The sequence below is a fragment of the Pseudaminobacter soli (ex Li et al. 2025) genome, assembly GCF_003012705.1.
In the GTDB taxonomy this organism is placed as follows: Bacteria; Pseudomonadota; Alphaproteobacteria; order Rhizobiales; family Rhizobiaceae; genus Pseudaminobacter; species Pseudaminobacter soli.
The window spans coordinates 110,730-198,698 of the sequence record NZ_PXYL01000011.1 but is presented as its reverse complement, the minus strand read 5'-3'; the positions used below and the strand labels follow the sequence as shown (position 1 = coordinate 198,698).

84 protein-coding genes (1 of these 84 cut by a window edge) are annotated in these 87,969 nt (G+C 62.6%); 41 read left to right on the top strand and 43 right to left on the bottom strand.

The features are described from left to right. Positions 1-165 precede the first annotated feature (165 nt). The 3 genes from C7I85_RS20760 to C7I85_RS20750 form a co-directional block, all read right to left on the bottom strand. Entirely contained in the window at positions 166-858 is a 693-nt protein-coding gene (locus C7I85_RS20760) for an outer membrane protein (RefSeq protein WP_106725924.1), read from the bottom strand. Between the two features lie 367 nt (positions 859-1,225). Beyond that, positions 1,226-1,597, bottom strand: coding sequence for a hypothetical protein (locus tag C7I85_RS20755; RefSeq protein ID WP_106725923.1), 372 nt, complete (start codon positions 1,595-1,597; stop codon positions 1,226-1,228). A 196-nt stretch (positions 1,598-1,793) separates the two neighbouring features. Beyond that, entirely contained in the window at positions 1,794-2,240 is a 447-nt protein-coding gene (locus C7I85_RS20750; RefSeq protein ID WP_106725941.1) for a YcgN family cysteine cluster protein, read from the bottom strand. A gap of 211 nt (positions 2,241-2,451) precedes the next feature. On the opposite strand from C7I85_RS20750, the gene C7I85_RS20745 reads away from it, so the two are divergent. Together C7I85_RS20745 and C7I85_RS20740 are read left to right on the top strand one after the other, a co-directional pair. Next, positions 2,452-4,965 (top strand): OmpA family protein, encoded by a 2,514-nt coding sequence (locus C7I85_RS20745; RefSeq protein ID WP_106725922.1) that lies wholly within the window; start codon positions 2,452-2,454, stop codon positions 4,963-4,965. 287 nt (positions 4,966-5,252) lie between these two features. Further along, positions 5,253-5,789 (top strand): TIGR00645 family protein, encoded by a 537-nt coding sequence (locus C7I85_RS20740; protein ID WP_106725921.1) that lies wholly within the window; start codon positions 5,253-5,255, stop codon positions 5,787-5,789. A gap of 102 nt (positions 5,790-5,891) precedes the next feature. On the opposite strand, the gene C7I85_RS20735 is transcribed toward C7I85_RS20740, so the two are convergent. Then, positions 5,892-6,761 carry an SDR family oxidoreductase gene (locus tag C7I85_RS20735; protein ID WP_106725920.1) on the bottom strand — a complete coding sequence of 290 codons (870 nt, stop codon included), beginning with the start codon at positions 6,759-6,761 and terminating at the stop codon, positions 5,892-5,894. Between the two features lie 481 nt (positions 6,762-7,242). Here C7I85_RS20735 and C7I85_RS20730 point away from each other — a divergent pair, with 481 nt between their 5' ends. After that, positions 7,243-9,027: a GGDEF domain-containing protein gene (locus tag C7I85_RS20730; protein WP_181257239.1), complete on the top strand. Its 1,785-nt coding sequence runs from the start codon at positions 7,243-7,245 to the stop codon at positions 9,025-9,027. A 41-nt stretch (positions 9,028-9,068) separates the two neighbouring features. Here the strand turns inward: C7I85_RS20730 and C7I85_RS20725 are convergent, their stop codons facing one another. Then, positions 9,069-9,635, bottom strand: a complete 567-nt coding sequence (locus C7I85_RS20725) for a hypothetical protein (RefSeq protein WP_146148907.1) — start codon at positions 9,633-9,635, stop codon at positions 9,069-9,071. A 195-nt stretch (positions 9,636-9,830) separates the two neighbouring features. Here C7I85_RS20725 and C7I85_RS20720 point away from each other — a divergent pair, with 195 nt between their 5' ends. Continuing rightward, positions 9,831-10,475: a cytochrome c oxidase assembly factor Coa1 family protein gene (locus C7I85_RS20720; RefSeq protein WP_106725917.1), complete on the top strand. Its 645-nt coding sequence runs from the start codon at positions 9,831-9,833 to the stop codon at positions 10,473-10,475. Between the two features lie 80 nt (positions 10,476-10,555). Here the strand turns inward: C7I85_RS20720 and C7I85_RS20715 are convergent, their stop codons facing one another. From C7I85_RS20715 to dnaG, 5 genes are all read right to left on the bottom strand, one after another. Next, complete coding sequence (locus C7I85_RS20715; RefSeq protein ID WP_106725916.1) at positions 10,556-10,843, bottom strand: HlyU family transcriptional regulator; 288 nt, start codon at positions 10,841-10,843, stop codon at positions 10,556-10,558. Positions 10,844-11,049: 206 nt separating this feature from the next. Further along, positions 11,050-11,343 (bottom strand): GYD domain-containing protein, encoded by a 294-nt coding sequence (locus tag C7I85_RS20710; protein WP_106725915.1) that lies wholly within the window; start codon positions 11,341-11,343, stop codon positions 11,050-11,052. A gap of 179 nt (positions 11,344-11,522) precedes the next feature. Continuing rightward, positions 11,523-11,807 (bottom strand): DUF333 domain-containing protein, encoded by a 285-nt coding sequence (locus C7I85_RS20705; protein WP_106725914.1) that lies wholly within the window; start codon positions 11,805-11,807, stop codon positions 11,523-11,525. Between the two features lie 84 nt (positions 11,808-11,891). Further along, a complete protein-coding gene (rpoD, locus tag C7I85_RS20700; RefSeq protein WP_106725913.1) occupies positions 11,892-13,916 on the bottom strand; it encodes an RNA polymerase sigma factor RpoD in 2,025 nt (674 codons plus the stop codon). 343 nt (positions 13,917-14,259) lie between these two features. Then, complete coding sequence (gene dnaG, locus C7I85_RS20695; protein ID WP_106725912.1) at positions 14,260-16,191, bottom strand: DNA primase; 1,932 nt, start codon at positions 16,189-16,191, stop codon at positions 14,260-14,262. Between the two features lie 270 nt (positions 16,192-16,461). Between dnaG and C7I85_RS20690 the strand changes: the two genes are divergently transcribed. Beyond that, positions 16,462-18,126 carry a Na/Pi cotransporter family protein gene (locus tag C7I85_RS20690; protein WP_106725940.1) on the top strand — a complete coding sequence of 555 codons (1,665 nt, stop codon included), beginning with the start codon at positions 16,462-16,464 and terminating at the stop codon, positions 18,124-18,126. 17 nt (positions 18,127-18,143) lie between these two features. Here C7I85_RS20690 and C7I85_RS20685 read toward each other — a convergent pair whose 3' ends face one another. Further along, entirely contained in the window at positions 18,144-18,704 is a 561-nt protein-coding gene (locus C7I85_RS20685; protein WP_106725911.1) for a GNAT family N-acetyltransferase, read from the bottom strand. Positions 18,705-18,759: 55 nt separating this feature from the next. Then, a complete protein-coding gene (locus C7I85_RS20680; RefSeq protein ID WP_106725910.1) occupies positions 18,760-19,209 on the bottom strand; it encodes a GatB/YqeY domain-containing protein in 450 nt (149 codons plus the stop codon). 402 nt (positions 19,210-19,611) lie between these two features. On the opposite strand from C7I85_RS20680, the gene carA reads away from it, so the two are divergent. Then, positions 19,612-20,814, top strand: a complete 1,203-nt coding sequence (gene carA, locus C7I85_RS20675) for a glutamine-hydrolyzing carbamoyl-phosphate synthase small subunit (RefSeq protein WP_106725909.1) — start codon at positions 19,612-19,614, stop codon at positions 20,812-20,814. Positions 20,815-20,940: 126 nt separating this feature from the next. Next, complete coding sequence (locus tag C7I85_RS20670) at positions 20,941-21,363, top strand: DUF983 domain-containing protein (RefSeq protein ID WP_106725908.1); 423 nt, start codon at positions 20,941-20,943, stop codon at positions 21,361-21,363. A 59-nt stretch (positions 21,364-21,422) separates the two neighbouring features. Here C7I85_RS20670 and ypfJ read toward each other — a convergent pair whose 3' ends face one another. Continuing rightward, the gene (gene ypfJ / locus C7I85_RS20665) at positions 21,423-22,325 is read right to left on the bottom strand and encodes a KPN_02809 family neutral zinc metallopeptidase (protein ID WP_106725907.1); all 903 of its coding nucleotides are present in this window, start codon (positions 22,323-22,325) and stop codon (positions 21,423-21,425) included. A gap of 216 nt (positions 22,326-22,541) precedes the next feature. Here ypfJ and C7I85_RS20660 point away from each other — a divergent pair, with 216 nt between their 5' ends. Further along, positions 22,542-23,369 (top strand): class I SAM-dependent methyltransferase, encoded by an 828-nt coding sequence (locus tag C7I85_RS20660; RefSeq protein WP_106725906.1) that lies wholly within the window; start codon positions 22,542-22,544, stop codon positions 23,367-23,369. 171 nt (positions 23,370-23,540) lie between these two features. Continuing rightward, the gene (locus C7I85_RS20655) at positions 23,541-24,893 is read left to right on the top strand and encodes an Nramp family divalent metal transporter (RefSeq protein WP_106725905.1); all 1,353 of its coding nucleotides are present in this window, start codon (positions 23,541-23,543) and stop codon (positions 24,891-24,893) included. Positions 24,894-24,897: 4 nt separating this feature from the next. Here C7I85_RS20655 and C7I85_RS20650 read toward each other — a convergent pair whose 3' ends face one another. Beyond that, positions 24,898-26,082 carry an MFS transporter gene (locus tag C7I85_RS20650; RefSeq protein ID WP_106725904.1) on the bottom strand — a complete coding sequence of 395 codons (1,185 nt, stop codon included), beginning with the start codon at positions 26,080-26,082 and terminating at the stop codon, positions 24,898-24,900. A 157-nt stretch (positions 26,083-26,239) separates the two neighbouring features. On the opposite strand from C7I85_RS20650, the gene C7I85_RS20645 reads away from it, so the two are divergent. Together C7I85_RS20645 and C7I85_RS20640 are read left to right on the top strand one after the other, a co-directional pair. Next, entirely contained in the window at positions 26,240-26,578 is a 339-nt protein-coding gene (locus C7I85_RS20645; RefSeq protein WP_106725903.1) for an ArsR/SmtB family transcription factor, read from the top strand. A gap of 112 nt (positions 26,579-26,690) precedes the next feature. Further along, complete coding sequence (locus C7I85_RS20640; protein WP_106725902.1) at positions 26,691-27,371, top strand: dihydrofolate reductase family protein; 681 nt, start codon at positions 26,691-26,693, stop codon at positions 27,369-27,371. A 126-nt stretch (positions 27,372-27,497) separates the two neighbouring features. On the opposite strand, the gene C7I85_RS20635 is transcribed toward C7I85_RS20640, so the two are convergent. From C7I85_RS20635 to C7I85_RS20625, 3 genes are all read right to left on the bottom strand, one after another. After that, complete coding sequence (locus C7I85_RS20635) at positions 27,498-27,920, bottom strand: VOC family protein (protein WP_106725901.1); 423 nt, start codon at positions 27,918-27,920, stop codon at positions 27,498-27,500. Between the two features lie 209 nt (positions 27,921-28,129). Next, positions 28,130-29,395, bottom strand: coding sequence for an alkyl sulfatase dimerization domain-containing protein (locus C7I85_RS20630; RefSeq protein ID WP_106725900.1), 1,266 nt, complete (start codon positions 29,393-29,395; stop codon positions 28,130-28,132). 168 nt (positions 29,396-29,563) lie between these two features. Continuing rightward, positions 29,564-30,124, bottom strand: a complete 561-nt coding sequence (locus C7I85_RS20625) for a sugar O-acetyltransferase (protein ID WP_106725899.1) — start codon at positions 30,122-30,124, stop codon at positions 29,564-29,566. Between the two features lie 433 nt (positions 30,125-30,557). Here C7I85_RS20625 and carB point away from each other — a divergent pair, with 433 nt between their 5' ends. Continuing rightward, positions 30,558-34,034, top strand: a complete 3,477-nt coding sequence (gene carB / locus C7I85_RS20620; RefSeq protein WP_106725898.1) for a carbamoyl-phosphate synthase large subunit — start codon at positions 30,558-30,560, stop codon at positions 34,032-34,034. Positions 34,035-34,099: 65 nt separating this feature from the next. On the opposite strand, the gene C7I85_RS20615 is transcribed toward carB, so the two are convergent. Then, positions 34,100-34,813 carry a type I restriction enzyme HsdR N-terminal domain-containing protein gene (locus tag C7I85_RS20615; RefSeq protein ID WP_106725897.1) on the bottom strand — a complete coding sequence of 238 codons (714 nt, stop codon included), beginning with the start codon at positions 34,811-34,813 and terminating at the stop codon, positions 34,100-34,102. A gap of 249 nt (positions 34,814-35,062) precedes the next feature. Between C7I85_RS20615 and C7I85_RS30590 the strand changes: the two genes are divergently transcribed. Together C7I85_RS30590 and C7I85_RS20610 are read left to right on the top strand one after the other, a co-directional pair. Continuing rightward, positions 35,063-35,908, top strand: coding sequence for a hypothetical protein (locus tag C7I85_RS30590; RefSeq protein ID WP_146148906.1), 846 nt, complete (start codon positions 35,063-35,065; stop codon positions 35,906-35,908). Positions 35,909-36,730: 822 nt separating this feature from the next. Continuing rightward, on the top strand, positions 36,731-37,066 hold the full coding sequence (locus C7I85_RS20610) for a hypothetical protein (RefSeq protein WP_106725896.1): 336 nt from the start codon (positions 36,731-36,733) through the stop codon (positions 37,064-37,066). Between the two features lie 96 nt (positions 37,067-37,162). Here C7I85_RS20610 and C7I85_RS20605 read toward each other — a convergent pair whose 3' ends face one another. Both C7I85_RS20605 and C7I85_RS20600 read right to left on the bottom strand, forming a co-directional pair. Continuing rightward, positions 37,163-37,657 carry a GNAT family N-acetyltransferase gene (locus C7I85_RS20605; protein WP_106725895.1) on the bottom strand — a complete coding sequence of 165 codons (495 nt, stop codon included), beginning with the start codon at positions 37,655-37,657 and terminating at the stop codon, positions 37,163-37,165. 48 nt (positions 37,658-37,705) lie between these two features. After that, positions 37,706-38,641: a lytic transglycosylase domain-containing protein gene (locus C7I85_RS20600; RefSeq protein ID WP_106725894.1), complete on the bottom strand. Its 936-nt coding sequence runs from the start codon at positions 38,639-38,641 to the stop codon at positions 37,706-37,708. A gap of 229 nt (positions 38,642-38,870) precedes the next feature. Here C7I85_RS20600 and C7I85_RS20595 point away from each other — a divergent pair, with 229 nt between their 5' ends. After that, positions 38,871-39,452 (top strand): methylated-DNA--[protein]-cysteine S-methyltransferase, encoded by a 582-nt coding sequence (locus C7I85_RS20595; RefSeq protein ID WP_106725893.1) that lies wholly within the window; start codon positions 38,871-38,873, stop codon positions 39,450-39,452. Here C7I85_RS20595 and C7I85_RS20590 read toward each other — a convergent pair. Beyond that, positions 39,449-39,778, bottom strand: coding sequence for a hypothetical protein (locus C7I85_RS20590; RefSeq protein ID WP_245445025.1), 330 nt, complete (start codon positions 39,776-39,778; stop codon positions 39,449-39,451). The genes C7I85_RS20595 and C7I85_RS20590 overlap by 4 nt on opposite strands. 308 nt (positions 39,779-40,086) lie before the next feature. Between C7I85_RS20590 and C7I85_RS20585 the strand changes: the two genes are divergently transcribed. Beyond that, positions 40,087-40,299: a cold-shock protein gene (locus C7I85_RS20585; protein WP_106725891.1), complete on the top strand. Its 213-nt coding sequence runs from the start codon at positions 40,087-40,089 to the stop codon at positions 40,297-40,299. Positions 40,300-40,537: 238 nt separating this feature from the next. On the opposite strand, the gene C7I85_RS20580 is transcribed toward C7I85_RS20585, so the two are convergent. The 3 genes from C7I85_RS20580 to C7I85_RS20570 all read right to left on the bottom strand — a co-directional run bounded on the left by C7I85_RS20580 (position 40,538) and on the right by C7I85_RS20570 (position 42,936). Continuing rightward, entirely contained in the window at positions 40,538-41,149 is a 612-nt protein-coding gene (locus C7I85_RS20580; RefSeq protein WP_181257238.1) for a glutathione S-transferase family protein, read from the bottom strand. A gap of 96 nt (positions 41,150-41,245) precedes the next feature. Continuing rightward, the gene (locus tag C7I85_RS20575) at positions 41,246-42,067 is read right to left on the bottom strand and encodes an EAL domain-containing protein (protein WP_106725890.1); all 822 of its coding nucleotides are present in this window, start codon (positions 42,065-42,067) and stop codon (positions 41,246-41,248) included. Next, positions 42,064-42,936 carry an EAL domain-containing protein gene (locus C7I85_RS20570; RefSeq protein ID WP_106725889.1) on the bottom strand — a complete coding sequence of 291 codons (873 nt, stop codon included), beginning with the start codon at positions 42,934-42,936 and terminating at the stop codon, positions 42,064-42,066. The genes C7I85_RS20575 and C7I85_RS20570 overlap by 4 nt, the downstream gene beginning before the upstream one ends. A 212-nt stretch (positions 42,937-43,148) precedes the next feature. On the opposite strand from C7I85_RS20570, the gene C7I85_RS20565 reads away from it, so the two are divergent. Next, positions 43,149-44,351: a pyridoxal phosphate-dependent aminotransferase gene (locus tag C7I85_RS20565; RefSeq protein WP_106725888.1), complete on the top strand. Its 1,203-nt coding sequence runs from the start codon at positions 43,149-43,151 to the stop codon at positions 44,349-44,351. Between the two features lie 106 nt (positions 44,352-44,457). Here C7I85_RS20565 and C7I85_RS20560 read toward each other — a convergent pair whose 3' ends face one another. Then, a complete protein-coding gene (locus C7I85_RS20560) occupies positions 44,458-46,047 on the bottom strand; it encodes an ABC transporter substrate-binding protein (protein WP_106725887.1) in 1,590 nt (529 codons plus the stop codon). A gap of 317 nt (positions 46,048-46,364) precedes the next feature. Between C7I85_RS20560 and C7I85_RS20555 the strand changes: the two genes are divergently transcribed. Next, positions 46,365-48,416 carry an elongation factor G gene (locus C7I85_RS20555; protein ID WP_106725886.1) on the top strand — a complete coding sequence of 684 codons (2,052 nt, stop codon included), beginning with the start codon at positions 46,365-46,367 and terminating at the stop codon, positions 48,414-48,416. Between the two features lie 920 nt (positions 48,417-49,336). Here C7I85_RS20555 and C7I85_RS20550 read toward each other — a convergent pair. Together C7I85_RS20550 and trxB are read right to left on the bottom strand one after the other, a co-directional pair. Beyond that, on the bottom strand, positions 49,337-50,233 hold the full coding sequence (locus tag C7I85_RS20550; RefSeq protein ID WP_106725885.1) for a LysR family transcriptional regulator: 897 nt from the start codon (positions 50,231-50,233) through the stop codon (positions 49,337-49,339). Between the two features lie 44 nt (positions 50,234-50,277). Next, positions 50,278-51,252, bottom strand: a complete 975-nt coding sequence (gene trxB / locus C7I85_RS20545) for a thioredoxin-disulfide reductase (protein WP_106725884.1) — start codon at positions 51,250-51,252, stop codon at positions 50,278-50,280. A gap of 260 nt (positions 51,253-51,512) precedes the next feature. Between trxB and C7I85_RS20540 the strand changes: the two genes are divergently transcribed. From C7I85_RS20540 to C7I85_RS20530, 3 genes are read left to right on the top strand one after another with little or no spacing between them, the layout of a single operon-like run. Next, a complete protein-coding gene (locus tag C7I85_RS20540; protein ID WP_106725883.1) occupies positions 51,513-51,995 on the top strand; it encodes an Lrp/AsnC family transcriptional regulator in 483 nt (160 codons plus the stop codon). Positions 51,996-52,045: 50 nt separating this feature from the next. After that, positions 52,046-52,723 (top strand): glycosyltransferase family 29 protein, encoded by a 678-nt coding sequence (locus tag C7I85_RS20535; protein ID WP_245445024.1) that lies wholly within the window; start codon positions 52,046-52,048, stop codon positions 52,721-52,723. Then, entirely contained in the window at positions 52,720-53,421 is a 702-nt protein-coding gene (locus tag C7I85_RS20530; protein ID WP_106725882.1) for a glycosyltransferase, read from the top strand. The genes C7I85_RS20535 and C7I85_RS20530 overlap by 4 nt, the downstream gene beginning before the upstream one ends. A gap of 98 nt (positions 53,422-53,519) precedes the next feature. On the opposite strand, the gene C7I85_RS20525 is transcribed toward C7I85_RS20530, so the two are convergent. Continuing rightward, a complete protein-coding gene (locus C7I85_RS20525) occupies positions 53,520-54,347 on the bottom strand; it encodes a glycosyltransferase family 25 protein (RefSeq protein WP_106725881.1) in 828 nt (275 codons plus the stop codon). A gap of 125 nt (positions 54,348-54,472) precedes the next feature. Between C7I85_RS20525 and C7I85_RS20520 the strand changes: the two genes are divergently transcribed. Next, positions 54,473-55,264, top strand: a complete 792-nt coding sequence (locus tag C7I85_RS20520; RefSeq protein ID WP_106725880.1) for a glycosyltransferase family 2 protein — start codon at positions 54,473-54,475, stop codon at positions 55,262-55,264. Positions 55,265-55,276: 12 nt separating this feature from the next. Here C7I85_RS20520 and C7I85_RS20515 read toward each other — a convergent pair whose 3' ends face one another. The 3 genes from C7I85_RS20515 to greA form a co-directional block, all read right to left on the bottom strand. Beyond that, a complete protein-coding gene (locus C7I85_RS20515; RefSeq protein ID WP_245445023.1) occupies positions 55,277-56,014 on the bottom strand; it encodes a glycosyltransferase family 25 protein in 738 nt (245 codons plus the stop codon). Between the two features lie 38 nt (positions 56,015-56,052). Further along, positions 56,053-57,102, bottom strand: coding sequence for a glycosyltransferase family 4 protein (locus C7I85_RS20510; protein ID WP_181257243.1), 1,050 nt, complete (start codon positions 57,100-57,102; stop codon positions 56,053-56,055). 74 nt (positions 57,103-57,176) lie between these two features. After that, entirely contained in the window at positions 57,177-57,650 is a 474-nt protein-coding gene (gene greA, locus C7I85_RS20505; protein ID WP_106725877.1) for a transcription elongation factor GreA, read from the bottom strand. A gap of 237 nt (positions 57,651-57,887) precedes the next feature. Between greA and C7I85_RS20500 the strand changes: the two genes are divergently transcribed. Continuing rightward, a complete protein-coding gene (locus tag C7I85_RS20500) occupies positions 57,888-59,045 on the top strand; it encodes a PQQ-dependent sugar dehydrogenase (protein WP_245445022.1) in 1,158 nt (385 codons plus the stop codon). A gap of 67 nt (positions 59,046-59,112) precedes the next feature. Here C7I85_RS20500 and C7I85_RS20495 read toward each other — a convergent pair whose 3' ends face one another. Both C7I85_RS20495 and C7I85_RS20490 read right to left on the bottom strand, forming a co-directional pair. Then, entirely contained in the window at positions 59,113-59,670 is a 558-nt protein-coding gene (locus C7I85_RS20495) for a tetratricopeptide repeat protein (RefSeq protein WP_106725876.1), read from the bottom strand. Positions 59,671-59,766: 96 nt separating this feature from the next. After that, positions 59,767-60,807: a DUF1176 domain-containing protein gene (locus C7I85_RS20490; protein WP_181257237.1), complete on the bottom strand. Its 1,041-nt coding sequence runs from the start codon at positions 60,805-60,807 to the stop codon at positions 59,767-59,769. 118 nt (positions 60,808-60,925) lie between these two features. Here C7I85_RS20490 and C7I85_RS20485 point away from each other — a divergent pair, with 118 nt between their 5' ends. Continuing rightward, on the top strand, positions 60,926-61,822 hold the full coding sequence (locus C7I85_RS20485; RefSeq protein WP_106725875.1) for a DMT family transporter: 897 nt from the start codon (positions 60,926-60,928) through the stop codon (positions 61,820-61,822). 18 nt (positions 61,823-61,840) lie between these two features. Here the strand turns inward: C7I85_RS20485 and C7I85_RS20480 are convergent, their stop codons facing one another. Continuing rightward, on the bottom strand, positions 61,841-62,191 hold the full coding sequence (locus C7I85_RS20480; RefSeq protein WP_106725874.1) for a DMT family protein: 351 nt from the start codon (positions 62,189-62,191) through the stop codon (positions 61,841-61,843). Between the two features lie 159 nt (positions 62,192-62,350). Between C7I85_RS20480 and C7I85_RS20475 the strand changes: the two genes are divergently transcribed. The 3 genes from C7I85_RS20475 to C7I85_RS20465 all read left to right on the top strand — a co-directional run bounded on the left by C7I85_RS20475 (position 62,351) and on the right by C7I85_RS20465 (position 64,871). Next, positions 62,351-62,776: a DUF3775 domain-containing protein gene (locus tag C7I85_RS20475; RefSeq protein ID WP_106725873.1), complete on the top strand. Its 426-nt coding sequence runs from the start codon at positions 62,351-62,353 to the stop codon at positions 62,774-62,776. Between the two features lie 65 nt (positions 62,777-62,841). Next, positions 62,842-63,759 (top strand): extensin family protein, encoded by a 918-nt coding sequence (locus C7I85_RS20470; RefSeq protein WP_106725872.1) that lies wholly within the window; start codon positions 62,842-62,844, stop codon positions 63,757-63,759. A gap of 95 nt (positions 63,760-63,854) precedes the next feature. Continuing rightward, complete coding sequence (locus tag C7I85_RS20465) at positions 63,855-64,871, top strand: extensin family protein (protein ID WP_106725871.1); 1,017 nt, start codon at positions 63,855-63,857, stop codon at positions 64,869-64,871. A 22-nt stretch (positions 64,872-64,893) separates the two neighbouring features. On the opposite strand, the gene C7I85_RS20460 is transcribed toward C7I85_RS20465, so the two are convergent. Continuing rightward, positions 64,894-65,529 carry a DUF1062 domain-containing protein gene (locus C7I85_RS20460; protein ID WP_106725870.1) on the bottom strand — a complete coding sequence of 212 codons (636 nt, stop codon included), beginning with the start codon at positions 65,527-65,529 and terminating at the stop codon, positions 64,894-64,896. A gap of 459 nt (positions 65,530-65,988) precedes the next feature. On the opposite strand from C7I85_RS20460, the gene C7I85_RS20455 reads away from it, so the two are divergent. Continuing rightward, positions 65,989-67,278, top strand: a complete 1,290-nt coding sequence (locus tag C7I85_RS20455) for a hemolysin family protein (RefSeq protein ID WP_106725869.1) — start codon at positions 65,989-65,991, stop codon at positions 67,276-67,278. 128 nt (positions 67,279-67,406) lie between these two features. Here C7I85_RS20455 and C7I85_RS20450 read toward each other — a convergent pair whose 3' ends face one another. Then, the gene (locus C7I85_RS20450; protein ID WP_106725868.1) at positions 67,407-68,009 is read right to left on the bottom strand and encodes an NADPH-dependent FMN reductase; all 603 of its coding nucleotides are present in this window, start codon (positions 68,007-68,009) and stop codon (positions 67,407-67,409) included. An 88-nt stretch (positions 68,010-68,097) separates the two neighbouring features. Here C7I85_RS20450 and C7I85_RS20445 point away from each other — a divergent pair, with 88 nt between their 5' ends. Continuing rightward, on the top strand, positions 68,098-68,472 hold the full coding sequence (locus C7I85_RS20445) for a winged helix-turn-helix transcriptional regulator (protein ID WP_106725867.1): 375 nt from the start codon (positions 68,098-68,100) through the stop codon (positions 68,470-68,472). A 15-nt stretch (positions 68,473-68,487) separates the two neighbouring features. Here C7I85_RS20445 and C7I85_RS20440 read toward each other — a convergent pair whose 3' ends face one another. Continuing rightward, positions 68,488-68,880 (bottom strand): acyl-CoA thioesterase, encoded by a 393-nt coding sequence (locus C7I85_RS20440; protein WP_106725866.1) that lies wholly within the window; start codon positions 68,878-68,880, stop codon positions 68,488-68,490. 192 nt (positions 68,881-69,072) lie between these two features. Between C7I85_RS20440 and C7I85_RS20435 the strand changes: the two genes are divergently transcribed. Together C7I85_RS20435 and C7I85_RS20430 are read left to right on the top strand one after the other, a co-directional pair. Further along, entirely contained in the window at positions 69,073-70,689 is a 1,617-nt protein-coding gene (locus tag C7I85_RS20435; protein WP_106725936.1) for a GMC family oxidoreductase, read from the top strand. Beyond that, on the top strand, positions 70,686-71,903 hold the full coding sequence (locus tag C7I85_RS20430; RefSeq protein WP_106725865.1) for a mandelate racemase/muconate lactonizing enzyme family protein: 1,218 nt from the start codon (positions 70,686-70,688) through the stop codon (positions 71,901-71,903). Before C7I85_RS20435 ends, C7I85_RS20430 begins: the two co-directional genes overlap by 4 nt. 58 nt (positions 71,904-71,961) lie before the next feature. Here the strand turns inward: C7I85_RS20430 and C7I85_RS20425 are convergent, their stop codons facing one another. The 4 genes from C7I85_RS20425 to C7I85_RS20410 all read right to left on the bottom strand — a co-directional run bounded on the left by C7I85_RS20425 (position 71,962) and on the right by C7I85_RS20410 (position 76,137). Further along, positions 71,962-73,491, bottom strand: coding sequence for an ABC-F family ATP-binding cassette domain-containing protein (locus C7I85_RS20425; RefSeq protein ID WP_106725864.1), 1,530 nt, complete (start codon positions 73,489-73,491; stop codon positions 71,962-71,964). A 475-nt stretch (positions 73,492-73,966) separates the two neighbouring features. Next, the gene (locus C7I85_RS20420; RefSeq protein WP_181257236.1) at positions 73,967-75,163 is read right to left on the bottom strand and encodes a DUF937 domain-containing protein; all 1,197 of its coding nucleotides are present in this window, start codon (positions 75,161-75,163) and stop codon (positions 73,967-73,969) included. Positions 75,164-75,434: 271 nt separating this feature from the next. Further along, on the bottom strand, positions 75,435-75,674 hold the full coding sequence (locus tag C7I85_RS20415; protein ID WP_106725862.1) for a DUF1344 domain-containing protein: 240 nt from the start codon (positions 75,672-75,674) through the stop codon (positions 75,435-75,437). Between the two features lie 211 nt (positions 75,675-75,885). Further along, positions 75,886-76,137: a DUF1344 domain-containing protein gene (locus C7I85_RS20410; RefSeq protein WP_106725861.1), complete on the bottom strand. Its 252-nt coding sequence runs from the start codon at positions 76,135-76,137 to the stop codon at positions 75,886-75,888. A 461-nt stretch (positions 76,138-76,598) separates the two neighbouring features. Here C7I85_RS20410 and C7I85_RS20405 point away from each other — a divergent pair, with 461 nt between their 5' ends. Continuing rightward, the gene (locus C7I85_RS20405; RefSeq protein WP_245445021.1) at positions 76,599-76,856 is read left to right on the top strand and encodes a SemiSWEET family sugar transporter; all 258 of its coding nucleotides are present in this window, start codon (positions 76,599-76,601) and stop codon (positions 76,854-76,856) included. Between the two features lie 36 nt (positions 76,857-76,892). Here C7I85_RS20405 and C7I85_RS20400 read toward each other — a convergent pair whose 3' ends face one another. Next, on the bottom strand, positions 76,893-78,005 hold the full coding sequence (locus C7I85_RS20400; RefSeq protein ID WP_106725935.1) for a glycosyltransferase family 4 protein: 1,113 nt from the start codon (positions 78,003-78,005) through the stop codon (positions 76,893-76,895). A gap of 212 nt (positions 78,006-78,217) precedes the next feature. Here C7I85_RS20400 and uvrB point away from each other — a divergent pair, with 212 nt between their 5' ends. Beyond that, a complete protein-coding gene (uvrB, locus tag C7I85_RS20395) occupies positions 78,218-81,232 on the top strand; it encodes an excinuclease ABC subunit UvrB (RefSeq protein WP_106725934.1) in 3,015 nt (1,004 codons plus the stop codon). A 190-nt stretch (positions 81,233-81,422) separates the two neighbouring features. Beyond that, positions 81,423-81,626, top strand: coding sequence for a dodecin family protein (locus C7I85_RS20390; protein ID WP_106725859.1), 204 nt, complete (start codon positions 81,423-81,425; stop codon positions 81,624-81,626). 62 nt (positions 81,627-81,688) lie between these two features. Here the strand turns inward: C7I85_RS20390 and C7I85_RS20385 are convergent, their stop codons facing one another. Next, on the bottom strand, positions 81,689-83,230 hold the full coding sequence (locus C7I85_RS20385; protein WP_146148904.1) for a sulfatase-like hydrolase/transferase: 1,542 nt from the start codon (positions 83,228-83,230) through the stop codon (positions 81,689-81,691). 683 nt (positions 83,231-83,913) lie between these two features. On the opposite strand from C7I85_RS20385, the gene C7I85_RS20380 reads away from it, so the two are divergent. The 7 genes from C7I85_RS20380 to C7I85_RS20350 form a co-directional block, all read left to right on the top strand. After that, on the top strand, positions 83,914-84,126 hold the full coding sequence (locus tag C7I85_RS20380) for a cold-shock protein (RefSeq protein ID WP_106725857.1): 213 nt from the start codon (positions 83,914-83,916) through the stop codon (positions 84,124-84,126). Positions 84,127-84,576: 450 nt separating this feature from the next. Then, entirely contained in the window at positions 84,577-84,789 is a 213-nt protein-coding gene (locus tag C7I85_RS20375; RefSeq protein ID WP_056105658.1) for a cold-shock protein, read from the top strand. Between the two features lie 310 nt (positions 84,790-85,099). Continuing rightward, positions 85,100-85,528, top strand: coding sequence for a BA14K family protein (locus C7I85_RS20370; protein WP_106725856.1), 429 nt, complete (start codon positions 85,100-85,102; stop codon positions 85,526-85,528). 204 nt (positions 85,529-85,732) lie between these two features. Further along, positions 85,733-86,206 (top strand): BA14K family protein, encoded by a 474-nt coding sequence (locus tag C7I85_RS31685; RefSeq protein WP_245445020.1) that lies wholly within the window; start codon positions 85,733-85,735, stop codon positions 86,204-86,206. Positions 86,207-86,413: 207 nt separating this feature from the next. Continuing rightward, positions 86,414-86,833 (top strand): BA14K family protein, encoded by a 420-nt coding sequence (locus C7I85_RS20360; RefSeq protein WP_106725855.1) that lies wholly within the window; start codon positions 86,414-86,416, stop codon positions 86,831-86,833. 201 nt (positions 86,834-87,034) lie between these two features. Continuing rightward, entirely contained in the window at positions 87,035-87,457 is a 423-nt protein-coding gene (locus C7I85_RS20355) for a BA14K family protein (protein ID WP_106725854.1), read from the top strand. A 194-nt stretch (positions 87,458-87,651) separates the two neighbouring features. Continuing rightward, positions 87,652-87,969, top strand: the 5' portion of a protein-coding gene (locus tag C7I85_RS20350; protein ID WP_181257235.1) for a BA14K family protein. It continues 27 nt past the right edge of the window; 318 of the gene's 345 nt are visible here — the first part of the coding sequence; its start codon is at positions 87,652-87,654; its stop codon lies off the right edge, out of view.

Here is an 87,969-nt window from a genome sequence, read left to right as displayed (position 1 = left end):
CTCACAAGCACCACGCGGCAGCACCTGAATTGCTGACACGATCCTTTGTGCTCATCGTTAGAGCCTGGAGCTTGCTATCCGGGGTACTTTCTTGCGCTTGACAGTTCCCGCCCCAAAAGAGAAGCCCCGGCTTTCGCCGGGGCCAGGGGCACTAGGTAGTGCAGCTCAGAACTTGTAGTTGATGCCGAACTTGACGCTGTGGAAGTTGACCTTCTGGTCTTGATTGTAATTAAGATTTACACCTTCTACTTGGATAAGATTGGTCTTTCCAAGATCGGTATAGGCGTACTCAGCCTTGAAGGTCACGTTGTTGGTGACGGCGAATTCCGCGCCAGCGCCAATCGTCCAGCCCGATTTGGTTTTCGAGAAGCTTTCGCCGTCGTCGACGGTCTTGATGTGGCCATAGGCAGCACCGCCCGTTCCGTAGACGAGGAAGCGATCTGTTGCCAGCACACCGGCGCGAGCGCGTAGCGTTCCATACCAGTCAAGCTTGGTGCGAACCCCCTCACGAATTTCGTCATCAAAGGCTTCGCCCTCGATATTGGCACCCTGAAAATCAGCCTCGACACCTAGGACCCACTGGTCGATCTGGTGGTTGTACCCAGCCTGGACGCCGCCGAGAAAACCTCGGGTGGTCGCGTCGATTGAGCCGTCTGCCTGAATCTCGCCGCGGAAGGCGTCAAGGTGATACGGATGCTTGGCATCACCGCCGCCAAAGCCAACATTCAGGCCGACATAGGCACCCGTCCAGCTGAACACCGGGATAGCAGGCTCGGTCGACACGACATCCGCGGCGAAGGCGCCGGTCGACAGAAGGGTTGAAAATGCCGCCAGGACGGCGATGCGTTTCGAAAACATTGAAATCCCCAAAGCAGGTAACAGGCGTCGACGAGAGTAAGAACCGGATACAGGGCAATGCGCCGGCTACCTCGCCATTTGAGTGACGGGCGCATGTCCCGGCTCCCCGATATCAAGGCGAGTTCCGATGTTCACCTGCTTCGGTGGGGCAGTCATAAAAAGTTGCCCGGGCTGCAAAATCGGTAACGTTTTGTGCAAAACCGCCAACGCCAGCAGCACAAAGCCCGAGCGTTGAAGACATATTCGGCACCTGCCCGACCAGGAAAGGCGCTGTCAGCCCGTTGATTCTGGGACGTTCGCGCGCTCCAAAGGAAAAGCCCCGGAGGATCGCTCCTCCGGGGCTTTTTCAATTCAACGCTTCATCGGGTCAGCGCAGGATCGGGCAGTGCGGCTCGCGGCCGAAGGTCACCACCACGCGGTCGCCCCACTTGCGGCCGGCGACCGAGATGGTGCGGCGGCCCATGTCGACGACGCGGGCTCGGTGGATGCCCATGCGGTCGGCCTTGTCGAGTGCGCGGTCGGGCGAGCAGGCGCGTTCCCAGCGATCCCGGCGGTCGGGGCGCTCCCAACGGTCGGGACGGTGCCAGCGGTCGTTGTCGCCGACATACATGCCGCCGCGTACATCGTCACCATTGCCGAGGTTGAGATAGATGCCGTCGGCATGCGCGGCCGGCATGGCGGACAATGCGCCAAGGCCGATGAAGGCGGAAAGAGCGGCGGTCTTGAGAATATTGATCATAAATGTCTCCTCTTGGGCTGGCCCCGTTCGGCGGTTCCTGCCGAAGCGATGTGGAGACAATGCGGCATTGCGGCTGAATGATTCCGGAACTGCCCGTTCATCTTCGGTTCATCCGGTAAATCATTGAAAACAATTCGTAATACTGCGTGTGCGGCTGGCAGCGCATCACGCAACGGTAACCGTTGCCGATGCCCGATCAGGGCTCTTCGGCCAGCATGTGCTCGAAGTAATCCTCCGGCTCGGCCATATCGCTTTCCGACGCGGTGACGCGGCCACGCATCGAAATGCCCGCCTCGTGAACCGTCTCGGCGCTGCCGGAAATCAGCGGGTGCCACCAGTAGAGATCATGCCCTTCGGCAACCAGGCGGTAGGCGCAGGTCGCCGGCAGCCAGGAGATGGTGCGCACGTTCTGCGGCGTCAGCCCCACGCAGTCGGGCACGCGGGCAAGCCGGTTGTGATAGTCGGCGCAGCGGCAGGTCTCCTCATCGAACAGCCGGCAGCCCACGCTCGTCCAGTAGATGTCGCCGGTGTCCTCGTCTTCCAGCTTGGACATGCAGCACTTGCCGCACCCGTCGCAAAGCGATTCCCATTGGGCAGGCGTCATCGCCTCGAGTGCAGTGGTTTTCCAGAAGGGTTCGCTCATAGCCCGCATGTGGCCCGCGCGCGCGGTAAAATCAAGCGCCATGGGCGTTGGACGCCCAGTTCCTCCGTACGGGCGAGCCAGAAAACGACTTGATGTTAATTGCCTATCAATCGCCCAACTACTGCCGTTATTGGGGCTCTCGTGGAACAAAATTGCGTGTCTTATCTTCCGACACTGACGGGACCTTATGCATTACAGGAGAGTTCAGCATATGAAACGCCAACCCAAGATATTGGCGGGGACAGCCCTTAGCCTGCTGATGGCCTATACGCCGCTCGCGGCCGCGCCAGTGCCGGCCATCGGCGGCTTCGATTCTCCCCGGGCGCCGCTCGCTGCCAACACGCAGGCACCGGTTCTGCTCGCCCAGGCGGAAGAAGGGCAGCCGCAGGAGCAGCAGCCGTCCGAGGAACAGCAGCCGCGGAAGAAGCATCGGCAGGCCGATCAGGCGCAACCCGCTCCCGAGGCCGGCGGCGGTGGCGCTTCGGAAGAAGCACAGCCGCGCAAGAAGCATCGCCAGGCGCAGGAAGGCGCGCAGCCAGGCGCTGAAGCCGCCCCGATGGAGCGCGCACCCGCCGAAGAGCCGATGCAGCCCCGCAAGAAGGAGCGCAGGCAGCCGGCGGAGCAGCAGCCCGCAGCATCCCAGGAATTTGCTCCCGCGCAGTCCGAGGCGCCCGCCGAGGCTCCAAGGAAGAAGAAACACACCGCCGAGCAACCCACGCAGGAATTTGCCCCGGCGCCGGAAGCTCCGGCCGAAGCGCCGGTAAAGCCGCGCAAGAAGGGCAAGGAGGCTCCGGCCGCTGAACAGCCGGCCTTCGGTGGCGAAGTCACACCCAGTCAGGCCGAGCAGCCTGCCGAAGCCTCGCCGAAGAAGCACAAGAAGGACAGCAAGGCCGCTCCAGCCGCCGAACAGCCGGCCTTCAACGGCGAAGCCGCGCCCGGCCAGGCCGAGCAGCCTGCCGAGGCCTCGCCGAAGAAGCACAAGAAGGATAGCCAGGCCGCACCGACCGCCGAGCAGCCGGCCTTCAACGGCGAAGTAGCCCCCGGCCAGGCCGAACAGCCTGCCGATGCCTCGCCCAAGAAGCACAAGAAGGACGGCAAGGCAGCACCGGCCGCCGAGCAGCCGACTCCGGCCGGCGAAGCCGCCCCTGCCCCTGGCAAGAAGCCTGCTGCCACCGAAGTGACCCCGAGCGAGTCGGCGCCTGCCCAGCAGCCCGCCGAAGCCACGCCGGAAAAGCCGCGCAAGAAGGGCGACAAGCAGGTCCCCGGCACCGAACAGTCGGCACCGACCGGCGAGGCCGCACCTACGCCGGGCGAAAAGCCCGTGCCGACCGAAGCGGCTCCGGGCGAGACGGCACCTGCCGAGCAGCCCGCCGGCGCCAAGCCGGACAAGCCGCGCAAGAAGGGCGACAAGCAGGCCCCCGGCACCGAGCAGCCCGCCACCCCCGGCGAGGCGGTGACGCCCGGCGAGCCCGCACAGGTCCCGGCCGAGGCCGAAGGCCATGGCAAGCCGGTCAATCCGGGCAAGGAAGCGCCGGTTCCCGGCCAGCAGCCCGCCCAGGGTGAAGCCACCGGCGAGGGCAATGCTTTGCCCGCACCGGACAGCCAGAAGGTGCTGCCGGCGCCCGACAGCCAGAAGGCCGGTCCGGCCGAGGGCCAGGAACAGGGCGCCCAGGACCAGGGCAAGCGCGGCCAGCAGCAGGGCGGCAACCGCCGTCCGAAGCCTGCGGAAGAAGCCGGCCCGCCGCCCACCGACGACCGGTCGGCCCAGCAGGAAATGCAGCCGGACAAGATCGTTCCGGTGACCTCCGAGCAGGGCAAGCGCGTCAAGGAACGGCCGGTCGACCTGCGTCGCCAGGAGCGCCCGAAGGGCACCGAGATCCTCAAGGAGTTCGGCGACCGCGTGATCATTCAGCTCAACAACCAGGTGATGGTCGAGAGCAATGAGCGTCCGCGCATGCGGCATGGCGCCCGCGACGTCTACTATGAGGACCTGCCGCGTGGCCGCAACCGCGAGACCATCGAACGCGGCGATGGCACACGGGTGGTCACCATCCGCAACTCCTATGGCGACGTCGTTCGCCGTTCGCGCATCATGCCCGACGGCCGCGAATACGTGCTCTCCTATGTCGACGAAAGCGACTACGACCGCGTCCGCGACTGGCGCGATCCGGGTGACGACCTGCCGCCCCTGCGGCTCGAGATCCCCGAGGACGACTATGTGCTGACCCCGGAGCGCGTGCGCAATCCGGATATGTACTACGACTTCCTCGAGCAGCCGCCGGTGGAGCGCGTGGAACGCCTCTACTCGATCGACGAGGTGAAGCGCTCGGCCCGCATCCGCGACAAGACGCGCCGAATCGACCTCGACACGATCAACTTCGAGTTTGGCTCGGCTGCCGTCGCCGAGAACGAGATCTCTCACCTCGAAGGCGTGGCCAAGGCCATGGAACGCATTCTCGAGCAGAACCCTGCCGAGACGTTCCTGATCGAAGGCCACACGGATGCCGTCGGCTCCGAACTCGCCAATCTGGCGCTGTCGGACAAGCGGGCCGAATCGGTGGCTGCCGCGCTCACCAATGTCTTCGGCATTCCGCCGGAAAACCTGGCGACCCAGGGCTATGGCAAGCAGTTCCTGAAGGTGAAGACCCAGGCACCCGAACGCCAGAACCGCCGCGTCGTGATCCGTCGAATCACGCCGCTGGTGGCCCCGGTTGCCAGCCGGTAACTGAAGTAACCGCCTAACGAAATCGTGATCGATCAAACCTTTCGATCACGGTTTCGCGAGGTCGGGAACCTGTCATTGACTTGCCGGATTCATTTTCTCATCTGAGCCGGTAAATAGTTCCCTGCCCCATCCCCCTTAGCCGGGGGATAGGCGAAAACCCGACCGGAACCCTCCCCGGTCGGGTTTTTTATTGCCCGGCAATGGCGGCCGGCATTGCGATTTTTCCTTGCAACCAGGCACGCCCTCCACGAAAAAAAACAGCCCCCTCGTTCTTCCGGAAAGGTTCTATGAAACGTCTCGAACACGCCATCGAATCAATCATCTTGGCCTCGCGCTGGCTGCTGGTCGCCTTCTATCTGGGCCTTGCCGTCGCGCTCGCCATCTACGCGCTGTCCTTCGGCAAGAAACTGTTCGAATTCGTCACCAAGGTCATGGTGATGGAGGACACCGACACCATCCTGAAGATTTTGGGGCTGATCGACGCCGCGCTGGTGGCGAGCCTGGTGGTGATGGTCATCATCTCCGGCTACGAGAACTTCGTCAGCCGCTTCGACAACCATGATGGCGAGGTGCATTGGCTGGGCACGATCGATGTCGGCTCGCTGAAGATCAAGGTCGCCTCCACCATCGTGGCGATCTCCTCGATCCACCTGCTGCAGGTGTTCCTCAATCACGCCAGCTACACCAGCGAACAGCTGATGTGGCTGACGCTGATGCATCTGGCCTTCGTCGTTTCGGCGCTGATTTTGGCCTATATCGACCGCCTCACCGGGCTCACCAAGCTCGGCAAGAAGGAAGCGGCCGAAGAAGGCCCCGGGCTGTGAGCCACGCTGGTCGGAGCCAAAGCGGCGCCGACGCATTCCAGAAAATTCAGGCGGATAGCCGCCTTTGTTGAATCAGGCCGGCAGCAATGCCGGCCTCTTTTGTCACAGGAATCCGGTCACCTTGGTGTCGGTCTGGGCAAAGATCTCGTCCGGCACGAAGAAGTCGCCGGCCAGCGCGCCCTTGCCGCCGGGCGCGTATTTCGAGAAATCCGTCACGCCAGCCTCGCGCAACACCAGCTCGTCGATGAAGAAATTGCCCGTCGTCTCGCGCGACGGACGGGTCAGGATCGCATGCGCCGCATCGGCCATGATCTCGGGCGAACGGCTCATCGCCGCCACGGTCTCGCCGCCCAGCAGGTTGCGCACCGCCGCCGTGTCGATCGCCGTCAGCGGCCACAGCGAGTTCACCGCGATGCCCGCCTTGGCGAATTCCGCGCTCATGCCGAGCGTGCACATCGACATGCCGAACTTGGCCATGGTGTAGGCGACGTGGTTCTTGAACCATTTGGGGTCCATATCGAGCGGCGGCGCCAGATTCAGGATGTGAGGGTTTTCCGCCAACTTCAGGTGCGGAATGCACATTTTGGAAACGAGGAAGGTGCCGCGCGTATTGATCTGGTGCATCAGGTCATAGCGCTTCATGTCGGTTTCCAGCGTGCCGGACAGCTGGATGGCGCTGGCATTGTTGATGCAGATGTCGATGCCGCCAAACTTTTCGACGGTCTTTGCCACAGCCTCGGCAACCTGCGTCTCCTCGCGGATGTCGCAGAGCACGGGCAATGCCTTGCCGCCCGCCTTCTCGATCTCCTCGGCCGCGGTGTAGATCGTGCCCGGCAGTTTTGGGTGCGGCTCGGCCGTCTTGGCCGCGATGGTCACATTGGCGCCGTCGCGCGCCGCGCGCAGCGCAATCGCCAGCCCGATCCCGCGCGATCCCCCGGAGATGAAAAGCGTTTTGTTCTTCAACGACGACATCGTTCTTCCTCCTTGCGCCGACCTGCTCAGTCGGCGGTGATTTCCGTATCGGTCGTCCCAACCGAAACGCCCGATCCCTGAACGGCCACCGACCCGGCCTTGATCTTCGTGGTGGCCGTCCCGTTGGCAATGCGGGTGCCGAACAAACACCCCGCCGCCGACCGCACAGCCCGACATGAAAGCCATCGCACAGACAACGGCAACCGCACAAGCAAGCGGGGTTCCAAACGGGCGCATGATCACCTCCTGCAGCATTCTTCGCCAGGACCGCAGCAGGGATCAAGAATTGGACCTTTCGGGGGCGCACCGGCCTTCGCACGCGATATCGCAACCCGTTTGGCCGCCGTTGCGAGCCGCGACGCTGCCCGCATGGAAAATCCATACAAAGTCTTTACCAAGTCCGGGCCGCCACCTCCCGAATTCACCAATTCCCAATGTTTCCCCAGCAGTGATGGGTCAGGGGGTATTTTAGGGAATGCTTATGGGGAACTTTCGCCTGCAACATCTTTACTTGCTGGCCGGATGGGTGGCCGTGGCCGGCTGCCTCGTGCTGGGCGGCATGCTGTTCTTCGTCAGCTTGAAGGATTACAGGCGCTACAGCCAGGGCCTGGAAGAGTTCGATCGTTTCCGCCTGGCCCTGCTGGCGGCCAACTCCGTTTCGGCCGAGCGCGGCCCCGCAAACAGCCTGATGGGCGCAAATCCGCAAATGACGCCCGAATTCTACCGGCAGCTTACCAATCGCCGCGCCCATACCGATCAGGCGATCGCCGCCCTGGAAGCGGCCTATGCCAAGGACAGCTCGCGCTTCGAGAAGGATCAGGAGGCGGTCGCCCACCTGCGCGAGGAGCTCGCAGAAGGCCGCAAGGCCGTCGACGCGGTAGTGGCTACCGCCATGACCGACCGTCAGGGCAAGCAGCTTGCAGGGGCCATCAACAGCATGTTCCGCGCCGCCGATGCCGCCACCGACGTGGCCGACCGGCTGGGCCAGACCATCGTCTCCGTCTATCCGCAGGTCAGCACCGAGATCGTCATGGCCAACAATTGCGGCCGCCTGCGCGAACAGGCCGGCCGCTTCGGCTCCTATGTCGTCATGATGCTCACGGCCACGAGCGGAGCCGATACCGAGCTCAGCCTCATGCTGGCCAACACCGCCGGCCGCATCGAGGTCCTGCGCGAGCTGATCGCCGGCTATGGCTCGGCCTATCTGGCCGACCCCGCCGTCTCCGAAATGCTGCGCGACGTGGACCAGGCTTATTTCGACACCGCCCTGCCCTATGCCTGGAGCGTGGCGCTCAAGGCGATCAAGGAGCCGGCGACCATGACCACCGGCGAGTTCACCACCAATTACGTGCCGGGGATGCTGCCGGTCGAGCATCTGCGCGACCTCATCATCGAGCGGCTGGCCGCGCGCATCACCGTCTCGCGCGACAACGACGCCCTTTTGCTCGGTTCCTCGGCAGCGCTGACGCTGCTGGTGACAACGCTGCTGGTCGTCATCAGCGCGGCCATGCGGCGCTTCCTGTTCCAGCCGCTGCTGTCGGCCAAGGACCAGATCATCCAGATCGCCCATGGCGACCTCGCCGAGCCACCGCTGCCGCGCAGCTTCAGCCGCGAGATCCGCGACATGTTCGAGGGTCTGCAGGTGCTGCGCGAGAGTCAGCGCAAGCGCACCGCCCTCGAAAGCGAGCGCGACCGCCTGACAGCGCGGCTGAAAATGCTCTCGGAAACCGACAGCCTGACCGGCCTGCTGAACCGCCGTGCCATCGACGGCATCGGCGCGCAGGCGATTGCCGAGGCCGCCCGGACACGTGAGCCTGTGGCGTTCCTGCTCATGGACATCGACCACTTCAAGGCGATCAACGACACCCACGGCCACGGCGTCGGCGATCTGGTGCTTCAGCGCGTGGGCGAAACGCTGCGCAAGGAAGTGCGCAGCATCGACGTCGTCGCCCGCTTCGGCGGCGAGGAGTTCGTCGTTCTGGTGCGCTCGGCCTCGGCAGACGGCGGCCGCCAGCTTGCCGAGAAGCTGCGGCTGGCGCTGGCCGCGATGGTCGTCAGCCCCGATCATGCGGACCTTCGCATCACCGCAAGTTTTGGCGTCGCGCTCTGGGGGCCCGGCATCGAAAGCTGGGCGGCACTGGTGGAGCAGGCCGACCGCCAGCTCTACCGGGCCAAGAACCTCGGCCGCAATCGCGTCTGCACGCTGGAGGACGAAACCGGCGACGAGAACTCCGAGCCGACCGCATCTAAGCGCAAGGCCATCTGAGGCTGCGTGCGCTGGCCGGGAAACCGGCCGGCGGCGGCTGCCTATTTCTTCACGCCGAACACTTCGGCGCAGCGCGACAGGCTGAACCCTTCGCCGTCGGTGTCGCGGGTCGCCTCGATATTGGTGATGATGCCGCCGGCATCGGCGGAGATCTGCGCCTCGCAGAACAGTGCTTCCACGCGCGCCGGCTTCACCATCACCTGCTGCGGCATGCCGCCGAAGGTCACGCCCGACGTCGTCGTGCGCGTTTCGGTGACGGTGGTCGAGCTGTTGGGCTGCATCACCGTCGTGGTGGTCTTGGTCGTGGACTTGCCGGCCATCGGATCGGCGGTGCCGATGGTGGTGTATTCGGCCGGCAGCGTCCGCATCGTCTCGCCGCCGCGCCAGCGATAGACCTTGCCGCCATTATTGAGCGGAAATTCGCTGAGCGGCGCGCCGTATTGCGAGAAGAACACGTCGCTCGGCTGGCCGATGAAGCGCGACTTGATCGCCTTGTTGGCTTCCTCGGTCGTGGTGCAGGCGGCAAGCGCCGGCGCCAGAAGGGCTATCGCCAGCCCGGCCCGCGCAAGCGCGCTCCACCCATTCGAAACACTCATCCCAATCGACATTCTTCCCCTCCGAAATCGTCGCGGCGAACCTCCTTTAGGTCGGAGCTGGTTTCAAGTACCAGAAACGCCAATCCCAGCCTGTCTGCCACAATTTCAACAGCTCAGTTTTCGCGGGGTCTTCACGAAGAACTTGCAACAGGATGCCATGGTGGTTTGATTACCTGCGCTGACCCTGATCAGCGATCGGAGAACAAGATGTCGCGTGAAGCGCTGAACGAGCCTGCGGAAATCCCGCCCCATCTCGATCGCTGGAACTGGGGCGCCTTTCTGCTCAACTGGATCTGGGGCATCGGCAACAGCACCTTCATCGCGCTTCTGGCGCTGATCCCGATGGTCAACATCGTCATGATGATCGTGCTGGGCGCACGCGGCAGCCGCTGGGCCTGGCGCAATCGCTACTGGCGCGACGAAGAGCATTTCCGACGCACGCAGCGCCATTGGGCCATCGTGGGCGTGCTCATCTGGGGCGCGGTCATCGCGCTCTTTGCCGGTATGGTCGTCTCGGTTCCCATCTCGATGCGCAACAGCGACGCCTATCGCGCCAGCATGGAAACCGTGCGGGCCGATCCGCAGGTGCGCGAAGCCCTCGGCGACAACATTTCGAGCAAATTCTGGATCACCGGCGCGATCAACGTCCAGATGGGCGGCACGGGTGCGGCCCAGATGGAAATCCCGGTTCAGGGCGACAAGGGCAGCGGCACCGTTACGACCCAGGCTGTCCGCACCGGCGGGGAATGGCACGTCCGCCTGCTGTTCGTCACGATCGACGGCGCCAACGCCCCGATCGTGCTCATCAACAAGGACAGCCTGTCCATCCCCAATGCCGCCATCGGCACATAGCGGCATCCAGCCATTCTTCTGGCCACAATCATGCGGCCCCAAGCGTTTCCGCTAGGCTGCAAGATATTCAGGGCGGCGGCTCAGATGAAGAGCGTCTCGCCCTGCTCGTCGATGAGTTGCTTGCCCTTCTTGAAGGACACGTCCACCGCATCGTCGAGCGAGGCGAAACGGTCTGCGCGGATGAAGCGATGCTCCTTCATCGTGCCATCGATCTCCTTGGAGATGATGCCGCAGGTCTGGAACTGGCCGCCTTCCTTGTACGGCGTGGCGCGGATGCGAAAACCGTTGTGCTCGATCTCCTTGACCGCGGTTTCCGATGTCTTGCTGGCTTCGCTGCCGCCGCCGAAAAGTCGTTTCAGGAAGGACATGTGCACCTCGTTCTCGATTCAGCACGTAAACTAGCGCTCTCGCCGGACGGCGTCGAGGCGGCTGGCGCGGCCATCCAGCGGATGATCACGCCTGTCACGCAGAGTTCATCGCGGCAGCGATCCTCACGGATACCCTGGTCCGCTCCATCTCGTTGTTTTAGCGGCATTTGTGCGACGCCAAGCATTCCGCTTGGCTGCAAAATGCTCTAGCCGAGCGACGAGACAATCTCCCGGTAAGCGGCCTCAGGGAACGCCTTCATGGTATGCGTGCGGACATTGCCGGCCATGCCGATCTGCAGCGCAAGTCGCGCCGCCACAGCATCGTCGGGCGCCTCGCAGACCAGCACCATGTCGTATTTGCCCATCGTCATGTAGAAGGCCTTGAAGCTGCCGCCCATATCCTGGAGCTGCTTCTTCACCGCATCGAGCCGCTTCGGCGACTCGCGAACATTCTTGATGCCCTGCTCTGTCCAGTTCACAAGCATGATGTAAGTGGTCACGATACACCTCCCGTTTCCGGTGCCGCAACGCAACCAAACCCAGCGTCGGCGCCGGTATGAAAGCCCCCGTTTCACCCCGAAGGGGGATATGGAGTTGGGACGAAAACCGGCAAGCATAAGGAGCGTTTCGCGGCCGAGTGCTGCAGGAGGCAAAGCGCTCGGCTCAGGCCACGCTGATCTCAATACGGGAACAGTTCCCAGCCCTTGGCGCTGCGGGGCACCACGCATTTGCCGCGTTGAAACAACGTCCACATCTCGCAGATGCGGTCGTCCTGGAGGCGGCAAAAGCCGAACTGATGGCCCTTGCTGTCCGCCCGGCTGTCGGGTTGCCCGCCGATTGCCGCGCAATAGGCGGTCGCTTCATTGGCCAGCCACACCACCGCCTTCGGTCTGGGGTAGCACCCGGCGGTGAAAGCCAGGGCCAGGAACGCGGCGCAAAGTGTGGTGCGCGTACCGATAGACATCGCTTCGCTCCACTATCAATGCCGTCGTCCGCTTACGTCGGCCAGAAAAAAAGCCCAGGTGCGACACCTGGGCTTTTCGTTTTCTCAGCTATCGAGGAAGCTTCTCAGCTTGCGCGAGCGGCTCGGATGCTTGAGCTTTCGCAGCGCCTTGGCCTCGATCTGACGGATGCGCTCACGGGTGACCGAGAACTGCTGTCCAACCTCTTCGAGCGTGTGGTCGGTGTTCATGCCGATGCCGAAGCGCATGCGCAGCACGCGCTCCTCGCGCGGGGTCAGCGAGGCCAGAACGCGCGTGGTGGTCTCGCGCAGATTGGCCTGGATAGCCGCGTCGATCGGCAGGATCGCCATCTTGTCCTCGATGAAGTCGCCGAGGTGCGAATCCTCCTCGTCGCCCACCGGCGTTTCGAGCGAGATCGGCTCCTTGGCGATCTTCAGCACCTTGCGCACTTTCTCCAGCGGCATGGCCAGCTTCTCGGCCAGTTCCTCCGGCGTCGGCTCGCGGCCGATCTCGTGCAGCATCTGGCGCGAGGTGCGGACGATCTTGTTGATCGTCTCGATCATGTGCACCGGGATGCGGATGGTGCGGGCCTGGTCGGCGATCGAACGGGTGATCGCCTGCCGGATCCACCAGGTGGCGTAGGTCGAGAACTTGTAGCCGCGACGGTACTCGAACTTGTCGACCGCCTTCATCAGGCCGATGTTGCCTTCCTGGATGAGGTCCAGGAACTGCAGGCCGCGGTTCGTGTACTTCTTGGCGATGGAGATGACGAGGCGCAGGTTTGCCTCGACCATTTCCTTCTTGGCGATGGCCGCCTCGCGCTCGCCCTTCTGCACCTGGTTCACAATCTTGCGGAATTCCAGGATCGAGATCGCCGTTTCGGTGGCGAGGTTCTGGATCTCGGCGCGAATGTTCTGGATCGCAGTCTTCTCATTGGCGGAGAACTCCTTCCAGCCGCGGCTGGAGAGGGTGGCGATCCGCGTGGTCCAGTTGGGATCGAGCTCGGAGCCCTGGTATTCCTTCAGGAAATCGTCGCGGCGCACGCCATAGCTTTCGGCCAGGCGAAGCAGCTTGCCCTCGTTCTGCACCAGGCGCTTGTTGATGTCGTAGAGCTGCTCGACCAGCGCCTCGATGCGGGCGTTGTTGAGCGACAGCGACTTCACGGCCTTGATGAGCTGGTCCTTCAGCTCCTTCAGGCGGCGGTCCTGGCTGGGCGACAGCGTGTCGGCGTGGGCAAGGCGGCTCTCCACCTGCTGGTCCTGCAGCTTGCGCAGCTTCTTGTAGGTGTCGGCGATGACGTCGAGCGTTTCCATGACCTGCGGGCGCAGCTCGGCTTCCATGGCCGCCAGCGACAGGTTGGTCTCGTCCTCGTCCTCTTCTTCCTCTTCCGGGCGGCTCTCGCCGCCGACATTGGTGATGTCGTCCTCATCGCTGCGCGGAGCGCGGCGCGGCTTGCTGTCCTCGGGCGTCTTCGGCCGCTCGAGTTCCTCGCGGTCGAGTATCGGCGCCTGCTTGCCCTCGGGGCCGGCATAGGTGGCTTCCAGGTCGATGATCTCGCGCAGCAGGATCTTGGATTCGTTGAGTTCGTCGCGCCAGATGATGATGGCCTGGAAGGTCAGCGGGCTTTCGCACAGACCCGCGATCATGGTCTCGCGACCGGCTTCGATGCGCTTGGCGATGGCGATTTCGCCTTCGCGCGACAGAAGCTCCACCGAGCCCATCTCGCGCAGATACATGCGCACCGGGTCGTCGGTGCGATCCGTCGGCTCCTTCTTGGTGACGGTCGCAACCGCGGTGCCGGTCTGCTCGGCCAGCTCGTTGGCATCGTCCTCGGCGTCGCCGGCGTTCTCGCCTTCGGCCTCTTCGCCGGCCTCGTCATCCTCGACGACATTGATGCCCATGTCCGAGAGCATGGCCATCGTGTCCTCGATCTGCTCGGAAGTGACTTCCTCCGAGGGCAGAACCGAGTTCAACTCGTCCATGGTGACGTAGCCGCGCTTCTTGGCGGCCTTGATCATCTTCTTGACAGCATCATCGGAAAGGTCGAGCAGAGGGCCGTCGGTGGCGCCTTCGCGTTCGTTCTCGACCTCTTCCTTTTCCTTTATCGCCATTCTTTTGCTTTCTCCAAGCGACCGGCTATATGGAACTTCCGTCCCGAGCCGGGTACAAATCACCTGCACTGCCATGCAGCCCCTCGTAGCCGTTAGCAGTGCGTGAGTTACGTCTTGATTAACCCTAATATCTGGGGCGGCTTGCGCCGGGCGTCCAGATCAGCTTCCCATCCTGCCATTTCGGGTGCGGGCCGCGCCGCGGTTAACAACTCGAATCGTTCTGATTCCGCCATTCAGACCGAAGGTCAAGCGCCTGTCGCATGATTCGCCTTAAAAAAGCGAATCAATTGCGAATCATACGCCACCGGACCCGGGTCTTCCGCTCGCGCTGGCCTTTTCGTCTTCAGCCGCGATCAGACCGTCCTGATGATATGCCGAAGCCTTCAATCAGCGCTTCGGTTGCCTGCACGTCGCGAAACTGAGCCTGGATTTCAACCAGATGACGATAGTTCTCGTCGGTTGGATCGGTCGCCAATGCAGATTCCGCTACTTTCAGCTCCTTATGTAGAGTTCGGGCGCTCCGGTGCAAGTGCAGCGCCTGACCGAAGGCGTCGCGTGCGTCTTCGAGGGCCGCATCCTCAAGCGCCGGCCAGATGCGCGCCTTGCGCACCAGTGCGGTCGCCCGCTGCCAGATCTCGCCGAGCCCCGCCTGCTCGATATGCGCAACCACTGCATGGCGCTCCTCGGCATCATGTGCGACCGCATCGATGAGCCCGCTGTGAAGCAGGCGCAGGTCCGGATCGGCCAGATCGAGGCGCTCGACATGCTCGAAATGCTCGTCGACCAGCATCGGGTGGTTGACCAGCGTGACCATGATTGCCGCCTCGCGCAACGGCATGGTGCCGCTCGCCCGCTTCACCATCGCCGAACGCGCCAGGCTCTCCGAAACGGCCAGCCGCCCCGCCGCGACGCTGGGCCGACCGCTGCCGCGCTGCTCGCCGAAGCGCTTGCCACCGCCACCGCCCTGCTTCTGCTGCGCCCGCCCCCGTTGCGAGCCGAAGAAATTCAGCACCCGGTCACGCATCTCCTGCGCGTAGTGGTAGCGGACGCTCTCGTCCTTGATGCGATTGGTGAGCTCGCGCAACGTCTTTTCGAGTTCCGCCCGGCGCTCGGGCGTGTCGAACACCCCGCCGGAGGTCTCGCGCATCCAGAGCAGATCCGCCAGCGGCCGTGCCTCGCCCAGCACCGCCTTGAAGGCGTCCGGCCCCTCCGACTTGACGAGGTCGTCGGGGTCCTTGCCCTCCGGCAGCAGCGCAAAGCGCGCCGTGTGCCCTGCCTGTACCATCGGCAGCACCAGGTCGGCCGCGCGCCATGCGGCCTTGAGGCCTGCCTTGTCGCCGTCGAAGCACAGCACCGGTTCGCCCGACATGCGCCACAGAAGCTCAAGCTGGTTTTCGGTCAGCGCCGTGCCGAGTGGCGCCACGACATTGTCGAAGCCCGCCTGTGCCAGCGCGATCACGTCCATATAGCCTTCGACCGCGATCACCGTGCCCTCGCGGCCCATGCCCTTGCGGGCGCGAGCGAAATTGTAGAGCACATTGCCCTTGTGGAAGAGCTCGGTGTCGGGCGAATTCAGATACTTGGCCGAAACGTCCGGCGACAGCGCGCGCCCGCCGAAGGCGATCACCTTGCCGCGCGCATCCTCGATCGGAAACATCACGCGGTCGCGAAAACGGTCGTAGGAGACGGGGATGTCGGACCCGAACACCACCAGTCCGCAGGCCTCGATCTGTGCCTTTTCGATCCCCTTGGAGGCCAAGAACTCCTTCAGCGCATTGCGGCTGTCGGGCGCGTAGCCGAGGCGGAATTTCTGCTGCGTGACCGAACTGAGCCCGCGATCGCGCAGATAGGCGCGTGCCTTGGCGCCATCGGCCGCCTGCAGCCGGCCCTGAAAGAACTTCGTCGCCATTTCCATGACGTCATGCAGCGAAGCGCGCTCGCGCTCGCGGCGCTCCTCCACCACGTCGCGCGCCGGCATCGGCACGCCCGCCATGTCGGCGATGCGCTCCACCGCTTCGGGAAAGCTCAGCCCATCGAGTTCGGTCAAAAACTTGAAATGATCGCCCGAAACGCCGCAACCGAAGCAATGGTAGCGCCCCTTGCGGTCCTCGCAGTGAAAGCTCGGCGACTTTTCGCCATGGAACGGGCAGCAGGCCCAGAAATCACCACGCGGCGCATTGGTCTTCCGGCGGTCCCAGGTGACGCGCGTACCGATCACGGCCGAAATCGGCACGCGGTCGCGTATCTCGTCGAGGAAGGAAGGCTGGAAGCGCATGGAACAGGCTCACTTTCGACCCCATATAACCACGACCGTCGCGCGATACGACTCCCGACGCGAGAAATGCCCGTTTTTCACAGGCGCAGGGTGCCGTTACGCTCCATTTCCGACACTTCACGTCGGCGTGAAACAGCCCAGGACGGTGGACGAAAAATATTATCCGGCTAACCTGTTGCGGGAGCGCAAGATGATCTCGATTCGCGACATGACCGCTTTTGGAAGCCACTGGCCGATCTCGATGACCGCATGCCTGCGGAGGCTGCCGTCGTGAGTGGCTCGGTCGTCCTGCTCAATCTGGCCGGCGCGGTGGCGCTGCTGCTCTATGCCACGCGCATGGTGCGCACCGGCGTCGAGCGCGCCTATGGCGACGTGCTGCGCCAGAAACTGCGCTCCACCATGCAGAATCCGCTGATGGCGATCATCCTGGGCACGGCGCTGGCCGTCGCGCTCCAGAGTTCGACTGCGGTCACGCTGCTGGTCGGCTCCTTTGCGGGCGCCGGCATCGTCAGCGGCATGGCGGGTCAGCTCGCCGTGCGCGGCGCCGAGATCGGCTCGGCGCTGGTGGTGAAGGTGCTGTCCTTCGACCTGTCACTCCTGGTGCCAATCTTGATCGCCGCCGGCACCGGTATCTTCATGACGACCGAACGGCGCGCCTGGCGCCAGTTCGGCCGCATCCTCGTCGGCATCGGCCTGATGCTGCTCTCGCTCGAGCTGATCGGCCAGGCCTCCGAGCCGCTGCGCGACAGCAGCCTCATGCCGGTGATCATCAACTATTTCTCCGGCGATCCGGTCACGGCCTATCTGCTGGCGGCACTGGTCACCTGGCTGTTCCATTCCAGCATCGCGGGCGTGCTGCTCATCGTCCAACTCGCGGGGCGCGGGCTGATCCCGTCCGAACTCGGCATTGTGCTGGTGCTGGGCGTCAATCTCGGCAGCTCGATCATCGCGCCGTTGCTCACCCGCAACGCGCCGCCGGAAGTGCGCGTGGTGCCGATCGGCAATCTTCTGATGCGCGGGCTCGGCTCGCTGGTGATGCTGACGGCGTTTTTGACCTTCAAGCCCTCGCCCGCCCTGCTCGGCTCGACGGTGCCCGACCAGATCATCAACGCGCACATCCTCTTCAACGTCGTCGTGCTTCTGGCCGGCCTCCCCTTCTCGCGGCTGGTCTACCGTGCCTCGCAGGCGCTGGTTGCGCTCAACACCCCGCCCAAGCCGGCGGAGCCGCTGGAAATGGTCGAGCTCAGCGCGCTCAACGAAGCCGACCTCGGCACCCCCAGCCAGGCGCTGGCCAACGCCACGCGTGAGGTGGTGCGCGTCTGCGAAATCGTCGAGATCATGCTGACGACCATCTTCGAGCTCTACGAGCATGCCGACCAGGCGAAGATGAAGGCGCTGGCCGCGCTCGACGACCGTGTCGACGCCAAGACCGCCGCGATAAAACTCTACCTCGCCAAGGCGACCATCCAGCAGATGACCGAGGACGAGGCGCTACGCTACCAGGAATTGCTGGGCGCCTGCGTCAAGCTCGAGCAGGTCGGCGACATCATCGTGCGCAACATGCTGGTGCATGTGCAGAAGAAGGCGCAGCGCAAGCTGGAGTTCACGCCCGAAGGCTGGAGCGAGCTGGCCGCCTTCCACGCCACGGTCTTGGCCAATGCGCGCCTGGCATTCAACGTGCTGATCTCGCGCGATCCCGATTCCGCACGTCAGCTGGTGATCGAGAAAGACCGGTTGCGCGATTTCGAAAAAGCCACCAGCACCAGCCATTTCGAGCGCCTGCGCGAAGGGGCTGCCAAGAGCATGGAGACCAGCACGATCCACCTCGATACCATCCGCGACCTCAAGCAGATCAATTCGCTGCTGACCTCGATGGTCTATCCGGTGCTGGAAGGACAGGGGCTGCTGCACAAGTCGCGCCTGAAGGCGAGCTGAGCCTTATCCCACGTTATTCAAAGATCGATGCGGAAGCGCAGGCTTTCGACTGCCCCATAGGCCGGATCTTCCATGAAGCGCTCCACCAGCACGCCGCCATTGGCGAGGATCACCTTCTGCGAAACGAGGTTGTCGGGCTGCGCGGTGATCTCGACATAGGCGAGCCCCCTCGCCCGCGCCTCTTCCAGCATCAGCGCCAGCGCCTGGGTGGCATAGCCACGGCCACGCTTCCACGGCACCACGGCATAGCCGATATGGCCAAGCACATGCGACGGCAGCGTCGACGTGCCCTCCTGCCAGCGGAAGCCGATCGAGCCGGCCACCTCGCCATCCCAGATGAAGCGGCGATAGCCCGGCAGGCGCGGCACCTGCGTGCCGTCCGGCAGCGTAATGGGCGGGCCCTTGGCCTCGGGATCGTCCTGGCTCTCGACGAAAGCGACCGGATCGGCGTCGATCGCCGCAAGATGCTCGCGGGCGGTGACTTCCGGCCGCACATTGTCCGGCGACCAGCCGCGCCGTAGCGCGTCCAGATAGGACGGCAGGTGCTCAACCGCAGGCTTTACAAGTCGGATCGACATCACTTCACGCAGGGGATGTGTTACTAGGGATGGGGGAGCCGCCCGCGCGGGCGGCCTACTGCAGCGAGGCCTTCACCAGCGCGCCGGCCTTGCCGAAATCCATCTGGCCGGTGAAGCGCTCCTTGAGCACGGCCATGACGCGGCCCATGTCGCGCAGGCCCTCGGCGCCGGTTTCGGCGATCGCGTCGGCCACGGCCTGCTTCACCGCCGCCTCGTCCATCTGCTTGGGCAGGAAGCCGCGGATGACCTCGATTTCCGCGCGCTCCTTCTCGGCCAGTTCGGGCCGCTTGCCGTCCTCGAAAGCCTTGGCCGACTCCTCGCGCTGCTTCACCATCTTGGCGAGAATCTGCAGGATATCCTCGTCGCTGACCGGGTCCTTGCCCACGCCGCGGTTGGAGATGTCGCGATCCTGGATGGCGGCATTGACCAGCCTGAGCGTCGAGATGCGAAGCTTGTCCTGCGCCTTGAGCGCGTCTTTGAGGGCCTGGGCAATGGTCTCGCGCATGTCGGCAACTCCTTGGAACCGCAAGGACAATAGCCCATGACCCGCATGGCGGGAATGGGCTTTTACTGCCAGCGGCAAACTGTATTTCGCCTCCCCGATTCCTTGGGGGAGGCACCCGTCTAGAGCGCCGGGGCATGGAAGGCAAACCCCCACCGGGCGTTCGGGTTGCACATGATATTGCGCTGCAAAATATTTGCCGGCAGCGGCCGGCGCGAACATTGACCCTTCGCCGACCTTCCCCTATTGTCCGCGCCTTGCATGGACTTGTTATCGGGTATGCACGGGGGTTTTGCGGGAGGCCGCTGCACCCCGTGTTTTGTGCTACGCGCTTGATCCCTCGAGCCGCAACCCGGCCACCCGCTGACGAAGCCTGCTGCAACAACAGGATATGGAGTAGCCGACATGGCCACGAACACCGCCCCCTGGGCAACCGAAGTGCCGACCGCAGTACTGGTTCTGGCCGACGGGACGGTTATCGAGGGCCGAGGCCTCGGCGCCACCGGCAGCGCGGTTGCCGAAGTCTGCTTCAACACCGCGCTCACCGGCTATGAGGAAATCCTCACCGACCCATCCTATGCCGGCCAGATCGTCACCTTCACCTTCCCGCATATCGGCAATATCGGCACCAATGACGAGGACATCGAGGACCTGACCCCGGCCGCGCGCGCCGGCGCCGTCGGCGCGGTCTTCAAGGCCGACATCACCAATCCGTCGAACTACCGCGCCTCGGGCGACCTTGACGAGTGGCTGAAGCGGCGCGGCGTCGTCGCCATCGCCGGCATCGACACCCGCGCGCTTACCGCGCTGATCCGCCAGAAGGGCGCGCCTAACGCGGTCATCGCGCATGCGCCCGACGGCAAGTTCGATATCGAGGACCTGAAGCGCCAGGCAGCCGCCTGGTCGGGCCTCGTCGGCCTAGACCTCGCCAAGGAAGTCACTTCGGGCCAGTCGTCGGTCTGGAGCGAAACGCCCTGGGTCTGGAACGAAGGCTATGGCGAACAGAGCGAGCCGACCATGCATGTGGTCGCTGTCGACTATGGCGTGAAGCGCAACATCCTGCGCCTGCTGGCAGGCCTCGGCGCCAAGGTCACCATCGTTCCGGCCAAGACCAAGGCCGAGGACATCCTGGCCATGAAGCCGGACGGCATCTTCCTCTCCAACGGCCCCGGCGACCCGGCCGCCACCGGCGAATATTCCGTGCCGGTCATCCAGGATCTGCTCAAGACCGAACTGCCGATCTTCGGCATCTGCCTCGGCCACCAGATGCTGGCGCTGGCCGTCGGCGGCAAGACCGAGAAGATGCACCAGGGCCATCACGGCGCCAACCATCCGGTCAAGGACCACACCACCGGCAAGGTCGAGATCGTATCGATGAACCACGGTTTTGCGGTCGACTCGAAGTCGCTGCCGGAAGGGGTCGAGGAGACACACGTTTCGCTGTTCGACGGCTCCAACTGCGGCATCGCGCTCACCGGCAAGCCGGTGTTCTCGGTGCAGCACCACCCCGAAGCCTCGCCCGGCCCCCAGGACTCGCACTACCTGTTCCGCCGCTTCGTCAACCTCATCCGCGAGCGCAAGGGGGAGCCGGCGCTAGCCGAGCGCTAGAGCGAAGGCGACCTGATCTCGCCACGGCAACAGTTTGAAAGCCGCCCTCGGGCGGCTTTCCCATTGGTCGTTTGGGGTCCCTTTCTCGCAGCCCTATATCTTCCCGGAGGAAGACAGGGACGCGCCATGGAGCCATCCAACTATACGCCTACCGAAAACCCGATGCTCACCGGCATTCTCGGCCGCTGTCCACGCTGCCAGCAGGGCCATCTGTTCCGGGGTTTTCTGAGCCTCGCGCCTAGCTGCGAGGTCTGCGGACTCGACTATTCCTTTGCCGACCCGGCGGACGGCCCTGCTTTCTTCGCGATGACCATCGTAGCGGTGCCGGCGCTGGGCTTTGCGCTGTGGCTGCAGCTCACTTACGAGCCGCCGATTTGGGTGCATATCATCACCACCCTGCCCCTAACGATCGGCTCCTGCATGCTGCTTTTGCGGCCGCTCAAGGGCTGGCTGGTCTGCTCGCAATATTTCCACAAGGCCGCCGAAGGCTCGATCGACCATGAATGGCATGCCCGCGCCAAGCGCGGGCGCGACGCCGGAAAATCCTGACGCTTCCCCATCTGTCTACGGCTCGTCGAACCGACGCAGCCGTCTGCCGGCCTGGCTTCTCAGGGCTGGTTGTTAAACGTGTCGCAGTCCGCCACCTTGCCGCTGTCAAAGCCGCGCTTGAACCATTTCATGCGCTGCGCCGAGGTGCCGTGGTTGAAGGTTTCCGGCACGACATAGCCCTGCGAACGCCGCTGCAGCGTGTCGTCGCCTATCTGCTTGGCGGCGTTCAGCGCCTCTTCGAGGTCGCCCTTTTCCAGCAGTCCCTTCTGCCCCGTATAGTGGCCCCAGATGCCGGCGAAGCAGTCGGCCTGCAGCTCGACGCGCACCGACATGGCGTTGGACTGTTCCTCGCTCATCGACTGCCGCATGCGGTTTACCTTGGGCAGGATGCCCAGCAGGTTCTGCACATGGTGGCCGACCTCATGCGCCAGCACATAGGCCTGCGCGAAGTCGCCGGAAGCGCCGAATTGGCGATCGAGCTGGTTGTAGAAGGAAAGGTCGAGATAGACCTTGCGATCTTCCGGGCAATAGAACGGCCCGGACGCCGCCGAGGCAAAGCCGCAGCCCGAGCGCGTCTGCCCGGTGAACAGCACCAGCTTCGGGTCCTCATATTTCAGGCCGTTGGCCTGGAAGATGCCGCTCCAGGTGTCTTCCGTCTCGGCCAGCACGGTGGCGACGAACTGCTTCATCTCGTCATTGGATTGCGGCGCGTTGCGGCTGATCTGGGTGCTGCCCGGCCCCGGCCCTTCGCCGCCGTCGAGAACCATCATCGGATCGATGCCGATGGCCTTCAGCACGAAATATATCACGACGATGATGATGATGCCCGACAGCGAAAGCCCACCGGATGCCCCGCCTACCGGGATGCGAAAGCCGCCGCCCGGGCCCACTCCGCCGCCGTAGCCGCCCTGGTCCCGATCGTCCTCGACATTGTCGCTTTGCCGCCGGCCTCTCCAGAGCATGATGCGAACCTTATTCTCGTTTCAGATCCGGGCGGGGTCGCTGCCACTGCCGCAACATCAAGTCGGAATCTAGTCCAACGGTTGCAGCAAGTCACAGAGTTTTTCCCGGAATTCGCCAGCGCCGGATCGGCGCGCTTCGCGTCGGTGCCGCTTTCAGCGGTATTGAAAACGGGATAGGCTTCGCGCTTCCGGACAAGCTTCAGACGAGGGTTGGCCATGACCACCGAAGAGGACGTCGCCCGGCATTACAGCCGTGGCGCGCTTGAACGCACCATACTGGACGCGCTGCGCAACGCCGGTAAGGACATCGACAGGCTCCAGCCATCGGACCTTTCCGCCGCCGACGAATTTCATCTCGGCTGGCGGGCGGCGACGGCCGAACTGGCGAACGACCTGGCCCTTTCACCGGGCATGCGGCTGTTGGATATCGGCTCGGGCATTGGCGGCCCGGCCCGCTATTTCGCCGAGCAACACGGCGTAAACGTCATCGGCGTCGATCTCACCGAGGAGTTCGTGGCGGTTGCCACCGCCCTGACGGCGCGCTGCGGGCTTGCCGACCGCGTTTCGTTCGTTCGGGCAAGCGCGCTTTCCCTCCCCTTCGCGGACGGGGCTTTCGAGCGCGCAACGCTCATCCATGTCGGCATGAACATCGACGACAAGGCGGGCGCCATGCGCGAGATCCATCGCGTTCTCGGGCAGGACGGCATCTTCGCCGTCTACGACGTCATGGTTATGGGCGACGGCGAGCTGCCCTACCCCATGCCCTGGGCGGAAACGCCCGCGACCAGTTTCGTCGAAACGCCCGACGCCTACCGGCAATTGCTCGAGGATGCCGGCTTTGCCATCGAAGCCGAAAGGAACCGCCGCGAGATGGTACTCGAGCTCAACCGCCAGATGCGCGAGGACGTGGCCAGGAACGGCCCGCCGCCGCTCGGCCTGCACACGGTGATGGGCGCCGCTGCCCCGGTGCGGGTGGGCAACCTCATGGCAGCACTTTCCGCCGGCACCGTCGCACCGATCCAGATGCTGGCGCGGAAACGCTGAGGCTGGAACAGCCCAGCTTTTTTGTGCCGCTGGCCTGACGCCCGCGCCAAGCCGCAGCGCCTGGCCCAAAAAATATCGCCCTCCCCGCCTTGCCTCTCCTTGATCTCGCCCAACTTTAACTGCCACTGATTTGCAATTGCGAATTTATGCCAGAACCGGGCCAGACAAAGCATGGACTTATCCAGCCGCACCGCCACCGAAACCGCTGAAGGAGGGTGGCGCCAGCCCCGGGGTGAAGCCTCACTTTCAGACGTACATCGTTCCATCGCAGTCAGAACCACCGGCCCGACCTGGCGTCGGGCCGCCGCTTTTATCGGCCCCGGCTATCTCGTCGCCGTCGGCTACATGGACCCCGGCAACTGGGCCACCTCGCTCGCCGGCGGCTCGAAATTCGGCTACTCGCTGCTCATCGTGGCGCTGATCTCCAACATCATGGCGGTGGTGCTGCAGGCGCTCTGCGCCCGGCTTGCCATCGGCTCGGGCCGCGACCTCGCCCAGGCCTGCCGCGACGCCTATGGCAAGCAGGTCTCCTACGGCCTCTGGATCATGGCCGAGATCGCCATCGTCGCCACCGACATTGCCGAGGTCATCGGCACGGCCATTGGCCTCAACCTCATCTTCGGCATCCCGCTGGAACTCGGCGTGCTCATCACCGCGCTCGACGTGTTTTTGATCCTCTACCTGCAAAAGCTCGGCTTCCGCTGGGTCGAGGCGCTGATCATCGCGTTGCTTGCGGTGATTGCGGCGTGCTTCGCCATCCAGATCGCCATGGCCGACCCCGACTGGAGCGGCGTGATCCGCGGCTTTGCCCCCACCACCGAGATCGTGACCAACCCGAACATGCTCTATCTCGCGCTCGGCATTCTCGGCGCGACGGTCATGCCGCACAATCTCTACCTGCATTCGGGCATCGTGCAGACCCGCGCCTATGGCGAAACCATCGAGCACAAGCGCGAGGCACTGCGGTTCGCCTCCTGGGATTCGGCCATCGCGCTGACCTTCGCGCTGGTCATCAACGCCTCGATCCTGATCCTCGCCGCCGCCACCTTCCACAAGGTCGGCCAGACCAATGTCGAGGACATCGCCGAAGCCCATGCCCTGCTTGCGCCGCTGCTGGGCGTTTCAGTGGCGCCGATGCTGTTCGGCATCGCGCTGATCTGCTGCGGCATCAATTCCAGCGTCACGGCGACGCTTGCCGGCCAGATCGTCATGGAAGGTTTTGTCCAGATCAAGCTGGCGCCCTGGCTGCGCCGGCTCATCACCCGGGCGCTCGCCATCGTGCCGGCCGCCGCCGTCACCATCTGGTATGGTGAAGGCGGCACCGCCAAGCTCCTGATCCTCAGTCAGGTGGTGCTCAGCCTTCAGCTTTCCTTTGCGGTGTTTCCGCTGGTCATCTTCACCGCCAGCAAGGCCAAGATGGGCCCGCTGGTGGCGCCGCGCTGGCTCACCGTTTTCGCCATGTTCATCGGCATCGTGATTGCGGTATTGAACCTCAAGCTGATCTACGATTTCGTGCTCGGCTAAGCCGCTATTCCGCCGGCATCTCTGCCGCAAGTCTGCGCTGCGAGCGCAGGCTGGCGAAGAGCACCGCGAGCGCCGCGAGAGGAAACAGGGCAGCGACGAAGCCGAGGTCTGCCGGCGCCGCGTTTTCCAGAACCCGGCCGCCGATCGCGGTGCCACTGGCAATGCCGAGATACATGGCCGATGCATTGAGCGAGAGGGTTAGATGCGCCACCTCAGGCGCATAGCCGACGATGCGGCTTGCCTGCGCCGGCGGAAATGCCCAGCCGATGATGCCCCAAGGCAGCATGATGCCGATCAGCAGCGGACCGCAGAGCTCACGCGGCAGAAAATGCAGCCCAAGCGCGATCGAAAGCACCATGACCGAGGTTGCCAGCAGCGAAGCCACCACCATGCGTGTCGCCCCGAGCCGGTCGGCCAGGTAGCCGCTGGAGAGATTGCCGATCACCGCGCCGACGCCGAAGGCCAGCAGCAGCCCCGGCAGGGCAAGCTTCGTCAGCCCCGCCCCCTCGATCGCCAGCGGCGCGAGATAGGAGATGATGATGAAGCCGCCGGCGAGATAGAGGAACGTGACCGCCAGCGACGGAGCAATACCGGCATGGCCGATGATGCTGAAGCGTTCGCGCAGGGTCAGCTTCGTTCCCCGAAGCCCGCGCGGCAGGCGCAGCCACAGCACCGTCGCGCAGGCCAGCGCCAGAAGCGCGACCGTGCCGAAAGTGCCCCGCCAGCCCCACACAGTGGCAATCAGCGCCCCCAACGGCGCGCCGAGCGCCACAGCGAAGGTGGTGCCGCCCACGACCACCGAAATCGCAAGCGCCCGATGCTCGGGTCCGGCCAGCGAAACGGCGGTGGCCTGCGCAGTGGCGGCAAAGAGCCCGCTCGCCATGCCCATCAGTATCTGGGCGAGCAGCAAGGTCGTAAACGACACGCTGGTGGCTGCAACCACATTGCCGGCCAGGAAGATGAGCATCGCGACCGTCAGCACGCGCCGGCGGTCCGCCGTCCCGGCCAGCGCCGACAGCACCGGCGCGCCGATGGCGTAGGACAGCGAGAACACGGTGATGAGATAGCCCGCCATGGGCACGGTCGTGTGCGTATCCGCCGCGATCGACGGCAGCAGGCTCGAGAACACAAAACCGACCGTGCTCATGGTGAACGAGCCTACCGCGAGCCATATAAGTCGCTTGTCCAAGGGACTCTCCTTAGTTCAAAGGTTATTGAACTATTGAACTTGTCTCCCAGTTCTGTCAATCTGGCTCTGGGATTATCGCTCCGCTCTCCTGTCAGCCTCGTGTCAGGAGAGCGGGCGCCGCATTGAACCCCGTCATGATTGTGTCTACCTTCGCGCCATGAGCCTGCCGCACCCCACCACCGAACAGATCACGCTCGCCAATGTTTTGGGCGCGCTGGGGGATCCGACACGGCTGGCGATCATCGCCCAGCTCGCCCGCGACGAGGCCACGCCCATGCGCTGCGGCCAGTTCTGGGATCTCGGCTCCAAGACCAACATCAGCTACCACCTCGCCAAGCTGCGCGAAGCGGGCGTGGTGCGCACGGAAACCGTAGGCACCAGCCGGCTGATCTCCCTGCGCCGCGAAGACCTCGACAAGCTGTTCCCCGGGCTGCTCGATTCGATCATCGCCTCGGCGGCAGACCTGCCGCTGGCGGCGGTCGTGCTGGAAGACTGACGTCCGCACCGGGCGAAACAATTGCATTGGTGAATGTCGGGATGCCGCCGCGCCGCGCGTCCTCGGGTCATCGCCGGACCGCTAAGAGGGCCGGTCCAAACGGAGAGACATCATGCGAACCATCAATGCCGCGGTATTCGTCAGCCTCGACGGCGTCATGCAGGCGCCGGGAGGCCCGCAGGAGGATCCCACCGGCGGCTTCCAGCTCGCGGGCTGGGTCGCGCCCCATTTCGACGATGCGTTGGGCGGCGTCATGGGCAAGCTGTTCGAAACGCCCTTCGACCTGCTTCTGGGCCGGCGCACCTACGACATTTTCGCCGCGCACTGGCCCTATGTGAAGGACGACCCGACCGGCCCGCTCTTCGACGGCGTGACCAAATATGTCGCCACCCATGATCCCGATAGCCTCACCTGGCAGAACACCAAGTGGCTGGGCATCGACGTGCCGGCGGCCTTGCGCAAACTCAAGCAGGAAGACGGGCCGCAGCTTCTCATCCAGGGCTCCAGTCAGCTGATCCAGCAATTGCTGGAGCATGACCTGATCGACCGCTTCCAGCTCATCGTCATGCCGATCGTGCTCGGCAAGGGCAAAAAGCTGTTCGGCAATGGCACCATGCCGGCCGCGCTCAAGCTGACCAATAGCCTGGTCACGCCCAAGGGGGTCGTCGTCGCGGCCTACGAGCGCGCCGGCGAGGTCGAGACCGGCGATTTCGGGTTGGAAAATCCGAGCGAGGCGGAACTGGAGCGGCGCCGCGGACTGGCGGAGATGGAGCGAAAGCTGAAGTCGGCCTAAGCCAACTTCACGCCCCGCATTCCCTTCGGATATTTGTTGCTCTCCACCTCGTCACTTGGCCCTTTGGTTCATGGCGCGGCACCTCTCCCCCACTGCGTCGGGGGGGAGAGGAAAGGCCGACTGCCGTCAAAGGCCGAAGGTAACAAGGCCGTTCTCGTCGATTGCCCATGCAGGGTTCCAGGCGATTTCCCAGGCATGATCGTCCGGGTCGGCGACATAGCCGCGAAATCCCCCATGCGGTGGAGCATCGGCCTCCCGCACCAAGCTTCCCCCCGCCTCTACCAGCCGACGCATCACCGTTTGAACGTCCTCACGCTCGGCAACGTTGTGAGCGAGCGAAAAGGCTCCCGGCGACCTCAGTCCCGATCGTCCCATGTCCTGCTCAAGCGATCCGAGCTTGAAGGTGCCAAGGACAAAACCGTTCATCTGGTAGAAAACGATCTCGTCGTTCTGGAATATGGGCATCCATCCAAATCCCCCGACATAGAAGCGCATGGAGCGCTCGAGGTCGCGGACACCGAGTGTGACAACTGAAATCTGCTGCTGCATAACCAAGCCCTTTCCATTCGCCTCGCGGGATTGCGAGGCGTGAAGGTCTTGGGCCGCTACCAAAGTAACGGAAGGACCCGCACTGGCGGGGGTTGGGCCAACCGCACCAACCTAACCTGTTTTAGACAAGCACAGGCTTTCAGATTCGAGAGAGCGAGGCAAGACGGGGCTCCCGCACGAGATTCCGGCCGGTTGCGACCAGACGACGCTCAACCTTTAGCTCGCTGCCTCGCTTCGCGTTCGTAGACGGCAAGGAAGGCCTTGCCCATCAGTGAGCTCTCGCCGTCAATGCACGTCCGCAGAACCGCGGCACGGGTGGCTTGAATGCTCTTGTCGTCGGGGGCAGCCGCACTGGCCAATTCGATGATCTGTACGGCAAGCCGCGATTGCCCAGCCTCGGACAAGGCGGCTGCTCGTTCGGCCAGTTTTCTCGCGCCGCCGGCGAGGCCAGCCACTTCCAAAGCGAGATCGGTTGCCGAAGCAGGCTTGAGATGCGCCGGGTTGCCATCGAACCAGCCGGCGTAGAAGTGATAGATGCTCCGGACCAGGAATTCCGGGTCATCATATTTCGGGAGCAGGTAGGGTTTCGCGAGAATTTCGGGCGGTACCTTCACCGATTGCAGAACATCGTCGAGCGCAGCACCCTTGTTCATCAGCGCGAGTGTTTCGCGAACAAGATGCTCGAGCGCTTCGGCACCATCCCGCAACATCTGCAGTGCCCGCTCCTCACCAAAAACGACCGGACCATGGCCGGGAATAAGGATTGCGGGCTTGAGTTGCTCCATCTGCCGGAGCGCGACAGCCCATTCCGCCGCGTAGCGCTGAACCTTGCGGGGATTGCCGGCGTTGGGGAACACCCAGATCACGAAATCGCCGCTCGCCAGAACGCGCCGTTCGGGTAGCCAGACGAAGGTGGCGTCATCCGTTTCCCCGCGACCATGGAAGAGATCGATCCGCTCTCCGCCGATGGAAAGGGACAAGGTGTCGTCATAGACCTCATCGGGGCGCCGCTGGCCGATTGGGTAGATGTAGCCGGGCATATTGAACTGCTGGCCCTGCACGATGCTGTTGAAGCCGTGCGATGCCTCATACCGATCCATCCGCCGTTTCACGTTGCGGTGGGCGATGATCCGTGGGCGCGCAACCCCTCTCGCATCGGCCTCCTCGTCGATGACTGTGATACCGCTCGTGTGGTCGACATGACCGTGGGTGAAAATAACGGTGTGGATCGGGCTGTTGTCCCAGGAGCGCACGACGTCGAGGGTCGGCCTGGCGGTCTCCGGCTTCGCGGTATCGATCAAAACCAGCCCTTCGGAGGTGCGTATGGCCGTCACGCTGCCGCAGAAGTAAGTCGTGTGAACCGTAATGATGTTCTCGGCGACATGGGTGATGGCACCGTGCGAAACTGCGGCGGTCCATTCTTCCATCTGGGCGCTGCCGTCCCAAAGCCGCTCGAATAACGGGTCCTGACGCATATTCAATCCTCAGTGCAACTGTGCCGAACACTTATCATCGATGTCCCTTGATGCAATTCAGTATGGGGCGGCATGCTGACAGTTATAGTCAGCTATGGGTCGTAGGCAGCTTCCGGTACCGAAGCGGCACGAGATTCCGGCCGGTTGCGACCTCTTTCGGTTGCTCCTTCAGTCGTTGCCAACCGAACGAATGACCCGCGCCGGATTTCCTCCGACAAGAGTATTCGGGGGAACGTCCTTGGTGACTACCGAACCCGCGGCCACGACCGAGTTTTCCCCCACTGTCACCCCGCCGACAATCGTTGCCCCGGTTGCGATCCAGACGTTTTTCTCAATCACGATGGGCTTTCCGATTGTGACGGCGCGGCGCTGCGAAGGTTCAAGGGGATGACCTGTCGTGATGATGCTCACGTTCGGCCCGATCATCACGTCGTCCGCGATGTCGAGCCCTCCGAGATCATAGAAAGTGCAATTCTGATTTACGAAGACATTATGCCCGACGCGGATTTCGTCCCCGCCGTTCGTATAGAATGGCGGGATCAGCAGGAAACTCTCATCTACCTTTTTACCGATGAGTTCGCTGAACAGGGCCCGGATTTCGTCTGCATCGTCGAACGTCAAACGGTTAAGTCTGGCAGTGATCGCCATCGCCCGTTTGACGTTTGCCACCATGGCCGCCGATTCCGCCGTCCTCCCGTGAATGATCTTGGTGCGGTTCTCGTTCGACATTCGTTGGTTTCCTCGGCCTACAATAGAACCTGCGTTTCGGCACACGAGGGGCACCGAGATTCGCTGAGTGTAGCCACAAAGCGGAAGGGCCGGAATCCACCCACACTGCCAGTCGCCAACCAAGGACGGCCGGCTGAGAGTAATCGGCGCTAAATTTGGCCGCTCGCAAACGAACTGCCGCTCCGGACCAGCACTGGACATACCCGTTGCTATCGCCAGACGGCCGAAGCAGAGCTACGATCCGAGGCCCTTCGCCCCTCCCGCATGGCTGCCATGCCGAAAAGTCGCAAAGATTTACGCATATTTGGGGTTACAAGCGTGCCGGCATTTGCCTATAAGGCGCCCTTAGCCTGACAACAGACTCTGCACCCCACCGGCCGGGCGTTCCCGCGCCGGGGTTTTTGCGCAGAGCCAACGACGAACGGACCCGACCATGCCAAAACGCACCGACATCAAGTCCATCCTGATCATCGGCGCCGGTCCCATCGTCATCGGCCAGGCCTGCGAATTCGACTACTCCGGCACCCAGGCCTGCAAGGCGCTCCGAGAAGAAGGTTTTCGCGTGATCCTGGTCAACTCCAACCCGGCCACGATCATGACCGACCCGGAGCTGGCCGACGCCACCTATATCGAGCCGATCACGCCGGAAGTGGTGGCAAAGATCATCGCCAAGGAGCGCCCGGATGCGCTTCTGCCCACCATGGGCGGTCAGACCGCGCTCAACACGGCGCTGTCGCTGCGCCGCATGGGCGTGCTCGAGCGCTACAATGTCGAGATGATCGGCGCCGATGCGCACGCCATCGACAAGGCCGAGGACCGCGCTTTGTTCCGCGAGGCCATGGCCAAGATCGGGCTTGAGACGCCCAAGTCGATGCTGGCCAACGCCACCGACGTCAAGGACGCCGACCGCAAGAAGCATGAGGCCGAGCGCGCCGCGCTGAAGGCCTCGGGCGCCTCCGACACCGAGCTCGACGCGCTCGAAACGAGCTGGAACCTCGGCGAAGGCGACCGCAAGCAGCGCTATATCAACCATGGCATGGCGATTGCCGTCCAGGCGCTCGACCATGTCGGCCTGCCCGCCATCATCCGCCCGTCCTTCACCATGGGCGGCACTGGCGGCGGCATCGCCTTCAACCGCCAGGAATTCTTCGAGATCGTGCAGTCGGGCCTCGACGCCTCGCCGACCACCGAAGTGCTCATCGAGGAAAGCGTGCTCGGCTGGAAGGAGTACGAGATGGAGGTCGTCCGCGACAAGGCGGACAACTGCATCATCGTCTGTTCCATCGAGAACATCGACCCGATGGGCGTGCACACCGGCGACTCCATCACCGTCGCGCCAGCGCTGACCTTGACCGACAAGGAATACCAGATGATGCGCAACGCCTCGATCGCGGTGCTGCGCGAGATCGGCGTCGAGACCGGCGGCTCGAACGTCCAGTTCGCCGTCAATCCCGACAATGGCCGCCTCGTCGTCATCGAGATGAACCCGCGCGTGTCGCGCTCCTCCGCACTCGCCTCCAAGGCAACCGGCTTCCCGATCGCCAAGATCGCGGCAAAGCTCGCCGTCGGCTATACGCTGGACGAGCTGGAGAACGACATCACCGGCGGCGCGACGCCAGCCTCCTTCGAGCCGTCCATCGACTACGTCGTGACAAAGATCCCGCGCTTTGCCTTCGAAAAGTTCCCGGGCGCCGAGCCGACGCTGACCACCGCCATGAAGTCGGTGGGCGAGGTCATGGCCATCGGCCGCACCTTCCAGGAATCGCTGCAGAAGGCGCTGCGCGGCCTCGAAACCGGCCTCACCGGCCTCGACGAGATCGAGATCCCCGGCATCGGCCATGGCGACGACAAGAACGCCGTCCGCGCCGCGCTCGGCACGCCCACGCCCGACCGCCTGCGCATGGTGGCGCAAGCCATCCGCATGGGCACCTCGCTCGAAGACGTGCACGCCATGTGCAAGATCGACCCGTGGTTCCTCGAGCAGATCGCCGGCATCATCGCCATGGAAGAGCGCGTCCGCGAGCACGGCCTGCCGGAAGACGCGACCAACCTGCGCACGCTGAAGGCCATGGGCTTTTCGGACGCCCGCCTTGCCTCGCTGACCGGCAAGAAGGCCAAGGAAGTCGCCCAGCTGCGCAATTCGCTCGGCGTCCACCCGGTCTACAAGCGCATCGACACCTGCGCTGCCGAGTTCGCCTCCCCCACCGCCTATATGTACTCCACCTATGAGGTGCCGTTTGCCGGCCAGCTCGCCAACGAGGCCGAGGTCTCCGACCGCAAGAAGGTGGTGATCCTCGGCGGCGGCCCCAACCGCATCGGCCAGGGCATCGAGTTCGACTATTGCTGCTGCCATGCCTGCTTTGCGCTCGCCGAGGCCGGCTACGAATCCATCATGATCAACTGCAACCCGGAGACGGTCTCGACCGACTACGACACCTCCGACCGGCTCTATTTCGAGCCGCTGACGGCGGAAGACGTGATCGAGATCCTGAAGATGGAGCAGAGCCGCGGCGAGCTCGTCGGCGTCATCGTGCAGTTCGGCGGCCAGACCCCGCTGAAGCTCGCCGAAGCGCTGGAGAAGAACGGCATCCCGATCCTCGGCACCTCGCCCGACGCGATCGACCTCGCCGAAGACCGCGACCGCTTCCAGAAGCTCTTGCAGAAGCTCGACCTCACCCAGCCCAAGAACGGCATCGCCTACTCGGTCGAGCAGGCGCGCACGGTGGCCGGCGAGCTCGGCTTCCCGCTGGTGGTGCGCCCGTCCTACGTGCTGGGCGGCCGCGCCATGCAGATCATCCATGACGAGAGCATGCTGCAGAGCTACCTGCTCGACACCGTGCCCGGCCTGGTGCCCGAGGACATCAAGCAGAAATACCCCAACGACAAGACCGGCCAGATCAACACGCTGCTGGGAAAAAACCCGCTTCTGTTCGACACCTACCTCACCGACGCCATCGAGGTGGACGTGGACTGCCTGTGCGACGGCAAGGAAACCTTCGTCTCCGGCATCATGGAGCACATCGAGGAGGCCGGCATCCATTCGGGCGACTCCGCCTGTTCCCTGCCCGTCCACACGCTATCCGACGAGATCGTCGAGGAGCTGGAGCGCCAGACGGCGGCCCTTGCCAAGGCGCTCAAGGTCGGCGGCCTGATGAACGTGCAATACGCCATCAAGGACGGCACCATCTATGTGCTGGAAGTGAACCCGCGCGCCAGCCGCACCGTGCCCTTCGTCGCCAAGACCGTTGGCAAGCCGATTGCCAAGGTCGCCGCCCGCATCATGGCCGGCGAGACGCTGGACGGCGCCTTCGCCAATTACGGCGAAAAGCCCGACGCACGCACGCCCGGACACATCGCGGTCAAGGAAGCGGTGTTCCCGTTTGCGCGCTTCCCGGGCGTCGACATCCTGCTCGGACCCGAAATGCGCTCCACCGGCGAGGTCATGGGCCTCGACCGCGACTATGCGCTGGCCTTCGCCAAGGCCCAGCTCGGCGCGGGCGTCGACCTGCCGCGCTCGGGCACGCTGTTCGTCTCGGTGCGCGATGCCGACAAGAAGGGCATTTTGGGGCCCGTAAAACGCCTGGCCGGCCTGGGCTTCAAGGTGCTGGCCACCAGCGGCACCCAGCGCTTCCTCGCCGAAAACGGCATCGAAGCCGAAAAGATCAACAAGGTGCTGGAAGGCCGCCCGCATATCGAAGACGCCATCCGCAACCGCCAGGTGCAGATCGTGTTCAACACGACCGACGGCCAGAAGGCGGTGTCGGACTCAAAGTCGCTGCGCCGCGCAACCCTGATGCAGAAGGTGCCGTACTACACCACGCTCTCCGGCATGGAAGCAGTGGCCGAAGCCATCGCCGCGCTGAAGGCGGGCAGCCTCGAGGTCCGGCCGCTGCAGGAGTATTTTGTCTGAGGCGTAACGCTCAATGAGTTTATGAACGAGGGCGCCGTTGTGCGCCCTCGTCTCTTCCGAGCGGTCTACTCGGCTGCTTCAGCCACGGTGAGTTTCGCGGCCTTGGCCTTTGCGAGCTTATTCGTCGCCTTCCTGATGCGCGAAGCAGCTTCTTTGGCCTTGTCGCCTTCCATCGTTTCCCGCTTGAGCACTTCGTTCTCGACGAGCGCCACAAGGTTCTCGTTTGCAACTTTGATGTCCGGGAACAGCCTGCGAATTTCCCTTCGTAGGACTGAAATTACCGGCTCCGATCGAACGATCGCCGACACCGTGTATTTGTTGAAGAGCTGCGCCTGCTGGTGGAATACGTCCATCGCATCTATTGCCAAGCCCTCTTTGGCAAATAGGAACATCTGCTCGAGGTGATCCTCGTTCCTTGCGTTCAATTCAGTGAACGCCACCCGGCAGACCTCTTCGTGGCTGATTTGATTGGCCACGTAGAGTCGCACCAGACGCCACTCGATCGCATTGGTAAGGATTACCCAATGTATTCCCTGATGAGCGCCGTAATCTATCACTTGCCTTAGATGGCTGTCCGCCAGCACGCTGCCGGCAGACTTGACCTCGATAAGCAACCGGAGGTGCCCACCAATTTTGATGGCCAGGTCGCAGTAAGTCCCCTTGATCTGATGTTCAGACGTCAGCTCATCATATTTGTCATAGCCAAAAACATCCGCAAGTATGTCCTTGACCAGCGTGACTGTATCCGCCTCTGCAACGTCTGCCTTCTGCTGCCCCAACGCTATTCGCTAATATTTTTTTAGACCCGGCGCAATGCGCTCAACGAACTTCTTCGGAAGCTTAGTCAATTTCCCACCCCTCCCTCTGAATAGCGTGGATTTGAGGCCCAAATTACTTGAATGACAAGCGCAAATATGGGTTAGAGATTACCGTTGGTCGGCACGGAGCCGGTGGCCGATACCATGGCCGCGCTGAAAGCTGGCAGCCTGGAGGTCCGGGCGCTGCAGAAGTATTTTTGAAGGTAACAAGTGGGCGTTATTGTAGAAGCTCTGAATTCGCTACTTACAGTGGCCAACGCTATGAATCTCATTGGCGTTGCAATCTCAAGTGCGTTCGCGGCTTATTTCGGAGCCTGGGGCGCGCAGAAGCTAATACTTCGCGCCCAAGAAGTCAGCGAAATACGAGCGACGTCCAATCTAATTAGCTCGTCGCAGATCTTTGGTTACACCATTCTTAACGCTGCCCTAATATTCAAAAAACAGCATGGCGTTGAGTTAAAGGAAAAGTATGAGCAAGACCTACGCTCAGGCAGCAATATTGGCGGGGCCAACATTGTCCATTTGAGGATGGACCTTAGGACCCTTCCGCTTCCTCGATTTCCATTGAATCAAGCCGAAACACTATTCTTCGAGAAGGTTCAACTATCTGGAAGAGCGGCCGCAGCTGCGGCAACGGTTCTTCAATCAATCGAACTTCTACGCGAAGCGGTTGAATTAAGAAATTCGTTAATTGAAGAAATAAGACATTCCAGCTTGTCGGAACCAGAGAAGATCGCAATCTATCTTGCACTACCCACCCCAAAGGGACATGATGAACGCTATAAAAACGTCGTTGACGCCATAAGTTCGTATTGCGACGATGTAATATTTTTTGCCTTAATTTTAGATTTTGATCTTCAAAAGAAGAATAATGACCTCCTATTGATCTCGCGCAAGGCACAAAAGTTAACTCGCCCAGCAGCCACGAAGTGGCGGCACGAGATAATAGATAGGCTTGTTCCTAGTCCTGACTACTACAGGGAATGGCTGGATGGTTATCCAGATGATGAAATCCCCCCCATACTAACGTTGCGCAAATCAAGCGACGCAACTTAGCGAGCCATATTCCCTTGCGGTTGGCATCTGACAAAACACGATGGCACACAAATCCATATTGATCGACCGAAGCCGCATCATGCTGATCAAATCTCCGCTCATCGACAATGCGAAAAAGGGGGATGAAACTCACCGTGCATTCGACATAACCAATTGAATCTTCCGCCGAAACAAGCACACACGTAACTTTTTCATCCTCCTGTTCAGCACCTCCCGCATAATCACTCGCATCGGCCTCACCGGGAACACGGGTCATGAACCGGATGAGCGTGGAGGGCGACGATGTCCGGGCTGGTGGCGTTAACGGTGGCGCTGCTGGATGATGAATCCCCAAGTCCGGGCCCAGGGTGTGGCTGGCCGCGCGAATGCGGAGGCGAACAAACCCAGGCAAGAGCATCGAACGGGCGGTCGCGGAGACCGCAGATTTACTTAAACGAGCGCGTTTCCCGACCGCCCGTCTTCCCAGTTCTTCAAAAGAGCCAGACGGTGAAAACCGGGCGTGGCAATGAATAGGTGCGTTCTTCGAGACTCGCCCTGCGGGCGAGCACCTCAGAATGAGGGAGGTTGGCGCGGCACCTCAGAATGAGGGATGTCGGCGCCAACGGCAGCCCTCATGGTGAGGGTGAGGAGTGGTGCGCGGAGCGCACGAAAAGCCAATGATTTGGCTGTTTCGAATGACGAACGTCCGGAGCCATAGCGGAGGGCCGGCAGGCGCCGCCCCGATCTGAATGCGGGAGGCTGGCGCAACAAACCTTCGCGGCTATGGCGGCTTATGTCTGGGATGCGAACAGGGCTACAGTGGCTGCGACAGGAGAACACCGCATGGAACCCCACGAAATCTCTCTCGTCCCGCCGCAGATCGTCGCCGACAACGCCGCCAAGGGGCTTGCCCTGCGCGCCAAATTCGGGCGGGGCGGAACCGAGATCGGGGTGGGCCGCGCGCAGGAGCTGGTCGCGCGGCGCGCATTGCAGCCCTCCACCATCCGCCGCATGGTGAGCTTCTTCGCCCGCCACGAGGTCGACAAGCGCGCGAAAAATTTCGGCAACGAGGAAAATCCCTCGGCCGGCTATGTCGCCTGGCTTCTTTGGGGCGGCGATGAGGGCCGCGCCTGGGCAATCGAGCTAAAGAAGGTGATCGGCAATGCGCCTGACATCTGAAGGCGCCTCCGTCGGGCGTGGCGATGAATAGCTGCGTTCTTCGAGGCTCGCCCTGCGGGCTCGCACCTCAGAATGAGGGAGGTTGGCGTTGGGGCGCTACCCCTCCAGCGGCACGCGGCGCATGCCGAGCCTTTCATAGAGCCTTACGGCGTTGCGGTTTTCGAGCGTGTGGGTTTTGAGGTCGACATGGGCCGCGCCGCGCGCGTGGAAGGCCCAAAAGACCTGCCACAGCAGCGCCTCGCCCAGCCCCAGCCGGCGCGCGTCGGGTCGCACGGCAAGGTCTTTCAGATAGGCGCTGGTCCAGCATTGCGCGGCTGCCGCAAGCCTGCCTTCGGCGTCGAACACCAGAAAGCACAGCGCGGGGTCGAATTCCTCGTCGGTCGAGAGCTTTTGCCACCAGGCATCGAAGGCCTCGTCCCGGCGCTCCGAAAAAACTTCCGTCAGCAGCGCATGCAGGCAGACCGCATCGGCCAAGGACAAAAGTGTGCGCGAGACAAAACCGGCGGGCCAGACGGGCGACTGCAATGCGCCGCCGAGATCGCGGCGCAGCCTTATCACCTGGTCCTCGGGTGGAGCGCCCGCCTCAAGCATCGCCGCTCCCCTGAGGAAGCGGATGCTGCGAAATGGGCGCGAACCGGATCAGGCGGCGCCCGCGGCTACGGGCTTTTCCGGGGCTGCGGTCGGCACCGGCGCCGTGGTCGGCGTGATCACCGGCAGGTCGTCCGGGCCGGGTGCAGCCGGAGCCGGCGGGAACTGGCCCTTCATCGAGGCCGGGATGACCTCCGACGTCGGCGGGAATTCGACCGTCGCCGCAACCGGTATGGCTGCCGTCTGCTGCTCCTCGCCGGGGCTGCGCATGCGGTGGCGATCGCTGCTGAGGCCGGCGGCGCCCAGAAGGCCCATGCGCTTGGCGTCGTAATAATAGCCGCGCTGATAGAGCCGGTCGGCGCGCTCGGGGTCGCCCTTGGCCACCAGGAAGGCGCCGCGCAGATATTTCACCGAGTATTTGAGGTTGGTCTCGGCATCCAGCAGGCCGCGCGCCGGGCCGTCATAGCCCATGCCGCGCGCGGTGGAATGCTTGATCTGCATGAGACCCCAGTGGCCGCGATTGTAGGCCGAGGGGTTGAAGGTGCTCTCGCGCTTGACCACGCGGCGCACCAGATCCGCCGGCACTTCGTAGATGGCGGCGTATTTCTGGATCAGCGGCTCGATCTCGGCCGGGGCGGCTGGACCGGTATCGGCGGTGGCATAGGCGCTGGCCGGCATCATGGGCTCCAGCGAGGCGACCTGCGTGCCCGCCTTTTGCGGCGTGGTCAGCATGGGATCGCCCGGCCGCGTCGGCGGCGGCAGCTGGCCCTCGGGCAGCGCGCCAGTCGCGTCGGCCACCAGCGGCACCGGCGCGCCTTCGACCGGCGCATAGGAGCTGGGCAGCACGGCAACCGTTTCGGGCAGCGGAAAATCGGCGCTCTGTTCGTCGACAGGGGCGGTGTTCAGCGCAAGATCGGGCGCCGTGCCATTGCCGGTGGAGGTGCAGGCCGACAGGCACGCCGCAGACAGCGCAACGCCGACAGCCATGAAAATTCGCAATTTGGGCAAGCCCGCTCTCACTGCAATTGTCAAAAAATACCCGTCCCCACAGTCAAATCAATTACATGAGCCGCCCCCTCTGGGCAACACGACGGGTTAAGATTGCAATAACGCTACCGATCAACACCTGTTTCAATCCGTAAGGAAAGTGTTTGTTCTCTATTTGTACACGTCGATTAACCGTGATATAAACGCCCCTCGGACCGGATAGCGACAGATGTCTTCTCCCCTTCCCTATCATCTCTTCGAAACGCCGCTGGGCTGGATCGGCATCGCCTGGAGCGAGCGCGGCCTGACCCGTCTGCAACTGCCCGAGCGCGACCGCGCTGCTACCGAACGACGGCTGCTGGCCACGCTGCCCGGCTCCGAACGTGGAGAGCCGGTCGAGCGGCGCGACGAAGAGCTTCCGGCGAAAATTGCCGAGACGGTTGCCCTGCTGCGGCGCTATGCGGCGGGCGAGACGATCGATTTTTCCAGCGTCGCGGTCGATCTGGGCAATGCCGACGATTTCCGCCTCGCCATCTATGATGCCGCGCGGCATCTCGGTTTCGGCGAGACGACCACCTATGGCGAGCTGGCGAACCGGGCCGGCCATGCCGGCTTGGCGCGCGAGACCGGCCAGGCGCTCGGCCGCAACCCGGTGCCTATCGTGGTGCCCTGCCATCGCATCGTTGCCGCCGGCGGCAAGATCGGCGGCTTCTCGGCGCCCGGCGGCTCATTGACGAAGGAGAAGCTGCTCGAGCTCGAGGGCGTGCGCGTCGGCCCGCCGCCGCCCGCGCAGGGTTCGTTCGGGTTCTAGATCTTAGGCTTGCGCGGCAGCTTGGGGCGGCGTTCGGTCTCGACCGTGCGGCATTCGCGCACCGGGCAGGCCTTGCGATCGGCGGTCGGCACCAGGGTGGTTTCGGCGCGCTCGTTGCTCTTGCAGTACTGGCGGTCGCGCACATAGCGGTCGTGACGCTGCGCCGAGGGGTCACGCGGCGAGCGATAGCGCAGGATCACAGCCCCTTCCCGATCGATGGCCGACTGCACCTGTCCGCAGCTCATGTTCGTTGAATCGTAACGGGAAATCGCCTGCGCCTGATAGGCCACCAGCGACAGGCAAAGAGCGAGCAACAGACGTTTCACCACTATCTCCATGAAGAGTCGGGGCAGTACCCACCCGACCTGCCCGCGGTATGGCGAGAAATGGCCGGAAGAATGGCAAGATGGAGACCCTCCTTACAAAACGACGAACTGTTGCGCCAGCGTCCCTCTTGTGCTCAGCCGAACGACCTCCTATATCGGGACCGTTGATATTTCGGCCGATTGCTCGGTACTCTCGCGAAGATTTTTTCGCGTTTGCTGATGTCTATCTCCTAAATCTCGATACAACGACTGGATTTCGGCATCGGTATCCAGTCAAACTACCCAGCGAACGAAGGAAGAATACTAGTATGGCAACCGGCACCGTTAAGTGGTTCAACGCAACCAAAGGTTTCGGATTCATCCAGCCTGACGCAGGCGGCGCGGACATTTTCGTCCACATCTCCGCTGTTGAACGCGCTGGCATGTCCACCCTGGCCGAAGGCCAGAAGGTCAATTTCGAGATCGAGCAGGATCGCCGCACCGGCCGTTCGGCTGCTGGATCTCTCTCCAAGGCCGGCTGATTTTAAGGCGCGCCCGACCCTCGGGTCGAAGCGCGCGGCAAGTCACGGATGTACTGGCGGCCGCGCGTGAAGCGCGCCGGAAGTCAAGGGCGGGAGCTCGACGCGGCAGATTGCCGCCGAACCCGGCCGACGAACTCCAGATCAGCCCTTTGGGGCACGGAAGGCGGGGTATACCCCGCCTTTTTGCTGTCTGGATTTCATTGCGCCTTCGCCGCCGGCAACTATGCCGCAGGCAGCGTTATGGCAGCCAATCGATCGGCACGTGGCCGGGATCGTTGCGCACGCGGTCCAGCCACGCCGACACTGCCGGGTAGGCCGAAAGATTGAAACCTCCGTCGCCCGCCACGTGGGTGTAGGCATAGAGCGCGATGTCGGCGACGCTCATCGCATTGCCTGCGAAGAAGGCGTTTGCCGCGAGGTGTTTTTCCATCACGCCCAACGCCTTGTTGCCCCGCTCCAGTGTTGACGCCAGCCTTTCCGGCGTCGCGTCCTTGGCGCGCTCGGGGAAAATCGTCAGCGCACGACGGACGGCGATGTAGGGCTCGTGGCTGTACTGCTCGAAGAACAACCACTGATAGGCAAGCGCTCGCTCATAGCTGTCAGCCGGCAGCAGCCGCGTCCATTCGGCCAGATGCAGCAGCATCGCATTGGACTCGGCGAGCAGCCGCCCGTCCGGCAGCTCCATGAGGGGCACCATGCCGTTCGGATTCTTGGCCAGATACTCGGCCGATCGCGTGCCCCCGTTCTGGGAACTCACTTCGATATGCTCGAATGGCTGGCCGAGTTTGGCCAAGAGAAGTCGCGGCTTGTAGCAGTTGCCGCTACCGGTCATGCCGTAGATCTTGATCATGCGGGCCCCCGTCAAATGAAGCTGAAAAGGCATAACGCCCGCGGCCTGCGTGATCCAACGATTTGTTTTGGCCGACCCTCCACGGCAAGTGATGGTTCAGCGCCGAAACGAAACCACGTTCTGTCCGACGCCGAGCAAGGCGGCTATCGAGAGCGGCGCCTCGTCGAAGGCGCAGCCGGCTGCCACCGGCTCGGCGAGAAAATCGCCCTGGAAATGATCGGCCCCGGCCTCCAGCGCAATGCGCAGCCGATGCGCCGTTTCGATGCCGCCGATCAAAACCTTCGCGCCATGGCTGCGCATCACCGATATCATCGGCCCCAGGAGCCGCGCGGTCGGCTCGTTGCAGATCTTGCGGAACCAGGCGCTTTCGATCCGCACCACATCGGCCTTGGCCTCGGCCGGCAGTGTGCGATCCGCGCCAAATGAACCGGCAAGCCGCACGCCCTTCCAGCGCAGTTCCTCGATACCGTCCCAGAAATCGTCGCCCGCTTGGGCAGAGGAAGAAACCTCGCAGACCAGCTTTTCAGGACCGAGCACGACGTCTTCACAACCCACCGCATATCGCTCGGAGAGCAACGACAGCACTGATGTCCCGCCGCAAGGATCGCAGTCGACATGGAGGTCGAGCCCGGCAATGCCGGTATGCCCATAGTTGTGCAGCTGGACCGCAAGACCCAGCGCCGAGACGAACCCTTGGACCTCGGGCGTGCACTCCGATCTGAATGCGTCTGTCGCGACCGGCTGCCCAAGCAGGCACGGCACCGACATGCCCTGCAGGCCCGTCAGGAGAAGCGCGCCGCCGGCTCGCGAAAAGATCGGCTGGTAAAAACTCTTGAGTCGAAAGGACCCGAAGACGCCGCAAGCTATGTCGAACTCGTCTACGACAAGCGATTCGCTGAGCGCCCCGATCGATTTCATGACGAGCTCTTCCGCCCGGATTGGCGGTGCTGGCGCGGCGCGGTTTCGCGCGCCGGCATCGAAGCATGGCCGACCTGTGCCACGCCGCGACCAAAACTCGGAGAGACGATCTCAGGTCGTGCCAGGACAAAACCCTGCACCATGGCGGCACCTGACTTTTCGGCAAGCTCGAGCTGCCAGCCTTCCTCGATACCTTCGAACACGGTCATGATGCCCTGCTCGGCGAATTTTTCGACCATGGCGGTCAGCATTGCAAAGCCGGCACCGCTCGCCATCATCCGCCCGATCCACTGCGCGTCGAACTTGACGATGTCCGGGCGCAGCGCCTTGACGCGTTTGATGTCGGATTCTTCCGTTCCGTAGTCGTCGATGGCGATCCTCAAGCCATTGGCCCGCAGCGCGTCGACGAAAGCGCGCAGCGTTGCCAGCGAGGCGGCCTTCTGCTCAGTCACTTCGCATACGACGCGTCGCGGATCGATGCCGGCCTCGTGCATCACCTGGCGCATGTCCTGCAGCGCACTGTCGGACACCGACCGCTCGGTGAAAAGCGAGGGGTCGAAATTGACGAAGATCGTCGTTTCCTGGGAGAGGCACGAAGCAGCGTTGAACAGATGCAGCGTACGCGTCAGCGTCTCGACCGCCAGCCGCTCCGCCGCAACGATGGCATTGAAGAATATGCCCGGCGAGATCCGCTCGCCGCCCAGGGACGGGCGGATCAATCCTTCATAGGCAACGATCCGGGGCTTGCCATCGGGCTGGAAGGCAAAGATCGGCTGAAACGCCGTCTCCAACACGAACGCACCCCAAGTGGCCGTGGAGGTTCCGTCGTCCCGTCTGACGATCTGGCCGGGTCCGACATTGCGCGACACGATACTGTTTGCTCCGGATTGACGAACAAGAATGCCATGTGAAGGTTTTATTGCACGTTAACGCATGCGTGGCTTGCGCGGGCGTTGATGAGGCGTAGGCTTGCGCGAAATATCCGAACCGTTGCCCACGCAACCCTTGCGAATTGGCCCGCAATCCGACATGACATGCGCGGCCAAATCCCAGGCCGCCCATGAAACGGAGATGAAAAGTCATGGCCTTTCTTGCCGACGCCCTTTCCCGCGTGAAGCCTTCTGCCACGATCGCTGTCACCCAGAAAGCCCGCGAGCTGAAAGCGAAAGGCCGTGACGTGATCGGCCTGGGCGCAGGCGAGCCGGATTTCGATACCCCGGATAATATCAAGAATGCGGCGATCGAAGCGATCCGCCGCGGCGAGACCAAGTATCCGCCGGTTTCGGGCATTGCTCCGCTGCGCGAGGCAATCGCCAAGAAGTTCAAGCGCGAGAACAATCTCGACTACAAGCCCGAGCAGACCATCGTCGGCACCGGCGGCAAGCAGATCCTGTTCAACGCCTTCATGGCGACGCTGAACCCCGGCGACGAGGTCGTCATTCCGACCCCCTACTGGGTGAGCTATCCGGAGATGGTGCTGCTGTGCGGCGGCACCCCTACCTTCGCCGCGACCACGGCCGCAAACGGCTTCAAGGTGACCGGGGCTGCGCTCGAGAAGGCGATCACCCCGCGCACCAAGTGGCTGGTGCTGAACTCGCCGTCCAACCCCTCGGGCGCGGCCTACACCGAGGCCGAGCTGCGCGAGATCGCTGACGTGCTGCTCAAGCATCCGCAGGTGTGGGTGCTGACCGACGACATGTACGAGCACCTGACCTATGGCGATTTCGTCTTCAAGACCATCGCCGAGGTCGAGCCGCAGCTCTACAGCCGCACGCTCACCATGAACGGCGTGTCGAAGGCCTATGCCATGACCGGCTGGCGCATTGGCTACGCCGCAGGCCCCATCGAGCTGATCAAGGCCATGGACATGATCCAGGGCCAGCAGACCTCGGGTGCCTGCACCATCGCCCAGTGGGCTTCGGTCGAGGCACTGAACGGCCCGCAGGACTTCATTGCCAAGAACAAGGCGATCTTCCAGGCACGCCGCGACCTCGTGGTGTCGATGCTCAACCAGGCGCGCGGCATCTCCTGCCCCTCGCCTGAAGGCGCGTTCTACGTCTACCCGTCCTGCGCGGATCTGATCGGCAAGAAGGCCCCGTCCGGCAAGGTGATCGACGGCGACGAGACCTTCTGCTCAGAGCTGCTCGAAGCCGAGGGCGTGGCTGTGGTGTTCGGCTCGGCCTTCGGCCTTGGCCCGAACTTCCGCATTTCCTACGCGACGTCGGAAACGCTGCTTGAGGAAGCCTGCACACGCATCCAGCGCTTCACGGCCTCCCTGTCCTGATCCGACAGTTTTTTCCCTGACACGAAAAACCCGGCGTTTCCGCCGGGTTTTTTTTATTTAACGCCATGAAAAGAAACCGGCGACCTATGCCGCCGGCCCAAAATGGTCAGGCCTCGAGCCAGCACTTGGTCAGCGCGTGGCTGCCCATCAGTTCGCCATTCGGATCGTCGACCCAGCCGCCGACCTTTTCGCTGGTGGCGTCGACGTAGTTGTTGAACATCGGGATGATCACGCCGCCCTCGTCGCGCAGCATCACGCCCGCCTGGCGATAGATCTCCTTGCGCTTTGTCTGGTCGAGTTCGGCGCGTGCAGTGAAGATCAGCTTGTCGAAGTCCTCGCGGAAGAAGCGGGTGTCGTTCCACTCGGCCTTCGACAGATAGGCGATCGAATAGACCTGGTCCTGCGTCGGCCTACCGGTCCAGTAGGACATGGAGAAGGGCTGCTTGTTCCACACTTCCGACCAGTAGCCGTCGCCGGGCTCGCGCTTCACCTCGATGTTGATGCCGGCCTTGGCCGCCTGCTGCTGGTAGAGCTGGGCGGCATCGACCGCGCCGGGGAACGCCACGTCCGAAGTGCGCAGCAGCACCGGCCCGTCATGGCCCGACTTCTTGAAGTGGAATTTCGCCTTGTCGGGATCGTATTTGCGCTGCTCGATGTCGTCCGAAAACAGCGCATAGGCGGCGGTCACCGGCATGTCGTTGCCGACCGAGCCGTAGCCGCCAAGGATCTTCTGCACCATTTCCTCGCGGTCGACGGCGTATTTCAGCGCCAGCCTGAGGTCGTTGTTGTCGAAGGGCGCGGTGTTGCAATGGGCGATGAAGACGTAGTGTCCCTTGCCCGGCACGTTGCGGATCTGCACGCCCGGCACGCGCTTGAGCATCTCGATGATCTTCGGCTCGATGCGGTTGATCATGTGCACCTGCCCGCCCTGCAGAGCCGACATGCGCGCGGTGGAGTCGTTGATCACCACGATCTCGATCTGGTCGGCATGACCGCGTGCCTCAGGCGCCCAATAGTCCTTGAAGCGCTCGCCGACATGGCGCACGCCCGGTTCGTTGGCGACGACCTTGTAGGGGCCGGTGCCGATGCCGGCAGTCGGATCGTCCTTGCCGCCGTTCGGCTGGATCATCAGGTGATAGTCGCCGACGACGTAAGGCAGGTCGGCATTGGCCTCCTTCAGCACAATGACGACATTGCCGCCATCGACCTTGACGCTCTCGAAGCCGCTGACGAAGGGCAGCGCCGCGGATTTGGAATTCTCGTCCGCATGGCGCTCCAGCGTCGCCACCACGTCGGCCGGCGTCAGCTCCTTGCCGTTGTGGAACGTCACACCCTTGCGGATCTTGAAAGTCCAGGTCTTGGCGTCGGCCGACGCGTCATATTCCTCGGCAATGCGCGGCTCGATCTGGCCGGTCGGCGAGACTTCCAGCAGTTGCTCGCCCCAGCAGCGGCCGAGCGTGTAAGGCACCTGGCTCGCCCAGCTGCCTGGATCGAGGCTGTTGGTGGACTCGCCGCCCACCATGCCGGCCTTGAGCACGCCGCCCTTGACCGGGCCTGCAGCGCGCGCGGCGCCGCCGATCAGCGTGTTGGCGAACGCCGCGGTCACGCCAAGCGCTGCGGCGCGGCCGAGAAAGTCGCGCCGCGACAGGCGTCCGCGCACGACTTCGCGGCTCAAAAATTCGAGTTCATTGGACATGCTTGGTTTCTCCTCCTTGATGGGGTCGACTGTTGTCGTCGTTGTTCCCGTCATTGGCGATATTGGCTGCCGCAACGGCAACCTCACGGAGCCGCATGCGACATCGGATGCCGCAAACGGCACGAACGCACAGGACCGTTCCAGCACCCCGGAGCACCCGCCGCATCGTCTCAAACACGTGCTCATTCTGCTTGCCCTGCGCTTCCACCCGTGTGACGATGCCGCTACGGCAGGACGAACCGGTTCTGCCTCGCGACGGCCGGAGGGGGCCGGCCGCCGCCTCGGTGTTCACGCATCAGAAGGAGGAGGTCGTCTCAATGGGAAATCGCGCAGGAGGAAGACGCACGGGACCGAAATGCATCGCCATCGTCGGTCCCTTTGCAAGCGGCAAGAGTACCCTTCTTGAAGCCATTCTCGCCCGCACGGGCGCCATACCACGCCAGAACCCGATAGCTTCCGGAAACACCGTGTCCGACTACTCGTCCGAGGCGCGGGCGCACGCCATGAGCGTGGAAGCTACCTTCGTCACCACCGAGTTCATGGGCGAAAGCATCACCTTCGTCGATTGCCCCGGCTCGATCGAATTCGCCTTCGAAACCGAGCCGGTGCTGGCGGCCTGCGATCTGGCAGTCGTCGTGGCCGAGGCCGACGAGAAGAAGATCCCCGCCCTGCAGCTGATCATGCGCAAGCTGGACGATTTCGGCGTGCCGCGAGTGCTGTTCCTCAACAAGATCGAAAAGACCGAGGCCGGCGTACGTGAGACGCTGAAACTGCTGCAGCCGACGAGCAGCACCCCGCTTTTGCTGCGCCAGATACCCATGCGCAAGGGCGGCGCCATTGTCGGCTCGATCGACCTGGCGCTGGAGCGCGCCTACATCTACCGCGAGCATGCCGAAAGCGAGATCGCCGAAATCCCAGGCGACGAGAAGGCGCGCGAGCTTGAAGCGCGCTTTTCCATGCTGGAAACGCTCGCCGATCACGATGACCAGTTGATGGAGCAGTTGCTCGAAGAGACCGAGCCTCCGCGCGACGCCGTCTTCGACGACCTCTCCGCCGATCTTCGCGGGGGCGCGATCACGCCTGTGCTGATCGGTTCGGCCGAGAAGGGCAATGGCGTGCTGCGGCTTTTGAAGACCATCCGCCACGACGCCCCCGACATCGAGGCAACGAGGAAACGGCTCGGCGCTCCGAACAACGGGCAGACGGTCGTGCAGGTGATGAAGACGATCTACACCGCCCATGGCGGCAAGCTGTCGGTCGGTCGCATCCTCTCTGGCACGGTTGCCGACGGCGCCGAACTGTTCCTCCCCGGTGGCGCCAGCGCCAAGGTGTCGGGCCTCTACCGACTGTTCGGCAAGGACCAGACCAAGCTTTCCTCGGCCACGGCCGGCGACACCGTCGCGCTCGGCAAGCTGGATGATGTGCGCACCGGCCAGACGCTGACTTCCGCCAAGGGAGGCATGGCACCGCTCGCCGCCTTCGAGCCGCTGCAGCCGGTCTTTGCCTTCTCTGTGCGACCGAAGGAGCGCAAGGACGATGTGCGGATGTCGGCCGCCATCCAACGGCTATCCGAGGAAGACCCGTCGCTCGCGGTGCGCCACCAGCAGGACTCGAGCGAAACCGTTGTTTCGGGCCATGGCGAGATGCATCTGCGCGTGACGGTCGAACGCCTCGAGGGCAAGAACCAGATCGCGGTGGAGGCGCGCCCGCCGGCGGTCCCCTACCGCGAGACCATCCGCAAGAGCATCCAGCAGCGCGGCCGCCACAAGAAGCAGTCGGGCGGGCATGGCCAGTTCGGCGACGTGGTGCTCGACATAAAGCCCCTGCCCCGCGGCGCCGGCTTCGAATTCAGCGACACGATCACCGGCGGCGTGGTGCCGAAGACCTATATCCAGTCAGTCGAGACGGGCGTGCGCGATTTCCTGAAATCCGGTCCGCTCGGTTTCCCGGTCGTCGACATCGCGGTGAACCTGTCGGACGGCTCGTACCATTCGGTGGACTCCTCCGACATGGCCTTCCAGATGGCGGCAAAGCTAGCGATGAAGGAAGGCATGAGCGCATGTTCGCCGGTGCTTCTGGAGCCGATCATGAAGGTCGAGATCTTCACCCCGTCGGATGCCACCGCGCGTATCACCGGCATCGTTCCGCAACGCCGCGGCCAGATCCTGGGCTACAATCCGCGGCCCGGCTGGCCGGGCTGGGATGTGGTCGAGGCAACTATGCCCCAGGCCGAAATCGGCAATCTTATCATCGAGTTGCGCTCGGCAACGGCGGGGGTCGCCAACTATCGCGCCAGTTTCGACCACATGGCAGAACTGACCGGACGCCTCGCCGACGATGCGATGAATGCCAATGGCAAGGCGGCATGAGGAAGTCGCACTGACGCGGACCTAGAGAGGCCCGGAACGAAAAGACGGTGTCCGGCAGGGACCGGACACCGTCCTTTTGCGGACCGTGCTACCCTTGATGGGGGGAGGAATAAGCACGTCAGGTCCGCCGCATTCGCTTTTACCGAGCATTGCCGTGCCAACCGCAACTTCGGTCGGACGCGGCGACTGCCTGAGCCCGGTCCGCTGGCCGATGCCCCCATCTTCCAGCGGTCCAACGCCGCGTCCTTGCTTTGCGTATCAAAGCATCCCCCCGCGGCCCACGTTACAAAAGGTTACATGTGACCGTTACGTCGGCATTTCGCAGCGGATATCGATCCGAAAGACGAGCCGATGCACGGCTGCCGCCCCTCGCGTTTGGGCTGCCCAGATACTTCATCTGGCACCCACGAATTTTGGAAGAGAACTACCGGAAGGCACGACGCGGCAATGGCGTTCAGGCACAAAAAAAGCCGGATCAAAATGACCCGGCTGAGTTTGATTGGAAGTGCCGATTAAGGCTAAACCTCCAGAGGGGAACACTCTAGGGCGCTAATGGGAGGAGGAACGCGCCCAGGAGATGGCTGTTATATGGGCTAGCCCTGCCCAAGAAACAAGCAAATTCCTTGCAAGGCTCCCATGCAAAATGACGCAGGCTGTGGTCCAAATTCTGGCCTATCAAATAGGTCCAGCGGGCATTTCCGCCCGGTATTCACCGGGCCTTTCAAAAAAATGCCACAGAGGGCCTGGGACACGCGCCTCATCTTCGCAGAATCGTGATCGCAGCCGCTTCGGCGTTGGCGCGAAAACAGGCAGCAAGCCGAGATACCGAGATTTGCTTAAGAAAAGGACAAGCGCAGGCCGGATAACCGCCGGCGGCGCAGCCTGCGCGCTGCGGCGAACACTGACGCCTGAAACGTCGCTCAGTAGGACCAGTTGCGCGCCTTGGCGATGACGAAGTCGCGGAACACCTGCAACTTCGCCTGGTTCTTCATCGCATCGGGGTAGCAGAAATAGGTGTCGAAGGACGGCACCTCGGTTTCGTCCAGAATCTGCACGAGCCCCGAATCCTTGCTCACCACGTAATCAGGCAGCATGGCGATGCCCGCACCGGTCTGGACCGCGCGCTTGATCGACAGGATGTCGTTGATCTGCAGATTGGCGATGCGCTGGCCGTTCTCGAAATCGCCCACCGTCTCGAGCCAGTTTAGCTCGCTCAGATGCGCCGGCACCGGCAAGCCGAAGGTGACGATGCGATGGTTCTTCAGATCGCTGATGCTCGACGGCTTGCCGTGCTTGTTCAGATAGGACGGCGAGGCGTAGAGATGGAAATGCACGGTGAACAGCCGGCGCTGGATCAGGTCCGGCTGTTGTGGCTGGCGTAGGCGCAATGCGCAGTCGGCCTGGCGCATCGTGAGGTCCAGCTCCTCGTTGGCGAGGATGAGCTGGAGATTGATCTCCGGATAGAGCTCGAGGAACTCCTGCACGCGTTCGGTCAGCCAGCCGGCGCCGAGGCCCACCGTGGTGGTGACGCGCAATACGCCGGAGGGCCGGTCCTTGGTTTCGCTCAGCCGCGTCTTGATCGACTCGAGCTTCATCAGCACGTCGTGCGCCGTGCGGAACAGCATCTCGCCCTGCTCGGTCAGCACCAGCCCGCGCGCATGGCGATGGAACAGCGGCACGCCGACATCATGCTCCAGCGCGCTCACCTGGCGCGAGATCGCCGATTGCGACAGGCGCAAGGTCTCGGCCGCGTGCGTAAACGATCCCGCTTCCGCTGCGGCGTGAAACACGCGTAGCTTGTCCCAGTCGAGTGCCATGTTCCCCTCGTTACGCCAGCCGCCGCGCCAGCTTGTTGTTGTTTTTATTCGGCCGCTTCGCGATGCACTTCGACGCCGGCCAGATATTTTTCCGCTTCCAGCGCCGCCATGCAGCCGAGACCGGCCGCCGTCACCGCCTGGCGATAGATGTCGTCGGTGACATCACCGGCGGCAAACACGCCGGGCACGTCGGTGCGGGTCGAGTCGGGCGCAGTCCATAGATAGCCGTTCGGCTTCTGCTTCAGCTTGCCGACGAACAGCTCCACCGCCGGCGCATGGCCGATCGCCACAAACACGCCGTCGACCGGCAGCTGCGTCTCGGCGCCGGTGACAACGTTCCGCAGCTTGAGGCCGTTGACCGACGGCGGCAGTGGCGTCTTGCCGGGCTGGCCGCAGATCTCATCAACCACTGTGTCCCATATGACGTTGATGTTCTCCTTCTGCGCCAGCCGCTCGCGCAGGATGCGCTCGGCGCGGAACTCGCTGCGGCGATGAATGACGGTGACGCTGCGCGCGAGGTTGGAGAGGTAGAGCGCCTCTTCCACCGCCGAATTGCCACCGCCGACCACCGCGACATCCTTGCCGCGATAGAAGAAGCCGTCGCAGGTGGCGCAGGCAGACACGCCGAAGCCCATAAAAGTCTGCTCGCTCGGAATGCCGAGCCACTTGGCCTTGGCGCCGGTGGCGATGATCAGCGCATCGCAGCTGTATTCGGTGCCGGAATCGCCCTTCAGCCTGAAAGGCCGCACGTCGATATTAACCTCGGTGATGACGTCGTTGATGACCTCGGTGCCGACATGCTCGGCCTGCTTGAGCATCTCACCCATCAGCCACGGTCCCTGGATCGGGTCGGCGAAGCCGGGATAGTTCTCGACATCGGTGGTGATCATCAACTGGCCACCTTGCTCAAGCCCCGCGACGAGCACAGGCTTCAGCATGGCGCGCGCCGCATAGATGGCCGCGGTGTAGCCGGCCGGACCGGAACCGATGATGAGAACGGGCGCGTGTTTGGTCGTCATGAAAGAGCCTTCGTGAACTTGGGACGGCGCAAGCGATGCGAAATCGATATGTCGCGCTAATCTAGGTGCTGCATGCGGCACCAGCAAGGCAGCGAAAACAGCAGTCCCCGGAAAGCTTTAGGTTGTGGATATATGCCGCAGCGCATGGCGCGCGTGCCACACCCCCAAAAAATCTTCTAACCGGCCTGACGCAGACGGCTCTATAGTTTAATTACGCCATCGCGACAGATTCTTGCGCCACTCGAACCAGAAAGACAATCATGCCGCTCAAGGCCGATCTCGATGCGATTGACTGGAAGATTCTGCACGAGCTGCAGAACGAAGGGCGCATGACCAATGTCGAACTCTCGCGGCGTGTCGGCATCTCCGCGCCTCCCTGCCTTCGGCGGGTGAAGCGGCTGGAAGACACTGGCATCATCCGCGGCTACCGCGCGCAGCTCAATGCGCCCGCGCTCGGCATGGACGTAGTCGCCTTCTGCCTCGTGGGGCTTCATCATCACGCCGAGGCGGAGCTGAAAGCCTTCGCCGACCGCACGCGGCTCTGGCCGATCGTGCGGCAGGCATGGATGGTGTCGGGCGATTCCGACTTCATGCTGCATTGCGTCGCGAGCGACCTGACCAGCTTCCAGAACTTCGTCATCGAGGACCTCGCCTCTGCACCAAATGTGGACACGGTGCGCACCGCGCTGACCATCCGCCAGGTGAAGGACGAGGGATTGGTGGCAATCGACAACTTTCCGTAAGGAGGAATTCAAGGGGGAATTCGGTGGGGACGACCGATTCTAGAAAGCGAATGGTAGTTGTCGGCAATGGTCCGCTTTCGCGTGACTTTTCCGAGCATGTCGACAGTGCCGACTTTGTGATCCGCTTCAACGAGCCGAAAGCCGGAATTGGCTTGAGCGGGACCAAGACCGATTGGCTATTCATGGCCAATTCCGGCAATCCGATGCAACGCCGCCTCGGCGATGTGGGTCTATTGACGTCGCCCATATTCCGGGCGGCAAAGGAGATCATATTTCCGTATCACCCGCTCATCATCGAGCGCTATTTCGAGAAGCTGCGGCTGTCATCGCGCCTTAAAGGCAAGCGCCGCGACTGGACTCTGCCCTCGATCATGACCTTTGGCGGCGCAGACAAGGAAGTGCGGATCATGCCTCCGCAGTTCTATGAACGGGGCTGCCGGGCGCTAGGCCTGCCCGCCGACAAAATGCGCGTGCTGTTTCCAAGCACGGGTTACTTCGGAATTTGGCACGCGCTCGAGCGTCATCCGGCGAAGGAGTGGCGCGTCGAAGTCTGCGGCTTCACATGGCAGGGATGGAAAAGCCACGCCTGGGCCGACGAACGCCGCTGGATCGCGGAGCGGGTGCAGGAAGGGCGCATCATCCTCATTGATGAAGGGGCCGACGAGGGTTTCCCTGAAGCCGTTTTGCGTTTAGACCCTTCGCAACAAGAGGATAGGATTCTGACATGAGTGACGAGCTGAGGGTTTTCATCGGCTGGGACTCCCGCGAGCCCATCGCCTATGACGTCGCCAAGAGCACTGCCTTGCGGAACGCGTCGATCCCCCTGGATATTCAGCCGATCAAGCTGGAGGACCTTGTAGCGAAGGGCCTTTATTCCCGCGAGATCGATCCGCTGGCGTCGACCGAATTCACCTATTCGCGCTTCTTCACGCCGCTGCTCGCTGGCTTCGAAGGTTGGGCGCTATTTTGCGATTGCGACTTCCTCTTCTTCGGTGATCTGGCCGAATTGCGGAACTATCAGGATCCGACGAAGGCAGTCATGTGCGTCAAGCACGACTACCAGCCTAAGGACGGATTGAAGATGGACGGCAAGGTGCAGACCAGCTATCCGCGCAAGAATTGGTCCTCCTTCATGTTCTTCAACTGCGCGCACCCCTCGACGCGGAAACTGACGGCGGAAGCCGCGAACAGCGAAAACGGTGCCTACCTGCACCGCATGCAGTGGGCGGCCGACGACGAAATCGGCGGTATCCCCACCGAGTGGAACTGGCTCGAAGGCTGGAACGAGAAGCCGGCCAACGGCTTGCCCAAAGCCGTGCACTACACCCGCGGCGGCCCCTGGTTCAAGGATTGGCAGGATGTCGACTACGGCGACCTTTGGCGCCGGGAGGCCTTGAAGATCGACCCTGATTTCAAGCCGATCTGATTTGCTTCAGCGTGCGCGGACACCTGTTCGCGCACGTTTCTCAGAAGGCATCGCTCGACTAAGTCAGCGGACGACGGGCGACCTATGCCATCTTGACGTCAGTTCGGATGGAACGGGACCGTCTTGAAAATTATATGCTTTGTCGCCAAAAGAGCCGATCTCCGCAAGGAGACCGCCACCTGACGGCCAATGCGTCCCAGTTCACGCGGGATTTTTCGCCAGCCGCGCAACCTCGCGCTCGTCGGATCGAAACGATGGAAATGCACCCGGTCAGTTTCCAGGGTGCTCACCATCTTTTCGTTGGGTGACGAACCGGAAACGAAATTGTCCTGCATGCAGATCGCAGGCATCAGTTGCAGCGCATGGAGTTCGCCAAGAATTCCATATTTCGGCGAGAAAATGATCTCATCGACCGGCTCGCAATGCTGCTCCGTCACAGCAAGCAAGCGCCGTGCCGTCCAAGGCGTAAGAAAATAGCCTCCCGCACAGAAGTGATAGGAAATCAGTCGGCGCAACTCGTGGCCAAACGGCGTCGCTTCCACCTTATGGCCCATCTCGACCCGCTTGAGTGTGGCTTCACCTTTGACGATATCCGCACCGACCGGAATCCAGTCGTGCGAGCGCAGAAAGCCTCCTGCATCACATGAAAAGTGGATATCGTCCTCGGCAATGAAGGCCCAGGGCGCATTGTCGGCGACGACCATCTCCCACGCCTTGCGATGGCTGAGGAAGCAGCCGAGTTCGGCCGCGGATAACGAATTGCGTCCCGAGGACAAGGCGCGCAGCCGGTTCAATTCCACCTCGGGAAGCTCCCTCGCATCCACCGCCGGCACCCTGACGAGGTTGAGGTCCATGCCTTCCGTCTGCTTCAGGAACCATTCGAGTCGTTCGGGAGAACGATCCAGATTGATGAAATAGACCTTCATACCGTGCCCGGTTTTGGCTGCGTCATTCGAAATGCGACCTAGACCACCCTCGCCGGCTTCTGTAAAGCCGCGTAAAGTCGTTTCCTGGGGGAGATCCAATTCTCCGCGATTTTTGGACAGAAAGCATGATGCGCAAAACCGTGCCGATCTCTGCCTTCATCATCTGCAAGAACGAGGCATCGACCCTTGGCGCCTGCCTTGAAAGTCTGGATATCTGCCAGGAGATCGTGATCGTCGATTCCGGATCAACGGACGGCACCCTGGAATTGATCGAGGAGTATCGGCTTCGCGGCCTGCCGATCCGGCTGATCCATAATGACTGGCCGGGCTTCTCGCGGCAAAAGCAATTTGCACTCGACCAGTGTAGTTCGACCTGGTGCCTCAACATCGACTCCGACGAGCGACTGGATGACGACCTGCGCGCAGAGCTTCTGGCGCTCGATCTCGAACGGTCCGAGGTGGCCGCCTATTCGATGCGGCGGCCGGACTTTCTTCCCGGCTACGGCTATCCGCCGGACAGCGTGCATTCAAAGTACCACTGCCGCCTCGTCCGCAAAGGCGCGCGCTACGACCTCACCTTGCTCGTCCATGAATCGCTAATCGTGGAAGGCGAAGTTCGACAGCTCAAACGTGGCCGGCTTCTGCACTATCGCAACCTGTCGCTGCAGGAGGACTTCAGCAAGCTGAATGGCTATTCGCGGCTGAAGGCCATCCAAAGCCACCAGCGCGGCAAGACCTCGAACGTATTCAAGATCGCGTTCAAACCGCTGGCGCAGTTTTGCAAGCTCTATTTCATGCAGCGCTTTTTCCTGTGCCGTACGCCTGGCTTCGTCCTTGCGGTGTCGGTCGCCGGCTATGTGTTCATGACCGAAGCCAAGCTCTGGCGGCTCGGCCTCGACAACGCGCCAGCCGAATAAGGAAAGTCTAGCCTATGCCCGCGCCATCGACAGCGCGCGTACCGAAATCCGGTAAAGCGCGCGCTTGATCTCGCGGGCAAAAACCTCGCTCTTCGGGCGCGGCGCGCGATACTGGACGACCGAACCGCCCAGTTGCATGTTGATCTCGCGGATCGCGACGGGCCTGGTCGCCAGAATGCGCATTTGGGTCAGCCAGCGCATCTGAATGGTCGTATCGACCGGGCGATCGAAAACCTCCGTCACCTTCAAAAGCTCGGCAGCCGCCTCGCGACCCACAAGCTGCATCTGCATGCCGAGCCCGACGAGCTTCGGCTGCACCAGCATGGTCTGTTCGTCGCCAGCCACGCGCTCGCCCTTGTCTGTATAGGCGCGATAGGGAAAGCGGATGAAATCTCCTGGCTGCACCGTCTCAAGCGCCAGTTTCAGCATCTGCGGGAACATATCGTCCAGCGGCTGGACATCGTCTTCGACGATCAGGCCGGCATCGAGGCCGCGATCGAGGATGGTCTGCCAAGTCAGCCGATGCGACAGGAAGCAGGCGATCTCGTTGCGGCGCAGCTCGAAGGGATAATGAGGGCGATGCAGCTTGTGCTTGTAGTGCGCGTCGATCGTGCTGTCATCGAGCGTTTCGCCGTCCACGGCGTCGATGATCGTCGTGGCAAGCGGCAGCTTCGTAACCAGTTCGTCGACCTGCGGGCGGCGCTTGACCGCACGCTTGACATGAATGACGAAGGCTTCGGCTCTGGTCATCGGCTCTTCCATTCGCTTGTAGAGCCGGCGAAAGCGCGTTACGCGCCCCGCCCGGCCCAAACCTTGTCATAGACCTGGCGAATGCCATCGGCCTCGCGCCGCAGTGGAAAGTTGGCGCGCGCATGGGCAAGAGCGGCCTCTGCCGCTACCTGCCGCGCCGCATCATCGTCCATGAAGCGGCCAGCACATGCGACTATTGCTGGAAGGTCCTCGCGGGCAACGACATTGCCCGTCACGCCTTCGACGACCAGTTCGGAAAAGGCGCCGACATCGGTTGCCACGACCGGCACGCCGCTCGACATGGCCTCGAGCGGGGTGAGGCCGAAACCCTCCCAGCGCTGCGGCGCGATGTAGAGCGACATCGCCCCAAACCAGGGCGTGATGTCCGGAACCTCGCCGACGAACAGGATGCGGTCGGCAAGACCTGCTGCGGCGGCTTGATCCTTCAGCTTCTGTTCGAACTCGGCATGCTGCACGGTCGTGCGTCCGGATATCACCGCCGACCAACCTGGCCGGCTCGGCAGAAGCTCGACCATGGCCTCGACGAAGAGGTCGACACCCTTCTGGTGGCGGACACGGCCGAAGCAGCCGACATAGTTTTGCGTCGGATCGAGGCCGAGCGCCTTCAGCGCCGCGGCCTTGTCCTTGGGCGGCGTGAACCTGTCGGTGTCGACGCCGTGCATAACCACGGTGCTGGGCACCTTAAGATAGGCGGCTGCCTTGCTGCTGGTGGCAATCACCGCATCCATCCGGCGGATCAGGAATTTCGTCCAGCGCGTGTGGTCGCGCTGCCCGGCAGAGGTGAAGACCAGCGAAAGCGGGGCTCGGAAGATCGACTTCAGCACCAGGCCGGCCAGCATCTCGATATTGCGCCTGGCGTGCCAGATGCGCTTGCGGCCGGAGCGCGGGCGCTTAAGCAGCGAAAACACCTGCCACCAGCGCATCTTTGGCAGATGGTCAGGCAATCCCGGGCCGATAGTCGTGATGCCAAGGCTCCGAGCCTGGATCGGCACGAGCTGGATGACTGTGCTGGTAACGCCCGAAAGACGTCGCTTGATGTGCGGCGCGATCACTTCGACCTGCGCCATGACGGGCGCGGCCGAACGCGCGGTTGCGGCGCGGTGCGTCGCGATCCCGTCGCGGTCTGCCATTGCCTGCTGTCTCAAATGAACTGGACCTCGACCACTTCGTAGCCGCGCGGGCCACCGGGCGCGTTGACTTCGATCGTCTCGCCGACTTCCTTGCCGATCAGGGCGCGGGCGATGGGCGAGGAGATCGAGATGCGGCCCGACTTCACGTCCGCTTCCTGGTCACCGACGATCTGGTAGACCTTTTCCTCTTCGGTCTCCTCGTCGACGAGCTTGACGGTGGCGCCGAACTTGATCTTGTCGCCCGACAGCTTGGAGATGTCGATCACCTCGGCGCGTGCGATCAGGTCCTCGAGCTCATGGACGCGGCCTTCATTCAGGCTCTGCGCCTCCTTGGCGGCATGGTACTCGGCATTTTCGGAAAGGTCGCCATGGGCACGCGCCTCGGAAATCGCCTCGATGATGCGCGGGCGCTCATCCTGCTGACGCCACCGCAGCTCTTCCTTCAGCGTTTCGAATCCGGCGGCGGTCATGGGGACCTTGTTCATGATGGTCTGCCTTTCCTCAAAACGCCCCCCGTCCAAATTCCTTCTGAAAAGACGCGGGCAGGCACAAAAAGAAAACGGTCCAGCAGCCTCGACCGCGGGAACCGTCAGATTCAACTCTGCGCAATATAGCAATCTTCCCGGATTTTTCACGTCAAAAAAGAATGCGGCATAAAATCCACACAGCGGAGGGGTCTGCGGCAATGGGCGAAAGGCCTTGCTTCTCGTCTCACGTCGCTTATGTCCGACCTTATGCGCCCGACAAAGTCGTTTGCCTGGGTTTTTGCGCTTCTGCTTCTCTGCACCGGCCTCGTCGCAGCCGCTGCGGCGCCGCGCGTTTTCGACACGAAAGAGGTCAAAGTCCAGGCTGACATTCTGGCCAGCGGGCTCGAACATCCATGGGGGCTCGCCTTTTTGCCCAGCGGCGACGTCATCGTCACGGAGCGCCCTGGACGCATGCGCATCTTTTCGGACGGCAAGCTGTCCAAGCCGATCGCGGGCCTGCCGAAAATCGCCGTGCACGGGCAAGGTGGCCTGCTCGACGTTGTCGCGTCACTGAATTTTGCGTCCGATCAGCTGGTCTTCTTCACCTTCGCCGAGCCCGGCAAGGGTGGCTCAGGTACTGCCGCCGCTCGCGGAAAACTGGTGCGTGAAGGCGAGAACGCACGGTTGGAGGACGTGAAGATCATCTATTCGATGAAGAAAAAGACCTCTTCGCCGCTCCAGTTCGGCTCGCGGCTGGTGTTCGCGCCGGACGGCACATTGTTCATCACCACCGGCGACCGTGGCGAAGGCATGCGGGCGCAGGACAAGCACGACAGCGCCGGCGCTGTGCTGCGCGTCGAGCCCGACGGCTCGATCCCCCCGGACAATCCATATGCAGACGGCAAGAAGGGCCTGCCGGCCCTATGGTCCAAGGGGCACCGCAATATTCAGGGCGCCGCCTATGATCCGCTCACCAAGGGGCTGATCACGACGGAGCACGGCCCTATGGGCGGCGACGAGGTCAACCGGCCCGAAGCCGGCAAGAATTATGGCTGGCCGATCATCACCTATGGCCGCGACTATTCCGGCGCCAAGATCGGCATCGGCACGGCCGCCCCCGGCTACGAGCAGCCTCTATATTACTGGGACCCTTCCATCGCGCCATCCGGGCTTGCTATCTATGAGGGCAGCATGTTCCCCGAATGGAAGAATGATCTTCTGGTGGGGGCGCTGAAATTCGAGCTCATTGCCCGCCTGACCCGCGACGCGCAAGGCAAGATCACCGGCGAGGAGCGCATGTTCAAGGGCGCCTTCGGCCGCATCCGCGATGTGCGGGAGGCGCCCGACGGCTCGGTGTGGCTGCTGACCGACGAAGAGGACGGCCAGATCATCCGCCTGTCGCGCGCGAAATAGCGAACTGCGCGCGCCCGCTTCGACGGCGCGCGCGCTGAGCTTCCGCTTTCGGGAGGTTGTCCGCGTCTCAGCCCTTCGTTTTGACGAAGGCATCTATCTGTGCCGAGAGGTCGGCATATTCCTCGCAGCCCTTGCCACAACGCATTTCGATCTCAGCCAGCTGCCGACGCGCGGCCATCACGTCGCCGAGTTGGAGATGCGCTTCGCCGAGATATTCCCGCACCAACGTGTAGTTGGGATCGATGCGCAATGCTTCCTCGTAATAGCCAAGGCCGACCAGCACTCGCCCCTGCTTGCGGTGCGAATAGCCGAGATAATTCAGGATACGCGGATCGGATTTGTTGGCGGCAAGGCTGAGGACCTCGATCGCCTCGCCATAGCGGCCAACCATGGCCAGGTCCCGCCCGGCGGCGTAGATGCTGTCATCGTCGAGCATGCTCTGCTTCTTGGCGGCGACGCATTTGCTGCGCTTCTTGTCCCACGCCTCGCCCTTCTTGCACTGGGAGACGGTTGGACCGCTGCTGCCGGTTCCCGGCCCACCATCTTCGGCAGCGAACGCGACAGCACCGGTGAGCGGAAGAGCAAGCATCAGGCAGGCAGCCTGAGCGGCGAGGCGTATGCGCATCGGAAAGTCCTCCTCAAAAAAACTTCGTATGACGCGCTAACGCCGCCGAGCCCTCGACTCTTCCCGACGCACCAAAAACTTCATAAAGCAGAGCGCCTATTTGGCGTGCAGCGGCCAGAGCGCCGGCCATTTTTCCGGCCCGCCGCCATATTCGCCATCGCACTCGCCCTTGGCGCGTGCTTCCAGAAGCACGAAGGCCGGGCCGTCACCCTCGGTGCGGAGCTTCCACTTATTCCAGCTGCCGCAGTCACCAAGGCCGCGCCCCTTGAAGAAGGCTGTCATAACCCGCGCCGACTGGTCCCAATCGATATTCCAGGCTTGCCAGACGGTCGTCGGCCCCTCGTCGGACATGTCAGGCAGAGCAAGCTGATCAATCTCGCTGCCCCGGTCGACAAAGACCGCGAAAGGTTGGTTATAGGCACCGGCATCACCGCAAGGCAGCACCAGCAGGCGGAGATCATTCCCCACGGCAGCGTCAAACCCGCCATAACCGAATTGGCCTTCATCGTAGAAGCTGCAACTGCCGGTATCCTTGAAGCGTCCGCGGATCGCCTCCGGAACGTCGGCGATAGACGAGATCTCGCGCACGTCGATCGTCGGACTGGTGCCCTCGCCCTTCACCTGCAGCGCATCCTTGGCCTTCAGCCGCCCCTGCGCCTCGTCGGTGAAGATCAGCGCACCGACCAGCCCCGCAAGCGAGAAAGTGGAGCGCCCTTCGCCTGCGCCCGATTTGTAGGCGATCTCCAGCTTGCTTGCATTGCGCAGCGCATCGAGCAGCTTCATCGTCTCTGGGTCGCCCGGAAAGCCGTATTCGCCGGTTTCTTCGTTGCGACTGGCCTTGGCGAGCGGAAGCTTAAGCACCTCCTTGCCATCGGCGACGAACCCGATGTCGCTGCCGCCAGCCAGAGCTTCGGGCGCGGCCACCAGCACTTCCAGCGGCGCATCAGGCCCGGCCTTGCGCGAAAGCGTGAAGGCGCTGACAGCCGGATGCGCGGGCGACTTCGCCGGCGTCTGGATCCGGCAGGCCAAAGCCACCGAACAGGAAACCTCGAAATCCTTGATCTGCTTGTAGGAGCCGGCTGAAGCTGCCGACACCCCGCAAACGCACAGCAACGCCGTGACCAGAAGCAAACGCATGCGAAAATTTTCCCTCAATGCCGTGTGGCTATCCTGATGCCACCCGTGGCCCCTTGTCGCCACAAGCCGCGATGCTATGACAAGCGCCCAATCTTCTCCAGCCAGCCGAACATCAGAAATGACCCGTATCCAGGCCAATCTGCTTCTATTGCTTGCCGGTGCCATGTGGGGCATGGGCTTTGTCGCCCAATCGTCCGCCATGGGCTCGATCGGGCCTTTCGTGTTCATCGGCCTGCGCTTCACGCTGGCGACGCTGGCAGTGCTGCCTTTTGCGATACGGGAGGGACGCCGCGCCAGGCAAAAGCTGACCATGCGCAACTGGCTCGCCTTTCTCTGGGTCGGGCTGATGATGCTGGGCGCGATCGTCTTCCAGCAGGTCGGCCTGCTCTACACCACGGTCACCAATTCGGGCTTCCTCACCGGCCTCTACGTGGTGATGACGCCGCTGTTTGCGGTCGTCCTCTTCCGCAATTGGCCGCACCCGATCGTCTGGCCCGCGGCGCTGACCGCCTTTGCCGGCATCTGGTTCCTTTCGGGCGGCGCAATCGACCGGCTCACCGTGGGCGACTGGCTGACCGTCCTGGCGGGTGGTTTCTGCGCCATGCAGGTCATCTTCATCGCGCGGGCTGCATCCGGCACCGGCCGGCCGATCACGTTGGCGGTGACGCAATTTGCGATCTGCGCCGTCACTGGACTGGCCATCGCGTTTATTCACGAGCCGATCGACTGGAGCGCGATCCGCATCGCTGCGCCCGAAATCGCCTATGCCGGCATCTTCTCCGGCGGCATCGCCTTCACCCTACAGGTGATCGGCCAGCGCTACACCAGCGCGGCGCAGGCGGCGATCTTCCTGTCGTCCGAAGCGCTGTTTGCCGCCCTGTTCGGCGCGTTGATCCTGGGCGAGCGGCTGCCCCCTAGCGGTTTCCTCGGCTGCAGCCTGATCTTCGCGGCGATCCTTGCCGTCGAGGTGCTGCCGGCATTGCTGGTCAGGGACCGCGCCTCGGAAACGGCCTGACCCGTTACAAGAAAAGCGTCAGGCCCTGAAGATCAGGGCCGCGCCGCCTGCGATCAGCGCAAAGCCGAGCGCATGGTTCCAGGTCAGCGCTTCCTTGAGGTAGAACACCGAGAACACCGCAAAGACCGTCAGCGTGACGACTTCCTGAATGGTCTTCAGCTCGGCCGCCGAATAGGCCTGGCTGCCGATGCGATTGGCCGGAACCGCGAGCCAGTATTCAAGGAAGGCAATCATCCAGCTCACGATGACCGCCATGTAGAGCGGCGCGCTCTTGAATTTGAGATGACCGTACCAGGCAAACGTCATGAAGACGTTCGAGGCGACCAGCATCAGGACCGGCGCGATCTTGGGCGACAACAGGAAGGACATGGGGGGAAGCCATTTGTTGGGGGAGAAGTACCATTTCAGGAAATCATTTCTCCGTGTCAACCGCCCTCGCGGCGCCATCTGACCCATCTTGTCCAACATCGCGCGTGACGTTGTCCGCAAATGGGCTATCATCCGCAAAGCGGGGCAAGGACGACGCCTGTGGAGTCAAAGTCCGACAGGGAATGGGATCTGACTATCGGTCCCGACACCGTTCGCCTCTTCATCGAAAAGGCGAAGGCGATCAGCGCGGCCGTGAACGACGACTATTTCGATGGCGCCGAACACGAGGTTGCGATCGACGGCGAGGCGCACGAAAGCCATGCCCATGACGGACTTGCCGAGGAAGAGTCTGAAAACCTCACCGAAGAGGAACTGCGCGAGCTCATCGACGACCTGAATGTCGACGAGGCGGCCGAACTCGTCGCGCTGGTCTGGGTCGGCCGCGGCGACTACGAGGCCTCGGAATGGCAAGAGGCGGTGACCGAAGCGCGCCGGCGCGGCAACAACCGCACCGCCAAATATCTGCTCGGCTTGCCCATGCTGGGCGACTGGCTCGAAGAAGGGCTCGAAGCCATCGGCGCGTGACAGCGCGACACCATTCGTGATCGGCATGCGGCAACCGGTACAGCGATGTCACCGTTGCTGTGCCGATGAAGAAGTTTTCGCACGGAATTTTCGCGACACTTCTGCCCGCGCTGGCCATGGCGCTGCTTTGCGTAAATTCCGCAAAGGCCCAGTCGATGGCACTGCCGCAGAAGGTTCCAGTGCCGAAGGTCTTTTCGCCGCCCGCGGGAAATATTCCACCCGCAAGGCTCGGCGGCACGCCCGTGCCCGAACCGCGCCCGGACGCCGAGGGCGGCAAGACAGGTGAGGCTGCTACGCCAAATGGCGAAGACCCTGCGACTCCCGACAGGGCACCTTTGCCCGAGAAAGCTCCGGCACGAGCGCCGCCCACTGGCAAATCCCAGGATACCGACAAGGTCGAGCCACCGGACCCGCGTTCAAACGCACCACGCTCGGCCATCATGCCGGCGGACGAAGCCGCCTGCCGGGCAAGACTGAATGCACTCGGTGTCCGCTTTGAGGAACGCCCGCCCGAAAGCAGCACCTCCGGTTGCGCCCTGCCCTATCCGATCTCCGTGAAGACGCTCGGCAAAGGCATCGAGCTCGAACCGGACGCGCTGATGAACTGCAGCCTGGCCGAGGCAGCAGCGCGCTTTGCGGAAAACATCATCGCCCCGGCAGCGAGGAACACCTATGGCGAAGAGCTCAAATCGGTATCTCAGGTCTCCGCCTATGCCTGCCGCCCGCGCAACGGCGCCGCCAAGCTATCCGAACATGCCTTCGGCAATGCGCTCGACATCGGTCATTTCAGCCTTTCGAAAGGCACCGAGATAGACGTCGAAACCGCCCCGGACGAGAAGGCCGCAAAATTCCTCGCCGATATCCGCAAGGCCGCTTGCGGTCCGTTCAAGACCGTTCTCGGGCCAGGCAGCGATGCCGACCATGCCCGGCATCTGCATTTCGACCTCGAACCGCGCAGGCATGGCGGCACATTCTGCGAATAGAAAAGCCGCATTCGCGCCACAGGCGTAAACCCCGGCGCTGACCATTCCTTTACCCTCGCGACCTATCCTGCCGACTTCAGGATAGGAAGCCGCGAATGGCCCAAAAACTTCATGCCGCGCGAGCAGGGGCACGGCGATTTGGCATCGCTCGCGCCTCCGCAATCGGCGCCGCAGCATTGATTGCCGCGATCGTCACCTCGTGCAGCACCGAGGGCGTGTTGCGCCCGGAGGTCGACGTGGGCCTGCAGACATCGGCCGTTCCGCCAAGGGTCATGCAGCCGGTACCGGCATACACCGCCAACGAACCTGCCCCTGCCCCGATGGGGGCAGCGCTTGCTCCCATGGAGCCGCCGACATCGGTGGGCGGTTCGTACGAGGACTACGAAACCGAGGGCCCGGCCCAAGCCAGCAAGCCTTCGCTCGAGCAGGCCGAGCCCCAGACGCAGGTCGCCGCAGTCATTCCGCCCGCTGCGGTGAGGCCGACAGGCTTGCAGACGCTGGTCCCCTCGAACCCGACGATGGTCGCCTATCCGCGCATGAACACGCCGATGTCGCCTGGCGCCGCGATGCCGGCAGATGAGGTCGCCTGCCGTAATGACCTGAAACGTCTCGGCGTGACTTTCCGCAACCTGGCGCCGATCAACGATGGCGGCGCCTGCCGCATCGACTATCCGGTTCTCGTCTCGGCCATAGGCAGCGTGCAGATGAAGCCGGCCGCGACGCTCAGCTGCCGCATGGCGGCGACCTTCTCGCGCTGGACCCGCAGCGAGCTGGTGCCGGCCGCCCGCTGGCGCTACTGGTCGGGTGTCCGGACCATCCACCAGGGTTCGAGCTATTCCTGCCGCCGCATCGCGCGGACCACTGTCCCGTCAGAGCATTCCAGGGGCAACGCGCTCGACGTCATGCGCATCGAGCTGACCAGCGGCAAGGACATCGACGTGCGCAAGCCCGGCTGGTTCGCCTTCCGCGAAAAGGGCTTTCTCAACACGGTGCGGGCCGATGGCTGCGACTATTTCACCACCGTGCTCGGCCCCGGCTACAACTACGACCATCGCAACCATTTCCACTTCGACATCAAGCCGCGCAAGAACGGCTACGTCGCCTGCCGGTAACCGACGACAGGCGACGCGGTCGTCAGCCTGTTGCTGAACCTGTCACCGCCTGAGCGAGCACTTGTTCGCCGACCGAAGAAGCATCCAGTTCGAAAAACATCCCTTCACGAACAGGCCGTCGGAGCGTGCGTTCGCCTTTCGGTGACAGCTTGAGCACGCCCGCATCATGAAGGTCATGGATCTTCGTGCGCGACACACCGAGTTCGGCAGCCAGCAGCCGGTCCAGTCGCAGGCAGCATGGCAAGGGAACGCGCAAATCGATCCGAATGCCGTCGAACGACGCCGGATCTCCAGTCAGCACTTGCTTGGCCACTCTTGCTTCGCCGAACTCTTCTATGCGTCCGGCACTGCGCCGCAGGCCGTCGATATCGAAGGCAAACACCTCGATCCGGCGATGGTCATTGGCCTGGAGCGCCTCGAGCAGCAGAGGATCGATATCCCGGACATTGCGGCGCTCGAACAGCGGCCGGTTCCAGGTGTTTTCGCAGTCGCTGCATTTGTAGATGAGCCAGGCGTCGAGCCGTTTGCCATTGGCATTCAGTCTTGCTTTGCCGCTGCTCTGAAAGGGTTTGATGCCGCCGCATCGGCCACAGGTGAGCCACGGACGCGGTGCGATGAGTGAAGTAACGATCCATTGGACATGGAGAGTGCTGGACATGCCGGCTTGCCTTCCTCGCTGGGAAGTTCGTCAAGACGGCGCTGAGAAGCCTCGCACGGAGGCGCGATGTGACAGGAAATTCGAGGGCGATTGAGGAGCGAACGCCGGAGCGAGCAATGCCCGGCAGCAGTCCAGCCTGCCATACCAGTCTCAACCGCCACCTCGAAGAACGCAGAATAAATGGTTCAGCAACGCGACTGCATTACTGCTGCTATCGGGTAGAACTGCGGAGACCGGCGGTTATGTGGGCAAAGTCAAAAACCGGAGCTGATGAAAATAGGGCGCACTCATAACGTGAAAAATACGGCAGGCGCAACCGGATAACTTCACGCCCCGCTTGGCTGTTGGCCGGGTTTCATACTGCGCCAAGGTGACAACAAGTGCGTCATCACGCTCCCACGCAACAAAAATCGGCCCGGCCTATTTTCGATGACCCTGCGGCAATGCTATGGAGCGGCGATGTTATACGTCGAACTTGCTATCGTCGTCGTCCTCATCTGTGTCAACGGCCTCCTGGCCATGTCTGAACTTGCAATCGTCTCGGCCAGGCCAGCCCGGCTCAAGGCGATGATCGACCGCGACGTCAGAGGCGCAGGTCGCGCTCTGGAACTCGGCTCCAATCCCGGCCGCTTCCTCTCCACCGTACAATTCGGCATCACGCTGGTCGGCATCCTATCGGGCGCCTTTTCGGGCGCCACGCTGGGCCAGCGTCTCAGCCAGATGCTCATGGACAACGGCATGTCGAGCGGCGTTGCCAACGCGCTTGGCGTGGGCCTGGTCGTGGCTGTCATCACCTATGCCTCGCTCATCGTCGGCGAGCTGGTTCCCAAGCAGATTGCCCTGCGCAATCCGGAGCAGATCGCCGCACGCGTGGCGCCGATAATGAACGTGCTCGCCATGGCCGGCGCGCCGCTGGTTTGGCTGCTCGATATCTCCGGCCGCAGCGTGCTGTGGCTTCTTGGCCAGCGCGGCGAGAGCGAAGAAAAGGTCACCGACGAGGAGATCAAGATGCTTGTCGCCGAGGCGGAGCATCATGGCACGATCGAATCCGACGAGCGCCGCATGATCGCGGGCGTCATGCGCCTGGGCGACCGCGCCGTGCGCGCGGTGATGACGCCGCGCCCCGAGATCGACTGGTTAAACCTGCATGCCGATGAGGCATCGATCCGCAAGCTTCTGATCGAGACGCATCATTCCCGCCTGCCGGCCGGCGAAGGCAGCATCGACGCGATGGTGGGCGTGGTGCAGACGCGCGAGATCCTCGCCACCATCCTGCTGGGCCGTGGCTTCGATGCAGCCAAGCACGTACGCCCCGCCCCGATCGTCCACGACCAGGCGGACGCGCTCGACGTGCTCGCCACGTTGAAGGAATCCGACATACCGATGGCGCTGGTGCATGACGAATACGGCCATTTCGAAGGCATCGTCACGCCGGCCGACATCCTCGAGGCGATCACCGGCGTGTTCCGCGCCGACATCGACGAAAGCGATTTTGCCCCCGTGCAGCGCGAGGACGGCTCGTGGCTCCTGGCGGGCTACATGCCGGCCGACGAGATGGCTGACCTGCTCGACATCGACCTGCCGGAGAACCGCGACTACGAAACCGTCGCCGGCTACGTGCTGGCGCATATGCACCACCTGCCCGCGACGGGCGAAAGCGTCGACGCGCAGGGCTGGCGCTTCGAAGTCGTCGATCTCGACAACCGCCGCATCGACAAGATTTTGGCCGCCAAGTTGCCGAATGCGTGACGCCGTTAAGCAAGCCGCTTCAAGGTCTTGCCGTCACGACATGAATCAGAATCTGACCTGTCCCGGATAAAGCACAGGGCGGCATCGCTGCCGCCCTGCCCGTCCCTGGGAGGAAATGTCCTGGCTGCTCAGGCAGCCTTCGTTGCGGCTGCGGCCGCATCGGCCTCGCGAGCGGCTTTGAGCGCCTTGGCCCACCAGACGGTTTCGTCCAGCAGCGCCTTGCCGGCCTGGTTGATGTGTTCGAATTCCTCGATCTTCTTGCCCTCCCTGATGGCAAGGAAATCGCCCCACACGATGTGAACCGCCGTCTTGGTCGGCGCCATCTGCAACTCGACCGCATGCATGCGCAGCTGCTCCACGGCGCGCGCACCACCGACGCCGCCATAGCCGATGAAGCCGGCCGGCTTCTTGTTCCATTCGTTGTAGGCGTAGTCGAGCGCGTTCTTCAGCACGGCGGTCGGGCCGTGATTGTATTCGGCGGCGGTGAAGACGAAGCCGTCGAGCGAAGCGACCTTCTCCTGGAACTTGCGCGCGACCTGGCTCTGCGAAGGGCCCCATGCCGGAGAAACGGCCTCATCGAAGAAGGGCAGCGGATAGTCGCGCAGGTCGATCACTTCGACCTCGACATCGCCGCGCGCCTTGGCCAGACTGACGAACCATTCGACGGGCTTGTCGGCGAAACGCGTCGCTCGCGTGGAGCCGACGACTACGCCGATTTTGGGCTTGGACATCGTATTTGTCTCCTTTTGAAATCTGGTAACCAATGGATACCGAGACTATATAAGTGACCTAGAAAACGCCGCACAAGGAGGCACTTTTTTGAAACCTAGGCACCTGCACAACACCGAGGACTGCCGGGCCGTCAGCGATATCCTGCAGCGCGTGGGCGACAAATGGACCGTGCTTGTCGTCAGCCGGCTGGGTGACGGCCCCATGCGCTTCAACGAGTTGCGCCACATCATCGGCGGCATCTCGCAGAAGATGCTGACCACGACGCTACGCGGATTGGAGCGCGACGGCTTCGTCACGCGCACGGTCTTCCCCACCATCCCCCCACGGGTCGACTACGAACTCACCGACCTTGGTCACGAGCTTCTGGTGCCGGTCACCGCGCTGGGCGAATGGGCGCGCAAGAACACCGCGCGCGTGACCGAGGCGCGGATGAAATTCGATCTGGCGAATGCGAAGGCTTAGTCGGTCCTAAAAGCTTCATTCCACCGGTACAGGCTTCGGCTTGCCCTCGCCGTCCAGCGCCACCATGACGAAATCCGCGTCGGTCACCCGTTCCATCAGGTCGGTGAGATAGCGCTGCGCCCAGGCTTCGACTTTCAGCGTCATCGAGGTGCGGCCCACGCGCGTGACATGGGTGTAGATGCACAGCGTGTCGCCGATCTTCATCGGCTTGGCGAAGGACATTTCCTTCACCGCCGCCGTCACGACGCGGCCCTTGGCGCGTTCGGCGGCGCGGATGCCGCAGGCAAGGTCCATCTGCGCCATCACCCAGCCGCCAAAGATGTCACCGGCGGCGTTGGCATCGGCCGGCATCGCCAGCGTGCGCAAGGTAAGCTCGCCCGTCGGCTTGCCGTCTGCGAAATGGGGCATCTGGAATCTCCGAAAACATCTCCTGCATGGATGGCAGTTGCAGCCGCGTTGGGCAAGTTTTGGGCACGAGTGACATTTTCGCCCGTCGCTTTTTTCACAGGCCATGCCGGTCGCCCATAGGCCGAGGCGGTGGAACGGGGTCTAGGCTTGAATCGATACTTCAGCCAGTTCGCGGACGGTCTTTCGTTTCCCATGCAAGACTATGATTTCATTGTCGTCGGCTCCGGCTCCGCAGGCTCTGTGGTTGCGGAAAAACTGTCGGCCAGCGGGCGCTTCTCGGTGCTGGTACTGGAGGCAGGTGGCACCGACCGTCGCTTCTTCGTGCAGATGCCGCTGGGCTACGGCAAGACCTTCTTCGACCCGGCGGTAAACTGGAACTACAAGACCGAACCCGACCCAGGTCTTGCCGGCAATGCCGACCACTGGCCGCGTGGAAAACTGCTCGGCGGCTCGAGCTCGATCAACGCCATGGTCTGGATCCGCGGCCAGCGCGAGGACTTTGATGGCTGGGCAGCGGCCGGCAACACCGGCTGGGGTTTTGACGACCTCCTGCCAATCTTCAAGGCGATCGAGGACAACGAGGCCGGTACCGACGAATGGCGCGGGCGCGGCGGCCCGATCCACGTGACCGACAATCGCAGCCGCGTGCATCCCCTCACCCACCGCTTCCTGAAGGCCGGGCAGCAGGCAGGCCTCGCCCTCAATCAGGATTTTAACGGCGCTGCCCAGGAGGGCGTCGGCGTTTATCAGATCAACACCAAGAGCGGCCGCCGCTGGTCCGCCGCCCGCGCCTTCCTACGCCCGGCGATGAAGCGCGCCAATATCCGCGTCGTCACCAACGCGCTGGCAACAAGAATCCTGTTCGAGGGCACCCGCGCGGTCGGTATCGAATATCTGAAGCATGGCCGCACGATCACTGCGCGCGCCGGTCGCGAGGTAGTGCTGTGCGGCGGCTCGGTCAACACGCCGCAGCTCCTGCAGCTTTCCGGCGTCGGCCCGGCCGATCTCTTGAAAAACCTCGGCATTCCGGTGGTACACGCCAACGCCCATGTCGGCGCCAATCTGCAGGACCACCTCGGCATCAACTACACCTATAAGGGCCGCCTGCCGACGCTGAACCAGACCCTGCGCCCCTGGTGGGGCAAGATGCTGGTCGGCATGCAATATCTGCTTCTGCGCACCGGGCCACTGTCGATGAGCATGAACCAGGGCGGCGGCTTCTTCCGCACCGATGCGGGCCAGACGCGCCCTAACATGCAGCTCTATTTCCAGGCATTCTCGACCGTTCTGCCCAAGCCCGGCGAGCGCCCCATCCTGACGCCCGATCCATGGCCGGGCTTCTCCATCGGCCTATCGAACTGCCGGCCGTCGAGCCGCGGCTCGATCATGATCCGCTCGCGCAATGCGCTCGACTATCCGAAGATCGTGCCCAACGGCTATTCCACCGAGACAGACGTCGCCGAAATGCTGGCGGCCGTAAAATTCGTGCGCAAGATCGCGTCGATGCCGGCAATGAGCGAGGTCATTACGGAAGAGGTGTTGCCCGGCCCGAAATGCGTGGGCGACGACGAGCTGATCGCCGATTTCCGCAAGCGCAGCGGCACGGTCTATCACCCCGTCTCCACCTGCCGCATGGGACCGGACGCTTCGCAGTCCGTGGTCGATCCGCGCCTCAAGGTGCACGGCCTGGCGGGCTTGCGCATCGTCGACGCCTCGATCTTCCCCGACAACATTAGCGGCAACACCAACGCAGCTTCCATCATGACCGGCTGGAAGGGCGCGGAGATGATTTTGGAGGACCACCCATGAAAATCACCGACGTAAAAACCTTCGTCGTGGGCAATCCGCCGCCGGGCATCGGCGGGCGCTATTTTATCTTCGTCAAGCTCACGACCGACAGCAACGTGGTCGGCTATGGCGAGGCCTATAACGCCACATTCGGTCCGCATGTCACCGCCCGCATGATCGAGGACCTCGCCGAGCGCTACCTGGTCGGGCGTGATCCGCACGACATCGAAACCTTCTTCCGCCGCGCCTATTCCTCCGGCTTCTCGCAGCGCCCGGACATTTCCGTCATGGGCTGTTTTTCGGCGCTGGAAATTGCCTGCTGGGACATCATCGGCAAGGAAGCGAACAAGCCAGTCTACAAGCTGCTCGGCGGCCAGGTACACGAGGCGCTGCGCTCATACACCTATCTCTATCCCACCACCGGCAGCGCCGTACCGGCCGAGGCCGACAATCCCGACAAGAACGTCTACAACGATCCGGACCTCGCCGCCGAATGCGCGCTCGCCTATGTCGAGCAGGGTTTCAACGGGGTGAAGCTCGACCCCGCCGGCCCCTACACCGCCTTCGACGGCCACCAGCCACGCCTTATCGACATCGACCTGTCGGCACGCATGCTGAAGGCGATCCGTGAGGCGGTCGGCGACCGCGCTGACATTCTGTTCGGCACGCATGGCCAGTTCACGGCATCGGGCGCGCTGCGCATGGCCAAGGCCATCGAACCCTACGATCCGCTGTGGTTCGAGGAACCAGTGCCACCGGACATGCCGGAAGTGATGGCGCAGGTTGCGCGCGGCACGTCGATCCCCATCGCGACAGGCGAGCGGCTGACGACCAAGTTCGAATTCGCCCGCGTCATCGAAAACCGCGCCGCCACCATCCTGCAGCCGGATCTCGGCCGTTCTGGCGGCATTCACGAAACCAAGAAGATCGCGGCCATGGCCGAGGCCTACCACATCCAGATCGCGCCGCATTGCTATTGCGGGCCGATCGTAGGCGCCGCCAACATCCAGCTTGCGACGACCCTGCCCAACTTCCTCATCCTCGAGTCTCTGAAGCAGTGGGACGGCTTCCACGAAAAGCTGCTCAAGAAGAAGATCGAATGGCAGGACGGCAACGTCATCCCGTCGAAGGAACCCGGCCTCGGCGTCGAGCTGGACGAAGCGGTGTGCCAAGCGCATCCCTGGACCGGCACGGAGTTGCACCTGCAGATGACTCAGGAGCCGCTGTTCCCATAGGGCAAAAATCCGATTCCGGATCAGCGGCTTGGCCGCCGATCCGGAATCATTTTCTCATCTACTCTCGCATTGCGGCAACCGACACGAAGAACTCTTCCGGCCCATCCACTTCGACCAGACGTCGCTTGTCGATCAGCCAGAAGCGATTGCCCACCGCGCGAACGAAGCTGCGGTCGTGCGACACCAAGAGGCAACTCGCCTCGCGTTCCAGCAACTCCGTCTCCAGCGTCTCCTGCCCATCGATATCGAGATGGTTGGTCGGCTCGTCGAGGAGATAGAAATTTGGGTTGGCAAGGCGCAGCGCGAGCATGCCGAGCCGGGCCCGCTGCCCGCCGGAGAGCCTGCCGATCGGCCGGTCCTGCATGTCGACATTCACCCCTGCCCCGGCCAGCAATGATCGCGCGCGTTGGTCGCCGATGTCGAAGCGCCGGCCGATCATGGCCAGCGGCGTATCGTCGTCGCGAAGATCAGCCAGCGCCTGGTCGGCATAGCCCAGCACCACCGAGGGCGTCGCCCTGAGTGTATCGGGAACCGAACCGGCCTCGGTGATGGCCTTTCGGATCAAACTCACGAGTCGCGACTTGCCGGCGCCGTTGCGGCCAAGCAGGACGATGCGGTCGCCCTGGCAGATCCAGCGCTTGCCGGTCTTGAACAGTAGCGTCCCGTCCGGCGTCTCGACCGCCGCATCGTCCAACGTCACCAGCACCTTGGCATGCGTGCCGCGATTGGTGAGTTTTATCGCACCGGCGGATCGCTCCTGATGCGCCGGGCGCGCGGCGTCTTCCAGCCGCTCCGCCCGCTGCTTCAACTGCTTGGTCTTCACAACCAGAAGATCGCTGCCGGAGTTGATGCCGATATTGTTGAGCTTGGCCGCCTGGCGGCGCAGTTGCTGCGCGGTCTTCATGTCGCGCTGAAACTTGCGCTCGTCCGCGGCATCGATTTCGTCCAACGCTTCCCGCGCCCGGCTATAGGGCAACGAAAAGCCCTGCGACTGCTCGGGCCTCAGAAACAACGTTCGGTTCGTCGTGGCGTCGAGAAAGGCGCGGTCGTGGCTCGACATCACAACCGGCACGTCGCGCGGCAATGCGGTCAGCCATTCCTCGAGCTGGCTGATGCGGGCAAGGTCGAGATGGTTGGTCGGCTCGTCGAGCAGCAGTACGTCGGGCTCCGTGACCCAGACGCGCGCGAGCAACGCCAGGCGCTGCCAGCCGCCGCTCAGCTTGCCGAGCGGGCGCCGATAGAAATCCTGCGGCACGTCGAGCGAAGCCAGCACGACATCGACGCGCCAGGCCTCCGTTTCGGCCTGTTCGGCCGGAAGCGCCTGATGGACGGCGTCGTAAAATGGCGTAGCCAACAGGCCTGCCGGAACATCCTGCTCGACATGGCCGACACGCAGGCCGCGGGAGCGGGTGATCTCGCCGGCGGTCGGCTCAAGGCTGCCGGCAATGCATCTCAGCAGCGTGGATTTTCCACGACCGTTGGCGGCGATGAGGCCGAGGCGGTCGCCTGCTTCGACAGCAAAATTTAGGTTCGAAAAGAGCGGCGCACCGAGGGTGATGCCGAGATTGCGGGCATTGATCAAAGCCATGGTCGTTCTCTGGTCTTGCCGAGCGTTTTGGCAGCGGAACCACTCGCGGTTCGGGCTGCTTCGACCTGCTCTTGTTCCTTGGGCGCAGGCCGTCATGGCTCGGTTGATTTCTGATTGATTTGCGTTTCGCCGAGCCAGCAGGCTCGGCGGCACGCTACCACTCAGGGCAGACCAGGAAGATTTGTCTGAAAAGACGGTCTCTGATCAGCCCTGCAGACGCATCCGCAGGGCATGAACGGGGCCGCGCTGGCGGTCGTGCCGGAATAACGTATTCACGCGCAGCCCTCCTTCTTGAATGAGTTGACGCCAAGTTCAATACCGGCACGAAAGAAAAGATGCAACCCAACGTGGCCGGTCCAATGTCTTGGCCGGCTATTCGCAATCTGCAGGTCACGTTTAGACAACAGTCCTTGCGACAACCAAACCGAAAGCGTCGGTTTGCCCGGCGGTCAGGCCGAGCAAACCGAAATGAACGTCAGGCCGGAGCCTTGGACAAAGTTTCGAGGTTGCTCCGCAGAGTGTCGACCGGCTGCTTGAGGATCGGCTCGACGCCGGGAAGCGCCAGCACCTTGTCGAGCTCGGCATTGATCGTCGGCAGGTTGGCCGAGATCAGCGTGGCAAGGGCGGTGCGCCCCGTGGCGGGCAACTGCGCGGCCAGACCGTTGACCTTGCCAAGTTCGGCATCAGCCTCCTGCAGCTTGGGCACTGCGGTCTGAGCGCTCGCCGCATCCGATACCTGACTCAGCGAAGTCTTCACGGTATCGAGCGCCGTGGCAGTCTGTTTGGCGATGTCGGAGCCGCCGGGTACGGCGTTTAGCGCGGCCAGGGCCTGCGTGGCGCGCGTCTTCAAATCGCCTCCCGGAATTCCCGCGGTCATTCCAGGATCAACGCCTTGGTGCGGCTCGGTTGTGGGCTGCTGCTGGGCGACCTGAGGTCCTGCCGGCTGGTTCCTCTCGCCAAACCACCACCATGCACCACCCGCAATCAGGATGGCAGGGATGACCCACAGCCAGTTGGCCGATGAAGAGGGCGCTTGTTGCGCTGCAGCCGCCCGCTGGGCCTGGATGTCCACCGTCGGACTCGTCGCTGTCGTCGCTGCGGCACGCGGTGGCGGCGGGGCCGCTATGTCACCGAGCAAGCCTGCGCCTTTCAGTATGTCGGTAAAGCCAGGAGGAAGCGCGGCCTGGATGTGGCTCGACTGCGATTTGAGCAGTTGCGCGAGCCCGGAAACGTCGAGCCCCCGCGCAACCGTTTCCTTTGCCAGCGCACCGGTCACTACCGGCGCCAGAACGCCCATCAGCGACGAGGCCGCGCTCTGGTTCGTGCCGGCAAATTTCGAAACGGCGCCAGCCAACGTCTGCGTGGCCGAACCGCCGAGCAGCGACGAAACCGTGTTGAGCCCGTTTTCCACCAGCGTCTTGCGGTCCGAGCCAGCGAGCATTTGGGTCAGATTGTCGAACGTTCCGGTGGGTTGTCTTGCAACCGTGTCGTAGAGCTTGCGTGCCCCATCGGGCGTCGTGGCGATCTTGGCAAAGCCGCCAAGAAGCGCAGGAACGATAGCCGAAGTGGCTTGCTCGGTCACGTTCCCGTCGAGACCGACGAGTGTCCCGATGCGGCTCATCGTGTCCGGCGTCAGGAATTGCATGATATGCGAGATGAGATTCGTGGCCATATTCATCCTCCACGTGCAGGAGAGCGACAGACCCTGGCGTTCATGGACTGCATTGAACCGCCATGGTCGGCGTTTCTAGGCAAGTCGGTTCAGCTCAGCTGTTATTTTACCATCCGAGCCATGGCACCGCCAGCTTTGCAGCCGCAAAAGTGAATTGACAGCCTTGCAGCACGGCCTGCGGCACTGCGGAAATTACCGGTCGCGCGGCGACCGGTGCCCATATGAAAGGCCGGTCACACTGGACCGGCCCTTGGAAATCAGTGCCGAAAGGCTACTTCATGCTTTCGACCGCTGTCGCCATCTTGTCTTTGTCGATCATCATCTTCACGTGCTCGCCGGGCTTGAAATGGTCGAGCTTAACTTCGGGCCGGGTCATGACGGACATGCCGTCTTCCATCGTGATCATGTGCTTCTTCATGTCGATCGACTTGATCTTGCCTTGCATCTCACCAGCCATCGCCGACGAAATGAGCAACATGGACATGAGGGCAGTTCCAAGGACGGTTTTCATGAGGCTTCTCCTAAATCCTGGCGCTGCAAATGCGCCGTGGGCCGGCGTGCAGGCGCTGAGCGAGTGGCTGGCTAACGCGTGACCCGCAAAACGGTTGCCGTCGTCGAGGTAAATTCGAGAACAAGGTTCTGCTTTCAGGCGCACGGACGAAAAGACCGACCCGCAAAGCGGGCCGGCCTGATACTGGAGCCGATATCGGGGATTGCGATCTTTACTTCGCAACTTCCACGGCAGTGGCCTTGGTGGTGCTGTCGTCGACGGTCACCTTCACCTTGGCGCCCGCAGTCAGCACGCCGAGGGCCTCGGGCGTCACGGCGTCGTCAGCGACAACAGCGGTACCGTCTTCGAGGGTGATCGTCTTCGTCGCGGGATCTACCGACTTCACCACGCCTTCCAAGGTTCCTGCATAGGCAGCGCCCATGAAAGCCAGCGAAGCAGCGGCGGTAACGAGAATCTTCTTCATGACAAGTACTCCGTTATGTTCAGCGCCCGGCGTTTGCTCGCCGCGGGGAAGACAACAAGCCCGCCGGACGCCCTGGAGATAGGGTCGATAGGCCACGTCCGGCAAATCACAAAGAATGAATTTTATCAACGAAAACATAGGCTTATTTGCGCCACATTTGGCAGCCTGCAAGCACGCCCGGCTGCTTCGCGCCGCGCCTCTCGGAGAAATGTTTCAAGCGCATCCCGGAGAAATCACCGGTTTGGGCGGAAAGGCACCCTGCCGTGTTACAGCCACCCAGGCGCCGCAATCTCTGCGGGAACCGATCACGCTGGAACGCGTGAGTTGCGTTTCCACATTTCGCTTTCGCCTCCCATGGCTGAAAGCCTCGGCAAAATTGCCTAGCAACATCGCGACTTCACACGAATCGAGCTTTCTGGCATGCATTGCCCAGCTCCTCACCAGCCTTGAAAGTCGCTTCCGTGCATCCCTTCATAGAACTGATCGGCACGATCGCGGCCGTGATAACGACGTTTGCCTGGCTACCGCAGATTGTGAAGATCCTGCGTGACAAGCAGACCAGCGATATTTCTTGGGGCACGACCGGCACCCTGGCCGCCGGGGTGCTGCTATGGGCGATCTACGGCCTGTTCCTGGGCTCCTGGCCGATCATCATGGCCAACGTGGTGACCTTCCTGTTCATCGCAACGATCCTCGGGTTGAAGCTGCGCTATGGCTGAACCGTCTCCCATCAGCCAAACAGGGGCCGCGGGCTGTCAGGACTTTGCGGCCAGTTGCTTGAGGTTCTTGTAGCCACGCGGGCCGGCCTGCTTGATGGCGGCGCGGTAAATATCCTCGATCTGCGGCAGGATGATCCCGGGAGCCAGCTTGCCGGTCACGGTGCTGCGGTCGACCGATCCGTCGCTTGCCCGCAATTCCGGATTTCGCGCGAGCAACTCGGCCGCGCCGGCCAGGCCATCGATGTCGCCGATTGCAAAGATGCGGTCCTTCGGCAGGAGGTCGGCCATGTTGCCGACATCGGTCGAAATCACCGGGATGGCCTGCGCCATCGCCTCCAGGGGCGCGATCGGCGCCTCCTCGCGCACGGAGGTACAAAGAAAGACGTCCATCGCCGGAACCAAGGCGACCGCGTCCGATCTTTGTCCCGGCAGGTGTATTCTTCCGCGCAGGGCCGGATCGGCAATCGCCTCCTCCCAGCCCGGCATTTGCTCGTCTTCCAATCCACCGATCAGCAGCAGTTCCGCGTCGATCCCCGCGGCGACCAGCTTGCCGAGAATGCGCACCATGTCGATCTGACGCTTGCGCTTGCCGACCATACCCACGCTGCCGAGCAGGAATGCCTCGTCGCGTATGCCCAACTCCCGACGCGCGTTGCTGCGCGCTTGGTCGGACACGGGCGACAGGGCACCGGCATCAAACATGTTCGGCACGATATGCATGCGACGGGGGGAAACCAACAGCCGCCTCGTGTAGTAGTCGGCGGTCTGCTGCGACAGCCCCACCACGGCATGGGCAAACCGCCACGGTATCTGAAACTGGCGGGCATGTGCCGTCATGACGGTCGGAACGCCATCGACGATCGCATAGATCATTCCGAACTTGTTGGCGCGGCTGCCATGCGTGTGAATGAGCGTTCGCCGCCAGTCGAGGATCGGATAGCCGGTTTCCCTAAGATCGGCAGGCAGTGTCTTGAAGCTGCTTTCCAGCATCTTGATCGGGCCAGCGAAGCTCTGCTTTCCGATCCAGGACTTGCGCGGATAGACCAGCATCACTTCGTGCCCGGCCAGGATCTGCTGATCGATCAGCGTCTTGGTGCTGGTCGCCACGCCGTTCAGACCCGTGTGGCTTATGAGATGAGCGATCTTCATCGGCTTGCGCACCAATACTGAAAGGCCAACGGCCAAGCGTTACATGGAAGGAAACGGAGAGCTTATTTCGGTAGACCGGATGACAAGCGCTAGGTGCGGGCCCGAAGCCATCCGGCACCACTGACACCGCCATGTCAGGAGCCGAGGTGGCAGAACGTCTTTTGCCCAACCTGCCCTTTTCATTTTTCCGGACTCCTACCATATTCCAGCGCATGGCCAAATCCCCCGAAAAGAAAACGCCGCGCCAAGCTGCGGCTCGCGATGACCGACCGGCAAAGGGCGTGCGGCGCAGTGCGCTGACCGACTTCCTCGACGCGGCCGAGCCGCTGGAGCGCAAGGGCTTTTCCGAGGCTCCGCAGGCTGAACTGTCGGGCACGCCGCTAGGCGGCTCAATCTCGGACTGGGCCGAAGAGATTTCGCGGGAGGCCGAGAAGGCAAAGCCCAAGCCAGCCAAGAAAATCCCCGAGCGCTCTGCTGCCCCGACCAGATCTGGGCGCGGCACCTCGATGGGCGGCGCCGCCACGGCCAAGGAGCGCGCCGCCGCCGGCCTCAATCCAGTCGCCGGCCTCGACATCAGCCTGGAGGAGGCCGAGACGCTCGCCCCTGCGGGCGTCACCGCAACCGTCGCGGCACTTTCCGCATTGATCGAGAGTGGCAACCCGCTGCACAAGAACGGCGAGCTTTGGGTTCCGCACCGGCCCGAACGGCCGGAAAAGTCCGAAGGCGGCGTGGCCATCAAGATGGTTTCGGATTTCGAGCCGGCCGGCGATCAGCCGACCGCCATCAAGGATCTCGTTTCAGGTGTCTCTGAACATGAGCGCACGCAAGTGCTGCTCGGCGTCACCGGCTCGGGAAAAACCTTCACCATGGCCAAGGTGATTGAGGAAACGCAGCGCCCGGCCCTGATCCTGGCGCCGAACAAGACCCTGGCCGCCCAGCTCTATGCGGAGTTCAAGAAATTCTTCCCCGACAACGCGGTAGAGTATTTCGTCTCCTACTACGACTACTACCAGCCGGAAGCCTATGTGCCGCGCACCGATACCTTCATCGAGAAGGAATCGACGATCAACGAGCAGATCGACCGCATGCGCCACTCGGCCACCCGCTCGCTGCTGGAGCGCGACGACGTCATCATCGTCGCCTCCGTGTCCTGCATCTACGGTATCGGCTCGGTCGAGACCTACACTGCGATGACCTTCCAGATGCAGGTCGGCGACCGGCTCGACCAGCGTCAGTTGCTCGCCGACCTCGTCGCCCAGCAATACAAGCGCCAGAACATCAACTTCGTGCGAGGCTCGTTCCGCGTGCGTGGCGACACCATCGAAATCTTCCCGGCCCACCTTGAGGATTCGGCCTGGCGCGTCTCCATGTTCGGCGACGAGATCGAGCAGATCACCGAATTCGACCCGCTGACAGGCCAAAAGACCGGCGACCTGAAGAGCGTGAAGATCTACGCAAACTCGCACTATGTGACGCCGCGTCCGACGCTCAACCAGGCGATCAAGTCGATCAAGGAGGAATTGCAGCACCGCCTTGTCGAGCTTGAAAAGGCCGGGCGCCTGCTTGAAGCGCAGCGACTGGAGCAGCGCACGCGCTTCGACCTCGAAATGCTGGAAGCGACAGGCTCCTGCTCCGGCATCGAAAACTATTCGCGCTATCTAACCGGCCGCCGCCCCGGCGATCCGCCGCCGACCCTGTTCGAATATATTCCGGACAACGCACTGGTCTTCATCGACGAAAGCCACGTAACCGTGCCGCAGATCGGCGGCATGTATCGCGGCGACTTCCGCCGCAAGGCGACGCTGGCCGAATACGGCTTTCGTCTTCCCTCGTGCATGGACAACCGGCCTCTGCGTTTCGAGGAATGGGATGCCATGCGTCCGCTCACGGTGGCCGTCTCGGCAACCCCCGGCGGCTGGGAGATGGAGGAGGCCGGCGGTGTCTTCGCCGAGCAGGTCATCCGCCCGACGGGCCTCATCGACCCTCCTGTCGAGGTGCGTCCGGCCAAGAGCCAGGTCGACGATGTGCTGGGCGAAATCCGCGCCACCACGCAGGCCGGCTACCGTACTTTGGTCACGGTGCTGACCAAGCGCATGGCCGAGGACCTGACCGAATATCTGCACGAGAACGGCATTCGCGTGCGCTACATGCACTCGGACATCGACACGCTGGAGCGCATCGAGATCCTTCGCGACCTGCGCCTCGGCGCCTTCGATGTGCTGGTCGGCATCAACCTGCTGCGCGAGGGCCTCGACATCCCCGAATGCGGCTTCGTCGCCATCCTCGACGCCGACAAGGAAGGTTTCCTGCGTTCCGAAACCTCCCTCATCCAGACGATTGGGCGCGCGGCAAGAAACGTCGACGGCAAAGTCATCCTCTACGCCGACAACATCACCGGATCCATGGAACGCGCCATGGCCGAGACGACTCGCCGCCGCGAAAAGCAGGTGGCGTGGAATGAGGCCAACGGGATCACACCCGAAAGCGTAAAGTCGCGCATCTCGGACATTCTGGAGTCCGTCTACGAGCAGGATCACGTCCGCGCCGACATCTCGCAGTTCACCGACGATGCCGGCGCCTTGGTCGGCAACAATCTCAAGACGCATCTTGAAGCGCTGGACAAGCAGATGCGCAACGCCGCCGCCGATCTCGATTTCGAAAAGGCCGCACGCATCCGTGACGAGATCAAGCGTCTGCGCGAGATGGAGCTCGCGGTCTCCGACGACCCGCTGGCGAAATATGCCGACATGGAAAGCCCGGTCTCCGGCCGCGAAAAAGGCAAACACAACAAGGGCATCGCGAAGCATCGCACCACCGACGACAAGGGCGACTCGTCTCTGTTCCGCAAGCCGCATCTGGACGAAATGGGCGCCGACGGCGCAAAGCCGCTCGGCAAGTCGCTGTTCCAGAAGCCGCATATCGATGACATGGGGCCTGGGACCGATATGGCGAAACCGGCCGGCGCCGTTTCGCGCTCGTTGTTCAAGAAGCAGACGGCAGAGGAGGCGCACGGCGCCGACTACGGACTGCCTGACGACCATGACAGCGGAAAATCGCTGTTCCGCAAGAACAGCCTCGACGAGATGACCGTGCGCCGCACCGAAAAACCGGTCGAGAGCGTCAAGCCGATCAAGCGGGCCAAGATCGGCGCTGGCTCCTATGAGGATCCGGCCGACGAGCGCGCCAAGGCGCGACGTCCGGGCAAGACCGGCAAGCCGGGACACTGACCAACAAACCCGCGCGCTGCGCGGGTTTTTCCCTTCGGCGATCAGGCATTCCGGCGCGCACGGTGCCGTCCCCATGACAAGGCGTGCCCGCGCCCTAGTTCCTCCTGCGCACCGCCCCGCAGCCCGCATTTTCGGGCCTTAGACGCCGGATCAGCGGCGGGGCCGGCCGTCCAGACAACAGGAGGAAGCCATGTCTGTCGCCAAGGTCACGGAAATCACCGCCACCTCCGACAAGAGTTTCGACGACGCCGTGAGAATGGGCGTGGAACGCGCCAGCAAGACATTGAAGAACATCACCAGCGCCTGGGTGAAGGATCAGCAGATCAAGATCGCCGGCGGCAAGATCACCCATTACCGCGTCCACCTGAAAGTCACCTTCGTGCTCGAAGACTGACGTCCCGCACGCCGCGCCGGCTGCCATATTTCCGCCGGAGCCGGTCGCGGCGTTCTTCTCCTTTACGAGCTAGCGTCGCCCCACAATTTGCGGCTCAGCATCCAGTCGCGGCGGAGCATCCCGTCAAGCCTGTCTTGTCCATAGGTCTCGACAAGATTGGGCTCCTTGGCGAACAGGGAAACGCCAAGCCCCGCGCGACCGCCGGGCAGCTCCATTCCCAGCACTTGCAACAGCGTCGGGAAAACGTCGAACATGGCAGCCTCGCGCTTGATCACTGCAGGTTCGATGCCATCGCCGGAAATGCTGAAATAGTTCATGCGCCTCTTGGCGTTCAACTCGCCAGAGTGCTCATTCTCCATGATGAGATGATCGCTTTGTATGGCGACGATGGTGTTTTCCAGCAGCCCCTTCTGCTTCAGAACAGCCAGGAACGTCTTGATAAGATAGCCGGTGCATTTGATGGCGAATTGCATCTCGCTCAACTCGCCCTGCTCAAGCTTCTGTCGGCAGGTCCTCGACACATGGCCATTAGGTGCATGGCCGCCGATGGTGGCCATCGAGAAGGCGAAAGGCTTGTCCTGCTTTCCTAGAAGTTCGATACGCTTCTCCGCCTGCTCGAACAGAGTGTCGTCGTAGAGCCCCCATACATTGAGGTAATCGCCCGCGATTGCCCGGTAATCTTCAACTCCGCTTCGGAAAGCGAATTTGTGGCCGTCAACGAAAGTCGCTATCCCCGCGAAATGGCTGTCACCGCCGTTCATGAACTCGGTGTGATACCCGTTCGCATTCAGCACGTCGCTTAAGCAATCGATAGGGGCGAAGAAGCTGGCCTGGTGCGCGAAGTTATTCTCGCTAAACAGGCCGCGCGGCTGAAGCGGGACACCGCACTGCGACGACACGAAGCCAGCCATCGTCCAGCCGGTGTTCGCGAGCTGGCGTATGCCCTGAACTTCGATGCCGGACGCTGCGACTTCGGACATTTCCGCAAATGTCTCGGCGCCGTGATTGATGTCGGCAAACGTCCGCTCCTCGCTCTCCGCATAGATGATGATGATGTTTTTCTTCTTCACGCCTTCGGGCAATTGCTTCGGCGGAGCGGTATAGAAATTGGTCAGCGTCGGATCGGGTGGGCTCAGATAGAAATCGGCGGCTGTCCAGACTATGGGATTCGCTGCAACGAAGGCCAAGGCGAGGCTGATATCCACATAGTGGAACCGCGGGTCATGACGCCTGAGATAGAGCAGCGACAGCAGGAAACCGACAAGAGAGAGCGCGACATAGAATACCTTTGCGCCGCGAATATCGGGATGTCCGCCGTTCATGCCGGATTGCAGATGGTAGACGACCGCACCGAAATCGAAAGCACCGAAAACAGCAAAGACAAAAACGTAAACCGCGAGGAATATGACCGGGATCAAACTCCAGAGAAACAGCGACTTCTTCTTGGAGTCCTTGCTGTCGTAGAATTTAAAAACAAAAGCCGCGAAAAGCGCCGATAGAATATAAATAATTCTCTGTCGCCCATGGAAATTGAAGATCATTCTCAGCGGATAGAAAAACGACATCAGGAAAAGAAATAGAACGATGCGCTGATTTCTGATCACGGTGCCCCCCGAACGATCGGCCCGAGAGGCGCGCAAGGTCGCATCTCCAGACCACACCCGATTCCGGAACTGACATAGACCTTTCACAAAAATGTCACAATATGGCCGTGGCAAAATCGGGAAAGTCACAGCCTCTCAAAAAGAAGAGCGATACCCTCAAGTAAAAGCAAAGAAAGTCCGTGCCCTGCCTTACATTGCCTGACTGCTAATGCCTCACGCAGAAACAGGTCAGGCCAGAGATGGCGAAGGCACGCGACCATGGCATGGCGAGAAACACAAGCGATCCGAAGTTCATCGACTTGGTAACCGCCCCATCAGAAAGATGATTTTCAGCCAACAAATCATCCTCTCGATTTCGTGATCGAATGCAACTGCTCTATTCCGGCATAGGCGGCTGATTCCATTGCGCTTTGTAAAATGATGTCAGAATTATAACTCAACCTCGACTTGCAAACTTCACATTTCCGTGCGATAGATTTGGTGTTCGGGCATTTACTGGCCCGGAGATTGGACGTCTTGTGCGAACCCTTTCCCCGACACCGTGAATCTCTGACGGCCTCTTTTTTTGGCGGGAGGCCCAACCGTGCGCGAATGCACGGCCGCCAAATAGCTACGCCCCCTTCCCTCCGGCGCCAGACGGACGGCAAGGGTCTACCAACGAACGGGTGAAGGAGTTCTCCCCAGTGTCCCAGAGCGGAACCGTAAAGTTTTTCAATGCCACCAAAGGCTTCGGCTTCATCACGCCCGACGGCGGCGCCAAGGATGTGTTCGTCCACATCTCGGCTGTCGAGGCCTCGGGCATACGCACCCTCGTCGATGGCCAGAAGGTCACCTTCGACGTCGAGCCTGACCGCATGGGCAAGGGCCCCAAGGCGGTGAACCTGCGCGTCGCCTGACAAAGGCGTGCCTCTCGCCCGGCGTGACATACAAAAGTTTATGTGACGTTCCGGGAGACTGAACCGACATCATGCAAAGGGCGTAGCATTCGTTTGCTGCGCCTTTTGCTTTCGTCGGATCGTTAGGCAGGAAAGATAGTGCTGGAAACCGCCCTCCTGCTACGAAAGGCAGAATTTTGCCGACAGGTTTCTTCGCCGGCTTGGCTTCCACGAAAACTTTTACTTGCCCCTGCCGCCAAAATATGGAGAAACTTAGTCTTCGGGTTTTGCGGGCCCGGAGAATGGAATGGCCTGCCCCAGGAGAACCACGAGGTATCCTGGCTGCATCGCGAACAAGAGGGCAATGCCCCGGCGCGACAACTATTTCTTCTCCCCCCAAGTGAACGACCGAGCCGGAGCGGGTGAATCCCGCCCGTGATGGAACTATGAGGGGAATACAAGGAGTTACCCATGCCGCAGACCGGCACCGTTAAATTCTTCAACCATGCCAAAGGCTTCGGCTTCATTACGCCGGATGATGGCGCCAAGGATGTTTTCGTTCACATCTCGGCCGTGCAGGCCTCTGGCCTACCCGGACTGGAAGACGGGCAGAAAGTGACCTTCGAAACCGAGCCGGACAAGCGCGGTAAGGGACCCAAGGCAGTTAATCTGACGGTGGGCTAATCTGGCTCACAGCCTTTGCGATGGGCGGCCAGAAGGCCGCCTGTCGCAATTTTCCATACGCCCGACATGGGCGGCAGCTCCCGACGCAAAGCCGCGCCGGCGTTTGCAGATCGTGGGGCGATTTTGCCGCCCGACCTGACGGTCGAAGGCGGTAGCGGAATTCTTTTTTCCGCCTCCTTCCCGCCTTTCTCTGCCTCGATTTGAGCCGCAAGAAGCCGTTCAGCCTGCGTTCAGGCTGAGCACATTATGTCTCTGACGAACGCTTGGGCCGCATCTAAACCGAAGTGGCGGGTACGCGAAGGAGACCATCATGAACCGCTTTCTCAAGACCACCGTTCTCGGCATCGCCGTGGCTGCGACCACGCTGGCGTCGCTGCCAGCCGCGAATGCCGGCGAGCGCTGGCGTCACTACGGCCATCGCGACCGCACCGGCGACATCGTTGCGGCCGGCGTTCTCGGACTGGCGGTCGGCGCCCTTGCCGTAGGTGCCGCAAATGCGGCCTCGGAGCCACGCTACTATGAGCCGGCCGATCCCTATTACGAGCCGGACTACGTCTATGAGGAGCCGAGCTATCGCTATGTCCGGCGCCCTGCCCCGGTCTACGTCCGCGGCGGTTCTCTCGAGCCCTGGTCGCCGGCATGGTATCGCTACTGCGAAAACCGCTACCGCTCGTTCAACTCGCGTTCGGGCACCTTTACCGGCAATGACGGCCTGCAGCACTTCTGCACCGCCAGCTAATCCCGCCTGAGGCCCATGAACACCGGCAATTCCCTGACAAAGTGTGGGGAATTGCCGTAGGCCGAGGTGCGGAAAAACACCGGCACCGCTGTTCACTTTTCCGGGTAGGGGTACCGCATTCCTTGTAGTCCAAAGCCCCTCCCTTATGTCTCTCCTTATAGCTTACCCCCACACCCAAAGCGGGTTTGCGAGAAGGAGATTGTCATGATTAGCCCTCTCAAGACCGCCGCCCTTGCCGCAGCCATATGTGCGACTTCGCTGGTCTGCGCGCAGTCGGCAAATGCCGATGAATTCACTACTGTCTACCCTTCCTACGATCTCTACAGGCTCCCGAACGGCAGCCTGGCGGTGAACCCGGGCGACGTTGCGGCGAACTATGGGATCACCGCACCGGCCTGGGCCTATGGAATGACTGCGCCGGGCTATGCTTACGGAATGGCCGCTCCGGCCCCGGTCGCGCCGGCGCCTGTCGCTCCAGCCCCTGCCCCGGCCCCGGCCCCTGCCTATGGGATCACTGCTCCATCCCACGTCTATGGGATCACCGCCCCCGGGCCAGCGATGGGACCCCAGCCATGGTCGGCGGAATGGTACCGCTATTGTCATGACCGCTATCGCACGTTCAACGCGAGCACAGGCACCTTTGGCGGCCATGACGGCCAGCTGCATTTCTGCAGGTGAGTTCCGCGAGCAAACGCGGATTTGACGACGATCAGTCTGTCATGGTTCCCCGCAAGGCGCGGGGGACCATGAACGGGAGGTTGTTTTAGGCCCATTCACAATTCGCCCCGCGGACGCCGATTTCCTTGCAGTCCGCTCCAGCTTGCTTACCTGTCTCCTTACATCTTGACTCGCTAATATAAGCGGGTTTGCGAGAAGGAGATTGTGATGATGAGTCCTCTCAAGACCACTGTTCTCGCCGCGGCCGTTGCCGCGACCACATTGACCTCCGCGCAAACGGCGAACGCCAACCCGGCCGTGGCTTGGGCCATCGTTGGCGGCGTCGCGGCAGGCGCATTACTGGTCGGCGCGCTAAGCTATCCCCGCTGGCATGGAGCTTACGCAGCACCGGCATATTCCGGCACCCAGCCCCTCTATGCTCCCGCTTACGCAGGCACGCCGCCCACATATGGCGTGACCTATGTCGGCACGGCGCCGCTATACGCTCCTGCCACTGCCGCGACCGTGCCGAGCCAGCCCCGGTCGGCTGGTTGGCTCTCCTACTGCGAGAGCCGCTACCGGACATTTGATCCCGGCACCGGCACCTTTATCGGTGCGGATGGCCGGCGGCATTTCTGCCACGGTTGACTCCGGACAATTGAACGACGGTTCCCCGCAAGACGCGGGGAGCCATCGCAAACAACAAGCGGCAACGTTTGCGTAGTCGTTCACAATTGAGCCCAAAGCCGGTTGAATTCCTTGCCGTCCGACACTGCCCCCTTATCTCTTTCCCCATAGCATTAGAGCTTTACCCGCCGTTCAATGCGGGTTTGCGAGAAGGAGATTGTGATGATTAGTCCTCTCAAGACCACTGTTCTCGCCGCAGCTTTGGCTGCGACCACACTGACCGCATCTGTCCCACGGGCAGAAGCAAATCCTGCGGCAGCATGGTGGATCGTAGGAGGCGTCGCCGCGGGCGCCTTGCTGCTAGGGGCGGCCAACTGGCACAACAACTGGTGGGGCGCGTCCCCCGCCTATGCCGGCGTGCAGCCTTTATACCCGCCCTCCGGCGCCTATGTCGGCACGGCACCGCTGTACGCTCCGGGTGCGGTGGCAGCCATGCCGCTCTACGGCCCCGGCTATGTGACGACGGCGCTGGTGGCGTGGTCGCCTGAATGGATGAATTACTGCCAGAACCGCTATCGCACGTTCAATCCCCGTACCGGCTACTTCATCGACTCCACTGGCCAGCCACATTTCTGCGGCCGTTGACCCCCGGACAATCAAACAACGGTTCCCCGCAAGGCGCGGGGAACCGCAGCAACCAAGAAGTTTGCGCGCTCGTTCACAATTGGGCGCGAAGTCAGTCGAGTTCCTTGCCGACCGACCCTACCCCCTTATCTCTTTCCCCATAGCATTAATGCTTTACCCGCCATCCGATGCGGGTCTGCGAGAAGGAGATTGTGATGATTAGTCCTCTCAAGACCACCGCTCTCGCCGCAGTTTTGGCTGCGACCACACTGACCGCATCCGCTCCACCGGCAAATGCCAACTGGTGGGGTCTGTTCCCCGGCTACACCGCCACGCAGCCGTTGTATCCGCCCTCCGGCGCCTATGTCGGCACTGCACCGCTGTACGCTCCGGGAGCAGCGGCAACCATGCCGCTCTACGGCCCCGGCTACGTGACGACGGCACTGCAGCCCTGGTCGCCCGAATGGTTCAACTACTGCCAGAACCGCTATCACACCTTCAATGCCAATACCGGGTACTTCATCGACTCCACT

Excerpts from the sequence above, each read along its gene's own strand:
- C7I85_RS20760 (WP_106725924.1), bottom strand. The coding sequence starts at position 858 with ATGTTTTCGAAACGCATCGCCGTCCTGGCGGCATTTTCAACCCTTCTG.
- C7I85_RS20755 (WP_106725923.1), bottom strand. The coding sequence starts at position 1,597 with ATGATCAATATTCTCAAGACCGCCGCTCTTTCCGCCTTCATCGGCCTT.
- C7I85_RS20750 (WP_106725941.1), bottom strand. The coding sequence starts at position 2,240 with ATGAGCGAACCCTTCTGGAAAACCACTGCACTCGAGGCGATGACGCCT.
- C7I85_RS20745 (WP_106725922.1), top strand. The coding sequence starts at position 2,452 with ATGAAACGCCAACCCAAGATATTGGCGGGGACAGCCCTTAGCCTGCTG.
- C7I85_RS20740 (WP_106725921.1), top strand. The coding sequence starts at position 5,253 with ATGAAACGTCTCGAACACGCCATCGAATCAATCATCTTGGCCTCGCGC.
- C7I85_RS20735 (WP_106725920.1), bottom strand. The coding sequence starts at position 6,761 with ATGTCGTCGTTGAAGAACAAAACGCTTTTCATCTCCGGGGGATCGCGC.
- C7I85_RS20730 (WP_181257239.1), top strand. The coding sequence starts at position 7,243 with ATGGGGAACTTTCGCCTGCAACATCTTTACTTGCTGGCCGGATGGGTG.
- C7I85_RS20725 (WP_146148907.1), bottom strand. The coding sequence starts at position 9,635 with ATGTCGATTGGGATGAGTGTTTCGAATGGGTGGAGCGCGCTTGCGCGG.
- C7I85_RS20720 (WP_106725917.1), top strand. The coding sequence starts at position 9,831 with ATGTCGCGTGAAGCGCTGAACGAGCCTGCGGAAATCCCGCCCCATCTC.
- C7I85_RS20715 (WP_106725916.1), bottom strand. The coding sequence starts at position 10,843 with ATGTCCTTCCTGAAACGACTTTTCGGCGGCGGCAGCGAAGCCAGCAAG.
- C7I85_RS20705 (WP_106725914.1), bottom strand. The coding sequence starts at position 11,807 with ATGTCTATCGGTACGCGCACCACACTTTGCGCCGCGTTCCTGGCCCTG.
- rpoD (WP_106725913.1), bottom strand. The coding sequence starts at position 13,916 with ATGGCGATAAAGGAAAAGGAAGAGGTCGAGAACGAACGCGAAGGCGCC.
- dnaG (WP_106725912.1), bottom strand. The coding sequence starts at position 16,191 with ATGCGCTTCCAGCCTTCCTTCCTCGACGAGATACGCGACCGCGTGCCG.
- C7I85_RS20685 (WP_106725911.1), bottom strand. The coding sequence starts at position 18,704 with ATGTCGATCCGACTTGTAAAGCCTGCGGTTGAGCACCTGCCGTCCTAT.
- C7I85_RS20680 (WP_106725910.1), bottom strand. The coding sequence starts at position 19,209 with ATGCGCGAGACCATTGCCCAGGCCCTCAAAGACGCGCTCAAGGCGCAG.
- carA (WP_106725909.1), top strand. The coding sequence starts at position 19,612 with ATGGCCACGAACACCGCCCCCTGGGCAACCGAAGTGCCGACCGCAGTA.
- C7I85_RS20670 (WP_106725908.1), top strand. The coding sequence starts at position 20,941 with ATGGAGCCATCCAACTATACGCCTACCGAAAACCCGATGCTCACCGGC.
- ypfJ (WP_106725907.1), bottom strand. The coding sequence starts at position 22,325 with ATGCTCTGGAGAGGCCGGCGGCAAAGCGACAATGTCGAGGACGATCGG.
- C7I85_RS20660 (WP_106725906.1), top strand. The coding sequence starts at position 22,542 with ATGACCACCGAAGAGGACGTCGCCCGGCATTACAGCCGTGGCGCGCTT.
- C7I85_RS20655 (WP_106725905.1), top strand. The coding sequence starts at position 23,541 with ATGGACTTATCCAGCCGCACCGCCACCGAAACCGCTGAAGGAGGGTGG.
- C7I85_RS20645 (WP_106725903.1), top strand. The coding sequence starts at position 26,240 with ATGAGCCTGCCGCACCCCACCACCGAACAGATCACGCTCGCCAATGTT.
- C7I85_RS20640 (WP_106725902.1), top strand. The coding sequence starts at position 26,691 with ATGCGAACCATCAATGCCGCGGTATTCGTCAGCCTCGACGGCGTCATG.
- C7I85_RS20635 (WP_106725901.1), bottom strand. The coding sequence starts at position 27,920 with ATGCAGCAGCAGATTTCAGTTGTCACACTCGGTGTCCGCGACCTCGAG.
- C7I85_RS20630 (WP_106725900.1), bottom strand. The coding sequence starts at position 29,395 with ATGCGTCAGGACCCGTTATTCGAGCGGCTTTGGGACGGCAGCGCCCAG.
- C7I85_RS20625 (WP_106725899.1), bottom strand. The coding sequence starts at position 30,124 with ATGTCGAACGAGAACCGCACCAAGATCATTCACGGGAGGACGGCGGAA.
- carB (WP_106725898.1), top strand. The coding sequence starts at position 30,558 with ATGCCAAAACGCACCGACATCAAGTCCATCCTGATCATCGGCGCCGGT.
- C7I85_RS20610 (WP_106725896.1), top strand. The coding sequence starts at position 36,731 with ATGGAACCCCACGAAATCTCTCTCGTCCCGCCGCAGATCGTCGCCGAC.
- C7I85_RS20605 (WP_106725895.1), bottom strand. The coding sequence starts at position 37,657 with ATGCTTGAGGCGGGCGCTCCACCCGAGGACCAGGTGATAAGGCTGCGC.
- C7I85_RS20600 (WP_106725894.1), bottom strand. The coding sequence starts at position 38,641 with ATGGCTGTCGGCGTTGCGCTGTCTGCGGCGTGCCTGTCGGCCTGCACC.
- C7I85_RS20595 (WP_106725893.1), top strand. The coding sequence starts at position 38,871 with ATGTCTTCTCCCCTTCCCTATCATCTCTTCGAAACGCCGCTGGGCTGG.
- C7I85_RS20585 (WP_106725891.1), top strand. The coding sequence starts at position 40,087 with ATGGCAACCGGCACCGTTAAGTGGTTCAACGCAACCAAAGGTTTCGGA.
- C7I85_RS20580 (WP_181257238.1), bottom strand. The coding sequence starts at position 41,149 with ATGATCAAGATCTACGGCATGACCGGTAGCGGCAACTGCTACAAGCCG.
- C7I85_RS20575 (WP_106725890.1), bottom strand. The coding sequence starts at position 42,067 with ATGAAATCGATCGGGGCGCTCAGCGAATCGCTTGTCGTAGACGAGTTC.
- C7I85_RS20565 (WP_106725888.1), top strand. The coding sequence starts at position 43,149 with ATGGCCTTTCTTGCCGACGCCCTTTCCCGCGTGAAGCCTTCTGCCACG.
- C7I85_RS20560 (WP_106725887.1), bottom strand. The coding sequence starts at position 46,047 with ATGTCCAATGAACTCGAATTTTTGAGCCGCGAAGTCGTGCGCGGACGC.
- C7I85_RS20555 (WP_106725886.1), top strand. The coding sequence starts at position 46,365 with ATGGGAAATCGCGCAGGAGGAAGACGCACGGGACCGAAATGCATCGCC.
- C7I85_RS20550 (WP_106725885.1), bottom strand. The coding sequence starts at position 50,233 with ATGGCACTCGACTGGGACAAGCTACGCGTGTTTCACGCCGCAGCGGAA.
- trxB (WP_106725884.1), bottom strand. The coding sequence starts at position 51,252 with ATGACGACCAAACACGCGCCCGTTCTCATCATCGGTTCCGGTCCGGCC.
- C7I85_RS20540 (WP_106725883.1), top strand. The coding sequence starts at position 51,513 with ATGCCGCTCAAGGCCGATCTCGATGCGATTGACTGGAAGATTCTGCAC.
- C7I85_RS20535 (WP_245445024.1), top strand. The coding sequence starts at position 52,046 with ATGGTAGTTGTCGGCAATGGTCCGCTTTCGCGTGACTTTTCCGAGCAT.
- C7I85_RS20530 (WP_106725882.1), top strand. The coding sequence starts at position 52,720 with ATGAGTGACGAGCTGAGGGTTTTCATCGGCTGGGACTCCCGCGAGCCC.
- C7I85_RS20525 (WP_106725881.1), bottom strand. The coding sequence starts at position 54,347 with ATGAAGGTCTATTTCATCAATCTGGATCGTTCTCCCGAACGACTCGAA.
- C7I85_RS20520 (WP_106725880.1), top strand. The coding sequence starts at position 54,473 with ATGATGCGCAAAACCGTGCCGATCTCTGCCTTCATCATCTGCAAGAAC.
- C7I85_RS20515 (WP_245445023.1), bottom strand. The coding sequence starts at position 56,014 with ATGACCAGAGCCGAAGCCTTCGTCATTCATGTCAAGCGTGCGGTCAAG.
- C7I85_RS20510 (WP_181257243.1), bottom strand. The coding sequence starts at position 57,102 with ATGGCGCAGGTCGAAGTGATCGCGCCGCACATCAAGCGACGTCTTTCG.
- greA (WP_106725877.1), bottom strand. The coding sequence starts at position 57,650 with ATGAACAAGGTCCCCATGACCGCCGCCGGATTCGAAACGCTGAAGGAA.
- C7I85_RS20500 (WP_245445022.1), top strand. The coding sequence starts at position 57,888 with ATGTCCGACCTTATGCGCCCGACAAAGTCGTTTGCCTGGGTTTTTGCG.
- C7I85_RS20495 (WP_106725876.1), bottom strand. The coding sequence starts at position 59,670 with ATGCGCATACGCCTCGCCGCTCAGGCTGCCTGCCTGATGCTTGCTCTT.
- C7I85_RS20490 (WP_181257237.1), bottom strand. The coding sequence starts at position 60,807 with ATGCGTTTGCTTCTGGTCACGGCGTTGCTGTGCGTTTGCGGGGTGTCG.
- C7I85_RS20485 (WP_106725875.1), top strand. The coding sequence starts at position 60,926 with ATGACCCGTATCCAGGCCAATCTGCTTCTATTGCTTGCCGGTGCCATG.
- C7I85_RS20480 (WP_106725874.1), bottom strand. The coding sequence starts at position 62,191 with ATGTCCTTCCTGTTGTCGCCCAAGATCGCGCCGGTCCTGATGCTGGTC.
- C7I85_RS20470 (WP_106725872.1), top strand. The coding sequence starts at position 62,842 with ATGAAGAAGTTTTCGCACGGAATTTTCGCGACACTTCTGCCCGCGCTG.
- C7I85_RS20465 (WP_106725871.1), top strand. The coding sequence starts at position 63,855 with ATGGCCCAAAAACTTCATGCCGCGCGAGCAGGGGCACGGCGATTTGGC.
- C7I85_RS20460 (WP_106725870.1), bottom strand. The coding sequence starts at position 65,529 with ATGTCCAGCACTCTCCATGTCCAATGGATCGTTACTTCACTCATCGCA.
- C7I85_RS20455 (WP_106725869.1), top strand. The coding sequence starts at position 65,989 with ATGTTATACGTCGAACTTGCTATCGTCGTCGTCCTCATCTGTGTCAAC.
- C7I85_RS20450 (WP_106725868.1), bottom strand. The coding sequence starts at position 68,009 with ATGTCCAAGCCCAAAATCGGCGTAGTCGTCGGCTCCACGCGAGCGACG.
- C7I85_RS20440 (WP_106725866.1), bottom strand. The coding sequence starts at position 68,880 with ATGCCCCATTTCGCAGACGGCAAGCCGACGGGCGAGCTTACCTTGCGC.
- C7I85_RS20435 (WP_106725936.1), top strand. The coding sequence starts at position 69,073 with ATGCAAGACTATGATTTCATTGTCGTCGGCTCCGGCTCCGCAGGCTCT.
- C7I85_RS20430 (WP_106725865.1), top strand. The coding sequence starts at position 70,686 with ATGAAAATCACCGACGTAAAAACCTTCGTCGTGGGCAATCCGCCGCCG.
- C7I85_RS20425 (WP_106725864.1), bottom strand. The coding sequence starts at position 73,491 with ATGGCTTTGATCAATGCCCGCAATCTCGGCATCACCCTCGGTGCGCCG.
- C7I85_RS20420 (WP_181257236.1), bottom strand. The coding sequence starts at position 75,163 with ATGGCCACGAATCTCATCTCGCATATCATGCAATTCCTGACGCCGGAC.
- C7I85_RS20415 (WP_106725862.1), bottom strand. The coding sequence starts at position 75,674 with ATGAAAACCGTCCTTGGAACTGCCCTCATGTCCATGTTGCTCATTTCG.
- C7I85_RS20410 (WP_106725861.1), bottom strand. The coding sequence starts at position 76,137 with ATGAAGAAGATTCTCGTTACCGCCGCTGCTTCGCTGGCTTTCATGGGC.
- C7I85_RS20400 (WP_106725935.1), bottom strand. The coding sequence starts at position 78,005 with ATGAAGATCGCTCATCTCATAAGCCACACGGGTCTGAACGGCGTGGCG.
- uvrB (WP_106725934.1), top strand. The coding sequence starts at position 78,218 with ATGGCCAAATCCCCCGAAAAGAAAACGCCGCGCCAAGCTGCGGCTCGC.
- C7I85_RS20390 (WP_106725859.1), top strand. The coding sequence starts at position 81,423 with ATGTCTGTCGCCAAGGTCACGGAAATCACCGCCACCTCCGACAAGAGT.
- C7I85_RS20375 (WP_056105658.1), top strand. The coding sequence starts at position 84,577 with ATGCCGCAGACCGGCACCGTTAAATTCTTCAACCATGCCAAAGGCTTC.
- C7I85_RS20370 (WP_106725856.1), top strand. The coding sequence starts at position 85,100 with ATGAACCGCTTTCTCAAGACCACCGTTCTCGGCATCGCCGTGGCTGCG.
- C7I85_RS31685 (WP_245445020.1), top strand. The coding sequence starts at position 85,733 with ATGATTAGCCCTCTCAAGACCGCCGCCCTTGCCGCAGCCATATGTGCG.
- C7I85_RS20360 (WP_106725855.1), top strand. The coding sequence starts at position 86,414 with ATGATGAGTCCTCTCAAGACCACTGTTCTCGCCGCGGCCGTTGCCGCG.
- C7I85_RS20355 (WP_106725854.1), top strand. The coding sequence starts at position 87,035 with ATGATTAGTCCTCTCAAGACCACTGTTCTCGCCGCAGCTTTGGCTGCG.